The sequence below is a fragment of the Agrobacterium sp. 33MFTa1.1 genome, assembly GCF_004328495.1.
GTDB lineage: Bacteria > Pseudomonadota > Alphaproteobacteria > Rhizobiales > Rhizobiaceae > Agrobacterium > Agrobacterium pusense.
The window spans coordinates 169942-284989 of sequence record NZ_CP036359.1 but is presented as its reverse complement, the minus strand read 5'-3'; the positions used below and the strand labels follow the sequence as shown (position 1 = coordinate 284989).

The 115048-nt window shown below is 60.5% G+C and carries 103 protein-coding genes (2 of these 103 running past the window's edge); 50 read left to right on the top strand and 53 right to left on the bottom strand.

The genetic code is table 11. The annotated features are described in order from the left end of the window. Positions 1-669, bottom strand: partial view of an IclR family transcriptional regulator gene (locus EYD00_RS15180; RefSeq protein ID WP_034496812.1) — the 5' portion only. The gene continues 99 nt to the left of window position 1, outside the view; the window shows 669 of its 768 coding nt (coding positions 1-669); the start codon lies at positions 667-669; its stop codon lies off the left edge, out of view. Between the two features lie 205 nt (positions 670-874). Here EYD00_RS15180 and EYD00_RS15175 point away from each other — a divergent pair, with 205 nt between their 5' ends. Next, a complete protein-coding gene (locus EYD00_RS15175) occupies positions 875-1606 on the top strand; it encodes an SDR family oxidoreductase (RefSeq protein ID WP_004445231.1) in 732 nt (243 codons plus the stop codon). A gap of 56 nt (positions 1607-1662) precedes the next feature. On the opposite strand, the gene EYD00_RS15170 is transcribed toward EYD00_RS15175, so the two are convergent. The 5 genes from EYD00_RS15170 to EYD00_RS15150 all read right to left on the bottom strand — a co-directional run bounded on the left by EYD00_RS15170 (position 1663) and on the right by EYD00_RS15150 (position 5432). After that, positions 1663-1836, bottom strand: coding sequence for a DUF1328 domain-containing protein (locus EYD00_RS15170; RefSeq protein WP_003499086.1), 174 nt, complete (start codon positions 1834-1836; stop codon positions 1663-1665). A 108-nt stretch (positions 1837-1944) separates the two neighbouring features. Next, complete coding sequence (locus EYD00_RS15165) at positions 1945-2799, bottom strand: metal ABC transporter permease (RefSeq protein ID WP_034496807.1); 855 nt, start codon at positions 2797-2799, stop codon at positions 1945-1947. Beyond that, positions 2796-3656 carry a metal ABC transporter permease gene (locus EYD00_RS15160; RefSeq protein WP_034496805.1) on the bottom strand — a complete coding sequence of 287 codons (861 nt, stop codon included), beginning with the start codon at positions 3654-3656 and terminating at the stop codon, positions 2796-2798. The genes EYD00_RS15165 and EYD00_RS15160 overlap by 4 nt, the downstream gene beginning before the upstream one ends. Beyond that, positions 3649-4545: a manganese/iron ABC transporter ATP-binding protein gene (locus EYD00_RS15155; protein WP_034496801.1), complete on the bottom strand. Its 897-nt coding sequence runs from the start codon at positions 4543-4545 to the stop codon at positions 3649-3651. Before EYD00_RS15155 ends, EYD00_RS15160 begins: the two co-directional genes overlap by 8 nt. Further along, the gene (locus EYD00_RS15150; RefSeq protein WP_022562754.1) at positions 4542-5432 is read right to left on the bottom strand and encodes a metal ABC transporter substrate-binding protein; all 891 of its coding nucleotides are present in this window, start codon (positions 5430-5432) and stop codon (positions 4542-4544) included. The genes EYD00_RS15155 and EYD00_RS15150 overlap by 4 nt, the downstream gene beginning before the upstream one ends. Positions 5433-5716: 284 nt before the next feature. On the opposite strand from EYD00_RS15150, the gene EYD00_RS15145 reads away from it, so the two are divergent. Beyond that, complete coding sequence (locus EYD00_RS15145) at positions 5717-6652, top strand: hypothetical protein (RefSeq protein WP_153775763.1); 936 nt, start codon at positions 5717-5719, stop codon at positions 6650-6652. A 254-nt stretch (positions 6653-6906) separates the two neighbouring features. Here the strand turns inward: EYD00_RS15145 and lysS are convergent, their stop codons facing one another. The 6 genes from lysS to EYD00_RS15115 form a co-directional block, all read right to left on the bottom strand. Continuing rightward, entirely contained in the window at positions 6907-8406 is a 1500-nt protein-coding gene (gene lysS, locus EYD00_RS15140; RefSeq protein ID WP_004445220.1) for a lysine--tRNA ligase, read from the bottom strand. A 248-nt stretch (positions 8407-8654) separates the two neighbouring features. Further along, positions 8655-10112, bottom strand: a complete 1458-nt coding sequence (gltX, locus tag EYD00_RS15135; protein WP_004445218.1) for a glutamate--tRNA ligase — start codon at positions 10110-10112, stop codon at positions 8655-8657. Positions 10113-10325: 213 nt separating this feature from the next. After that, positions 10326-12098: an SLC13 family permease gene (locus EYD00_RS15130; RefSeq protein WP_034496794.1), complete on the bottom strand. Its 1773-nt coding sequence runs from the start codon at positions 12096-12098 to the stop codon at positions 10326-10328. A gap of 114 nt (positions 12099-12212) precedes the next feature. Continuing rightward, a complete protein-coding gene (locus EYD00_RS15125; protein ID WP_022562749.1) occupies positions 12213-12629 on the bottom strand; it encodes a hypothetical protein in 417 nt (138 codons plus the stop codon). 97 nt (positions 12630-12726) lie between these two features. Continuing rightward, on the bottom strand, positions 12727-13473 hold the full coding sequence (locus EYD00_RS15120; RefSeq protein ID WP_004445214.1) for a TerC family protein: 747 nt from the start codon (positions 13471-13473) through the stop codon (positions 12727-12729). A gap of 193 nt (positions 13474-13666) precedes the next feature. Next, the gene (locus tag EYD00_RS15115; protein ID WP_004445213.1) at positions 13667-14353 is read right to left on the bottom strand and encodes a TetR/AcrR family transcriptional regulator; all 687 of its coding nucleotides are present in this window, start codon (positions 14351-14353) and stop codon (positions 13667-13669) included. A gap of 163 nt (positions 14354-14516) precedes the next feature. On the opposite strand from EYD00_RS15115, the gene EYD00_RS15110 reads away from it, so the two are divergent. The 11 genes from EYD00_RS15110 to EYD00_RS15045 all read left to right on the top strand — a co-directional run bounded on the left by EYD00_RS15110 (position 14517) and on the right by EYD00_RS15045 (position 30225). Continuing rightward, on the top strand, positions 14517-15728 hold the full coding sequence (locus EYD00_RS15110) for an HlyD family secretion protein (RefSeq protein WP_022562748.1): 1212 nt from the start codon (positions 14517-14519) through the stop codon (positions 15726-15728). A 34-nt stretch (positions 15729-15762) separates the two neighbouring features. Further along, positions 15763-17346 (top strand): DHA2 family efflux MFS transporter permease subunit, encoded by a 1584-nt coding sequence (locus EYD00_RS15105; RefSeq protein WP_004445211.1) that lies wholly within the window; start codon positions 15763-15765, stop codon positions 17344-17346. A gap of 345 nt (positions 17347-17691) precedes the next feature. Further along, on the top strand, positions 17692-18714 hold the full coding sequence (locus EYD00_RS15100) for a LacI family DNA-binding transcriptional regulator (protein ID WP_022562747.1): 1023 nt from the start codon (positions 17692-17694) through the stop codon (positions 18712-18714). A gap of 103 nt (positions 18715-18817) precedes the next feature. Then, positions 18818-20272, top strand: a complete 1455-nt coding sequence (xylB, locus tag EYD00_RS15095; protein WP_022562746.1) for a xylulokinase — start codon at positions 18818-18820, stop codon at positions 20270-20272. A 242-nt stretch (positions 20273-20514) separates the two neighbouring features. After that, positions 20515-21825 (top strand): xylose isomerase, encoded by a 1311-nt coding sequence (gene xylA, locus EYD00_RS15085; protein WP_004445208.1) that lies wholly within the window; start codon positions 20515-20517, stop codon positions 21823-21825. A 706-nt stretch (positions 21826-22531) separates the two neighbouring features. Further along, positions 22532-23911 carry a GH1 family beta-glucosidase gene (locus tag EYD00_RS15075; RefSeq protein ID WP_004445207.1) on the top strand — a complete coding sequence of 460 codons (1380 nt, stop codon included), beginning with the start codon at positions 22532-22534 and terminating at the stop codon, positions 23909-23911. A gap of 366 nt (positions 23912-24277) precedes the next feature. After that, positions 24278-24907: an NAD(P)H-dependent oxidoreductase gene (locus tag EYD00_RS15065; RefSeq protein ID WP_022562744.1), complete on the top strand. Its 630-nt coding sequence runs from the start codon at positions 24278-24280 to the stop codon at positions 24905-24907. Between the two features lie 367 nt (positions 24908-25274). Next, complete coding sequence (locus EYD00_RS15060; protein ID WP_034496791.1) at positions 25275-26315, top strand: methionine ABC transporter ATP-binding protein; 1041 nt, start codon at positions 25275-25277, stop codon at positions 26313-26315. Next, a complete protein-coding gene (locus tag EYD00_RS15055; RefSeq protein ID WP_006699527.1) occupies positions 26305-26973 on the top strand; it encodes a methionine ABC transporter permease in 669 nt (222 codons plus the stop codon). Before EYD00_RS15060 ends, EYD00_RS15055 begins: the two co-directional genes overlap by 11 nt. Before the next feature lie 33 nt (positions 26974-27006). Beyond that, entirely contained in the window at positions 27007-27786 is a 780-nt protein-coding gene (locus tag EYD00_RS15050; protein ID WP_006699526.1) for a MetQ/NlpA family ABC transporter substrate-binding protein, read from the top strand. A gap of 195 nt (positions 27787-27981) precedes the next feature. Further along, positions 27982-30225: a bifunctional diguanylate cyclase/phosphodiesterase gene (locus tag EYD00_RS15045; RefSeq protein WP_034496788.1), complete on the top strand. Its 2244-nt coding sequence runs from the start codon at positions 27982-27984 to the stop codon at positions 30223-30225. Positions 30226-30327: 102 nt separating this feature from the next. On the opposite strand, the gene trhO is transcribed toward EYD00_RS15045, so the two are convergent. From trhO to EYD00_RS15030, 3 genes are all read right to left on the bottom strand, one after another. Then, the gene (gene trhO / locus EYD00_RS15040; RefSeq protein ID WP_034496785.1) at positions 30328-31272 is read right to left on the bottom strand and encodes an oxygen-dependent tRNA uridine(34) hydroxylase TrhO; all 945 of its coding nucleotides are present in this window, start codon (positions 31270-31272) and stop codon (positions 30328-30330) included. A gap of 291 nt (positions 31273-31563) precedes the next feature. Continuing rightward, positions 31564-32472 (bottom strand): CHAD domain-containing protein, encoded by a 909-nt coding sequence (locus EYD00_RS15035; protein WP_034496782.1) that lies wholly within the window; start codon positions 32470-32472, stop codon positions 31564-31566. After that, complete coding sequence (locus EYD00_RS15030) at positions 32456-32944, bottom strand: CYTH domain-containing protein (protein WP_034496780.1); 489 nt, start codon at positions 32942-32944, stop codon at positions 32456-32458. The genes EYD00_RS15035 and EYD00_RS15030 overlap by 17 nt, the downstream gene beginning before the upstream one ends. Positions 32945-33115: 171 nt before the next feature. Between EYD00_RS15030 and EYD00_RS15025 the strand changes: the two genes are divergently transcribed. The 4 genes from EYD00_RS15025 to EYD00_RS15010 all read left to right on the top strand — a co-directional run bounded on the left by EYD00_RS15025 (position 33116) and on the right by EYD00_RS15010 (position 35682). Continuing rightward, positions 33116-33754 (top strand): 2-dehydro-3-deoxy-phosphogluconate aldolase, encoded by a 639-nt coding sequence (locus EYD00_RS15025; protein WP_034496777.1) that lies wholly within the window; start codon positions 33116-33118, stop codon positions 33752-33754. Positions 33755-33863: 109 nt separating this feature from the next. Then, positions 33864-34559 (top strand): tellurite resistance TerB family protein, encoded by a 696-nt coding sequence (locus tag EYD00_RS15020; protein ID WP_004445183.1) that lies wholly within the window; start codon positions 33864-33866, stop codon positions 34557-34559. Between the two features lie 195 nt (positions 34560-34754). Then, positions 34755-35447 (top strand): GNAT family N-acetyltransferase, encoded by a 693-nt coding sequence (locus EYD00_RS15015; protein ID WP_034496774.1) that lies wholly within the window; start codon positions 34755-34757, stop codon positions 35445-35447. Further along, complete coding sequence (locus tag EYD00_RS15010) at positions 35434-35682, top strand: hypothetical protein (RefSeq protein WP_004445178.1); 249 nt, start codon at positions 35434-35436, stop codon at positions 35680-35682. Before EYD00_RS15015 ends, EYD00_RS15010 begins: the two co-directional genes overlap by 14 nt. On the opposite strand, the gene EYD00_RS15005 is transcribed toward EYD00_RS15010, so the two are convergent. From EYD00_RS15005 to EYD00_RS14995, 3 genes are all read right to left on the bottom strand, one after another. Further along, entirely contained in the window at positions 35673-36722 is a 1050-nt protein-coding gene (locus tag EYD00_RS15005) for a nickel/cobalt transporter (protein ID WP_034496771.1), read from the bottom strand. The genes EYD00_RS15010 and EYD00_RS15005 overlap by 10 nt on opposite strands. After that, positions 36716-37357, bottom strand: coding sequence for a DUF1007 family protein (locus EYD00_RS15000; RefSeq protein ID WP_004445173.1), 642 nt, complete (start codon positions 37355-37357; stop codon positions 36716-36718). Before EYD00_RS15000 ends, EYD00_RS15005 begins: the two co-directional genes overlap by 7 nt. Positions 37358-37463: 106 nt before the next feature. Then, positions 37464-38642, bottom strand: a complete 1179-nt coding sequence (locus tag EYD00_RS14995) for a hypothetical protein (RefSeq protein WP_034496769.1) — start codon at positions 38640-38642, stop codon at positions 37464-37466. Positions 38643-38913: 271 nt separating this feature from the next. Between EYD00_RS14995 and EYD00_RS14990 the strand changes: the two genes are divergently transcribed. The 3 genes from EYD00_RS14990 to EYD00_RS14980 all read left to right on the top strand — a co-directional run bounded on the left by EYD00_RS14990 (position 38914) and on the right by EYD00_RS14980 (position 41837). Beyond that, entirely contained in the window at positions 38914-39201 is a 288-nt protein-coding gene (locus tag EYD00_RS14990) for a hypothetical protein (RefSeq protein ID WP_034496767.1), read from the top strand. Between the two features lie 516 nt (positions 39202-39717). After that, on the top strand, positions 39718-40365 hold the full coding sequence (locus EYD00_RS14985) for an outer membrane protein (protein WP_034496764.1): 648 nt from the start codon (positions 39718-39720) through the stop codon (positions 40363-40365). 290 nt (positions 40366-40655) lie between these two features. Continuing rightward, the gene (locus EYD00_RS14980) at positions 40656-41837 is read left to right on the top strand and encodes an MFS transporter (RefSeq protein WP_034496761.1); all 1182 of its coding nucleotides are present in this window, start codon (positions 40656-40658) and stop codon (positions 41835-41837) included. A gap of 221 nt (positions 41838-42058) precedes the next feature. On the opposite strand, the gene EYD00_RS14970 is transcribed toward EYD00_RS14980, so the two are convergent. The 3 genes from EYD00_RS14970 to EYD00_RS14955 all read right to left on the bottom strand — a co-directional run bounded on the left by EYD00_RS14970 (position 42059) and on the right by EYD00_RS14955 (position 45556). Further along, positions 42059-43051: a WD40 repeat domain-containing protein gene (locus tag EYD00_RS14970; protein ID WP_034496759.1), complete on the bottom strand. Its 993-nt coding sequence runs from the start codon at positions 43049-43051 to the stop codon at positions 42059-42061. Between the two features lie 481 nt (positions 43052-43532). Continuing rightward, the gene (locus EYD00_RS14960; RefSeq protein ID WP_034496758.1) at positions 43533-44642 is read right to left on the bottom strand and encodes a CobW family GTP-binding protein; all 1110 of its coding nucleotides are present in this window, start codon (positions 44640-44642) and stop codon (positions 43533-43535) included. 113 nt (positions 44643-44755) lie between these two features. After that, positions 44756-45556, bottom strand: coding sequence for a creatininase family protein (locus EYD00_RS14955; RefSeq protein ID WP_034496756.1), 801 nt, complete (start codon positions 45554-45556; stop codon positions 44756-44758). 79 nt (positions 45557-45635) lie between these two features. Here EYD00_RS14955 and EYD00_RS14950 point away from each other — a divergent pair, with 79 nt between their 5' ends. The 3 genes from EYD00_RS14950 (at position 45636) to EYD00_RS14940 (ending at position 48662) form a co-directional block, all read left to right on the top strand. After that, positions 45636-46145 carry a MarR family winged helix-turn-helix transcriptional regulator gene (locus EYD00_RS14950; protein ID WP_034496754.1) on the top strand — a complete coding sequence of 170 codons (510 nt, stop codon included), beginning with the start codon at positions 45636-45638 and terminating at the stop codon, positions 46143-46145. Positions 46146-46279: 134 nt separating this feature from the next. Beyond that, entirely contained in the window at positions 46280-47302 is a 1023-nt protein-coding gene (locus EYD00_RS14945) for a LacI family DNA-binding transcriptional regulator (RefSeq protein ID WP_003505469.1), read from the top strand. Positions 47303-47699: 397 nt separating this feature from the next. Beyond that, entirely contained in the window at positions 47700-48662 is a 963-nt protein-coding gene (locus EYD00_RS14940) for a 2-hydroxyacid dehydrogenase (RefSeq protein ID WP_034496752.1), read from the top strand. A gap of 237 nt (positions 48663-48899) precedes the next feature. Here the strand turns inward: EYD00_RS14940 and EYD00_RS14935 are convergent, their stop codons facing one another. The 11 genes from EYD00_RS14935 to EYD00_RS14885 all read right to left on the bottom strand — a co-directional run bounded on the left by EYD00_RS14935 (position 48900) and on the right by EYD00_RS14885 (position 61718). After that, on the bottom strand, positions 48900-50027 hold the full coding sequence (locus EYD00_RS14935; RefSeq protein ID WP_034496750.1) for a Gfo/Idh/MocA family protein: 1128 nt from the start codon (positions 50025-50027) through the stop codon (positions 48900-48902). Positions 50028-50177: 150 nt separating this feature from the next. Then, complete coding sequence (gene iolB, locus EYD00_RS14930; RefSeq protein ID WP_004445159.1) at positions 50178-50990, bottom strand: 5-deoxy-glucuronate isomerase; 813 nt, start codon at positions 50988-50990, stop codon at positions 50178-50180. Positions 50991-51182: 192 nt separating this feature from the next. Continuing rightward, positions 51183-52091: a myo-inosose-2 dehydratase gene (gene iolE, locus EYD00_RS14925; protein ID WP_034496746.1), complete on the bottom strand. Its 909-nt coding sequence runs from the start codon at positions 52089-52091 to the stop codon at positions 51183-51185. 1 nt (position 52092) lies between these two features. After that, complete coding sequence (gene iolD, locus EYD00_RS14920) at positions 52093-53919, bottom strand: 3D-(3,5/4)-trihydroxycyclohexane-1,2-dione acylhydrolase (decyclizing) (protein WP_034496742.1); 1827 nt, start codon at positions 53917-53919, stop codon at positions 52093-52095. Then, positions 53916-55832, bottom strand: a complete 1917-nt coding sequence (locus EYD00_RS14915; RefSeq protein ID WP_034496740.1) for a bifunctional 5-dehydro-2-deoxygluconokinase/5-dehydro-2-deoxyphosphogluconate aldolase — start codon at positions 55830-55832, stop codon at positions 53916-53918. The genes iolD and EYD00_RS14915 overlap by 4 nt, the downstream gene beginning before the upstream one ends. Positions 55833-56036: 204 nt before the next feature. Then, positions 56037-56852 (bottom strand): MurR/RpiR family transcriptional regulator, encoded by an 816-nt coding sequence (locus tag EYD00_RS14910; RefSeq protein WP_004445154.1) that lies wholly within the window; start codon positions 56850-56852, stop codon positions 56037-56039. 272 nt (positions 56853-57124) lie between these two features. Further along, on the bottom strand, positions 57125-57841 hold the full coding sequence (locus tag EYD00_RS14905) for an ABC transporter ATP-binding protein (protein ID WP_004445152.1): 717 nt from the start codon (positions 57839-57841) through the stop codon (positions 57125-57127). Beyond that, complete coding sequence (locus EYD00_RS14900) at positions 57822-58586, bottom strand: ABC transporter ATP-binding protein (RefSeq protein WP_034496736.1); 765 nt, start codon at positions 58584-58586, stop codon at positions 57822-57824. Before EYD00_RS14900 ends, EYD00_RS14905 begins: the two co-directional genes overlap by 20 nt. Beyond that, complete coding sequence (locus EYD00_RS14895; protein WP_004445148.1) at positions 58583-59590, bottom strand: branched-chain amino acid ABC transporter permease; 1008 nt, start codon at positions 59588-59590, stop codon at positions 58583-58585. The genes EYD00_RS14900 and EYD00_RS14895 overlap by 4 nt, the downstream gene beginning before the upstream one ends. Position 59591: 1 nt before the next feature. Then, positions 59592-60455 (bottom strand): branched-chain amino acid ABC transporter permease, encoded by an 864-nt coding sequence (locus tag EYD00_RS14890; protein WP_004445147.1) that lies wholly within the window; start codon positions 60453-60455, stop codon positions 59592-59594. Between the two features lie 90 nt (positions 60456-60545). Then, complete coding sequence (locus EYD00_RS14885) at positions 60546-61718, bottom strand: ABC transporter substrate-binding protein (RefSeq protein WP_004445145.1); 1173 nt, start codon at positions 61716-61718, stop codon at positions 60546-60548. A 340-nt stretch (positions 61719-62058) separates the two neighbouring features. On the opposite strand from EYD00_RS14885, the gene EYD00_RS14880 reads away from it, so the two are divergent. After that, positions 62059-62433 carry a hypothetical protein gene (locus EYD00_RS14880; protein WP_006700227.1) on the top strand — a complete coding sequence of 125 codons (375 nt, stop codon included), beginning with the start codon at positions 62059-62061 and terminating at the stop codon, positions 62431-62433. 26 nt (positions 62434-62459) lie between these two features. Here EYD00_RS14880 and EYD00_RS14875 read toward each other — a convergent pair whose 3' ends face one another. The 5 genes from EYD00_RS14875 to EYD00_RS14855 form a co-directional block, all read right to left on the bottom strand. After that, positions 62460-64193, bottom strand: a complete 1734-nt coding sequence (locus tag EYD00_RS14875) for a M14 family metallopeptidase (protein ID WP_034496734.1) — start codon at positions 64191-64193, stop codon at positions 62460-62462. Positions 64194-64198: 5 nt separating this feature from the next. Next, entirely contained in the window at positions 64199-65047 is an 849-nt protein-coding gene (locus tag EYD00_RS14870) for an ABC transporter permease (RefSeq protein WP_034496733.1), read from the bottom strand. Between the two features lie 6 nt (positions 65048-65053). Next, the gene (locus EYD00_RS14865; RefSeq protein ID WP_004445138.1) at positions 65054-65977 is read right to left on the bottom strand and encodes an ABC transporter permease; all 924 of its coding nucleotides are present in this window, start codon (positions 65975-65977) and stop codon (positions 65054-65056) included. Between the two features lie 76 nt (positions 65978-66053). Beyond that, positions 66054-67589, bottom strand: coding sequence for an ABC transporter substrate-binding protein (locus EYD00_RS14860; RefSeq protein WP_034496731.1), 1536 nt, complete (start codon positions 67587-67589; stop codon positions 66054-66056). Between the two features lie 41 nt (positions 67590-67630). Next, positions 67631-69451, bottom strand: coding sequence for an ABC transporter ATP-binding protein (locus EYD00_RS14855; protein ID WP_004445135.1), 1821 nt, complete (start codon positions 69449-69451; stop codon positions 67631-67633). Between the two features lie 479 nt (positions 69452-69930). On the opposite strand from EYD00_RS14855, the gene EYD00_RS14850 reads away from it, so the two are divergent. Beyond that, complete coding sequence (locus tag EYD00_RS14850; RefSeq protein ID WP_034496728.1) at positions 69931-70233, top strand: putative quinol monooxygenase; 303 nt, start codon at positions 69931-69933, stop codon at positions 70231-70233. A 63-nt stretch (positions 70234-70296) separates the two neighbouring features. On the opposite strand, the gene EYD00_RS14845 is transcribed toward EYD00_RS14850, so the two are convergent. After that, entirely contained in the window at positions 70297-72198 is a 1902-nt protein-coding gene (locus EYD00_RS14845; protein ID WP_034497562.1) for a bifunctional sugar phosphate isomerase/epimerase/4-hydroxyphenylpyruvate dioxygenase family protein, read from the bottom strand. A gap of 121 nt (positions 72199-72319) precedes the next feature. On the opposite strand from EYD00_RS14845, the gene EYD00_RS14840 reads away from it, so the two are divergent. Beyond that, a complete protein-coding gene (locus tag EYD00_RS14840; protein ID WP_022562722.1) occupies positions 72320-73015 on the top strand; it encodes a TetR/AcrR family transcriptional regulator in 696 nt (231 codons plus the stop codon). Here the strand turns inward: EYD00_RS14840 and aroQ are convergent. From aroQ to pcaD, 11 genes are all read right to left on the bottom strand, one after another. Beyond that, complete coding sequence (gene aroQ, locus EYD00_RS14835; protein ID WP_004445128.1) at positions 72987-73430, bottom strand: type II 3-dehydroquinate dehydratase; 444 nt, start codon at positions 73428-73430, stop codon at positions 72987-72989. The two genes, EYD00_RS14840 and aroQ, sit on opposite strands and share 29 nt — an antisense overlap. Further along, positions 73427-74296 carry a shikimate dehydrogenase gene (locus tag EYD00_RS14830; RefSeq protein WP_034497559.1) on the bottom strand — a complete coding sequence of 290 codons (870 nt, stop codon included), beginning with the start codon at positions 74294-74296 and terminating at the stop codon, positions 73427-73429. Before EYD00_RS14830 ends, aroQ begins: the two co-directional genes overlap by 4 nt. Positions 74297-74499: 203 nt before the next feature. Beyond that, complete coding sequence (locus EYD00_RS14825; RefSeq protein WP_004445125.1) at positions 74500-75261, bottom strand: amino acid ABC transporter ATP-binding protein; 762 nt, start codon at positions 75259-75261, stop codon at positions 74500-74502. A gap of 13 nt (positions 75262-75274) precedes the next feature. Next, positions 75275-76114, bottom strand: coding sequence for a transporter substrate-binding domain-containing protein (locus EYD00_RS14820; protein WP_004445123.1), 840 nt, complete (start codon positions 76112-76114; stop codon positions 75275-75277). 42 nt (positions 76115-76156) lie between these two features. Further along, positions 76157-76807, bottom strand: a complete 651-nt coding sequence (locus EYD00_RS14815) for an amino acid ABC transporter permease (RefSeq protein ID WP_004445121.1) — start codon at positions 76805-76807, stop codon at positions 76157-76159. 12 nt (positions 76808-76819) lie between these two features. Further along, positions 76820-77488: an amino acid ABC transporter permease gene (locus tag EYD00_RS14810; protein ID WP_004445120.1), complete on the bottom strand. Its 669-nt coding sequence runs from the start codon at positions 77486-77488 to the stop codon at positions 76820-76822. A 343-nt stretch (positions 77489-77831) separates the two neighbouring features. After that, complete coding sequence (locus EYD00_RS14805; RefSeq protein WP_034496725.1) at positions 77832-78920, bottom strand: 3-carboxy-cis,cis-muconate cycloisomerase; 1089 nt, start codon at positions 78918-78920, stop codon at positions 77832-77834. Positions 78921-78988: 68 nt separating this feature from the next. Beyond that, entirely contained in the window at positions 78989-79609 is a 621-nt protein-coding gene (gene pcaG / locus EYD00_RS14800) for a protocatechuate 3,4-dioxygenase subunit alpha (protein ID WP_004445117.1), read from the bottom strand. A gap of 2 nt (positions 79610-79611) precedes the next feature. Continuing rightward, entirely contained in the window at positions 79612-80352 is a 741-nt protein-coding gene (pcaH, locus tag EYD00_RS14795) for a protocatechuate 3,4-dioxygenase subunit beta (RefSeq protein ID WP_004445116.1), read from the bottom strand. Next, positions 80349-80783, bottom strand: coding sequence for a 4-carboxymuconolactone decarboxylase (gene pcaC / locus EYD00_RS14790; protein ID WP_004445114.1), 435 nt, complete (start codon positions 80781-80783; stop codon positions 80349-80351). The genes pcaH and pcaC overlap by 4 nt, the downstream gene beginning before the upstream one ends. A gap of 3 nt (positions 80784-80786) precedes the next feature. After that, positions 80787-81584, bottom strand: a complete 798-nt coding sequence (gene pcaD / locus EYD00_RS14785; RefSeq protein WP_034496723.1) for a 3-oxoadipate enol-lactonase — start codon at positions 81582-81584, stop codon at positions 80787-80789. Between the two features lie 93 nt (positions 81585-81677). On the opposite strand from pcaD, the gene pcaQ reads away from it, so the two are divergent. Next, positions 81678-82619 carry a pca operon transcription factor PcaQ gene (gene pcaQ / locus EYD00_RS14780; protein ID WP_034496721.1) on the top strand — a complete coding sequence of 314 codons (942 nt, stop codon included), beginning with the start codon at positions 81678-81680 and terminating at the stop codon, positions 82617-82619. Between the two features lie 199 nt (positions 82620-82818). On the opposite strand, the gene pobA is transcribed toward pcaQ, so the two are convergent. After that, complete coding sequence (pobA, locus tag EYD00_RS14775; protein WP_034496718.1) at positions 82819-83991, bottom strand: 4-hydroxybenzoate 3-monooxygenase; 1173 nt, start codon at positions 83989-83991, stop codon at positions 82819-82821. A gap of 117 nt (positions 83992-84108) precedes the next feature. Here pobA and EYD00_RS14770 point away from each other — a divergent pair, with 117 nt between their 5' ends. Further along, positions 84109-85032: a helix-turn-helix domain-containing protein gene (locus tag EYD00_RS14770; RefSeq protein ID WP_022562713.1), complete on the top strand. Its 924-nt coding sequence runs from the start codon at positions 84109-84111 to the stop codon at positions 85030-85032. On the opposite strand, the gene EYD00_RS14765 is transcribed toward EYD00_RS14770, so the two are convergent. Further along, a complete protein-coding gene (locus EYD00_RS14765) occupies positions 85002-85763 on the bottom strand; it encodes an IclR family transcriptional regulator (RefSeq protein WP_034496715.1) in 762 nt (253 codons plus the stop codon). The two genes, EYD00_RS14770 and EYD00_RS14765, sit on opposite strands and share 31 nt — an antisense overlap. A gap of 138 nt (positions 85764-85901) precedes the next feature. Here EYD00_RS14765 and EYD00_RS14760 point away from each other — a divergent pair, with 138 nt between their 5' ends. From EYD00_RS14760 to EYD00_RS14705, 11 genes are all read left to right on the top strand, one after another. Next, on the top strand, positions 85902-86609 hold the full coding sequence (locus EYD00_RS14760; protein WP_004445108.1) for a 3-oxoacid CoA-transferase subunit A: 708 nt from the start codon (positions 85902-85904) through the stop codon (positions 86607-86609). After that, positions 86606-87301, top strand: a complete 696-nt coding sequence (locus EYD00_RS14755; RefSeq protein ID WP_034496712.1) for a CoA transferase subunit B — start codon at positions 86606-86608, stop codon at positions 87299-87301. The genes EYD00_RS14760 and EYD00_RS14755 overlap by 4 nt, the downstream gene beginning before the upstream one ends. 10 nt (positions 87302-87311) lie before the next feature. Continuing rightward, positions 87312-88517, top strand: a complete 1206-nt coding sequence (pcaF, locus tag EYD00_RS14750; RefSeq protein ID WP_034496710.1) for a 3-oxoadipyl-CoA thiolase — start codon at positions 87312-87314, stop codon at positions 88515-88517. Positions 88518-88950: 433 nt separating this feature from the next. Beyond that, positions 88951-89979 (top strand): LacI family DNA-binding transcriptional regulator, encoded by a 1029-nt coding sequence (locus EYD00_RS14740; RefSeq protein ID WP_004445104.1) that lies wholly within the window; start codon positions 88951-88953, stop codon positions 89977-89979. Positions 89980-90259: 280 nt separating this feature from the next. After that, complete coding sequence (locus EYD00_RS14735) at positions 90260-90442, top strand: hypothetical protein (protein WP_131258881.1); 183 nt, start codon at positions 90260-90262, stop codon at positions 90440-90442. Between the two features lie 137 nt (positions 90443-90579). Next, on the top strand, positions 90580-91503 hold the full coding sequence (locus EYD00_RS14730; RefSeq protein ID WP_004445103.1) for a sugar ABC transporter substrate-binding protein: 924 nt from the start codon (positions 90580-90582) through the stop codon (positions 91501-91503). Positions 91504-91549: 46 nt separating this feature from the next. Continuing rightward, entirely contained in the window at positions 91550-92446 is an 897-nt protein-coding gene (locus tag EYD00_RS14725) for a sugar phosphate isomerase/epimerase family protein (RefSeq protein WP_034496699.1), read from the top strand. A gap of 9 nt (positions 92447-92455) precedes the next feature. Further along, on the top strand, positions 92456-93466 hold the full coding sequence (locus tag EYD00_RS14720; protein WP_034496696.1) for a Gfo/Idh/MocA family protein: 1011 nt from the start codon (positions 92456-92458) through the stop codon (positions 93464-93466). An 8-nt stretch (positions 93467-93474) separates the two neighbouring features. Then, positions 93475-94260 (top strand): TIM barrel protein, encoded by a 786-nt coding sequence (locus EYD00_RS14715; RefSeq protein ID WP_034496693.1) that lies wholly within the window; start codon positions 93475-93477, stop codon positions 94258-94260. Positions 94261-94456: 196 nt separating this feature from the next. After that, complete coding sequence (locus EYD00_RS14710; RefSeq protein ID WP_004445099.1) at positions 94457-95503, top strand: LacI family DNA-binding transcriptional regulator; 1047 nt, start codon at positions 94457-94459, stop codon at positions 95501-95503. A gap of 116 nt (positions 95504-95619) precedes the next feature. Then, on the top strand, positions 95620-96696 hold the full coding sequence (locus EYD00_RS14705) for an Ldh family oxidoreductase (RefSeq protein WP_034496691.1): 1077 nt from the start codon (positions 95620-95622) through the stop codon (positions 96694-96696). Between the two features lie 24 nt (positions 96697-96720). Here EYD00_RS14705 and EYD00_RS14700 read toward each other — a convergent pair whose 3' ends face one another. Beyond that, positions 96721-98715: a putative bifunctional diguanylate cyclase/phosphodiesterase gene (locus EYD00_RS14700; protein WP_022562703.1), complete on the bottom strand. Its 1995-nt coding sequence runs from the start codon at positions 98713-98715 to the stop codon at positions 96721-96723. Between the two features lie 314 nt (positions 98716-99029). Here EYD00_RS14700 and EYD00_RS14695 point away from each other — a divergent pair, with 314 nt between their 5' ends. The 9 genes from EYD00_RS14695 (at position 99030) to EYD00_RS14655 (ending at position 111795) form a co-directional block, all read left to right on the top strand. After that, positions 99030-100076: a class I SAM-dependent methyltransferase gene (locus EYD00_RS14695; protein ID WP_006700367.1), complete on the top strand. Its 1047-nt coding sequence runs from the start codon at positions 99030-99032 to the stop codon at positions 100074-100076. An 89-nt stretch (positions 100077-100165) separates the two neighbouring features. Continuing rightward, positions 100166-100990, top strand: a complete 825-nt coding sequence (locus tag EYD00_RS14690) for a bifunctional allantoicase/(S)-ureidoglycine aminohydrolase (RefSeq protein WP_034496687.1) — start codon at positions 100166-100168, stop codon at positions 100988-100990. A gap of 170 nt (positions 100991-101160) precedes the next feature. Continuing rightward, positions 101161-102666 carry a sensor domain-containing diguanylate cyclase gene (locus EYD00_RS14685; RefSeq protein WP_034496686.1) on the top strand — a complete coding sequence of 502 codons (1506 nt, stop codon included), beginning with the start codon at positions 101161-101163 and terminating at the stop codon, positions 102664-102666. A gap of 268 nt (positions 102667-102934) precedes the next feature. Continuing rightward, a complete protein-coding gene (locus tag EYD00_RS14680; RefSeq protein WP_004445090.1) occupies positions 102935-104125 on the top strand; it encodes an efflux RND transporter periplasmic adaptor subunit in 1191 nt (396 codons plus the stop codon). Positions 104126-104136: 11 nt separating this feature from the next. Beyond that, positions 104137-107271 (top strand): multidrug efflux RND transporter permease subunit, encoded by a 3135-nt coding sequence (locus EYD00_RS14675; RefSeq protein WP_034496681.1) that lies wholly within the window; start codon positions 104137-104139, stop codon positions 107269-107271. A 100-nt stretch (positions 107272-107371) separates the two neighbouring features. Beyond that, positions 107372-107992, top strand: a complete 621-nt coding sequence (locus tag EYD00_RS14670; RefSeq protein WP_006700369.1) for a TetR family transcriptional regulator — start codon at positions 107372-107374, stop codon at positions 107990-107992. Between the two features lie 201 nt (positions 107993-108193). Then, on the top strand, positions 108194-109717 hold the full coding sequence (locus EYD00_RS14665; RefSeq protein WP_034496678.1) for a sugar ABC transporter ATP-binding protein: 1524 nt from the start codon (positions 108194-108196) through the stop codon (positions 109715-109717). A 50-nt stretch (positions 109718-109767) separates the two neighbouring features. Further along, complete coding sequence (locus EYD00_RS14660) at positions 109768-110769, top strand: ABC transporter permease (protein ID WP_004445079.1); 1002 nt, start codon at positions 109768-109770, stop codon at positions 110767-110769. Positions 110770-110841: 72 nt separating this feature from the next. Further along, complete coding sequence (locus EYD00_RS14655; RefSeq protein ID WP_004445078.1) at positions 110842-111795, top strand: substrate-binding domain-containing protein; 954 nt, start codon at positions 110842-110844, stop codon at positions 111793-111795. 246 nt (positions 111796-112041) lie between these two features. Here EYD00_RS14655 and EYD00_RS14650 read toward each other — a convergent pair whose 3' ends face one another. Continuing rightward, positions 112042-112935: a LysR family transcriptional regulator gene (locus tag EYD00_RS14650; RefSeq protein WP_004445076.1), complete on the bottom strand. Its 894-nt coding sequence runs from the start codon at positions 112933-112935 to the stop codon at positions 112042-112044. Between the two features lie 537 nt (positions 112936-113472). On the opposite strand from EYD00_RS14650, the gene odc2 reads away from it, so the two are divergent. After that, positions 113473-114606, top strand: a complete 1134-nt coding sequence (odc2, locus tag EYD00_RS14645; RefSeq protein ID WP_004445074.1) for an ornithine/lysine decarboxylase — start codon at positions 113473-113475, stop codon at positions 114604-114606. A 191-nt stretch (positions 114607-114797) separates the two neighbouring features. Beyond that, positions 114798-115048, top strand: partial view of a GNAT family N-acetyltransferase gene (locus tag EYD00_RS14640; RefSeq protein ID WP_006700372.1) — the 5' end (the start) only. The gene runs 319 nt beyond the window's last position; only the first 251 of its 570 coding nucleotides appear in the window; it begins with the start codon at positions 114798-114800; the stop codon falls past the right edge of the window.

Here is a 115048-nt window from a genome sequence, read left to right as displayed (position 1 = left end):
AATATAGGGGCAGGTGATCACGGCCAGCGCGGTGCCATCGAGCGTCAGCACCGGAGCGGAAATATTGCGGACCCCGGCGGTCTGGAGGCTGTCCATCGATTCGAAGCCGTTCTTGCGCACCTCTGCCAGCCGATCGGCAAGACCCTGCGGTATGGTCTCGCCGCTGCCGCGCACCTGTTCGGTTATCATGATCTGGCGCTGCGCTTCTGTCTGGAAGGCCAGAAGCACGTGGCCCGAGCCGGTGTGGAACAGGCTCATCTGCGCGCCGACACGCATGGACATGGCCCAGTAGGTGGATGATTCCTGTTGGGCAATGACCACAACGCTGCCGCGATCATGGACCGCCAGATGGCAGGCCTGCTCCGCACTCGCCGAAAAATCGCGCATGACAGGGGCCGCGAAGGAAACCAGCCGGCGGATCGGTGCATGGAAATGCGCCAGCCCGAACATCTTCAGCGTCAAAGAGAATCGATCGCCGTCAAGCCGCTGCACATAACCCCGGCGCACCAGCCGGTCCAGCATGCGGTAAAGCTCGTTGGGGCTCTTTCCGATTGACTTGGCGATCTCGATCTGTGTCAGCCCGCCATCGGTGCGAGCCAGAAGTTCGAGAATGTCCAGGCCCTTGTCGAGGGCGGGAGCGCGATATCTTTCGCTGTCGTCGTCGGTCATCTGGCCTCGATGATGATGGTGTGTATGGTCGCCGGCGCCGGGCTGGGCCTGAAAATAGGCTTGCCCTATACCGGCCGTCCACGCAAGTTTGCTTGACGCCATATGAATACCGCGTTTACATATGAATTGTCGATCCATATTTGAGATCACTGAAATTCAACGGCTCGGCCCCGGCAGGCGGGCGTGCCTTAGCGGGAGGCTATTCATGGTGCAGGATTTTAACGGCCGGACAGTGGTGATCACCGCGGCCGGTCAGGGTATCGGGCGGGCGGCGGCAGAGCGGTTCGTGTCGCTCGGGGCGCGCGTCATCGCCACCGATATCAATGAGCAGGCGCTTTCTACGCTCAAGGGGGCAGAGACGCGGGTTCTGAACGTGCTCGACGGCGATGGCGTAAAAGATTTTGCCGCCGATATCGGCCATGCGGATGTGCTGTTCAACTGCGCCGGTTTTGTTCATTCCGGCACCATCCTCGAGTGTGAGGAGAAGGACTGGGATTTCTCCTTCGACCTCAACGCAAAGGCCATGTACCGTACCTGCCGCGCTTTCCTGCCCGGCATGCTGGAGAAGGGCAAGGGCGCAATCGTCAACATGTCCTCGGTTGCTTCCAGCGTAAAGGGCGTGCCAAACCGGTTTGCCTACACCGCTTCCAAGGCCGCCGTTGTGGGGCTGACCAAGGCGATCGCGGCGGACTTCGTGACAAAGGGCATTCGTTGCAACGCCATCTGCCCCGGAACGGTGGATAGCCCTTCGCTGCACGATCGTCTGCGCGCCACCGGCAATTACGAACAGGCTCTTGCAGATTTCATCGCGCGCCAGCCTATGGGCCGCATCGCCACGCCGGAAGAGATCGCAGCGCTCGTCACCTACCTCGCGTCAGACGAAGCAGGTTTCACCACCGGCCAGATCCATGTCATTGATGGCGGCTGGACGGGCTGACGGATTTTAAGGGAGAGAGGAGGGCGACCGGCGTGACAACCGGTCGCCTTTTTCATTCAGACGACGGCGCTTCCGGCCATCAGTGCAAGCACGAGGAAGACCAGGAAGATCACCACGGCGATGAAGAACAGAATGCGGGCCACGCCGGCTGCGGCTGCCGAAATGCCGGTAAAGCCGAACACGCCTGCGATCAAAGAAATGACAAAGAAAATAAGAGCCCATTTAAGCATGGCGCTTCCCCTTTTGCGAAATTTTCCCGAGCCGCCGCCCCGCGACAGGCTCGATAAAATGACGCGCAAAAGGAGAAAATGTTCCACGCGCCCGTAAAAATCGTTCTTTTATATTGCCGTCTCACGGGCCGTGTCGGTACGGCGGGTTTTCCAGATGGTGCGGACGAATGTCGCGACGAAGGTGACGCTCATGAAGAGCACGATCGTGGGGGCGGGAGCGCTGTCGATCAGGAAACTCAGCCATATGCCCGCAAGCGACGAGGCGACCGCCACCGCAATGGCCACCAGCAGCATGGCGGAAAAACGCCGGGTCAGCAGGAAGGCGATTGCGCCCGGTGCGACGAGCATGGCGACGGAGAGAATGATGCCAACCGCCTTCAGCGCGCCGACTACGGCGAGCGACAGCACCATCAGCAGGCCATAATGCAGCACACGCACGGGCAGGCCGATGGCTCTTGCATGTTGCGCATCGAAGGCGTTGACCAGCAGATCCTTGCGCAGGATGCCGAGAAACAGAGTGGCGAAAAGCGCGATCACGCCCGTCTCCAGCATGTCCAAGGGCGCGATGCCGAGCATGTCGCCGAAGAGGATATGGTCGAGATGTACGTCGCTCTGCACCTTCACGTAAAGCACCAGTCCCAGCCCGAACATGCCGGAAAAGACGATGCCGAGCACCGTATCTTCCTTGATGCGGCTGTTTTCCTTGATGAAACCGGTGCCGAGGGCACATATCATGCCCGCGATGAAGGCCCCGATGGAAAGCGGGATGCCAACGATATAGGCCACCACCACGCCGGGCAGCACGGCATGGGAAACGGCGTCCCCCATCAGCGACCAGCCCTTCAGCACCAGAAAACAGGAGAGCATTGCCATGGGCACCGCGATCATCAGCGTGATCAGGAAGGCATATTGCATGAAAGGCAGTTGAAACGGCAGTATGGCCAGTTCGAGATATTCACTCATGGCGTTTCCTCCAGCGCCCTGCGCGCCTTGGCGCGAGAGGCGAGCAGGCCGTGTTTGGGTGCAAAGACGAAGGCGGCAAGGAAGATCGCCGTCTGTAGCACCACGATGACGCCGCCGGTCGCGCCATCGAGAAAATAGCTGAGATAGGCGCCGATGAAGCTGGTGGCCGCGCCGATGATGAGGCTCATCAGGATCAGCCGCTCGAAACGGTCGGTCAGGAGATAGGCAGTAGCGCCCGGCGTCACCACCATGGCGACGACGAGGAAAGCGCCGACAGTCTGTAGGGCGGCAACCGTGGAGGCGGCCAGCAGGGTGAAGAAGATCACCTTCAGCACTTCCGGTTTCAGCCCCACGGTGCGGGCGTGGTTCTCATCGAAGAACACCACCATGAAGTCGCGCCATTTCAGCGAAAGCACAAGGAGGCTGATACCGCCGATCAAAGCCAGCTGGATGGTGTCTTCAGCAGTGATGGCGAGGATATTGCCTAGCACGATGGTCTGGATATTCACCGAGGTCGGCGAGAGCGATACCATGAACAGGCCAAGCCCGAAAAACGAGGTGAAGATCAGGCCGATGATCGCATCTTCCTTGAGCCGTGTCTTCTGGTTCAGAAACAGCATGGACCCGGCCGCCAACCCGCCGGAGAGAAACGCGCCGAGCGAAAAGGGCAGGCCAAGCATATAGGCTCCGGCAACCCCGGGAACGATGGCATGGGAAAGCGCATCGCCGATCAATGACCAGCCCTTCAGCATCAGATAGGCCGAGAGAAAGCCGCAGACACCGCCCACCAGTGCGCTGACCCAGATGGCGTTCAACATGTAACCATAGGTGAAAGGCTCAAGAAGGGTGTCAATCATCGGCTTTCTCTTTCGGAGCCTCAGAATCGCGCCTGTCCTGGCCATTTTTGCCGTAGATCACGAAAGGCCGCTCGTCATCGGTTATGACCTTCAGGCGGCGCGGATCGGCGTCGCTATGCAGGTCTGCCCCGCCGAGAACGAAGTGGCGCAGGCTGCCGCCGAAAGCCCTTTGCAGGTTTTCCTCTGTAAAGGTGTCGCTTGTTTTGCCCGACGCCAGAACCGTACCCTTGACGAAGACGGCGCGGTCGCAGAATTCCGGAACGCTGCCAAGATTGTGGGTGGAGACCAGCATGACGCGGCCCTCGTCGCGCAGTGCCTTCAAAAGCGCGACGATCTGCTCCTCCGTCGTCACGTCGACACCGGTGAAAGGTTCGTCCAGCAGAATCACCTGCCCTTCCTGCGCCAGCGCGCGAGCCAGAAACACTCGCTTCTTCTGCCCGCCGGAGAGTTCGCCGATCTGGCGCTTGCGATAATCGAGCATGTTGACGCGTTTCAGCGCCTCTTCCACCATCTGGTGATCGCGCTTCGAGGGGATGCGCAGGAAATTCATGTGGCCATAACGGCCCATCATCACCACGTCCTCCACCAGCACCGGAAAGCTCCAGTCCACCTCTTCCGCCTGCGGCACGTAAGCGACGAGGTTTTTCTTCAGCGCCTCCTTCACCGGCAGATCGAAGATCGAGACGGAACCAGCGGCCAAAGGAACGAAACCCATGATCGCCTTGAAAATCGTGGACTTGCCGGCGCCGTTGACGCCGACAAGTGCCGTGATCGTTCCGCGGGGAATGGAGAAGCTGGCATCTTTTAATGCGGTGTGGCCGTTGCGATAGGTCACTGTCGCATTTTGAACCGTCAGGCCGCCGCCTGATTTTTTACTCCCCATTCTCATGAAGACAGTCCCTTGGCGATGGTTTCGCTCGTCACACGCAGCAGGTCCAGGTAAGTCGGGACGGGACCATCAGCCTCGCTCAGCGAATCCACATAGAGAATGCCGCCATAGGCCGCACCGGTTTCCTTGGCCACCTGCTGGGCGGGATCGGCGGAAACGGTGCTTTCGCTGAAGATGACGTGGATATTATGCTCGCGCATGGCGTCGATCACACCCCGAACCTGCTGGGGCGTGCCCTGACTGTCGGCGTTGACCGGCCAGAGGAACAATTCCTTCAGGCCGAAATCGCGGGCGAGATAAGAAAAGGCGCCTTCACTCGTCACCAACCAGCGCTTGTTTTCCGGAAGGGCCGAAAGTTCATTGCGGATCGGCTGCACCGTGGCCCTGATCCTGTCCGAATAGGCCTTGGCATTGGCGGCGTAGACATCGGCGTGGGCGGGGTCGATCTCGCTCAGGCCCTTGCGAATATTTTCGACGTAGATCAAGGCGTTATCGGGAGACATCCAGGCGTGCGGATTGGGCTTGCCCTGATAGGCGCCGCCGCTGATCGCCATCGGCTTCACACCATCGCTCACCGTCACATCAGGCACGCCGGAGAGGTTAGTCAGGAATTTCTCGAACCACAATTCCAGATTGAGTCCGTTGCGCAGCACCAGATCGGCCTTGCGGGCCTTCAGAATGTCGCGGGGCGTCGGCTGGTAATTGTGGATTTCAGCGCCGGGCTTGGTGATGCTTTCCACCTCGGCCGCGTCACCCGCTACGTTGCGCGCCATATCGGCGATGATGGTGAAGGTGGTCACGACAACAGGTTTTTCCTGGGCAAGGGCGACGCCCGGAAGAAAAAGCGAGAAAGCGAAAATGGCGTGGCGGAATTTTTGGACGTTCACGTGCTCACCAGATTTTGTTGCGACTAATTCGCAATACCATCTGTTATAAAATCACCTTTGTCAACGCTATTGCAAATCATTCGCAAATCTTGAGATTTCTGAAATGTCCGAAAATGATGCGCTTTTGCGGGTATCTTGCCTGCGGGATTAAACTTTTTTCAATGAGAAAGCGGCACTATCGGAAGGCTCGGACAGCGTGGTCCGAAGCTTATCCCGCGTGTGTTCCTCATCCTTCGAGCCACGTTTCCGGGGTGAGGGCGAGAGGCGGGGTACTTGATGTCAGGATGTTGCGGGTGAAAGCTGTATTCGGACGAATGCGGTTTTCGCGCAAGCTCGTTATGATTGGAGGCGGGATCCTGCTTTTGGCGGGCGCGACCGGTTCCGCTGCCGTGTTCATCGGCAGCGAGCGGCTGCTTGGCCCATCCTATGCCTCCACCAACGGGCTTTCCTGCGACGCAGTCCAGACAGTGAATATCCGCAAGAACGGCTCGTTATGGGTACGCAAGTTCATTCGCACCGAAGGCGGAGACGGCACGGAGCGGTTGAAAACCGCCCTGCGCGTCGCCAAAGCGGTTTACGACAAACAGAAGCCCGATCTGGTTCAGGTCTCCGTGCTTGACAGGAACGGCCCGCAGCTGCGCTCGGAAATGCGTGGCCGGGCCATTGCCGCACAGGTGGTCTTCATTCCGGATCCGGCGAAAATTCCCGAGGGCGCCGAGGCCCGCCGTTATTCAGCCTTCTATTATGACGGCGCAGCAAATGGCAGCGGCCAGTTTTACGGTCTGCGCATCGATCTGCCGCTTGAAGATACCGAAGCCATGGCTGCCAGCCTCAGCGACTTCGCCGATTGTGCGACGCCGGTTGCGGAGCCGGAAGCGGGCGGCCACGAGGGCAAGTCCGCCAAAGGTCACGGCGAAAGCAAGGGCGGGGCCAGCGGCGAACATGACGCTGCGCCAACGGAGCCCGGCCATGGCGAAACTGCTCCGGAAGCACATGATGAAACTCCGTCTCCCGAAGCGCATGGTGAGACCGTCACCGACGAGCTTCTGACCTCGACACCGGAAGCCGAGGGCAGCAGCATCTTCAGCCTGTCCTATCTGAAGTCACTGATCTTCGGAAAAGGTTCGACCACCGCGCAGGCGGCGGAGGAAAAACCGATGGACGGAGAGGCGGCGGTGGCAGAGGAAGCTGCTGGCGAAAAGGCCAAGGCGGGGCATTGAGAGGGATTCGGCTGTTGCCGATGCGTTCCTGTTTCATGCCGGCGGCAGGTTCCGCCGACGCTGCCTTGTCATGCTTGCGCAACGTCATCCTTGGGCTTGTCCCACGCCTCTAAGCACGTCAACAAAATCGCTACGTTAGCAAATCCTCGGGACAAGCCCGAGGATGAGGTTGAGTGAATATTCACCCTTCAGCGCCAACTTCAAGGGGATTGCAGCTTGCCCGGAAATTCGAACCGGGCAGCGCTCCTGGTGCCTCAATCCGCCTTGTTGCGGCGGGCCGGGAAGAGAATGACGTCGCGGATCGACGGGGCGTTGGTCAAAAGCATGATCAGGCGGTCGACGCCGATGCCGAGGCCGCCGGCGGGTGGCATGCCCTGGTCGATGGCGTCGAGGAACTCGTCGTCCAGCTGCTTGTCCTTTTCGCCACGCGCATGCGCCTGTTCCAGCTGCTCCACCATGCGGCGGCGCTGTTCTTCGGGATCGTTGAGTTCCGAGAAGGCGTTGCCAACTTCCCAGGCGTTGCAATAGCTCTCGAAACGCTCGACGAGGCGCGGTTCACCCGGCACTTCCTTGGCGAAGGGCGAGATGTCCTTCGGAAAGTGCGTGACGTGGCTCGGCTGGATCAGCGTGCCTTCCACCTTCTCTTCGAAGATGAAGGCAAGGCATTCGCCCCAGGTCCAGTCCTTCTCGACAGCAAAACCGGCGGCCTTGGCGGCAGCGCGGGCTTCTTCGTCGGTCTTGATGGCGAGGAAGTCGATACCGGTTGCTTCCTTCACCGCATCAGGCATCGGCACGCGCTTGAACGGACCCTTGAAGGAGATCGTCTGGCCCTGGAATTCCACCTCTGTGGTGCCGTGGAGCGAGATCGCCAGCGTCTCGAACAGCCGCTCAACGAGACCCATGATGTCTTCGTAATCGGCATAGGCCCAATAGCACTCCATCATGGTGAATTCAGGATTGTGCCGTGTGGAGACGCCTTCGTTGCGGAAGTTGCGGTTGATTTCAAAAACCTTGTCGGACAGGCCCGAAACCAGCGTGCGCTTCAGGAAAAGTTCCGGCGCGATGCGCAGATACATGTCCATCTTCAGCGTGTTGTGGAAGGTCTTGAACGGATCGGCGGTCGCGCCGCCATAGACGGTCTGCAGCATCGGCGTTTCCACTTCGAGGAAGCCTTCGGCCTCCATGAAGCGGCGGATGCCGGAGAGAATCTTCGAGCGCTGCAGGAAGCGCAGCTTGGATTCCTCGTTGGAGAGAATGTCGAGGTGGCGCTTGCGGTAACGCAGCTCGATGTCAGAGACGCCGTGCCACTTCTCGGGCATCGGCAGCAGCGACTTCGTCAGCATGGTGATTTCTTCGGCGTTGATCGTCAGCTCACCGCGCTTGGTGCGGCGCACCTTGCCGGTCACGCCGATGATGTCGCCGATATCGATCATCGGCAGCAGGTTGCGCGCCGCTTCCGGCGTCGTATCCTTGTGCGAGAAGATCTGCACCTTGCCCGAGGCGTCATGAATATCCATGAACATGCCGGAATTGCGCGAGGAATAAACGCGTCCCGCCACCGTCACCGTATCACCGGTCTCGACGTCGGCTTCGATATCGGCATATTTTTCCGCCAGCTCGGCATTGCTCATCGTGCGGTGGAAATGCGCCGGATAGACGTCGCCGATCTGCTCGCGCAGCAGCGCAAGTTTCTGGCGGCGCACTTCTGTCGCGTCGGAGGAGAGGGCGGTGGTTTCGGTCTTGGTGTCGGTCATCGTGTTCGCCTTTAGCGGGCTTGTTCGTTGCGGTTACCCTTGGCGCTCTGGGTTACCCCCCTCTGTCCTGCCGGACATCTCCCCACAAGGGGGGAGATCAGATGCCGCGCCCGCCCGTTCCATGGGCAAGGTGTCAGCCGCTTGTCGATCTCCCCCCTTGAGGGGGAGATGCCCGGCAGGGCAGAGGGGGTGAGCCCCAGGCAAAGAGCGTATTCTAAAATGCTGCCGTCACCGCCAGCACGTCATCATCAGCTTCCGCTGCCAACCATCGTGGCCACAACGGCGATCGCAGCCTTCAGGCGCTGGCGCACGACGGAGCGGCCGAGCAGCGCCATCGAGTCAAACAGCGGCAGCGAGCGCGACGATCCGGACATGGCGACGAAAAGCGGCGGCGTGACGACGCGCAGCTTCTTGCCGGTGCGTTCGGCCACATCGCGCAGCTCGGCCTCGATGGCTTCCACATTCCAGTCAGGCATCTTTTCGAGGTCTGCCGCAACCGTGGTGAGGATTTCGTGGATTTCCTCCGGCTTGCTCTTCAGCCCGGCAAAGGAGGCGGGCGTCAGGCCAGCATCGCTTGCGAGCAGGAAGCCGGCAAGGTTCGGCAGCTCGCCGAGTTTGGAAACGCGGCTCTGCGCAAGCTTCAGGCCTTCGGTCAGGCGGGAATTCTCCATCGCCCATTCCAGTGTGCGGGCAATGAACTCTTCCGGCGAAAGCTTTTCGCGCAGCCAGCGACCGTTCAGCCAGTCCAGCTTCTGGATGTCGAAAATGGCGCCGGCCTTGGAGAGCGCTTCCGGGTCGAACTTTGCAGCCAGCTCGTCCATGGTCAGGAGCTCTTCGCCCTCGGCGATCTGGATGAAGAACAGACCGAGGAAGTTCATCAACGCTTCCGGCAGGTAACCGAGCGCGGAATAATAGGAGATCGAGGTCGGGTTCTTGCGCTTGGAAAGCTTGGACTTGTCGGCGTTGCGCATCAGGGAAAGATGCATGAACACCGGCTCCTGCCAGCCGAAATAACGGTAAAGCAGGATGTGCTTGGGCACAGACGCCAGCCACTCTTCGCCGCGCGCCACATGGGTGATCTTCATCAGATGGTCGTCGATGACGTTGGCCATGTGATAGGTCGGCATGCCGTCGGCCTTGATCAGCACCTGCATGTCGACGGAATCCCACGGGATCGAGACATCGCCATAAACGCCGTCATGGAAATCGCACGAGCCTTCGGTCGGGATTTTCATGCGCACGACGTTCGCTTCACCGGCGGCAACGCGCGCGGTCACTTCCTCGGCCTTCAGGTTGAGGCAGTGTCCGTCATATTTCGGCGGCTTGCCGGCGGCGCGCTGGGCTTCGCGCATCTGCTCCAGCCGCTCGGGCGTGCAGAAACAGCGGAAGGCATGGCCCTTTTCCAGAAGTTCTTCGGCATAGGGCCAGTACATCGCCTTGCGCTCTGACTGGCGGTAGGGACCGTAAGGGCCGCCGACATCGGGGCCTTCCGACCAGGTAAGGCCGGTCCAGCGCAGGGCTTCCAGCACCTTCTGCTCATATTCGAGGGTCGAGCGGGTGGCGTCGGTATCCTCGATGCGCAGGATGAACTCGCCGCCGTGTTTCTTGGCGAAGAGATAGTTGAACAGCGCGATATAAGCGGTGCCGACATGCGGCTCGCCGGTGGGGGAAGGTGCGATGCGGACGCGAACGCCGGAAGTGGTCATGAATTTCACTCGTCGTGACGTGGCGGTGACATCGGGGCGGTTCCACCCTGATACCACGGAGTTTTCGTTTGGATGCGGCAGGACATCATGTCGAAAGGCGAAAGGAAAGTGCCTTTTTCATATTCCCGTTCGGCTTGGGCTTAGGCCATATTCTGCCGCAGGCGTCAAGGAAATATGGAGTCTCCAGAGGTCGGCCGGTCCTGCCGGCTGGCTTCAGTTGACCGGCCAGACGTAAAGCAGCATGGGAATGCTGGCGACGACGATCATGATCGATAGCGGCAGGCCAAGCCGCGGGTAGTCGCTGAAACGATAACCGCCGGGACCCATGACCAGCGTATTGCACTGGTGCCCGATGGGGGTGAGGAAATCGCAGCCCGCGCCGATCGCCACCGCCATCAGGAAGGCCTCCGGCCGGAAACCGAGCGTGGTGGCAAAACCCGCGGCAATCGGCGCCATGACCAGCACCGTTGCGGCATTGTTGAGAAAGGGCGTAACCGCCATGGCGGTGAGCAGGATCATGCCGAGCGCGGCAAAGGGCGGCAGGCCCTGAGCCGCGTTGCCGAGCCAGGCGGCGATCAACTCGCTGGCGCCGCTGGTGCGCAGCGAGTCGCTGACGGGAATGAGGGCCGCGAGCATGACGAGGATCGGGCCATCGACGGATTTGTAGACTTCGGTAAGCGGAATCGCGCCGACGACGATCATCATGAAGGCGGCTGCGAAAAAGGCGACCGAGACCGGGACCAGACCGCTGCCGGCCGCGATCATGGCGGCGGCGAGTACGATGACCGGCAAAAGCGCGCGGCGCTGTACGCCGAGCAGAATCTCCCGCTGCGCCAGCGGCAGCAGCGAAAATTCCTGCAGCACCTGCGGCAGGTTCTTGCGGCTGCCCTGTAAAAGGATGACGTCACCCGCCTGCAATGTCAGTTCCGAGAGGCGCTGGCTGACACGCTGGCCGCGCCGGCTGACTGCGATGAGATTGACGCCGCGCGTGTAGGAGAGCGCGAGTTCACGCGCCGAAATGCCGTTCAGAACGGATTCATTGCTGATGACGGCTTCCATCGAGATGAGATCGGCGGTCTTCTGGCCGTTCTCCATCAGTGGTTTGCCGGAAAGCAGCAGCTTTGCCTGGGAAACGATGCGGTCGAGCCCCTCCGGGCTGCCTTCGAGCATAACCGTATCGCCCGCCTTCAGCGTCACATCGGGGAAGGGCGAGATGCGCCGCGGCCCGCGCAGGATGGTGCTGGCAATGACATCACCATCGGCCTGCTTGAGAAGCTCGCGCAGCGGCTTGTCCGAAAAGGTGCTGTCTGCGGGCAGCGTCGCTTCGGCTGTATAGGCGGATTGGTCGAGAATATCCTCAACGGAGGCCTTTTCCCGGTTGCGCACCGGCAGCAACCGATAACCGAAGGTCAGAAAGATGATGCCGATGACGGTGAGGCCAGCCCCAACCGGCGTGAAATCGAACATCGAGAAGCTCTCACCGGTCATCTCCTCACGCAGGCGCGAGACGACGATGTTCGGCGATGTGCCAATCTGCGTCATCAGCCCGCCCAGCAAGGCGGCAAACGCCATGGGCATCAGGTAATAGGAAACCGGGCTTCCTGATTTGCGGGCGAACTGGAACGCGACAGGCATCATGATGGCGAGTGCGCCGATGTTCTTGATGAAGGCCGACATGACGGCGACGACGATCATCAGGAAGGCGAGCTGCAGGCCTTTTGAATGCATCTCGGGGAAATATTTCTTGATCGTCATGTCGACGATGCCTGAACGCGCCACCGCCGAACTGACAACCAGCGCGCTGCCGACGATGATGACGATATCATCCGAAAAGCCGGAAAATGCCTTGTCGAAAGGCACGACGCCGAGTGCTACAGCCACCAGCAGCGCGCTGCAGGCGACGACGTCATAACGAAACCTGTCCCAGATGAAGGCCACCATCATGCCGGCGATGACGACGAAGGCGAGAATCTGGTCTGTCGTCATTTGTGCGGGTTACTTTCGCATGCGGGGGATGGAATCGTATTTGCTTTTTTTGTCAGGGACCTGCTCATCAACGCAAGTGCGGGGCGGGAGTTCCTCGTGTCTGCGCACATCATTTCATTGCTTAAAAAATGCCTCGATAAAACGTGTTGCCTCGTCAGATATGCCGACGATCTTGTCTGTCGCCTGGCGGTAAAGTTTGAAATTGAGTTCGGTCTCAGGCTGCCCGTCCTCCCAGTCCCGGAAATCCCGCAACTGTGCCCGGCCGAGAGGACGCCAGGCCGTTGCCGTTCTCTTTATGGTGAGATCGACCCGGGGCGTTTGGCGCGCGATGCCCGGTCTGCGGGCAATTGCCCGGGTGGCTGTCACGACGCCGCTCGCAATGAGGCCGTGCCCGCCCTCATTTTCGCTGGCAAACAGGAAAACAGTATCGCCCGCCATGATGGTCTTGCCGCCATACATGGTTTTCTGCGCGGTGAATGCGAAAGTTTCCGCGTCGGGGTCTGAGATTTCCGCTTTAATGACGAAAGCCATGTTCTCGTCCCTTCGGGCGATGCCATGTGTCGGCCCCCTTGGTCCGGTTATGCAAGGCCCGCATGCTGCGGGCCCTACCAGTCGTTGCAGCTATCACTCAATGCAGCTGTTTGTTCTTTCGCCTTGCATTGCGCGCCAGCATGTTGAGCAGTTCCACCAGTGCCGAGAACGCCATGGCGGCATAGACGTAGCCCTTGGGAACATGGAAGCCCATGCCTTCGGCGATCAGTGTCGTGCCGATCATCATCAGGAAGGCGAGCGCCAGCATGACGATGGTGGGGTTACGCTCGATGAAATTGGCGAGCGGCGTTGCGGCCAGCAGCATGACTGTCACGGCCACGATGACGGCGACGATCATGATCGGCAGGTGAGGGGTCATGCCGACGGCGGTGATGATGCTGTCCACCGAGAAGACGAGGTCGAGCAGCAGGATCTGGCCGATGGCGGCGCCGAAATTCATGCCCACAGGGCCGCCCACCAGGTCTTCCTTGTGGTCTTCCGGGTCGACATTGTGGTGAATTTCCTTGGTCGCCTTCCAGACGAGGAAGAGACCGCCGGCGATGAGGATCATGTCCTTCCACGAGAATGGGTGGCCGAAGGCTTCGAAGACCGGTGTGGTGAGCTGCACGATCCAGGCGACGGTACCAAGCAGGCCAAGGCGCATGACGAGCGCGAGGCCTATACCGATCTTGCGGGCTTTTTCGCGCTGTTCAGGCGGCAGCTTGTTGGTGAGAATGGAGATGAAGATCAGGTTGTCGATGCCAAGAACGACCTCCATGACGATCAGTGTGACGAGCGCCACCCAGGCGGCGGGGTCCGACAGAAGAGGGAGAATGGACTCCATCAGGTATGTTTTCCTTTCAGCAACAAGGCCAGCCGATATATTCGGTGGGTGGAATTTATAGCGCAATACGCGAGAAACAAGGAGATAGCTCCTGTGTTTGGCAAGATTTCATCGAAATTTCGCGCAAACCGCGTATCGGACGCCATTGCCTTGCCGGCCCGATGCCGGTCAGGCCGTCCCTTGCTGAATGGTCTCAGGCCTTGTCTGTTCCGTAAGCCGCCATGAATACGTTGATGGCGCTGCTGATAACCCGGTCCAGTTCCTCGTCGGGAACCGGGCCTTCCAGTTCGCCGAACAGCCGCAGCTTGAAGAAGGTGCCGGTGGAAAGCTCGATATATTGCCGGGCGGCCAGTTCAGGATCGTCCACTTTCAGATGGCCGATCTCGACCTGATGTTGGATGAAATCCAGGAGCACGGTGCGCACGTTGTTCGGAGCCGACAGGAAAAAGCGCTGCGCCAGTTTTGGCATGCGATCGATGACGCCGAGCACCGAACGCATGGCGGGGATCATGTCCGAACAGATCATCTTGTTGGCAAAGGCCTTGCCGAACTGCTCCAGCCCCTCGCGCACCTCCTCGGTGCCCTCAAGGATATGGCGCATGGAGGTGGCGAATTCGTTGCGATGGTGATCGACGAGCGCAACGAACAGATCCTCCTTGTTGGAGAAATAGACGTAGATCGTGCCCTTGGAAACGCCCGCTTCACGCGTGATGTCGTTCATGCTGGCCGCATCGAAGCCCTTGCGCTTGAACACACGCCAGGCACCTGCCAGAATCTGCTCGCGTTTGGCCGGGTCTTCGCCCGCCGCAAAACGCCCGGCGGCATTGCCCGGACAGCCCGTTTCCGTTTCCGTCTCCATATCCCTGTCTTCACCTGCCATCGCTACCGCCCTCATAGCATCACAACGGCGTAAAAAAAATTAACCGAACGTCGAACCAATCGGTTCGATAACACTTGATATGTGTCAGGAAAGAGATTATGTCAATCGAACCGAACGGTTCAGTTCGAAAAACTTTCTTCAATCTATCACGGTAAGCTCTCTCATGTCGGCCCATAAGAATAATGCGGTTCGCGCCGTCAACGATGCGGAAGAGGCGGATATCTCCGCCAAGGCCGAGACCTCTCCCGCAAAGCCGGCGGAGGCGCCTTCCCAGCAGCCGCAGGCAGCGCCGGCACCAAAGCAGAAGAAGCGCTCGAAGCTTCTGCCTGTCATTGCTATTGCACTGCTGGCCGGTGCTGGCTGGTACGGTTACAACTGGTGGATCGATGGTCGCTTCCTGGTGTCGACGGACGACGCCTATATCGAAGGTGACATCGCGGTCATCGCGCCGAAGGTTTCCGGTTACGTCGCCAGGGTGAACGTGGTCGAGAACCAGGAAGTCAAGGCGGGCGACCCGCTGGTGACGCTTGACGACGGCGATTATCGTATCGCGCTTGACCAGGCCGAAGCGCAGATCCGCACCGAGGAACTGTCTCTGAAGCGTATCGATGCGCAGATCATCGGCGGCGAAGCGGCGCTCGAGCAGGCCGTTGCCCAGAAGGGCGCGCTGGATGCAGCCCTTCGTGGTGCGGAAATCACCCAGAAGCGCGCAAGCCAGCTGCAGGCAAAGGATGTCGGCACGGTTGCCGCGTCCGATAATGCGCAGGTCGCGCTCGATCAGGCCAAGGCGAATGTCGTCGCCGGCGATGCCGCCATCGCCTCGGCCAAGGCCAATGTGGAGCTCCTGCGCGCCCAGCGTCAGGAGGCGGAAAGCACCATCCGTTCGCTACAGCTGTCCCGCGACAAGGCGGCCCGCGATCTGTCCTTCACGGTTCTGAAGGCGCCTTATGACGGCGTTATCGGCAATCTCGCGGTACAGAATGGCGATCTGGTGTCTGTCGGCAAGCGTCTGGCTTCGCTGGTGCCGATGAACGAGCTTTATATCGACGCCAATTTCAAGGAAACGCAGCTCGCCCGCGTCGTACCCGGTTCGAAGGTGCGCGTGCATGTCGACGCCTTTGACGACGCGACGATCGAAGGCACGGTCCAGTCGATCTCGCCGGGTTCCGGCTCGGTCTTCTCGATGCTGCCGCCGGAAAATGCGACGGGCAATTTCACCAAGGTCATCCAGCGCGTGCCGGTTCGGATCGTCTTCTCCAAGGAAGACCTCGAAAAGCATAATCTGCGCGCGGGCCTCAGCGTTGTTGTCGATGTCGATACCCGCACGGCGCCGGAAACCACCAGAACGGCGCAAGCTAATCCGCAGGCCAAGTAAGGCGCGTCTTTGACGCGCCGTTGAGGGCAAGATCATGGCGGCTACGGTTGTCGGTACGGGCGGGGCGTCCATCCCCGCCGATCCTCCGATGGACAGGCGCAGGCTCATCGCATTCTTCGCGATGGTCTTCGGCATGTTCATGTCCATTCTCGACATTCAGATCGTGTCCGCCTCGCTTGCGGAAATCCAGGCCGGCCTCGGCGCCGGCTCGGATGAGATCGCCTGGGTGCAGACGTCCTATCTGATCGCGGAAGTCATCATGATCCCGCTGTCGGGCACGCTGGCGCGCATTCTCTCCACGCGCGTGCTCTTCGCCACCTGTGCTGCGGGCTTCACGATCTCGAGCGCGCTCTGCGCCACTGCCACCAATATCGACCAGATGATCGTTTACCGCGCGATCCAGGGCTTTATCGGCGGCGGCATGATCCCGTCGGTCTTTGCGGCCGCCTTCACCATCTTCCCGCCGTCCAAACGCTCGGTCGTCTCACCAATCATCGGTCTCGTCGCCACGCTCGCGCCCACCATCGGCCCGACGGTCGGCGGTTATCTTTCCAACGCCTTTTCCTGGCACTGGCTGTTCCTCGTCAACATCATCCCCGGCATCATCGTCACCATCCTGACATGGAGCCTGATCGATTTCGACAAGCCGGAAAAGTCACTGTGGAAGAAGTTCGACTGGTGGGGGCTGATCTCCATGGCCGTCTTCCTCGGCTCGCTGGAATATGTGCTGGAAGAGGGTAACAACAAGGACTGGTTTAACGACGAGCACATCGTCATGGGAACGGTCGCCATGGTTATCGGCGCGGTCGTCTTTTTCTGGCGCGCCTTCAAGGTAGAGTTCCCCGTGGTTGATATCCGCGCCTTTGCGGACCGCAACTTCTCCATCGGCTCGCTGTTCTCCTTCGTCATGGGCATCGGGCTTTACGGGTTGACCTATCTCTACCCGCTCTATCTCGGCCGGGTGAGGGGATATGACGCGCTGATGATCGGCGAAACCATGTTCGTGTCCGGCCTTGCGATGTTCTTCACCGCGCCGATTGCCGGCAAGGTCTCCACCAAGCTCGATCCGCGGGCGATGATGGCCATCGGCTTCATCAGCTTCGGCTGCGGCACCTGGATCATGACGCATGTGACGACCGACTGGGATTTCTACGAGCTGCTGATCCCGCAGATCCTGCGCGGTTTCGGCCTGATGATGTGCATGGTGCCGATCAACAACATCGCGCTCGGCACCCTGCCGCCCGCCCGTATCCGCAACGCCTCCGGCCTGTTCAACCTCACGCGTAACCTCGGCGGCGCCGTTGGTCTTGCCGTCATCAACACCATGCTGTCGCAGCGCACGGACGACCATTATGTGCGTCTGGCCGAACATATCAGCTATTCCAACCCCAAGGCGCTGGAATGGCTGAACAGTGTCGGCGCCAACTATGATTCCTACGGGCTCGATGGCGCATCCGTCGCGGTCAAGAAAATGGTCGGCATGGTCTCGCAGCAGGCATGGATTCTAGCCTTCGCCGATGTGTTCTTCGCGCTGACGCTGCTGTTTTCCAGCCTGATCTTCATGACGATCCTGATCCAGAAACCCAAGGCAGCGCCGCCACCAGACGCGGCGCACTGATAACAATCCCCTCCCATCCACCGCAGAGCTGGGGCCGTCGGAAATGACGGCCCCTTTTTTTGCCTGTTGGCTAAATGGGGCGAGCGGTTCCCGCTTGTTTCTTCTCCCCGCCGGGGAGAAGTCCGCGGCAGCGGGATGAGGGGGCAAGCGTGCGATCTATCGCTGGCGTTTCCCCCTCATCCGACCCTTCGGGCCACCTTCTCCCGCTCGGGGAGAAGAAACACGCGGCAACGCGGGCGAAAGAACACCGACGGATCGCCGTCTTGCATCGAATTATGAGGTACGTACATCATTTTTCGATTTACGGCGGCGGCAAAGCTGGATATGCAGGAGGCGGGAGGAGCCATGAAGCCGACAGTTCACGATATCGCCGAGCGGGCGGGCGTCAGCCTCGCCACCATAGACCGGGTGCTGAACATGCGTCCCGGCGTGCATGCCGCAACGCGGGCGCGGGTGGAAGCGGCCATTGCCGAACTGGGTTACGTGCGTGACATCGCCGCCGCCAATCTGGCCAAGGGGCGCAATTACTCGATGATCTTCATCCTGCCCGGCAACGACAATTCCTTCATGGCGACGCTGCGCGCCGAGGTACGGGCTGCGGCCAGCCGCTCGCATCTGGAGCGGACGGCGATCCGCGTCATCGAGGTGCCGCCGTTTAATGCTGCGGCTCTGACTGAGGCTCTGGAAGTTGCGCGCCGGGAAAAGCCATCCGGGGTGGCCTTCGTCGCCACCGATTCCGAAGATGTGGCGGAGGCCGCCGACCGGCTGGCGGAAGACGGCATCGCCACGGTGACGCTGGTGTCGGACCTCTCGGGTTCGAGACGCGACCATTATGCCGGCGTGGACAACGTCGCCGCCGGGCGCACGGCGGCGAGCCTGATGGGACGTTTTCTTTCCGGACGTAGCGGCGATGTCGCCGTTGTGGCCGGCTCCATGCTGGTGCGCGACCATCGCGAGCGTCTGGAAGGGTTTCGCGCCGTCATCGAGGCAGAGTTTCCCCAGGCGCGGCTGCTGCCGGTGCTGGAGGGCAGGGACGATCCGCTGACCGTCGAGGCGCTGGTGCGCGAGGCGCTCGGCAATGCAACCCTCGCCGGCATTTACAGTCTCGGTGCCGGTAATCGAGGTCTCATCCGCGCGCTTGGAGCGGTAGATGACGAAAGACCGCTTTCGGTCATCGCCCATGAGCTCACCGAAACCACCGCCAATGCGCTGCGGCAAGGGCTGCTGGATGCCGTGCTCAACCAGGACGCGGGTCACGAGGTGCGCAGCGCCATCCGCGTCCTGAAGGCGCGCGCCGATGGTCTGCCCGTCATCGCCGCGCAGGAACGTATTCGTATCGATATCTTCCTCAGGGACAATCTTCCCTGAAGAAACTCTTCCGAAGGAAAAGTGGCCGCTGGTTTTCCCTCTGGCGGCGACTTTAAAAAACCGCATGAACTTTGGCGCATGGCGCGCCGGAATGGAGAAATACATGTATCTCGGTCTCGATCTTGGCACTTCAGGCGTCAAAGCCCTGCTGATGGACGGCGATCAGAAAATCATCGGCTCGGCCAACGGCTCGCTGGATGTCTCGCGCCCGCATCATGGCTGGTCGGAACAGGACCCGGCGGACTGGATCGCCGCGACGAAAACCGCAGTTGCCGGCCTGAAGCAGAAGTTTCCGAAAGAGCTTGCCGCGGTGAAGGGCATCGGCCTGTCAGGGCAGATGCATGGCGCCACACTTGTCGATGCCGATGGCAAGGTGCTGCGCCCCTGCATCCTGTGGAACGACACGCGTTCGCACGCGGAAGCTGCCGCACTGGATGCCGATCCGCGCTTCCGCAAGATAACCGGCAATATAGTCTTCCCTGGCTTCACCGCGCCGAAGCTCGCCTGGGTGGCAAAGAACGAACCTGAAGTCTTCGCAAAAGTCGCCAAGGTATTGCTGCCGAAGGATTATCTGCGGCTGTGGCTGACCGGTGAATATATCTCGGAAATGTCCGATTCCGCCGGCACTTCCTGGCTCGATACCGGCGCGCGCAAATGGTCTTCCGACCTGCTTGCCGCCACCGGGCTCGATGAAAAACACATGCCGTCTCTGGTGGAAGGCACGGATGAGGCGGGCGTTCTGCGCGCCGAGCTTGCCTCCGAATGGGGCATTTCCGGCCGGGCCGTGGTTGCCGGCGGAGCGGGCGACAATGCCGCCTCGGCCTGTGGCATGGGCACGGTGAAGGAAGGTCATGCCTTCGTGTCGCTCGGAACCTCTGGCGTGCTCTTTGCCGCCAATGCCTCTTATCTGCCGAAGCCGGAAAGCGCCGTGCATGCCTTCTGCCACGCATTGCCCAATACCTGGCACCAGATGGGCGTCATTCTGTCCGCCACGGATGCGCTGAACTGGTATTCGCGGCTGACAGGCCAATCCGCCGCCGATCTGACCGGCGAACTCGGCGACACGCTGCTTGCCCCCACGGGTGTCACCTTTGCACCCTATCTTTCCGGCGAGCGTACACCGCACAATGATGCTGCCATCCGCGGCTCCTTCATCGGCCTTTCGCATGAGAGCGACCGCAAGGCGCTGACGCAGGCCGTGCTTGAGGGCGTGACCTTCGCGATCAGGGACAATCTCGAAGCCCTGAAATCCGCCGGCACCTCGATCTCTCGTGTCACCGCCATCGGCGGCGGCTCGCGTTCGGCCTATTGGCTGGCGTCGATTGCTACGTCGCTTGGTGTGCCAGTGGATATTCCCGCCGAGGGCGATTTCGGTGCGGCCTTCGGTGCCGCGCGTCTCGGCCTGATTGCCGCGACCGGAGCTGATCCGGTGGCGGTGTGCTCGCAGCCGGAGACGGCGCGGACGATTGAGCCGGTGGCTGATCTGGCCGATGCCTATGAGGAGGCTTACCGGCGGTATCACGCGGTTTATCCGGCGATTAGGGGGCTATCGCATTGAGACACGGCGTGTGGGGCTTCACCCCCCTCTGCCCTGCCGGGCATCTCCCCCACAAGGAGGGAGATCGAATCGCCGCAACGTCCCGGCCATCTCTAACGCAGCGGAGGATGCGCCGAAGTTAACGTCTTGCCGATCTCCCCCCTTGAGGGGGAGATGTCCGGCAGGACAGAGGGGGGTGAGCGGCAAACGCCGCCCCTGAAATTTTCGAACACCATCTAGACCCACCAAGGAGGAACCACCCAATGAGCACAGGCTTCTTCGGCGATATCGCCAAGATCAAATATGAAGGCCCCGACAGCACCAATCCGCTGGCCTTCCGCCACTACAACCCTGATGAAATCGTCGCGGGCAAGCGCATGGAAGACCATCTGCGTTTTGCGGTGGCCTACTGGCACACCTTCACCTGGCCGGGCGGTGACCCCTTTGGCGGCCAGACGTTCGAGCGTCCATGGTTTGAAGACAGCATGCAGGCCGCGAAACTGAAGGCCGACGTGGCGTTCGAATTCTTCTCGCTGCTGGGTTCGCCGTTCTACTGCTTCCACGACGCCGATGTGCGCCCGGAAGGCAAGAACTTCGCTGAAAACACCAAGAACCTCAACGAGATCGTTGATTATTTCGCGCAGAAGCAGGCCGATACCGGCGTGAAGCTCCTTTGGGGCACGGCCAACCTCTTCTCCAACCGCCGCTTCATGTCGGGTGCCGCGACCAATCCCGATCCTGACGTCTTCGCTTTCTCCGCCGCAACGGTGAAGACCTGCATGGACGCCACCAAGAAGCTCGGCGGCGCGAACTACGTTCTGTGGGGCGGCCGCGAAGGTTACGAAACCCTGCTCAACACCGATCTGTCGCGCGAGCTCGACCAGCTTGGCCGCTTCCTCAATCTGGTGGTGGAATACAAATACAAGATCGGTTTTGAAGGCACGATCCTTATCGAGCCGAAGCCGCAGGAGCCGACCAAGCACCAGTACGACTATGACGTCGCCACCGTTTATGCCTTCCTGCAGAAGAACGGTCTCGACAAGGAAGTGAAGGTCAATATCGAGCAGGGCCACGCCATCCTCGCCGGCCACTCTTTCGAGCACGAGCTTGCCATGGCCAACGCCTTCGGCATTTTCGGCTCCATCGACATGAACCGCAACGATTACCAGTCCGGCTGGGATACGGACCAGTTCCCCAACAACGTGCCGGAAATGGCGCTGGCCTATTACCATGTGCTCGCCGGCGGCGGTTTCAAGAATGGCGGTACCAACTTCGATTCCAAGCTGCGTCGCCAGTCGCTCGATCCGCAGGACCTGCTGATCGGCCATATCGGTGGCATGGATTGCTGCGCCCGTGGCCTCAAGGCGGCGGCGAAGATGATCGAGGACGGCGCATTGTCGAAGCCACTCAAGGAGCGCTACGCCAAGTGGGATTCGCCGGAAGCCCAGAAGATGCTGCGCGGCGAGCTGAAGCTCGACGAGATTGCGGCATTGGTCGAGCGCGAGGATATCAATCCTGAGCCAAAATCGGGTCGTCAGGAATATCTCGAAAACGTGGTCAATCGTTACGTTTGACGTGATGGAGGGGGTGACGGCAACGTTGCCCCCTCATCGCCCCGCTGCGCTCCGGCACTTCGCCCCGGCGGGGAGAAGAACAAGCTTCACGCTCCTTGCCAAACGCGGCGGGCTCGGTACATTTCTTCTCTCCGCCGGAGGAGCCCAAAGGGCTGGATAAGGGGCCCCGCTCTCAGTTCTGCTCCAGAAGAAGCGGACAACTCTGCGCCACCCCTCCATCCTTTTCAGTCACTTCCGAAAAAATTCTTCCTCTCCCATCCCCATTGCCTCCGTTGGCTGCATCATTCCTCCCGCAACCGGAACGGAAGGGCGATACGCGCGGCGCCTTTTGCGAACCGGTTGCCGGCATCGACAAGCATGGTTCTGGTAGACCGTGTTTCGGAGAGGCGTCCCGCACGGCCAGAGGCGGGAAGGGCTGATCGGATAGATGTCGTGAAAAGGCTGTAAGCGAGAGGCCATGATCATGGTCTCTATAATGCGGCCCGGTGCATGCAAATACTTCCACCAATACCTGTTCCACCCGCATTCACCGGGCCTGCCTTCCACGCCGCCGGCCGAGCGCCGCGGCGACGTTTGCGCATGCAAAGCGCTTTGGGTCTGTTCACCGCGCATCCTGAAACGTTGTAGATTCCGCCGAGCCCGACTGTACCTCGCAGGCGACATGGTCTAAACCGCTGCTGATCTTTTCACATCGATGGACTCTCCGATGACCGATCCCAAAACGCTCGCAGCCCGTTTCCCCGGCGATTTCCTGTTTGGCGTCGCAACTGCCTCGTTCCAGATCGAAGGTTCCACCAAGGCGGATGGCCGCAAGCCCTCCATCTGGGATGCCTTCTGCAATATGCCGGGCCATGTCTTCGGGCGTCACAATGGCGATATCGCCTGCGATCATTACAATCGCTGGGAGGAAGACCTCGATCTCATCAAGGAGATGGGGGTGGAGGCCTATCGTTTCTCGATCGCCTGGCCGCGCATCATTCCCGATGGTTTCGGGCCGATCAACGAGAAGGGTCTGGATTTCTACGACCGTCTCGTTGATGGCTGCAAGGCACGCGGGATCAAGACCTATGCGACGCTGTACCATTGGGATCTGCCGCTGACCCTGATGGGGGATGGCGGCTGGTCTTCCCGCTCCACGGCACATGCCTTCCAGCGTTACGCCAAGACCGTCATGGCCCGCCTCGGCGACCGGCTGGATGCGGTGGCGACCTTCAACGAACCATGGTGCGCGGTGTGGCTCAGCCATCTCTACGGCGTCCACGCGCCGGGCGAGCGCAACATGGAGGCCGCGCTTGCCGCCATGCACCATATCAACCTCGCCCACGGTTTCGGCGTGGAAGCTTCCCGCCACGTCGCGCCGAAAGTGCCGGTGGGGCTGGTATTGAACGCCCATTCCGTCATTCCCGCTTCCGATGGCGAGGCTGATCTGAAGGCGGCCGAGCGGGCCTTCCAGTTCCACAATGGCGCGTTCTTTGACCCGGTCTTCAAAGGCGAATATCCCGCCGAGATGATGGAGGCGCTGGGTGATCGTATGCCCGTCGTTGAGGCGGAAGACCTCGGCATCATCAGCCAGAAGCTCGACTGGTGGGGCCTGAATTATTACACGCCGATGCGCGTTGCCGACGACGCGACACCGGGCGCGGAATTCCCCGCGACTATGCCCGCACCGGCGGTCAGCGATGTGAAGACCGATATCGGCTGGGAGGTTTACGCTCCGGCGCTGAAGTCGTTGGTTGAGACGCTCTACAGGCGTTACGATCTGCCGGAGTGCTACATCACCGAAAACGGCGCCTGCTATAATATGGGAGTCGAAAACGGCGAGGTGAATGACCAGCCGCGTCTCGATTATTACGCCGAACACCTCGGCATCGTCGCCGATCTCATCCGTGACGGTTACCCGATGCGCGGTTATTTCGCCTGGAGCCTGATGGATAATTTCGAATGGGCCGAGGGTTACCGCATGCGTTTCGGGCTCGTGCATGTGGATTATGAGACCCAGGTGCGGACGGTGAAGAATAGCGGCAAGTGGTACAGCGCGTTGGCTTCGGGTTTTCCGAAGGGGAACCATGGGGTTGCCAAGGGGTGAGGCTTTCTCTCCTCATCCCTCTGCTCGTCACAGGAATCTAGCCAGCCCAAGTCCTTGGGCTGAGGGGAGTCTTTGCGCCACGTGGACGCGTGTGGGCTAAATTCCTGTGACAAGCACAGGAATGAGGGTGGGGAGGCCGGCTGATGCGTAAAATTCAACGTCGACTCCTGACGGGCGAGAGCACGAAGCCTGTCCGCAATAAAGTTCTCTCCCCTTATTATCAGTTTTCCAAACTTTTTTGTCGGTTACCCCACGGTGCCTGCTTGCGCCTGCCGTCCCGGCTCCTATGTGAGACGGGCTACGAAGCGTAGCGCCCATCCTGCCGTCAAGGGGCAGGGCGGGCTGGTCCTCCCAGGGAAAACGAACATGCTTATCGAAAAACTTAACTGGCGTTATGCCACCAAGAAAATGGACCCTTCAAAGACGGTGTCCGAAGACAAGGTTGAGCGCATTGTCGAGGCAGCGCGGCTGGCGCCCACCTCCAGCGGTCTTCAGCCCTTTGAAGTCATCGTCGTCACCGATCCGGAAGTGCGCGCCAAAATCCGCGAGATTGCCTGGAACCAGGCGCAGGTGACCGAAGGCTCGCATCTGCTGGTCTTTGCGGCGTGGGATAATTACACCGAAGAGCGGATCAACCATATGTTCGATCTGGTCAATGAAGAGCGCGGCATCAAGAATGAAGGCTGGGAAGCCTATCGCCAGATGCTGCTTAACACCTATCCGCAGCGCGATCAGCAGGTGAATTTCGAGCACGCCGCCCGTCAGGCCTATATCGGTTTCGGCATGGCTGTGGCGCAGGCCGCCTTTGAGGGTGTGGATTCCACTCCGATGGAAGGTTTCGATCCTGCCAGGCTCGATGAAATCCTTGGCCTGCGTGAGAAGGGCCTGCGCTCCGTCACCATCCTGCCGCTCGGTTATCGCCAGCCGGAAGGCGACTGGCTGGTGAACCTGAAGAAGGTGCGCCGTCCCGCCGAAGAATTCGTCAGCCGCGTCTGATTCAAGGTACTCGCAAAATCTTGACTGCCGCAGGGCTGCACACGCGGCTTTGCGGTAGATTTTTCCTCTCTTTTCAGATAATTGAAAAAACATCCCTGTTAAAAGGTGGCGTGTGCGGGCAAGTATGCGCCATCGAATTGCCGATCCCCGGCATTTCTGAGTGAAAGCCTGACGAAATGACCCGGAAAATCAGCTGTCATCGAATGTGCCCGAAGGCTGCATGAAGAGAGCGGTTCAGCACCGCAACAGGATTTTTTGAGACCCGATCCGTCACGCATTCCCAGAGTTCACAATGAGTTTTCCATCCAGTGCGGCCTCGCCCGCGCGTCAAGAACAGGCGGTCCCTGAAGGGGCGGCAAAGGAGCCGATGGTCACGTTCGAAGGCGTGACCAAGACCTTTGGCGGCACGGGCGGCAAGCCCGGCTTCGCAGCCCTAGCCGGTATCGATTACGCCGTGCCGAAAGGCTCAATCACCGGCATCATCGGTCGTTCCGGTGCCGGCAAGTCCACGCTCATCCGCCTCGCCAACGGCCTCGAGAAGCCTTCAACCGGTCGTGTGATCGTTGATGGCGTCGATGTTGCGGCGCTCGATGAAAAGAGCCTGCGCACGCTGCGTCGTTCCGTCGGCATGATCTTCCAGCACTTCAATCTCCTGTCGTCGCGCACCGCCTTCGATAATGTGGCGCTGCCGCTCGAAATATCAGGCATGGGCAAGAGGGAAATCGAGACCCGCGTTGCGCCGCTGCTTGATCTCGTCGGCCTGTCCGATAAGGCAAAGCGGTATCCGGCGGAACTTTCCGGCGGCCAGAAGCAGCGTGTCGGCATTGCCCGTGCGCTCGCCACCCAGCCGAAGCTGCTCCTTTCCGACGAGGCGACTTCTGCGCTCGATCCGGAAACGACACAATCCATTCTCGAACTGCTGAAGCGCATCAATGCCGAACTCGGTCTGACCGTGCTGCTCATCACCCATGAGATGGAGGTGGTAAAGACCATCGCGTCGCAGGTGGCCGTCATCGACAGGGGACTGATCGTTGAGCAAGGCACCACCTTCGATATCTTCACAGCGCCGAAACACGAGACCACCCGCAGCCTGCTGTCGTCCTCTGTCGGCGTGAAGCTGCCGCACTGGGTTACCTCTGGTCTCAAGCCGCAGGCAGCGGAAGGCGATCGTGTTCTGGTGCGTCTGGTGTTCTTCGGCGAAACGGCCTTCCAGCCGCTGACGGCCCGTCTCGTCGCCGAAATCGGCCCGGATGTGAACATCCTCGCCGGCACCATCGAGGAAATTTCCGGCGAGCCCTTCGGTTCGCTTGTCGTCTCCTATCCGGCCTCGGCTGAGGTTACGGCGCGCGCCGATCGCTTTTATGCTGAAACCGGTCTTCACACGGAGGTGCTCGGTTATGTCGCCTGATATGATCTTCAACCTTCTGCTGAAAGGGCTGTTGCAAACCCTTCACATGGTTGCTGTTTCCGGCATCGTTGGGTCCATCATCGGCGTGCCGATGGGCGTTTTCCTCGCCACCAGCGGCAAGGGCGAACTGTTTCCCGCGCCCATGACCAACCGCATCCTCGGCCTCATCGTGAATGCGGCGCGCTCCACGCCCTTCATCATTCTTGTCGTGGCGATCATTCCCTTCACCCGTCTCGTGGCGGGCACGTCGATCGGCACCAGTGCCGCCATCGTGCCGCTGACGGTTGCGACCGTGCCTTTCATCGCCAGGCTGGTGGAGGCGGCGATCCGCGAGGTGGACAAGGGTCTGATCGAGGCTGCCCGCGCCATGGGTGCGACCCCGCTGCAGATCGTCACCAAGGTTCTGCTGGCTGAGGCCAAGCCCGGCATCACGCTGGCGCTCACGCTCACGCTGGTCAGCCTCATCGGTTATTCGGCCATGGTGGGCGCGGTTGGCGGCGGCGGGCTGGGCGATCTCGGCATCCGCTACGGTTACCAGCGCTTTATGCCAGACGTGATGCTGGCCGTGGTTCTGGTGCTGATCGTGCTGGTGCAGCTGGTGCAGAGCGCCGGCGACCGGCTGGCGCGCAGCTTCGACAAGCGTACACGGAAGAATTAACTGCGTTCATAATAACAACCCAAGGAGACACCTATGAAGAAACTTATTCTCGCGGCATCGCTCGCCGCTCTCTTCACCGCCGGTCAGGCGCTGGCCGAGACGATCAAGATCGGCGTCACCCCCGCCGAACACGCGCAGATCATGGAACAGGTGAAGAAGATCGCGGCCGCCAAGGGCCTCGATATCGATATCGTCGAGTTCTCCGATTATGTCGTGCCGAACCAGGCGCTGAACGACGGCGAGCTGCAGGCCAACTCGTTCCAGCACCAGCCGTACCTCGACAACCAGATCGCTGACCGCAAGTTCGATCTCGTCAGCGTCGGCACCACCATCACCACCCCGATGGGCGTTTATTCGAAGAAGGTGAAGAGCCTTGACGAGCTGAAGGATGGCGCGACGGTCGGTATTCCGAACGATCCCACCAATGGCGGCCGCGCCCTTCTGGTTCTTGCCTCCAAGGGCCTGATCAAGGTCAAGGAAGAAGCTGGCCTCAAGGTAACGCCTGCCGACATCACCGAAAACCCGAAGAACATCCAGATCGTCGAACTCGACGCCGCACAGCTGCCGCGCTCGCTTGACGATACCGACGCTTCGGTCATCAACACCAACTATGCCACGGCAGCCGGCCTGAACCCGAAGAAGGACTCCATCGCCATCGAAAGCGAAAAGTCCCCTTACGCGAACGTCATCGCCGTTCGCACGCAGGACAAGGACAAGCCCTGGGTGAAGACGCTGGTGGAATCCTACCACAGCCCGGAAGTGAAGGCCTTCATTCTGGAGAAGTATAACGGCACGGTTATCCCGTCCTGGTAATCGCTCCATCACGATGAAAATGATGACCTCTCCCGCGCGCGGGGGAGGTTTTTTGTTTTACGGACGGGCGCAAATCCACTTTTCCTGAAAAACTTCCGTTCTTTCAGAAAGGATTTTTCAGATTTCCGGTCGGACTGTCGTTTTGTACCCGTTGTTTTTTGGGTCGGTGTTACGGCGCGGCTTAACGGCTTTTGAATGTTTCCTTCGCAAGATGATGCTTTCGAAGGGGATTTTATGCGGATTGCGCCGCGCAACATTGGGGACTATTTGCCGGTCGGGCGCAGAACCGCCGTCGGCGTTGTGCTGTCCACCTTCGCGCTGGTGCTTCTCATCGTTACGGCGCTCGTCCTCTCCGCTCTCAGTCAGGTCCGGGAAAAGGCCAATCTGCTCGACAGTGCCCGTTCACGCGAGACGACGGCGGGAGCTCTCGTCACTTTTCGCGAACAGCTTGGTGCGACGCTCAACGATTACGCCGCCTGGGACGATGCCGCCGAATATGTCTATGCTCCTGATCGCTTCGACTGGGTGGCAAGCAATTACGGCGACATGACGGCCAATAACGATCTTTTCGATACTGCCGTTATCATCGACGAGGATGACAAGGTCCGTATGGCTTATCAGAATGGCAAGCCGGCGAAATGGGTGCCCGGCACCTATTTCGCCGCCGGCCTTCCGGAAATGATCGAACGGGTGCGGTCCATGCGTCCCGGCGTCACCTCGCAGGTCACGGGTTTCGTCAAAACCGGGGATGGCATCGCCGCTGCCGGTGTTGCGCTGGTGCGGCTCAAATCGGGAGCGCTGCCGCCGGTCGGTGCGGAGCGGCGCTATCTGGTTTTTGCCCGTCATCTCACCCAGGCGACGGTGCACAAACTCGCCCGCAACTACGTGATCGAGGGCCTGGAGCTGCAATATGGCGAGGGAACGGCCGCCAACCATGTGGATATCGTCAATCCGCTGGGGCAGGTGCTGGCACGGCTCGTCTGGCGCTCGCACCTGCCCGGAGATGTCAGTTTTCATGAGGCGCGGCCGGTCGTCTTTACCGCGCTCGGTATCGCCGGCACGTTCTTTCTGGTGCTGCTCATCATCGGTTCGGCCACGCTCGATCGTCTGAAGGCGGATGAGGCGGCGGCGCGGGAAGAGGCTCTGCGCGATCGGCTGAGCGGCCTCAATAATCGCGCCGGTCTCTTCGCGAGGCTGGACCGCATGGTCGCCAGGGCAAGCCACGACAAGACGGATATCAAGCTGCTTTATCTCGATCTCGACGGCTTCAAGGAAATCAACGATTCCTACGGCCACGCGGCGGGTGACCGGCTCATCAAGGGCGTGGCGGCGGCGCTCAGGGTGCTGGTGCCGGAAGGCGCGGTTCTGGCGCGGCTCGGCGGCGACGAATTCGCCATCGCCATTCAGGGCGACGACGTGTGGGTGGAAGGCCGCAAGCTCTGCATGTCACTGCTGGAACTGTTCACCGAACCCTTCAGCATAGGCGAGCGTGTGGCAAGTATAGGCTGCAGCATCGGCACGTCGATCTCGCGGGCGGGGGACATCAATGGTGAGGAATTGCTGCGCCGCGCGGATATGGCCATGTATCAGGCCAAGGAAAACGGCCGCGGTCGTTACGTGTCCTACGAATTGAAAATGGATGCGCTGCGCGAGGAAAAACTGCAGCTCGAGGCCGATCTTCGCTCCGCCATTTTGAACGACGAGATACAGGTGGTTTATCAGCCGGTCGTCAGCGCCGCCACGCGCTGCATTACCGGGGTGGAGGCGCTGGCCCGCTGGCAGAGGCCGGGATATGGCTTCGTCCCGCCCGACATATTCATCGCCGCTGCCGAGACGAGCGGTCTCATCGACCGGCTCGGCCTGCTGGTGCTGCGCAAGGCCTGCGAGACAGCACAGCAATGGCCGTCCATCAAACTGTCGGTCAATATTTCACCCGTGCAGTTCCGCAATCCGGCCTTTTCCGGCCATGTCGCGGATATTCTGGATGCGACGAAGACGCCGCCGGAAAGGCTGCGGCTGGAAATGACGGAAGGTTATTTCATCCAGCACCCGGAGCGGGCAAGTGCGGCGATAGACAAGCTGAAACAGCTCGGCCTGCATATTGCGCTCGACGATTTCGGCGCCGGCTTTGCCAGCGTCGGCTATCTGCGTCGCTTCGGCTTCGACAGGATGAAGATCGACCGTTCGCTCATCATGGCGCTCGACAAGGGAGGCCGCTCGCTGGAAATGCTGCAGGCGACCGTGGCGCTGGCGAAATCACTCGACATTCCGGTCACGGCCGAAGGCGTGGAAACGGAAGAGCAGGCGGCCATACTGCATCTGTGCGGCTGCGACGAATTGCAGGGTTACCTGTTCTCAAAACCGGTCGCGGCGGAAGAGATCACCGCCATGCTGGACGGACAGGATGCGCCGCTCTTTGCGCTGCGGGCGGGGGCGTGAGGTTCTCGACGTGTCGCTTCTCGTTTCTTCTCCCCGGCGGGGAGAAGAAACACGCGGCGCCGCTCTATCCAAATTTAGATACAGTCCTATAGCTACCTGGGCTTACCGCCCCAGATGCCGCTCGCCGCGCTTCTTTGCCAGGTCGATCTGCTGTTGCCGGTCGCGGAAGCGCTGGCGGTCTTCTTCGCTGCGCTCATCGTAGCAGCTCGGGCAGGAGACGCCTTCCTCGAACTTGGGTGACAGGCGCACTTCCGGGGTGATCGGGTTGCGGCAGGCGTGGCACAGCTGGTGGTCGCCTTCGGCCAGGCCATGCACCACCGACACACGCTCGTCGAAAACGAAGCAGGCGCCCTCCCACAGGCTTTCTTCTTCCGGCACTTCTTCCAGATATTTCAGGATGCCGCCCTTGAGGTGATAGACCTCGTCGAAGCCCTGCTCCTTCATGAAGGCCGTGGCCTTTTCGCAGCGGATGCCGCCGGTGCAATACATGGCGATCTTCGGCTTGTTGTGCAGGCCGGGATTGTTCTTCACCCAGTCCGGAAACTCGCGGAAGGTTTTCGTCTTCGGATCGACTGCACCCTTGAAGACGCCGATGGTGGTTTCGTAATCGTTGCGGGTATCGATGACGATCGTGTCCGGGTCGGAGATCAATTCGTTCCAATCGCGCGGGTCGACATAGGTGCCGACGATCCGGTTCGGATCGATATCAGGCACGCCCATCGTGACGATCTCTTTCTTGAGCTTCACCTTCAGCCGCACGAAAGGCATGTGCGAGGCGCGGCTTTCCTTGTGCTCCAATGCCGAAAATTCCGGCTGGGCGCGCAGGAAGGAAAGCACGGCGTGAACGCCTGCATCCGGGCCGGCGATCGTGCCGTTGATGCCCTCGGCGGCCAGCAGCAGCGTGCCCTTGACGCCGTTCTTCTGGCAGAGCTCGAACAATGGCTCACGCAGGCTCTCGAACCGCGGCAGGCGGGCGAAATGATAAAGCGCGGCCACAAGGAAATCGCCAGAGACTTCCGGGCGGGGGAGAATGGTCGTGTCGGTCATGGCCGGTGAAATACAGCGACGGCGGCCGCAAAGCAATATTTATCGGTGGGTTCGGGTATTTTGAAAATCGTCAATCGGGAGGATTTGTGGGCTTCCTGTCATTCCTGCTGCCGTGTGCAGGCAACGGGATGTCGCAATGCCGCCTCCGTCATTCCGGCCTTGAGCCGGAATCCAGCCGACGCGCGTCTGCGCGGCGGGACAAGTCTTTTCAGCCCAAGGACTTGGGCTGGCTGGATTCCGGCTCAAGGCCGGAATGACGGAGGTGAGCGAGCGCCGAAAGTGGCGTTTGGCCTACTTCGCCGCCTGCCGCCACAGCAGGCCGACGATGCGGCTTTCCGTGCGGGCAGATTCGGAAAAGACCTCATCTGCCAGTTCAAGGCCTTCGGCACGCAGCGCCTGCTGCCTTTCGATGATGGCGTCGAGCAGCAGCGCCAGCCGTTCGCCGTTGCCAAAGCGGTCGGGCTCGCGGTCGGCCACGGCGGCGAGAACCGAGAGATCGTGTTCGTGGCCGAGAATGTCGACCAGTCGCTTGGTATCGGCGCGCTTGGCGCGCATGGCGGATGGCCAGATACGCCTCATCAGACCAAGATGCATCCAGTAGGTCTGGCCGGCCTTGCGCAACTCATGAAAATGCTCGACATCGGCCCGCTCGTGGCAATCGGCCAGCGCCTGTCGCGCCCGTTTCCTCTGCCGCGCCCAGCTTGTCCTCAGCAGCCGGGCGCTGTCCCTGAGCTCATCCGGCAGCGATAGCGTCTTCAGCCGTTCACGTCCCGCCTCGCAGCCGGTGATGGCCGCAGAAATCGCCTCGTCGAGAGCGGCCTCGTATTTCACCGCATGATCCCGACGCGCGCGCAGCATCGCCGTGATGGACCGCAGCGCCTCACCCTGTGTATCGGAGAGCGCGAAAGCCTCCAGATATTCCGCCGTTTCCACCAATGCCGTCGCATCACGGGCGAAGGCGAGCGAACGGGCAATATCCCGGAAGCGGGCATTTTCCTCTCGGCTGAAATCCGGCGCCGCCTTTCGGATGAGGCGGTAGAGGGACCGCAGCCGCTTGAAGCGCTTGCGCGCATCGTGCACGGCCTCGTGCGGGCCGGACGGACGGTTACGCAGGATGGTGACCGTGTCTTCGATCAATTCCAGGCCGGCGCGGCGGATTTCATCGTCAAAGGGCTTTTTCGGATCAATTCTGAAAGGCATCCGACAGGTCTCCGCTCTGGTCGTCCGTGGCGAGGGACTGGTTGGAAAAGCGCCTGTCGCCCGTTACCTCCCTGCCGAGCCAGGGAGGAAGATCCGGATCGGCATTTTCGTCATCCATCTCCACTTCCGCCACGATAAGCCCCTTATATCGGCCTTCGAAAACATCGATCTCCCAGGTGAAGCCGCCGTGATCAACCGTGTGCCGCGTCTTCTCGATCACCACGCCGGGCGCGCTGGCCATCAGTTCCTCGGCATCGTCCAGCGGGATGGGATATTCATATTCGTCGCGGACGAGCGCGCTTGCGCCGATCTTGATTGTGAGTGTCGCGTCACGCCCGTCGACGATCCTCACCCTGACCGAACGATTTTCCATGGAGGCGACATAGGCCTGCCGGAAAGCCATGCTATGCGTTACCTCATCGCGCCATTCACCGCCTGCAACAAGAAACTTCCGTTCGATTTCCTTGGCCATGCTGTCTCCGCAAACTGGTGCGCCAGACTATCGCAAGACAGCGTGATGAAGAAGCGAATTGATTGAAGTATCAGGGCAAAAAATGGCCTTGCCATGCCTCGACATCAAAGCCGGGGCAGGCTAATCGGTAAACGGGATTTCAATCGTTTCAATCGCGCAAGGAGGCTCATCTTGGCCCAGGACTCCGAAAAACTTCTCTCCATCCTGAAACTTCAGCCGGTCGTGCCGGTGCTGATCGTGGATGACGCCGCCTCCGCCGTGCCGCTTGCGCGTGCTTTGGTCGCTGGCGGTCTGAAGGCAATCGAGGTCACCATGCGCACGCCGGCCGCGCTGGACGCCATCCGTGCTGTTGCGGCGGAAGTGGAAGGCGCCAATGTCGGCGCCGGCACCATTCTCAATGCGAAGGATTTCGAGGCGGCTGCCGAAGCCGGTTCCACCTTCATCGTCAGCCCAGGCATCAACAAGAGCGTGCTGGAAGCTGCGCGCAGCTCCAGGGTGCCGCTGCTTCCGGGCGCCGCCACTGCCAGCGAAGTCATGGCGCTGCGCGACGAGGGTTACAAGGTGCTGAAGTTCTTCCCGGCCGAACAGGCTGGCGGCGCACCTTACCTAAAGGCGCTGTCTTCGCCGCTCGCCGGCACCGTCTTCTGCCCGACCGGCAGCGTATCGCTCAAGAACGCAAACGACTATCTCTCCCTGCCGAACGTCGTCTGCGTCGGCGGCTCCTGGGTTGCCCCACGCGAACTGGTGGCGACGGGTGATTGGGCGGGCATCACCAAGCTTGCCGCCGAAGCTGCTGCGCTGCGCGGCTGATTTGTCTCCTGTCAAACCCGTTCACGAAGGCGTGAGCGGGTTTGACATTTATAATCGGCCCACGGCTTCCTATCTCCCCCTGTAGATTTGACCTCTACAGGAGATTTTGATGTTCGACGCCAAGAAGCTTCTTGAACAATTCCTCGGCTCGCAGGTGCCGGGCCTTTCGGGAAGCGTCCGTGACAGAGCCGGGCAGGCCGCCGATATCGCCAAGAACAATCCCCTCAAGGCCGGTGCTCTCGCCGCCGCAATCCTGGGCACCAAAACCGGCCGCAAGCTCGCCGGCAACGTCGCCACCATCGGCGGTGTCGCCGCCATCGCTGGCCTCGGTTACCTCGCCTACAAGAATTACAAGTCAGGACAGGCGCCGGAAGCCGCGCCGAAACCCGAGCCGGAACTTCTCGCTCCGCCCGCCGATTCCGCTTTCCATCCGCAGTCGCCGGCGCTTTCCAATGATTTCGCACTGAAGCTCATCCAGGCCATGATCGCGGCTGCCAAGGCCGACGGGCATATCGATGAGAAAGAGCGCGCCAATATCATGGACAAGGTGCAGGTTTCCGGCCTCGATAGCGAAGCCGAGCGTTTCCTCGAAAAGGAACTGGCCGATCCGCTCGACATCGACGCCCTTGTGGCCGCTGCCCGCACGGAAGAGCAGAAGGTGGAGCTTTATACCGCCTCGCGGCTTGCCATCGAGGCCGATACGCGGGCGGAGCGGGGGTATCTCGATCTTCTTGCCGGGCGGCTTGGGTTGCCGGATGCGCTGGTGGATCACATCGAGGCGACGGTGGTGGCGGCGAAGGTGTAGGTTGGCGTTTGGACTTGGGCATGAAGGTTTGAGCGTGTGGCTCACCCCCCTCTGCCCTGCCGGGCAGAGGGGGATGAGCCACGCCCACCGAGGACGATAAGCGCCCCGCCGAGATCACCGCATCCCACCCCCACATCCACTGTTGTCATCCCGCCCGGCTTGCCCTAATCCTTCTCCCAGCAAATGGGGAAGAGAATGCGCGATCTGAGAGAATTCAAGGGATGTCCGGCGCCGCAGCCGGTGGTGCTGAAGGGCCGTTATGTAACGGCGGAACCGTTCGATCGTGACAAACATCTGGAAAAACTCTGGGCTGCGCTTGGCGGCGAGGGCACCAATGCGCTGCTCAGATATTTCCCGCAAAGCGCCTTTCCCGATGCGGATGCCTTTGGCGACTGGCTTGTTGGCGCTGGCGAAAAGCTTAACTGGGTGACGCTCGTCTTTGTCGAAAACACAACGGGCGAAATCGTCGGCATGGCGAGTTACATGCGGCCCGATCCCGCCAATGGCGTGGTAGAAGTCGGCTCCGTCGCCCATGGGGCGAAAATGAAACGTTCCCCGCTTGCCACCGAGGCGCATTACCTTATGGCGAAGCATGTGTTCGAGGATCTGGGGTATCGCCGTTACGAGTGGAAATGCCACAACGAAAACGAGCCCTCCAAGACGACGGCGAAGCGTTATGGCTTCACCTTCGAAGGCGTCTTCCGCCAGCATATGATCTCGAAGGGGCAAAATCGCGATACGGCGTGGTTTTCCATGATCGACGCCGAATGGCCACTGATCGGCAGGGCCTTCGAGGCCTGGCTTTCACCGGACAATTTTACAGCTGACGGCACGCAGAAGCGCAAGCTTGAGGATATTCGCGCGGAGCTTGCCCATGCCAACGCCTGAAAAGCCAAAGCCCGAGACGCCAACCGCCAGAAAGGATTGGTCGCCTGCCATTGCCGCGGTGCTCATCATCCTCGGCTTCGGGCTGATATTCTTCATCATGCCTAAAATCATGTTGTGGCTCGGGGATTATTCGCCCTGGCTGGCGGCCGCCTTCGGCACGGTGGCGGTGCTCTGTTTTTTCCTGCTGTTCTGGCTGCGGGCGCGTTACCAGCGACGCCATAACGATCAGAACTGAAGCGACGCCCCGAGCAGCATCAGGCCCATCAGCAAGACGAAGAGCGCACCGGCGATTTCGATCGCGTGGCTGATACCGGCCGCCCTGCGGCTGCCGGGGCCAGCGAAACGCACGGCCAGACCCTTGGCGGAGACGGCCATGATGGCGAGGACCGAGACCGTGATGGCGGTGCCGAGCGACATCGCAAGGACGGAGAGCACACCGCCAAGATAAAGCCCGTTCAAAAGCGCGAAGCTCATGACGATGATAGCCCCCGAGCAGGGCCTGAGCCCCACAGCGATGATGGCTGACCATGCCTCGTGAAGACTGAAGTTCTTTGCCCTCAGCAGCATCGGATCGGGCGCGTGGGATTTGCCGCAGGCGGTGCAGAGATCGCCCAAGCCGTCATGGGCGTGATCGGCAAAAACCGGTTTGCCCTGAAACCGCAGCCCCGTGCCCATGCCGGTGGTTCTTGCCGCCGGTGCCTCACCCGCCACAGCGAAAACGGTGGCCGGCTCGCGCCGGATTCGCAGCGACCAGAGTTTTCGCACCAGCAGCCATGCGCCGAACAGGGCGACCATGGCGAAACTGGCGATTTCCATCGCCTGTGTCGCTTTCGTCATGGTAATTGAGGTGCCGCGCAGCACCAGCCAGGCCGCACCGACAAGGCCGATCGCGACAGCGCCCTGAATGAGCGCCGAGACGAAGGAGATGACGATGCCACGTCTCAGCTGCGTTTCATTGGCGATCATGTAGGAGGAGATGACCGCCTTGCCGTGGCCGGGACCGGCCGCATGGAACACGCCATAAGCAAAGGAGAGGCCGATCAGCGAACCGAGCGCCCAGCTGTCCTCGCGCATCGCCTTCAGCGCGCCGGTCAGCGCCCGGTAGAACATCTGCTGGTGCACGTTGATCCACTGCATCAACGGGGCAAAAGGCCCGCCGACGGAAAAGGACGGTTCGGCCGAGCCTATGCCGAGCGGCGATTGCGCATGGGCCGCGCCGGCCACGGCAATGAAGCCGATGACGACGGCAAGCAGGCCGACCCGGCGGCTCAGCATGTGACCTCCAGCCGCGTGGCAAAGAGCTTGGTCATGTCTGTACCGGTGGGATCGTTGAAAAAGGCATCGGTGAGCGTATTCTGGTTCTGGGAGATCACTTCGTCCGGATCAGGGCGCACCACATGCTGCTTGCAGGCCTTCAAATCCTTGCCCTCGGTGGCGATGTCGCCGTCCTTGGCGAAATCGATCGCCGTATACATCGTCGGATCCCACGCGCCAAAGCTGAGCCTGCCCTTCACCGCCAGAGGTTTGAGCGGTTTCACGGAAAAGAACATCAGAATCTGCTGGTCCTTGTAATCCACATGAATGGCGTCGGGTTTACCGAACTCCACCGGTTTCCCGTCAGCGGTGATGAAGGTGTAGTAGGAATATTCGGCCAGCGATTCCAGCACGGTATTGCCGATTTCGGCCAGCTCGTCCTTGTCGAGTTTCAGATCGCTGTTCTTGTCGTAATCCATCACAACGCTTGCTGAGAACATCTCGTCGAAACGCCAGATGTTGCGCACTTCCTGGATGGTCCGGTTCGGTCCCTCGACGATTTCCATCCGGGCTTCGGCAAAGATATGCGGATGGGCGGAGGCGGCGACGGGGATGCAGGCGAGGCCGGCCGCGAGAAGCAAAAATCGTCTGTACATTATCCGGTCTGTCCTGCCGTCGAATCTGGAAGGTCTGACTCTAGCAGAAATTGGGACCGAATTTCGACCCGATGCGTCCGAACCTTCGCGCAGGTTGAGACGGAGTTCAGAAGGTGCCGCTGAAACGCGAGGTGACGCTCGAGCCATCATAGGCAAGGTCGGTATCGCGCTCGTCATGCAGCAGGCGGTTGAACTCCACCTCCAGCTTGCTGTTCTTGCCGGTATCGAAAGAGAGGGTGGCGACCAGCCGGCGCTCGCTGGTATCGTAATTGTAATAGATCCAGTCCTTGTGGACCTGCTGCAGCGCGAGGTCCAGGCCGACCTTCTCGGCCAGCCTGCTTTTCACGACGAACTGCCAGCGACGGTGAAATTCGGCGATCGGGTCGTCGGGATCGAACAGGGCGTAATCCTGCGAGAAGCCCACGCCAAAGGCGATGCGGTCCGTGGCCTTCAGCTCGGCTTCCGTCCGGAGATAAGGCCGGGTGCGCTTCACCTTGTCGCTGATCTCGTCTCCGGAAATGGAGGTCAGCCCAGCTTCGGCAAGCACTGCGAGACGGTTCGAGAACCTGTAGCCGTAAGCAAGCGAGCCGCGCAGCGTATGGGCCGGAAACCGCTCATATTTTTCCTGCTGCCCTTCCGGCACGAGAATGCGGTCATAGGCGATCGTGATGCCAGCCTCACCGCCGGCGAGTGGCCGTTCATGTTCCGCCTTCAGCGACAGGAGCGCCTCATTGGCCTCCAGACGCGTGGGGATGAAATAGGCCGGGCGGAAACGCGCCTCGCCTTTCATCAGGCTGGCAAGGCTGGCCGTCAGCTTGTTCTTGCCGCCAAGGGCGAGGATGCCAAGCTGGGAGGAGGCTTCAAGCTTGTGATCCAGCTGCCTGTATCCGATATTTTCTTCCGGCAGGTGCAGGAAAATATCGCCGGCATCGCTGCGGGTGCCGCGCAACTCAAGAGCCCATTCCAGCTTTTCGGAAAAGCGTCTGGTCAAACCCAGCGACGCGATGGTGTTATGCTCATTGGCAAAACGGTAACGGGGAAGGCGAACCTCTTCCTGCTCAAGCGAGTAACGCAGTTCCGCCCCTTCAAGCGCGATCTTGCCCGTGAGCCCGAAGCCGGCGCGCAGCGAAATGGCGCTCAGCCGATTGGTGTCGGCGAAATAATTGCTGTCATAGGAGATGCCGGATTTGTAGGTGATGGTGTGCTCATCGGCCTTTTCTCCCGCCCACCCGGGGCAGGCGCAGGCAAGCCCGAGAACAAGCGCGATATATCCCCCCAGCCGCATTTGCATCTCCGGTCGCTAATTAAGCAATATCTTATATTTGGATGGTTAATAAAGTTTCCTGCCCGGTTTTACTGTCTCCGCCAAAGGTGCCTGCCGATACTCTTAGGAAAAGGAGCGAAAGGGCGGAGACGAGATATGTAGTATTTGATTAAAATCGCCAGTATTAGTGTTAATCGTTTATTGTAATATTAGCCTTTGCTTGAATTAGAATCCTCTAAATATACAGTTCAGTTACGCCAGATGGCGTGATCAAACAAAAGAGGAGAGAGAAATGATTGCAAAGTTCGCTTGTGTAGCCGCTATTCTTACTGTCGCTTCCGTTGGTCAGGCCAATGCGGGCGGTCTTCTGGGTGGCATCCTGTCCGGCAACAGCAACAAGGGCGGCGCCCTTGTCGTGGTTTCGCCGAGCATCGATCTCGGTGTCAGTGGCATCCTGTCCAATAACGGGATTTTGAATGGCAGCAAGACCGGCATCCTGAACGGCGTGCTGAATGGCAACAAGACGTCCGTCGATGTCATCGACAACAAGAATGACGGCGGCAAGAAGCGCCGGCACTAAGGAATGAAGCAAGGGATGGCGAAACCATTGTCTTTCGCCATCCCGCTCTGACGGGACAGCTCGAAGATCATCAGGGATTTTCGACGCAGACGATGCGCGAAGCGCATAAGCCGGTAACGAACCCAGAGTTGCGTGTGTGTGACGCATGGTATTTCCGGCAAGAACAAACGGCGCATCCATGACTGAAGGGGGCCCTCGGGCTCCCTTTTTTTGGAGGACGATCCAGCTGCGTCGTCGCGCTCGCCGATCCTTGAAGTGCCTTAGAAAGATGCGTGCATCCGGTGTATTTATGTTTGGATATTCTAATTTTACTTTAAATGAAATAAGAAGTTATAATGTAGAAATATACAATATACTTTATTATTCTCTCGTTTTGGCGTCATTGTTACTTGTTTTTAACGTTTGGATGCTTCAATTAGAACGTGTCCCCGACTCGTCGTCGTGACCGTGATTTCGGCGGCGGCTATGTTCGAGGCCCGCTTCGTGGCGGGTAGGGCAGTTTTGAAGGAGCAATTTATGTTGAAACAATCATTTCTCGTCTTCGCCGCACTTGGCGTTCTTTCCGGCGCAGCCATTGCTGCTGATGCCGTTAGCGACATTCCGGCGGCGCCTGCTGTCAGCGACGCTGCGCCTGCCTTTTCCTGGGATGGTTTTTACGCCGGTGTTTCCGGTGGCTATGGCTGGAACCGTTTGAAAGCCACGGAAGACGGTGACACCGAAAAGCATAGTTTTGATGGCGGTCGCTTCGCGGGCTTTGCCGGTTACAATGCAGAAGTGGCGCCGTCAGTCATTCTCGGTGTCGAGGGCGACCTCGGTTACGCCTGGGGCAAAAAGACGATCGAGCTCAGCAAGGTTTCCTCGGGCTTGAACGGCTCGGCACGTCTGCGCGCCGGCTATGCCATCGACCGCGCCCTGATCTACACCGCCGGCGGTTACACCGCCACAAACAGCAAGATCAAGACGCCTTTCGGCAACACGAGCGAGACGCTGAATGGCTGGACGATTGGTGCGGGTATCGATTACGCCTTCACCGACAACATATTCGGCCGTCTCGAATATCGCTACAACGATTTCGGCAAGAAGACCTACACTGTCCAGAACCTCTCTGCCGATGGAAAGCTCAGCGACCACGTCGTTAACGTCGGTCTCGGCGTGAAGTTCTGATTGGCGGTTATTCGTACCGGCGGAACGCATCGGGCGACAGTCAAGCAGTATCAATTCATAACCTGCCCGTGGCGAGAACATCCCCGGGCAGGTGCCCTTAATCGAACGACACTTGCTTTCCCCTGAAGCAGGTCCAGCCCGTGGGCGATAGAAATCCTGAGTGGAGAGAAGAGGTCTCGTCTTCTTCCAGCGACGAAACGGCATGCAGTGTTGAGCTCAGGCTTGAACAGCGGAGCGTTTTGATGTGATGGTGGGTGCCACCCCCGCTTGCCAGCCTTCAGACGATTCCCATGCAACAAAAAAGCACTTTGCCGGGCGCTTTTGATCGCCAGGCCTATATGATCGCGTTGCTGGTCTTCATTGCCGGCAGCACCAATGCTGCCGTTGTGCCATTTATCGGCTTCTACATCATTCAGGTGCTTGGTCATCCGCCGGCCACCGTCGGATTTTACAGTGTGACGGCGGCGCTGGCTTCGATTGTCGCAAGCCGTGTTTATGGTGAGCGCGTTGATGCCGGGATGCGGGTGAGGCCGCTTTTGTTGCTTTCGGTGTGCGGCGCTCTTGTCGCGGCCGCGGCGGCAAGCTTTGGGCATATGGCGCTGCTGGTCGCCGTAACGGCGACCGGCATGGGGCTTTCCAACGCCGCAAGCACGCTCATTTTCAGTTTCGGCCGGTATCATGGCCGGGTGAAGGGGCTGGACACGGCCGCCTATAATGCCTTCCTGCGGACGATGGTGTCGCTGGCATGGATGCTGGTCCCCGCCGCCGCCTATCTGATCTTCGACCTTGCGGGTGCGAAGGCGGTATTCGTGAATGCCATGCTGATGGCCGTCATCTGGGGCGGTCTTGCGCTCGTCGTCGTGCCGTTGAACCAGACAAGCCCCATGGAACGGCGGCCGCAGGGCGAGGGCGACACACGGCGCAATATGCCGCTGCTTCTCGCCGCCGCGGCCAGTTTCTGCATGTCTTTCGCCCATGCACTGTGCGCTTCGGCATTGCCGGTGTTTCTGGTGCGTGAAGTGGGGTTGCCGGACTATGCGCCGGGCCTGTCGCTCAGCGTCAAATGCGCCATGGAAGTTCTGCTTATTCTTCTTGCGCCGCGCATCATGCGCCGGATCAGCGCACGGCTGCTTCTGAGCGGCGCGGCGATAACGGCGATAATCGCCTTCAACATCATCGCTTCGGTCACGACCCTGCCCGCAATGCTGGTGGGGGCTGCGATGGAGGGTGCCTATTACGGCCTTTTCGCCGGCACCTGTCTCACCTTCGTGCAGGGCTTTGCCCGTGGACGCACGGCGCGGGCGACGGCGCTTTATATGAATTCGATTTTTCTCGCTGCGCTGTTTGCGGTGCCGCTAATGGGGTTCGTATCGCAATATGCCAGCTTCGGGGCCTCGATCCGGCTCGCCTCGGTCGGTGCGGGCGCGGCTTTGCTGCTCTTGTTCCTCACGCGGCGGCAGGTGGGAGAGTAGGGTATTGCAGGGGGCAGCAATCTTGCACAAAGGCTTGGCGGCGAGATAGCGGACGACCCTCGTTCCTGTGCCTGTCACAGGATTCCGGTCGACGCGCGTCTGCGCGACGGGAGGCTCCTTTCAGCCCAGGGACTTGGGCCGGCTGGATTCCTGTGACAAGCACAGGATGAGGGAGCGAGATTGGCCGTGGGATAAGCGGCCGTCTCGCGGGCGGCCAGCCCTCAAGCCGAAATGTCTATAATCCCGCAATCACCCGCTTCTGAAGCGAAGGCGAGCAGCTTGCCGGTGGCGCTCCAGTCCATGGATGTGATCGCACCCTTGCCGGGACGACGCAGCAGGGCTTCCTTGCCATCTGCGAGGCGCACGCCGAGGATCATGCCGTCGATGAACCCGATGGCGAGCACATCTTCCACGGGGTGGAAGGCGACATTGGTGACCATGATGTTGGCGCGGGTGCCGAGTTCCTCCGGGGCCTTGCCCATCGGACCATCCTTGCCGGAGAAGGGCCAGACGATGGCGGCCGGTGCGCCCGATGAGGCGAGCCATTTGCCCTTTGCCGACCAGGAAACGGATTTGACCTTGGCGGGATAACCCGTCATTCGCATATGGCGGGCCTCCATGCCGCCCTTGGTGGCTTCCATCTTCCAGCCGTGCAGGGCATTTTCCTGCATGGTGGTGACGAGGAACTTGCCGTCGGGCGAGAAGGTGACGCCGGTATGCGCACCCTTCCATTCGAGATCGACCGGGTCGCCTGCTGTGGCGACCCAATGCAATGTCACGCCGTTATACCGGGCAACGGCAATGCGCAGGCCCTTGGGCGCAAACGCGATCGCCTCCACCGTGCGCTCTTCCTTGAATTCCTTGACCGTACCGTCCGGCAGCCGCACGAAGCTGGATTTGCCGACACCATAAGCAACCGCCTTCTGTGGCCCGCCGGCAACGACGCCCACCCATTTGCGCGGCACGTTGGCAATTTCGCTGAGGCTGCCATCATGGCCGATGCGCAGCACACGCCCGTCTTCGCCGCCGGAAAGCAGCGTGGCGCTGTAGGGGTCGCGAATGCAGGTCAAGAGCCCGTCATGCGCCTCAGTCACCTTCTCGCCGCCATCGAGCCGGTGAATGGTGCCGGCGGCGGTGGCAAACAGGGGAATGTCGCCGAGAAAATGGGTCGAGACCACGTGGCCTTCGATATCAAGCGGGGCAACAGTCGGCATGGGGCATCGGTCTTTCGTATCTGTGTCTGATTGGCGGGGCGTCATTCCCGCCGGCTGGCATGGTTCTAGAGCATTTCCGGCAAAAGCGGAACCGCTTTTACGTTCGGACGATTCGCGAAATCAAGGAGATAGAATTCTTTGCGGTAGGGGAATCATCCTGCACAGCGGTCGAAAATCATTGATGTTCTGCGCTCCGGGCTCACCCCCCTCTGTCCTGCCGGACATCTCCCCCTCAAGGGGGGAGATCGTTCCGTGGCGAGGTTTCGCACCTCTCGACGGTCGAGAATGAAGTGAGAAAAGTGCGTCTTGCCGATCTCCCCCCTTGAGGGGGAGATGTCCGGCAGGACAGAGGGGGGTGAGCCCGGAGCACCGGAGTATCAGTGATTTGCAACTGCCGTATACGGTGTCGAAGAACGCGCGTCGGGCAGATGACGAGCGCAGCCGTACCCCGGCTCAGGACCGGGGTGACGGAAGGATAAGATCAAGCCGTGGCGAGGCAGGCGTTAAAACTCTTTTCCAGCTTCTCGCGGTCCAGCTCACGGCCGATGAAGACGAGGCGGCTTTCGCGTTTTTCATCTTCCTTCCACGGGCGCTGGTGATCGCCCTCGATGATCATGTGCACGCCCTGCACCACGTAACGCTCGGCATCGCCCTTGAAGGCGATGATACCCTTGAGGCGCAGAATGTTCGGGCCGTCGGTCTGGGTGACCTTCTGGATCCACGGGAAGAACCGTTCGGGGTTCATCTCGCCGCCGCGCAGCGAAACTGACTGGACCGTCACGTCATGGATCGGCGAGACCGCGCCATGGTGGTGATGATCGTGGCCATGGTCATGATCGTGGTGATGATGCCCGTGGTCATGGTCATGATGATGATGGTCGTGATCGTGATGATGATCGCAATCAGGGCCGCAGACGTGGTCGTCATGGCCGTGCTCTAGGAAATGCGGGTCGTTTTCCAGCGCGCGTTCCAGGTTGAAGGCGCCCTGATCGAGAACCCGGGCGAGATCGACGCCGGAACGGGTGGTCTTGTAGATGCGGGCGGAAGGATTGATGGCGCGCACGATATCCTCGATGCGGGCAACTTCCTCCGGCGAAACGAGATCGGTCTTGTTGACGACAACGACATCGGCAAAGGCGATCTGGTCTTCGGCCTCGCGGCTGTCCTTCAGGCGTAGCGGCAGGTGCTTGGCATCAACAAGGGCGACGACCGCATCAAGCTCGGTCTTGGCGCGCACGTCGTCATCCATGAAGAAAGTCTGGGCGACGGGCACCGGATCGGCAAGGCCCGTCGTCTCAACGATGATACCGTCGAAGCGGCCGGGGCGGCGCATCAGGCCTTCCACGACGCGGATGAGGTCGCCACGCACCGTGCAGCACACGCAGCCATTGTTCATTTCGTAGATTTCCTCGTCGGATTCGACGATCAGATCGTTGTCGATGCCGATCTCGCCGAATTCGTTGACGATGACAGCGTATTTCTTGCCGTGGTTCTCGGAGAGAATGCGGTTGAGAAGCGTCGTCTTGCCGGCGCCGAGATAACCCGTCAGGACGGTGACTGGAATGGGCTTGGCTGTTGCTGTTTCGGTCATGGAAAACCCCGCGTGGAGAGAGGCCCGATGGCCTCAGGAAGATGTGTCGTCGTCCATATAGGCGCGACGCTCCGGCAGTTCAAAGAGATTTTGGCCGAATCCGGCCATCTCACTCAAATTTTGTTATGAAATAACGTTATGTCAAAAGCGTGGATATCTTCAAGCAGTTCGACAAGGCCGTTGACGGCGTGGGAAATCAGCCTTTCGCCCTTTTCCGCTGTCGCGGCGGCGGCGTTTCCGGCAACGCCATCGGGGTTGAGGTCGCTCATCAGCCAGCCGAATGCGTGTGGGCCATAGGCGCGCAGGTGTTTGAAGCGGCTGGCGAAATCGCTCTGGCGGGAGGGGAAATTCGCGGCCTTTTCCATTGCCACGCATTCGGGGTGAAGTGCCAGCATGACGGATGTCTCGATATCGCCGCCGTGAATATCAACCGCCTTGTCCTCCGGCTTCACGATATCGGCCGGCACGCCAAAACGGGTCCAGCTTGTGGCGACCGCCAGCATGCCGAAACGGGCGCGGGCCTCGGTGGCGACGATGGTCATCAGCGGTGAATTGCCGCCATGGGCGTTCAGCATCACGAATTTGCGCACCCCTCTTTTATGTTCCAACTCGGCGATGCCGAGCCAGCGCTCGATGGCCTCATCGTATCGCAGCGTCTTCGTGCCCGGCACATTCATGTGTTCGATGGAATATCCGACCGGCTCCGCTGGCAGGAAGGAGACGGGCAGATGACCGGGCAAGGCGGCGGCAAGGCGGGCGACGATGCCTTCAGCAATCAGAGTATCGGTCTCGAAGGGCAGGTGGGGGCCATGCTGTTCATGCGCGCCGAGCGGCAGCACGGAAATTGCGCCTGTTGCGTGAAGATGAGGGTCTGTTACGTTTTCGTCGTGATAATGCGTGTATGAGTTTGGCATCTGGCAGTCCGCGCGAGCATTCGGTAAGGATTTCCAGCAACATATATCGGTTCCGCCACAGGGTAAAAGGCACTCGCGTATGAGCAAGGACAAATCCGGGAACAAGGACAAAAGCGCCAAGAAGGATAAGGGCGGCAAGAAGGTCAAGGACGCCAAAAAGAGGGATGAAAACTTCAACCCGGAGGAGTTGGCGCAATCGATAACCCAAGCCGCCCGCTCCATGCGTACCGCGCTCAGCCACAGCCTCGCCGAAAGCGGGCTTTATGCCGGACAGGACGGCGTCATCCTGGCGCTGGCGCAGGAAGGCAGCCTGACGCCGGGGCAAATCGCCCAGAAGCTGGGTGTCAAGGCGCCGACCATGACGCGCACCATTGGCCGCATGGAAGCCCAGGGTTTCGTGGAACGCAGCGGTGACGACGGGGACGGTCGTGTGACGCTGGTGAAGCTGACCGAAGCGGGCCTGAAAAGCGTCGAGCACATCAACGTTTCCATCGCCAATTGTGGCGCGAGAGCTGTCGAAGGCCTTTCGGCCAAGGATGTTCGCAACATTGTTAAAATCTTGAAAGCAATAGACGCCAATCTTCAATAATTTTTGCTGAAATTTTTAAAAGAACCATCTGTTTTGCGGTTATTCCTTAAACGGGTTGCGGATTTTGTTTAAATTGTTTAATTGCGATTTAAACGGAGCCATCCGTCACTGACACGCGTTTGGGGAGGAATGCCGTGGCCCAAAAGGTCAAACTGTCTACTATCGCCGAAAGTCTCGGCCTTTCAACCGCCACCATTTCCCTTGCATTGCGCGACAGTCCGCTGGTCGCCGCCGATACGCGGGACAAGATCAAGGAACAGGCGCGGGCGCTGGGCTACATCTACAACCGCCGTGCCGCCAGCCTGCGCACCTCGCGCTCCGGCATTGTTGGTGTCGTGTTCCATGACGTGATGAACCCCTTCTATGGCGAAATCCTGAAGGCCATTGAAAGCGAGCTGGACCGCAGCCGCCAGACCTTCATCCTGTCCAACCATTATGATTCGGTTGAAAAGCAGCGCACCTTCATCGAGACGCTGCTGCAGCTCGGCTCCGACGGCATCATCATGTCGCCGGCCATCGGCACGCCGATCGAGGACATGACGCTCGCCGAAGAAAACGGCATGCCCGCCATTCTGGTGGCCCGTTCCATGGACGGTGTCGATATGCCGACCTATCGTGGCGATGACAGCTACGGCATCTCGCTCGCCACCAACCATCTCATCAGCCTCGGCCACCGCACCATCGCCATGGTTGGCGGCACCGACCAGACCTCGACGGGGCGCGACCGTTATCAGGGTTACGTTAATGCGCTGCGCAAGGCGGGCATCGAGGTTGACCCCAATCTCCGTATTCCCGGCCCGCGCTCCAAGCAGGGCGGTTTCGAGGCGGCGGTGCATTTCCTGTCGCTGCCGCAGAAGCCGACCGCCGCCGTGTGCTGGAACGATCTCGTCGCCATCGGTCTCATGAACGGTATTTCCCGCGCCGGTCTGGTGCCGGGTGTCGATATCTCCGTGACCGGCTACGACGATCTGGAAGAAGCGGCCATCGCCACCCCGGCGCTCACCACGGTTTCCAACGGCCAGGCCGAGGTCGGGCGCCTGGCGGCCCGCGCACTGCTGGACAGGCTGGCGGGCAGCCATGAACCTGACGGCATTCACCTCATCAAGCCGGAAATGCGTATCCGGCAATCGACCGGGCCGGTGCGGCCGCGGGTGTGAGCGTATCGCCCTTGCAGGCCTGGATACGGCAGGTTACGTGCTCCTCGCCGTCTACGGTGTTTCCTTTCTCCGTCATTCCGGCCTTGAGCCGGAATCCCGGCCGCCGCGTGTCTACGCGGTGAAAAACAGTCATTCAGCCCAATGACTTGGGCTGGCTGGATGCCGGATCAACTCCGGCATGACAACCTTGCAAGTGCCGCAGCAAAGGCTGCATGATGCTGCCGGGCGCTTAAAAAAATCGGCATGAAACGTCGCTCTGCCCCCATAGCTTCCGCTTATTGGCCTTTTCACGGCAGCCGTTGTTTGAAAAGATCGCGGTCCGATGGAGCAGGATGGCGGGTAGTTTGCCCGCAACCCGCTCCGGCTATTGGAATGTTATCAGGAGGAATATCCGCTTATGTCTGACAAAAAGGCCGTCGTTCTCGTTCCCGGCAAGATCAATCCGCGCGTTCTCGAACGCCTCGAAGGCAAGGTCGAGATTGTCACGGCACCCGCCGGCGCAGAGCCGGTTCTGCCTGACGGCGCGGCGGAGCGCATCAATGCCATTGCCGTTTCCGGCGCCGTCAACGCCAAATGGATCGACGCGCTGCCGAAGCTCGAGATCATCGCCAATTTCGGCGTGGGTTACGATGGCGTTGATGCCAAACACGCCGCCACGCGTGGCATCGTGGTGACGAACACGCCTGATGTGCTGAATGACGAAGTGGCCGATACGACGATTGCTCTGTTGATCAATACCGTGCGACGTCTCTATCAGGCCGAAACCTGGCTACGGGCTGGCAAGTGGGTCGGCGAAGGCCCGTTCGCGCTGTCGCCGTTTTCGCTGCGCGGCCGCAAGGTTGGCCTGTTCGGCATGGGCCGCATCGGCCAGGAAATCGCCAAGCGGCTGGAGCCTTTCAAGGTGGAGATCGGCTATTACACCCGCAGCAAGCGCGACGAACTCTCCTACACCTATTACGCTTCGCTGAAGGAGATGGCTGAGGCCGTCGATACGCTGATCTGCATCGTGCCGGGCACGCCGCAGACGCACAAGGCGATCAATGCCGACATCCTGACCGCGCTTGGGCCTGAGGGCGTTTTCATCAATGTCGGTCGTGGCTCCAGCGTCGATGAGGACGCGCTTCTTGAGGCGCTCAAAAGCGGTGCGCTGGGTGCTGCCGGTCTCGACGTATTCTATGCCGAACCGAAGGTGCCGGAGGCCTTCCTGTCGCTACCAAACGTTTCCCTGTTGCCGCATGTCGCTTCTGCGTCCATCCCGACGCGCAATGCGATGGCCGATCTGGTGGCCGACAATATTCTCGGCTGGTTCCGGGATGGCAAGGTGCTGACGCCGGTGCCGGAGACGCCGGTCAAGGGGTAAGGCCTGTTGGCAAGCCTTGACCAATATCCTCTGGTGGGGCGAATGGCTTTGCCCCCTCGCAAATCCCGCGCACCGTCACGCCGGACTTGATCCGGGGTCCAGCGCGATAAAGTCTTTGATCGCAAAAGACTTGTTTCCCACGGCGCAGACGCGCCGTGGCTGGATGCCGGATCTAGTCCGGCATGACGGAAGAGAAGTTTGTGACGACGGCGGTCGGCCTCGTGCGTGCACGCCGTACTACTCCGCAATTTCCTCCGCCGTCACCCAGCGCCCTTCGGCAAAAGACCGTGCCATGGCGTGAATGCTGCGCTCGATCTTCAGCCCCTCCTCGAAGTCGATGATATGCGCCTTTTTCCCTTCGATCGCCGCGATCAGCTCCCGGCATTCGATGACCTTCAGGTCATTGAAGCCGAGACCGTGGCCGGGGGCGGGGATGAAGCGGTCGTAGGGCTCGTGGTGGGGGGCGGTGAGGATGGTTCGGAAACCCTGCTCTTCCGGGCGTCCATCCGTGGTGTAAAGCTGGAACTCGTTCATCCGTTCCTGATCGAACAGGATCGAGCCGGTAGAGCCATAAATCTGGATGGCGATGCGGCCCTTGCGGCCCCAGGCGGAACGGTTGGCGATGAGCACGGCGGAAATGCCGCCTTCAAGTTTCAGGAGAACGCTCGCGAGATCATGCGTCTCAACCGCGCGTTCGCCGCCGCCGGCAAGCGGACGGGTCTCGTAAGGTTTGACCATGTCGGTAATGGCGCTTTGTGCGTGGCCGAACAGGGCGTAAAGCAGCGATAGCGGGTGCACGGCGAAATCGTCCAGCGCGCCGTAACCGGAAGACGCCTCGCTCTTCCAGTAGAAGGGCTGGGTGGCATCGGCCATGAAGTCCTCGTCCATTTCGGCACGTACATGATAGACCCTGCCGATCGCACCTTCGTCGATCAGGTGGCGGATGTGGCGGATGACGGGGTTCTGGATGTAGTTGTAACCCATCGCCGCCGCCTTGCCGGACCGGCGGGCGGCATCACGCATCTTCACCGCGTCAGCAAAGGCGGGCGCCATCGGCTTTTCACACCAGACATGCTTGCCGGCCTCAAGCGCGGCAATCGCCATTTCCGGGTGGAAGGCGTTGGGCGTGGTGACGGAGATGACATCTATCTCGGGATTGGAAAGCAGGTCGCGCCAGTTGCCTGTCGAGCGGGCAAAACCGAACTCTGCGGCTTTCTTCGCGGCAAGCTCGGGGTTGACTTCCGCCAGCGTCACGAGGCGGGGGCGTTCCACATCGCCGAAGACGCTCGTGACGTTGTTCCACGCCAGCGCGTGGCATTTGCCCATGTAACCGGTGCCGATAAGGCCCACGCCAAGAGCGGTCATGGTGTTCTCCTCCCGAAATTATTTGAATTAATACAATTCGTTAATTGCGTTTGTTGTGTGCCAAGACAGTCTCAAGACGTGTCTTCGCGCACTCCCCATCCCTGTGACAGGCACAGGGATGGGGAGGCGGCGATGTTTGCCCTAAATGCCTTACGGATTATCGCGCTTGAAAATCCAGTCATGATCCGGGTGGTTCTTGAAGCGCCATTTGCGCATCGGCCCCGCCATCACGTTCAGATAATACATCTCGTAACCATAGGGCGCGCCGCAGGGGTGGTGGCCCTTTGGCACCAGCACGACATCCCCGTCCGATACCGCCATGGTCTCATCAAGCGAACCGTCTTCTGTGAAGACGCGCTGGAAACCGAAACCCTGCGCAGGGTTGAGGCGATGATAATAGGTCTCTTCGAGATAGGTCATGTCGGGGTAGTTATCCTCGTCATGCCGGTGCGGCGGATAGGAAGACCAGTTGCCCGAGGGTGTGAAGACTTCCGTTACCAGCAGGCTGTCGGCGACGTCGCGTTCTTCCATGGCGATGGGGAAGATGTATCGCGTGTTGGCGCCCTTGCCGCGTTCCGTCAGCTGCACGCCGTCAGGTCCGATCTGCTGCGCCTCGCGGCTGCCTTTTTCGCCGGGAGCAGTGCAGACGCCGACGGTGCAATCCGTTGTGGCCGTCAGCGACCATTCGGAACCGGCCGGAACATAAACGCAATGCGGGGGCTTGCGCTCGAACACATTCATGCGGTCACCGAGTTCACCGAAATCCTTGCCGCCAGCGGAAATCGTTGCCTTGCCTTCGACAAGGACGAGGATGACTTCCGTGTCGCCGGTGCTTTCGGCTGCCGTCTCGCCCGGCTTCAGTCGGTAAAGACCGAAACCGACATAACCCCAATCCGCGCTTTGGGGCGTGATATCGTGCACCTTGCCGCTTGTCGCGACCGGCTTGCGCAGAAGTGAGGTCATGGTGTCGTTCCTTTTTCGTGTGTAGCCATGTCGTTCGGTAGTTTCGCGCCCACCCGTCATTCCGGCCTTGAGCCGGAATCCAGCTGACGCGCGTCTGCGCGGCGCGAAGACTTTTTCAGCCCAAGGACTTGGGCTGGCTGGATACCGGCTCAAGGCCGGTATGACGGGTGGGATAGGTCTCCTTGGCTCAGCTCAAGCAGCCTCAGCCTTATCCAGCCCCGCTTCGCGCGCAAACGCCTTCAGCGATTTCAGCCCGAGGCTCTGATATTCGAACGGGTTGCGCACGTCAGGATCCTGCTCTGCCTCGATCACCAGCCAGCCGCTATAGCCATGCTCGGCCGCCACTTTCAGCACGGGCGGGAAGTTGACGCCGCCTTCGTTATCGCCCGGCACGGTGAAGACACCGCGGCGAACGCCTTCGAGGAAGGAAAGCCGTTCATTGCGGACCTGATCGGCAATGACCGGGCGCACGTTCTTGGCATGGATATGGCCAACGCGGCCCATGTATTTCTGCGCAACGCGGACGGGATCGCCGCCGCCGAACAGGCAATGGCCGGTATCGAGCAGCAGATGCGTCTTCGGGCCGGTGTGCTTCATCAAGAGGTCGATCTCGTCTTCGCTCTCGACCACCGTGCCCATATGGTGGTGATAAACGAGGGTGACGCCCTGTTCTGCGGCAAAGGCGGCCAGCGCTTCCACGCCTGCTCCGAATTTAGCCCAGTCCTCGGCCGCAAGGCGCGGACGGTCGACCAGCGCCTTTCCGTCATCGCCGTGGATGGCGTTGGAGGTCTCGCAGACGATGATGACCTTCGAGCCCATGGCCTTCAGGAGGTCAAGCGCCGGCTGCATCGCCTTCTTTTCGGATTCGATATCGTCGGTCAGAAGGTTCAGCGAATGCCAGCCCGAGACGAAGGAGAGGCCGCGCGGCGAAAGCACGCCCTTCAGGCCTTCCGGGTCGGTCGGGAATTTGTGACCCTTTTCGATGCCGTCGAAACCGATCGTGGCGGTTTCATCGAGGCATTGTTCCAGGCTGATATGGGCGCCCAGCGTGCGGTCGTCGTCATTGGACCAGGCGATGGGGTTGGTGCCGTAACGGATCATCTTACTGTCTTTCCTTGACATGGTTTTCATAACGGGCGCGCGCCGGGCCGATTTCGGCGCGGTCTGAGACTTCAGGCACCGCGACATCCCACCAGTGGCCACCGGCTCGCGGGGTCGGATAGGGGTCGGTATCGATGACAATGACTGTCGTGCGGCTGGATGCGCGGGCCGCCGCGAGGGCTTCTTCCAGTTCAGCGATGGTGGAAACCTTGCGTGCATCCGCGCCCATCGAGCCGGCATGGGCGACGAAGTCGATGGCGATGGGATTGACGTTGGTATGGGCGTAGAGGTTGTTGAACTCCGCGCCGCCGGTTTCCATCTGCAGACGGTTGATGCAGCCGTAACCCCTGTTGTCGGTAATGACGAGCGTGATCTTCACGCCCATTGCGACCGATGTGGCAAGCTCGGAATTCATCATCATATAGGAGCCATCGCCGACCATGACGATCACGTCCCGGTCCGGTTCCGCCATCTTGATGCCGAGCCCGCCGGCGACCTCGTAACCCATGCAGGAGAAGCCGTATTCCATGTGATAGGAAAGCGGCAGCTTGGATTTCCAGAGCTGGTGCAACTCGCCCGGCATGGTGCCTGCGGCGCACATGACAACGGTATTGTCCTGCGACTGGCGCTGGACAGCACCGATCACCTGCATGTCCGTGGGGAGACTGTTTGCGTGTTCCTCGCCCGGAGCCGCCGTATCGGCATCGGCCTTTTCGAACCATGCTGCCTTCAGGCCGGCATCCGGCGCTGCAAAACGGTGAGCGCCGAGGGCTGCGGAGAGTTTTTCAAGCCCGATTTTGGCATCCGCCGTCAGGCTGATCGCATCATGCTTGGCGCTGTCATAGGGCTGGACGTTGAGCGCCAGGATCTTGCGGTTCGAGTTCTTGAACAGCGCCCAGGAGCCGGTGGTGAAGTCCTGAAAACGGGTGCCGACACCAAAGACCAGATCGGCCTTTTCGCTGATGATGTTGGCGCTTTCGGCACCGGTAACGCCAACGGGGCCGAAATTGAGATCGTGATCCCAAGCCAATGCTGATTTACCAGCCTGCGTTTCGACGACGGGGATGGAGTGGGTTTCGGCAAAGCGCTTCAGCGTCTCCGTTGCGCCGGCGAAATGAACGCCGCCGCCAGCAACGATGATGGGGTTCTTCGCGGCCTTCAGCGCCGCGACGGCCTCTTCGAATTCCACCACGTCGGGCTCGGGGCGGCGCTGGCGCCAGACCCGCTTTTCGAAGAAGCTTTCGGGATAATCATAGGCTTCCGCCTGTACATCCTGGCAGAAGGCGAGCGTGACGGGGCCGCAATCGGCAGGGTCCGTCATGGTGCGCATGGCGCGGGGGAGGGCGGTGAGCAACTGTTCCGGGCGCATGATGCGGTCGAAATAGCGGCTGACAGGACGGAAGCAGTCATTCACCGTCATGGTGCCATCGCCGAAATCTTCGAGCTGTTGCAGCACGGGGTCCGGGCCACGATTGGCGAAGACATCGCCGGGGATGAGCAGGACGGGCAGGCGGTTGACATGCGCCAGCGCTGCCGCCGTCACCATATTGGCGGCACCCGGGCCGATGGACGAGGTGACCGCCATGGCGCGGCGGCGGCGCAGCTGCTTGGAATAGGCGATGGCCGCATGAGCCATGGACTGCTCGTTCTGGCCGCGATAGGTCGGCAGCTCGTCCCTGATGCCGTAAAGCGCTTCGCCGATGCCGGCGACATTGCCATGGCCGAAAATCGCCCACATGCCGGCGATATAGGTTTCGCCATGTTCATTCATCTGCGCTGCCAGGTAACGAACCATGGCCTGCGCAGCCGTCAATCTTACTGTCTTCACGCTGCCTCTCCCTTTTTGGCGCGCGCCTCATCCCAAATACGGCACAGGCTGGTATAGCGCTGCGCCATATCCTTGACCGCTTCCTCGTCGGTCATCTTGCCGGAGAGCCAGCCGCGGGCGGCGTCGGCAAAAATCGTGCGGCCAACGGCGAAACCCTTGACCAGATCGAAGCCAGCCGCAAGGCGGAAGCTTTCTTCCAGCTCACTCTGCGGTGCGTCGAGACCGAGAACGACGATGCCCCTCACGTAAGGGTCGTTGCGGTTAACGGCGTCGCAGGCATTCTTCCATGCCGCGGTGGTTTTCATCGGCTCCAGCTTCCACCAGTCCGGGTAAACGCCGATCTCGTAGAAACGCTCGATGATGCGGGCGGCGGTAAGATCGTCGGTCGGGCCGACCTTGGAGGGGATGATCTCCAGCAGCATTTCCAAGCGGTTGCGCCGTGCGGCCTCGAACAGCCGTATCACGGTCTCTTCCTGCGCAGCGCGCATCTCATCCGTGTCATCGGGGTGATAGAAACAAAGTACCTTGACGACATTTTCGAGCGGCCATTCGGTAAGCCCGCCAAAGTCCTTGCCGAGATCGGGTTCCAGTGTCAGCGGACGGGAACCCGGCCATTCCACCGGACGGCCGATCCAGAGGCCGGAGCCGCTGGCGGCAAACAACGCGTCACGTCCAAGGCGTCCGTCGCAGAGAATGCCATAGCCCGGCTCACCACCGGAAACTTTTTGCGCGGCCTGGAGGCAAAGCTTCTTGAAGGCGCCGATCTGCTCATGCTTGACGCCAAGCTCGTCGGCGATCGCTTCCAGCTGCATGCGATGGTCGAAAGCGAAGACGCGCATGGTCTCCCAATCGCCCTTGCGGTTGGTGGACCAGTGCACCTGCTCCAGCGCCTCGTCCTTGCGCAGCGCCCTGTTGCGAATGCCGGCCTTGAAGAAATATTGCAGTTCTTCCCAGCTTGGATAAGCGGGCGTGCAGCCATGGCGGGAGACGGCGAAGGCGCCGCAGGCATTGGCGTATTTCAGCGTCGTCGGCCAGTCTTCGCCGCGCAGCCAGCCGCGGAACAGTCCGGCCATGAAGCCGTCACCAGCGCCCAGAACATTGAAGACCTCGATCGGGAAACCTTCGCCCGTCTGCCCGTCATCGAGGCTTGCAGGAATATCGCCGGTGAAGACCGAAGCACCCATCGGGCCGCGCTTGCACACCAGCGTGGCATTCGAAACCTTGCGCACGGCATTCAGTGCGGCCAGCGTATCTGTCGACCCGCCGGCAATGTGGAATTCTTCTTCCGTGCCGACGATCAGATCGAAGAGATGCAGGGTGGATTGCAGCTTGGCGGTGACCTTCTGCGATTCCACGAAACGGCTCTCGCCATCGCCATGGCCGGCCACACCCCAGAGATTGGGGCGGTAATCGATATCGAGCGCGGTTTTTGCACCATTTTCTCGGGCGAGTTTCAGGGCCTTCAGCACCGCCGCTTCCGTTCTTGGATGCGACAGATGCGTGCCGGTGGCGCAGACGCAGGCCGCCTCGGCAATGAAGGCGGGATCGATATCGTCTTCGCTCAGCGCCATGTCGGCGCAGTTTTCGCGATAGAAAATCAGCGGGAACTGGTTCTGGTCACGAATTCCGAGCAGCACCAGCGCGGTTAGGCGCTCCGGGTCGGTTTTCACGCCGCGCACGTCAACGCCTTCGCGCACCAGCTGTTCGCGGATGAAGCGGCCCATGTGCTCGTCGCCGACACGGGTGATGACGGCGCTGTTAAGGCCAAGCCGCGCAGCACCGGCTGCGATGTTCGTGGGAGAGCCGCCAATATATTTGGCAAAGGAGGCCATGTCCTCCAGACGGCCACCGACCTGCGACCCGTAAAGGTCAACAGACGAGCGCCCGATCGTGATGAGATCAAGTTTTTTCAAAAGGTTCCTCCTTAGCACCGCACGCTGGCGCGGTCTGCCTCATATGTGTCGAGCGGATCAGGCAACCATGCCGCCAGCTACCGCCATCCCCGCTCCGGTGAGCCTCCTCCGCTCACATGTCCGTCACGAGAAGGACCGTCGTGGAATGTCCGTTTCATGAATTTGGATCATAAATTCTATTTTTTCCGTTTTCAATAAAAATATTCAGGCCGTCTTGCGTGTTCCCACAGCCACGGCCAGCGTGATGGCGAGACAGAGCGTGGCCGAAAGGGAGCGGAAAGCCCCGAAATCGATCTCTGTAACCGTCAGCAGCGTTGCGCCGGATTTCCTTAGCGGATTGACGGCGGAATCGGACATGGCGACAACCGGAACGCCCTTGGCGCGGGCCGTTTCCGCCAGTTCCAGCGTCTCGGTAGAGTAGGGGGAAAAGGTGATTGCGATCAGCGCGTCGTCGCGGGAAATCGCACTGATATTGCCGAGCCCGCCCACGGCGCTATGCAGAACCGCCGGCACCTTCATCTTCTCGAAGGCATAGGCCAGATAGCTGGCAATGGGGAAGGACCGCCGCAGGCCGACGATATGCACGGTGCGCGCCTTGGCCAGCACGGAAACCGCCTCATCGAGCTGTCGGGTGTCGACCGATTTCAGCAGCATTTCCAGCGACGAGCGGCCGGCTTCCACGAATTCGGCAAGCAGGCCGGACGCGCTTTCATCGCCCTTTTCGCGCAGATGATCGAGCCGCGTGGCATAATCCGGCCAGCCGCCGACATAGGAATCACGGAACAGGCGCTGCATTTCCGAAAATCCGGAAAAACCCATGATCTGGCAGAAACGCATGAAGGCCGAGGGTTGCACGCCGGCGCCTTCAGCCATTTCGGCGACGGTGGAAACGGCGATTCGATCCTGATTGGAGGCGACATAATCGGCACATTGCCGCAATCGTTTCGGCAAACCCTCCGCCACCTGGAGCAGCCGCTCCTCAAAAGCCTTTACGGAGTCTGGCGCCTCGATTGCCGTCATTGTCGTTCCCTGGTGCAGATTGAAATCGTGTGCACTTTAACTGCAATGGAATTTTTATTCCATTGGGTTTTTCGGAGGAAGGGCAGATGAGACGGCGGGGCTTTGTGTGATCGGTCACCCTCCGTCGCTCCGGCCTCGAGCCGGAATCTAGCCGACGCGCGTCGGCGCGGCGCGAAGGGTCTCTTCACCCCAAAGACTTGGGGTGGCTGGATGCCGGCTCAAGGCCGGTATGACGGAGATTATATATGAACGCGCAATGGCGATACGTTGGCTTAGTGCAGCCCACCCACGCCTAGATGCGTATCGATAATATCCGGGTTCTCCACCAGTTCGCTCGACGGTCCGTCCCAGACGATGCGGCCACGTTCCATGATGATGGCGTGGTCGGCGAAGTCGATGGCCATCTGGATGCGTTGTTCGACGAGAAGAATGGTCATTTCGCCGGATTGGGCAAGCTTGGAGAAGGCGGCCATCAGCTCTTCGCAGATGACGGGGGCGAGGCCTTCGAGCGGTTCATCGAGCAGCAGTACCCGCGGCTGGCCGAGAATGGTGCGGGCGGTGGACAGCATCTGCTGTTCGCCACCGGAAAGTTGCGAGCCGAGATTGCGGCGGCGCTCCTTGAGGCGCGGAAACAGCGTGTAGGCTTCCTCGATCGCCGATTTCGGTCGCCCCTTGAGGCCCACGAACAGGTTTTCCTCCACCGTCAGCGTCGGAAACACGTCACGGGTCTGTGGCACGTAACCGAGGCCGGCCTTGGCGCGCGCAGCACTTGGCAGGGTGCCAATCTCCTGCCCCCCGATGCGGATATCGCCGGAAAACCGCTTCGTCTGGCCGGCCAGCGTGGCGAAGAGGCTTGTCTTGCCGACGCCGTTGCGGCCGAGCACGGCGAAACGCGAGCCCGATGGCACGGAAAGCGACAGGCCCTCGATGACCCTCGTCGGGCCATAACCGGCCGTGAGGTTGACGATTTCAAGCGGCGCTGCGGGCATCGGCGTAACTTCCCAGATAGGCTTGGCGGACTTCCGCATTGCTGGTGACATCATCAGGCGAGCCGTCGAAAATGACGGCGCCGGCGGCCAAAACGACGACGCGCTTGGCAAATCGGAAGACCAGATCCATGTCGTGTTCGATCATCAGGATCGCGAGGTCGGATGGCAGCCGGTCAAGCGCCTGTTCGATGCGCGCGGTTTCCGTGGAAGGCACGCCGGCGGCAGGTTCGTCGAGCAAGAGGATTTTCGGGCGAAGCGCCATGGCAAGCGCGATCTCGATCAGCCGCTGCTGGCCATAGGCGATTTCGCGCACCTTTGTTTCAGCGAGGGCCGTGAGGCCAAGCGTGCCGAGAATGTCGCGGGCTTCGCCCATCACCGCAGGCATGGCACGGTAACGGCCGAAAATCCGGCCGGTCCTGCCCTCACGCTGGAGAATGGCGAGCGCCACGTGCTCCTCTGGCGTCATGTCCTGAAACAGCCTGGTAACCTGGAAGGAACGTACGAGCCCGCGTTTCACGCGCTGGCTGGCGCTGAGGCCCGTCACATCCTCGCCGGCGATGCGCACCGTGCCGGCTGACGGTTTGATATTGCCGGTGACGAGATTGACAAAGGTCGTCTTGCCGGCGCCATTGGGGCCGATGAGTACCGTCCGGTCTCCCGGCGAAAGCGACAGCGAGACGTTGTTGGTGACGACGAGGCCGCCGAAATTTTTCTGCAGGCCGGAGACTTCGAAAATGGCGCTCATTTGCGACCTCCCCGGAGACGCGCGATGATCTGTTCGCCTGCGCCATAAAGGCCGCGCGGCGCGAAGAGCACGACGGCGATCAGCAGCAGGCCGACAATGGTGAGCCAGTGAAACGGGTTGGCGGCGGAAACCACGTCTTCAAACCACATGAAGGTGACGGTGCCGATCAGCGCGCCGTAAAGGGAACCCGCGCCACCGAGCACCAGCATGACCAGCCCCTCGGCCGATAGCGTGAAGCTGAGGCTGTCCAGGCCGACGACCTGCGTGGAGATGGCGTTAAGCGCACCACCAATGCCGGCGACGATGCCTGAGATAACGAACATCTTCAGGATTGTGCCATTGACGGCGCCGCCCATGGCCTGAATGCGGATGCTGTCCTGTTTGACGCCGCGGCACAACATGCCGAAGGGTGAATTGACGACCACCTTTAGAGCGAGGAAGACGACAAGCAGCAGGCAGACACCATAGATATAGGCGGTGCGGCCGAAGAGGTCGAATTCGAAGGTGCCGAACAGCGCGTCCGGCGAAACGCCGGCAAGACCGTCGCTGCCGCCGGTCCAGCCTGAAGCCTTGTTCGCCGCCTCGTGGAACAGGTGGATGACGGCGATGGATAGCACAAGCTGTGGAAGCCCGTGGGCACGCAGCAGCACCGCGCCGGAAAGCAGCCCGGCCACGCCGCCCGCAGCCGCGCCGATGGCGGTCATGAGAAGCGGGTCGGTGATTTCGAAATGGGCGGCGGCGATGCCGGCGGCATAAGCGCCGGCGCCGAAGAGGGCGGCATGGCCAAGCGTGGCGACGCCGCAATAACCGGTGACGAGATCGATCGACAGCACCAGAAGCGCAATGGCTATGATGCGTGTCAGAAGTGCCAGATTATCCGGAAACAAGTAATAACCGGCAACAGCGGCGGCGATGATGAGGAGCGGCCCCGCGAGCGCGCGCAGTGGTGAGCGCGCCTTCGGAATGTCTGCCGTTTCAGTCACGTCGTTCATGAGCACCGCCATCTCATTTCGCCCTTCCAAGAAGGCCGCGCGGGAACAGCGTGATGATCACGATGACCGCCAGATAAAAGAAGAATTCGCCATACTCGGGCGCAAGATATCGCCCGGTCGTATCGATGGCGCCGAGCAGCAGACAGGCGATCAACGCGCCTGGAATGGAGCCCGCGCCACCAACGGAAACCACGACCAGAAAGGTGACCATGTAGCGCAGGGCATAATAGGGTTCCACCGGCAGCAGTTCCGCGCCGATGACGCCGCCCATGGCGGCTAGTCCGACGGCGATGGCGAAGCTGACGGCATAGATGATTTCGGTGCGCACGCCGAGGGCTGCGGCCATGGCGGCATTATCGACCGCCGCGCGCAGCTTGATGCCGAAGGCGGTCTTTTCAAAGGTGAACCACAGCGCGCCGGCCACGGCAAGACCGCAGGCAATGGCGAAGATGCGGTGGGTGGCGATGGTGCGGAAGCCAAGATCAGTGGGGCCGGCCAGCTGCTGCGGCAGCGGAATGGTCTTCAGCGTCGGGCCGAAAACGAAGTTCGCGATGCCAATGATGCAGAAGGTGATGCCGATGGTCATCAGCACCTGTGTCAGTTCCGGCGCGCCATAGATGCGGCGATAAAGGAAACGTTCCAGCGGTATGGCGATGACGATGGTACCGACGATGGCGACGAGGATCGCAGCCGCATAACCGAGACCCAGTCCGTGGGCGGCATAGGAGGCGAGATAACCGCCGATCATGGCGAAAGCGCCGTGCGCCAGATTGACCACACGCATCAGTCCCATGGTGACCGAAAGGCCGATGGAGATGATGAACAGGACCATGCCATAGGCAAGCGCATCGATGAGGATGCTGAAGACCGTCTGCATGATGAAGAAACTCCTCCCGGTGCTGCAATGCCCGTCCGGGCCGGAAACGGGCCGCCACTGGCGGCCCGGCAATATTGTCCTGTCTGGCCGTTACTTCGCGGCGGCGAGACCCGGATCGCCCTGTTTTTCGAAGGTCTGGACTTCCTTGTTGTAATAGCTGCCGTCATCGGCCTTGGCTACTTCGCGCAGATAGATGTTCTGCGTGATGTGGCGGCTTTCCGGGTCGATGCTGACCGGGCCGCGCGGGCTTGTCCAGGAAAGGCCCTTGACTGCCTCGACCGCCTTTTCCGCATCCTGCTTGCCGCCAGTGGCCTCGATCATCTTGCTGATGACATACATGCCGTCAAAGGCGCCGACGGAAGGGAAGGAGAGTTCCTTCGGATTGCCGATTGCCTTGGTTGCGGCTTCCACGAAGGTCTTGTTCTCGGGTGAATCATGCGAGATGGCATAATGGAAGGTCGTCTGCATGCCGAGTGCGGCTTCCCCGAGCGCCGGCAGGTCGGATTCCTGCGTCAGATCACCCGGCGCGAAGAGCTTGACGCCTGCGGATTTCAGGCCGTTGTCGTTGAAGGCCTTGACGAAACCGAGCGTGGTCGGGCCCGATGGCAGGAAGGCGAAAACACCCTGTGCGCCGGAATCCTTCACACGTTGCATGATGGGACTGAAATCATTGGTGGAAAGCGGCATGCGGATGGTTTCAACCACTTCGCCGCCGGCAGCGGTGAAGGCCGCCTTGAAAGCATTTTCGGCATCGACGCCCGGGCCATAATCGCTGACCAGTGAGATGACCTTCTTCACGCCGCCGTCAAAGGCCACCTTGGCGATGGGGGTGGAAGTCTGCCAGGTGGTGAACGACGTGCGCACCACATAGGGGCTCTTGGTCACGATGGCCGAGGTGGCGGCATTCATGACCACCATCGGCACGTTGCCCTGCTTCAGCAGGGGTGTGACGGCCATGGCGTCAGGGGTAAAATAGAAGCCGGCAAGATATTGCACGCCTTCCTTCACCACCAGCTCCTGCGCCAGTGCCTTGGATTGCGCCGGATCGGCCTGCGGCACATCGCGATAGACGACCTCGACCGTGTCATTGCCGACCTTGTTACCGTGAAGGGCAAACCAGGCATCGATGCCGGCCTTGAAGTTCTTGCCCTGCAGCGCAAACGGGCCGGAGAACGGGCCGACAACGCCCACCTTGATCGTTTCTGCATAAGCGGCAGAGCTGAAACAGATGGCCGCTATCGCCACGGTGATCCGAAATTTCATGGTTTCCTCCAAATTCGCCTGTGGCTCCCATCCACCGGTCCAGGCTGCCAGATTGATGATTAAGAATATCAAAGTAAAATGAAATAAGGGGGGTAATAAATAACCTGACGGTTATCAATACCGCGTCTTTGACGCCTTGCCCATATCGGATCGGGAAATCAGCCCGGCGCCTGCCCCTTTTTTCAGCTCCACATCGCCTTGGTCTTCGCGGTCTAACAGTTCGGGGCAAATGTCGCCTGCAACCGCGCGACCGGCCGTCCCGCAACCAGAGCTTTAACCAGTTCTAAGGGGATTTTTCGTAGTCTCCCCAAGCATATTTAGAACGTTATTTGGTGTCTTGATGGGCGAATATCAGAATAAAGCTGTTGAGCTGATGCGCAATCGCGTTGGAGAAAACAGGCTCAACAACCGGATCGAGCGTCGTGAAGCATTTCTGCGCAAGGCGCTGACGCTTTATCATGCCATGGGTGGTGCGATGGAGGATGTGGAAGCGGCCGTCAAGGACGCCGTGTCATCACCTGCACCGACCATCGACGTGGCCGTTGGCGACGTGATGTACAAGCTGGCCGCCATCGGCCATGTGGCCGATCTCGATATTATCCAGGCGGGATATAACAAGCTTGATGCCGCCAACCTGCATATTCTCAGCAAGGGCAAGAAGCTGCTGCAAAAACAGCGCGATCAGAAACTGGCTGCGACAACGCCGGGGAAGTGAACCGCCCGCCCGGGGCGGTTGCCGTATCAGGCCACTTGCGGCGACAGGATTTCCTGCCAGGCATCGTAGGCGGACAGCACCGTTTCCATTTGCGCGGTGTGGCCGGTGATGAAATCCGTGCCATAGATGGTTTCGTCGGGATATTCGGTGATCAGCGTCATCGGCACGGTGTGGCGGTCATCGATGGACGACAGGCACGGAAAGCCGTTGATGATGCGGAAACCGGTTTCGCCGGCGTGGATTTCATAAAGCGCGATCTGGCGGTTATTGTAGTCGAGCAGGCCGGGAATGGCGCCGAGATGGCGGGTTACCTTGTCCAGCAGGGCTTCCGCTCGGCTTTCCCAGTCCGCATGGTGGCGGATGATGAGGAAGAAACCCTTCGGCAGCGTCCACATGGCGAAATTGCGCGGCACATAACCGGACAGAGGCCGGGTCCACTCATGTGAAGGATACCCGTGCAGGTTCACATGCAGGCTGGCGCCGCTCATTTCCTGCGCCTTGAAGCGGATTTCCTTCTCGTTCAGATGCGCAGCCGAATTTTCCGGCGTGCGATATTCAAGGTCATCGCCAAGGGCGGTGTACCGCGCCGCATGATGCATGTGGCGCGGATTATCGACGCGCAGACGCTGATGCAGGGCGTAACCGTCAGGATTTTCCAGCGGCGAGATGGTGAAATGCGCGCCCTTGCGATCAGCGAGTTTGCGGGCGGCGCGGATGGCGCCGACGATGCCCGTCGTCTCGTTGGGGTGCTGGCCGCCGCTGATCATCACCGCGGCATCGCTGCCGGCGACATAACGGGCGGAAAGGACGCGGCCGGAGCGGGAGCGCGCCTGGAATGGCTCGCCGCCGATTTCCTCAAGCAGCCCTGCGAGCTGGCCTGCCGCAACCGGTTCGCGCGCCTCATCGATCGGTTGCTCGCCGCCATCGAGGAAGGCGGTTGTGAGCGGGCGGGTCTCGATGTGAAGGGTGATCTCGCCTTCGCTTTTGACGATTTCCGGTACGATCTGGCCGGGCTTGAGGCCACGGTCACCCAGCGGTCGGCCGGATTTTTTCTGAAAGAACTCCAGCAGCGAGAAATAGAAATCCTCGTGCAGCGCTTCGCGCAGGCTGACGACCTCATCACCAACGGAAAGAGGCAGATCTTCTGCCGGATGGGTAACACGGATGTTCAGTTCCTCGAAATAGGGCTCTTCATCGCCCCAGCCGTGGTTGGCGACGGCACTGATTGCCGCTTCAAAAAGCTGTTCGTAATCCGTCTCCAGTCGCTCGCCCGAGGCATCACCGGCAAGCCGGAACCAGCCGGTTGGCGAGACATTGGTTTCGCCGACGATATCGGTATGAACCCGGTTCGGAGCCAGAACCTTCAGAGTTTCCGTCTTGCCACGGCGGCTCAGCGTCACCTCATAATGGAAACTGCCGTCCTTGCGGGCGATGAAATCCAGCTTCGCATCGCCCACCAGCGCCGCCAGCGGATAGGCCTCCAGCCGGAAACGGTTGGAGGGGGCGTTTTCGTGCACCGGGTAACGCACTTCGATGGCGTCGACGCCATCCAGATTGATCTCTTCCAGAAAGGTGAAGAGAAGCGGCTTGTAGGCGCTGCGGATGCGGGCGCAGATGCCTTTTTTCTTCAGCCTCTCTTCAGTCTCGCGGCGGCTTTTGGCGTCATCGAAGGTCCATGCCTCGAAGGACTGGCCGGGCTCGGCTTTGGCGACAAGCGCGTCCAGCGTGCGTTCGAAGGTCTTGTCGAAAATCTGGCTCATCACGGTTACCTCGAGGTTCTGCCTGTTGGGTCGAGGCTGTCGCGCAGCCAGTCGCCGAGAAGGTTGAGGCCAAGCACGGTCAGAAGAATCGCAAGGCCCGGAAAGACGCTAACCCACCATGCCGTCTGCAGATAGGTACGCCCATCCGCCAGCATGCCGCCCCAGCTCGGAATTGTCGGATCAACGCCGAGACCGAGGAAGGTGAGGCTGCTTTCCAGCAGGATGTTGTTGGCGACGTTGAGCGTCATCAGCACGATGACAGGGCCGATGAGGTTCGGCAGCAGGTGCTGAAGGATGATGCGCCAGTCTTTCACGCCGATGGCGCGGGCGGAAAGGATGAATTCCCGCTCCCTGAGCGTCAGCACCGAGCCGCGCACGAGACGGGCATATTGCACCCATTGCGAGACGATCAGAAGGATGATGGTGTTGGTGAGACTGCCGCCGACAATGGCGATGAAGGTGATGGCGAGCAGGATGAAGGGCATGGCGAGCTGGATATCGGCAAAGCGCATGACCAGCATATCCCAGAAGCCGCGATAATAACCGGCCACCAGGCCAACGGCGACGCCGAAGATGACCGCGCCGATGACCGAGGTGAAACCGACCAGCAGCGAAATCTTGCCGCCGGCGACGACGCGGGCGAGAACGTCTCGTCCCAGCGGATCGGTGCCAAGCGGATGGGCGGCATTGGCGAAGGGTTTGGCAAGGCGCGCCATCAGGTCGATCTTGTCAGCTCCGCCCGGAAACAGCACGTCGGAAAAGATGACGGCAAGGCAGATGATTGTCGTCAGCGACGCGCCGAGGACGAATTCGAGATTGGTGAAGCGCGCGAGACGCGAGGTTTTAACAGCCATCGTCACTTACTCCGTGCGGATGCGCGGATCGACAAGGCCATAGGCGATATCGACCAGAAGGTTGATGCCGACGATCATCAGCGACAGCACGGTGATGACGGCCTGAAGCACGGGATAATCGCGCGCGCCGACTGCATCGAAGGCGAGCGTGCCGAGGCCCGGCCAGTTGAAGACACGCTCGATAACGACGATGCCGCCCAGCAGCCCACCAAATTGCAGGCCGAAATAGGTGATGAGCGGAATGGCGCAGTTGCGCAGCGCATGTTTGTAGAGAACCTTGCTTTCACTGAGCCCCTTGGCGCGCGCCACCATGACGTATTGAGAGCGTAGCGTATCGAGCATGGCGGTGCGCACAAGGCGTACATTGGTGGCAGTAAGGATCACACCCATGGTGACCGCGGGCATGATGTAGCTCGCAAAACCGCCCATGCCGCTTGGCGGCAGCCAGCCGAGCGTGATGGAGAACAGCAGCACCAGCATGGTGGCCAGCCAGAAATTCGGGAAGGAAAGGCCGATAAGCGAGAAGATGCGGATCACCTGATCGGCCGTCTTGCCACGCGAAGTCGCGGCCTTAATGCCGAGCGGGATGGATAGCGCAATCGACACCGCCATGGAGATGAAGGCCAATAGCAGCGTGGCGGGCAGGGCATCGGCAATGAGGCGCGAGACCGGCGTGCTGCCGGTGAAGCTGCGGCCGAAATCGAGCGTCAGAAGGCCCTTCAGGAAGCTGAAATATTGCACGAAGAACGGCCGGTCGGTGCCGAGCGCCGCACGGATGCGCGCCAGATCATCTTCCGTCATGCTGCCGCCGCCCTGGAACATGGTGACGGCGGGGTCACCCGTCAGGCGGATGGCGAAAGAAACGAGAAGGGTGATGGCGATGACGACAAAAATCGCCTGCAGCAATCGCTTGATGAGGAAACCGGCCACGTTTTTTACCTTGAAGAGAAACCCGGCCTTGCCCGCATTGCGGCGGGCAAGGTGTGTTGATCAGAAACCAGCCCGATTATTCGACGGTAACGTCGGTCAGTTTCAGGCGATTGTCAGGCGGTGCGACAAAACCCTTGACCCGCTTGTTGATGCCGTAAATGGCATTGGTGTTGTAGAGCGGGATTTCCAGCGCGCGTTCGGCGGTGTAGCTGCCGATTTCCTTGAGGATCTTTTCGCGCTCGGCGCGGTCCGTCAGCGGACGCTGGGATTCCAAGAGCTTGTCCAGCTTTTCGTCCTTGTCATAGGGGTTCCACTTCTCACCCGAGTGATACATGGAATAGGCGGTGTTATCGTAATCGAAGGTCCAGCCGCCCCATTTCTGCTGGAACATCGCGCCGGTCTTGCCCTGCGGAATGATGTCGTTCAAGAGAACGTTGGTTTCATAGGGCTTGATGGTGGCGGTGATGCCAACCATGGAGAGGTAGCTGGAAATGACCTGCGCTACTTCGTTCATCGTCGCGTCATTGCCGCGGATGTCGATCTGCAGCGCCGCACCCGGCTTGACGCCGGCTTCCGCGAGAAGCTTCTTGGCGCCTTCAGGATCGTAAGGCAGCGGCTTCAGTTCCGGGTCGTAACCGAAGGACAGCGCGCTCTGGAAGCTTGCGATTTCCGATGCCTGGCCGGCAAGGATCGACTTGACGATGGTGCCGCGGTCGACGGCCATGATGATGGCCTTGCGCACCTTCGGATCGGCGGTGATGCCGTCACGGGTGTTGAAACGCAGCGCATCGACGGTCGGGCCGGGGACGCTGACGATCTGAAGCTTGGAATCGCCTTCGATGACCGGGATCATGCCGATCGGGATGGTGGGCGGAATGACGAGATCGACGCGGCCTGCCTGCAATTCGGCAACGGCGGTCGCCGGCTCTGAAATGAAGCGGTATTCCAGTTCGGAAAGCTTCGGTGCGCCGCCCCAGTAATCCGGATTGGCTTCAAGCTTGATGTTGGTCTTCGGGGCATAGGATACGAATTTGAACGCGCCGGTACCGATTGGGTTGAGGTTGAAGTTGTCCTCACCCTTTTCCTGGATATATTTCGGCGGCACGATCATGCCGCCATAACCGGCAAGCTTGGTGAGCAGAACCGGATCCGGCGCCTTCAGCTTCATGTCGACGGTGTAGTCGTCGATGACATCGACGCTTTCGATGGAAACATAGTTGGAGCGCTGCGGGCCCTTGGCACCCTGTTCGCCAAGAAGGCGCTCGAAGGTGAACTTGACGGCGGCGGCGTTAAAGGGCTCGCCATTGTGGAACTTGACGTTCTGGCGCAGCTTGAAGCGGATGCGCTTGCCTTCATCCAGCTCTTCCCAGGATTCGGCGAGGCCGGGCACGACCTTCAGGTCCGGGCCGCGATAGGTGAGGCCATCGAAGATGTTGGTGGCGACAGCGGCCCATTGAACGAGGAAGGTGTCGATCGGATCCCAGCTGCCCGGATCCTGCGGGCTGGAAATGGTCATCTTGCCGGCGGCAAGAGCCGGTGCGGCGGTCATGGCCGTGGCGGCCATGGCAAGCGCGACGAACGTTGTCGTCATCCCCTTCTTGATCATTGTCATCTACCTGTTCCTCTTCAGATGGTTGTGGTTCTGGTTGTTATTCAGGCGCTCTTCGCGATGAAGTGGCCCGGATTGATTTCCTCATGGGCGAGAATGGCCGGCTCATCGCCGACACGGCGCACGGGATTGGGAATTTCGCCCTCGATCATGGCAATGCGGCGCTCGATGGTCGGATCGGCGACCGGCACGGCCGACAGCAGGCGGCGGGTATAATCATGCGTCGGCGTTTCGAAGACCTGGCGGCGGCTGCCCATTTCCATGATCTGGCCGAGATAAAGCACGGCGACGCGGTGGCTCATCTTTTCCACGACAGCCATGTCATGGCTGATGAAGAGATAGGCGAGGCCACGCTCGGCCTGCAAATCCATGAAGAGATTGATGATCTGCGCCTGAATGGAAACATCGAGCGCCGACAGCGCCTCGTCGGCAATGATGAGCTTGGGATCGGAAGCAAGCGCGCGGGCAATGCAGACGCGCTGGCGCTGGCCACCGGAGAACTCGTGCGGATACCGCGCGGCGTGCTCGGAGGAGAGGCCCACACGCTCCAGCAATTCATCCACCCGCCGCTTTACGGCTTTCTGATCATTGATCAAACCATGGGTGTTGATCGGCTCGGCAATCGAAAAACCAACCGTCTTGCGTGGATCGAGCGAGGCGAAGGGGTCCTGGAAGATATATTGCACTTCCTGACGCATGCGGAAGCGTTCCGCCGCCGACATCTGTGCAAAGCTGCGGCCGTTGAAGGTTATTTCGCCCGAGATGGCCGACTGCAACTGCTGGATGGTGCGGCCGATAGTGGATTTCCCCGAGCCGGATTCTCCCACCAGCGCAAGCGTTTCGCCGGCATGAATATCGAAACTGACCTTCTGCACGGCGCTGCACCGGTGCGTTGCCTTGCCGAAGAGGTTCTTGCGGATATCGAAGCGCACGAACAGGTCCTTGACCGACAGAAGCGGTTTCTGGTCGTATTTCGCGGTATTTTGCACGCGCTCTTCACCGATCACGACCGGCTGGCCATCCTGCAGCACGGTGAGCGGCAGGCGCTTCGGAAAGGCTTCACCTTCCATGCTGCCAAGGCGCGGAACGGCGGAAAGCAGGGCGCGCGTGTAAGGGTGCTGCGGATTGGCGAAGATATCCTTGACCGGACCTTCCTCGACCTTCTTGCCCTTCCACATGACGACGACGTCATCGGCCATTTCCGCCACCACGCCCATGTCATGGGTGATGAAGACCATGCCCATGCCGAGCTTCTTTTGCAGGTCGCGCATGATGTTGAGGATCTGCGCCTGAATGGTCACGTCGAGCGCCGTCGTCGGTTCGTCGGCAATGAGAAGCTTCGGGCGACAGGCGAGCGCCATGGCAATCATCACACGCTGGCGCATGCCGCCGGAAAGCTGGTGCGGGTATCGCTTCAGAAGCTCGGCGGCATCGGGCAGGCGCACCATTTCAAGCAGCTTCTGTGCTTCTGCCATCGCTGCCTGCTTGCCCATCTTTTCATGCAGCACAAGCACTTCGCAGATCTGGTCGCCGATGGTGAAGACGGGGTTGAGCGAGGTCATCGGCTCCTGGAAGATCATGGCGATCTCCTTGCCGCGGATCGAGCGCATCTCTTTCTGAGAGGCCTTTAGCAAGTCCCTGCCTTCAAACAGGATTTTGCCTGTCGGATAGGTCGCGCCCATCATGTCAGCAAGGCGCATGGTGGAGAGCGACGTGACCGATTTTCCGGATCCGGATTCGCCGACGATCGCCACCGTGCGGCCGGGCTCGACGCGAAAGGAAATATCGTCCACGACGCGGCTGTTGCCAAACTCGACGCTCAGGCCTTCGACGGACAGCAGGGCGTTTGCGTTTGCGGCAGTCATGTCAGTGTCTCCGGCGTGGCCTGCGCCGGTGAAGCGGCGCGGTGGTCTGGAAAAAGAAAAGGGCGATGGGCAGGTGAGCTACGCGCAACGCCGGGCGGGAATATCGAAAATGTCGGGTGAGATCGCATCTTCAGGATGCTTTTTCACAGGGAGCCGCGCGACAATCGATGCCCCGCATTAATAGCCGCAGTGCCGCCGCAGCCGTGCCGGTTACACCCATGGCAGCCACCCGACGCGAAACGCCGGATGCCAATTCGACAATGCGCATGAAACCTTATTCTCCCCCGCCCTTGTTTTATGGAAAAAGCTAACAAAACAGAACAATCATGTCCATAGTGTTGAACAATTTTTGTGTACTGCTCTACAAATACGCATATGCACCGATTTTGAGCGCGTGTTCCTGCACAATGCTTCGCAAAGAGGCGTGTATTCCGCGTGTAGCGCCACTGAAAACGCTGAGAAGAACGAAGAGGAATGGAATGCCGTGCATGAACAATAGGGCGGGCGCAGTCAGGCTGAGGGGTTTTCTACGATGCTTGTCCAAGCATGATGTCGAACTGGTCCGGCGCCACCTTCCGGAACATCTTCGTCTGACGAGAGAGGAACCCGGCTGCATTTCCTTCGAGGTATCCGAGACAGACGATCCCCTGATCTGGCAGGTTGAGGAGCTTTTTGCCGATCGTGCCGCCTTTGATTTTCATCAGCGGCGGACGCGGGCGTCGGAGTGGTTTATGGCGACCTCCGCCATTCCACGCGATTACGAGATAACGACATTGGAATAAATGAGAACAGGCCGCAGCGGCATTCCTGCCGGCTGCGGCCTCTTCGGATTTCGCTGCCGAGACCTATTCCTTCGGCATGCCAACCGGCGGCGCAAGGCGTCGTTGCGCGGCGATGCGGAAGGGGGCGTTCATGGCACCATAACCGCCGTAAGCCCCGCGCCTTTCGATGATTTCGAAGAAGAAACCTTCGCCGAAGGTGCGGCTGTAGATCTGGAAATATTCGCCATTGTCGTCGCGGTCATAAAGGATGCTGGCGGCCCGGAGAGCATCGGAAAATTCCGGCTCCAGACCGAAACGCGCTTCCAGATCGTCGTAATAATTGCGCGAGATCGGCAGGGCCTGAAAACCGCGCGCCTGCATCGCCCTGGCCGTGGCGAAGATATCGTCGGTGGCGAAGGCGATGTGCTGGATGCTGGTGCCGAAACCTTCAGCGAGGAATTTGCCAGCGAAGGTCTTGCGATTGTCGGCACCGTTCATGGTCAGGCGGAAATGCGGTGAGGGTACGCTTTCAATCGCCTGGCTGCGCACCAGCCCGCCCGGATCGACCACATCGATCATCGGTGTGCGGCGGGTAGAAAACAGCGAGGTGTAGAACAGAAGCCACGTCAGCATTTCATCGTAATGCGTTGTTTGCGCAAGATGATCGATCCTCTTCAGCCCGGCATCGCCAGCTGGTTTATTGTCGCCGACTGTCGCAAACTCATTGTCCCAGATGGAAGCAAGCGCCGGCGAATCGTCGAGGAAATAAATGACACCGTTGCCCACGCCCTGAATGGCCGGGACGGCGACTTCGCCCGTCTTGCGCGGCTCGGCGAAGGTGGGCGCACCCAGCGCTTCAGCACGCGCCAGCGCCGCTTTGGCGTCATCGACCTTCAGGCCGAATGCATAGGCATTGGTGCCGTGGATGGAATAGGACGCCCCGGCGAAACTGTCGCCGCCATCACTGGTATTGATGACGATGCGGATATCGCCCTGGGTGTAGAGGTCGACATCGCGATTGCGGTGATGTGCGGTTTTCTCGAAACCGAGCGTGGCGAGCAGCGCCTCCAGATTGATCTTTTCTTCCGGCGCCGTGGTGAATTCCACGAACTCCACGCCCCGCGTCTCAACCCGGTCCGGCATGGCGGGCACGTCGATTCGGATATCCGGCTCAAGACGGCGCACCTGATCCATCAGGTTGACGAGCGAGCGGTGGCCGTCCTCGGCGAGCAGCCGGGCCGAGCCGCCGCGGAACTGGTCATTGAAGATTTCCAGCGACAGCGGGCCGCTATAACCGGTTGCAGCCACGGCGCGCATGAAATCCACGACAGGCAGATCGCCTTCTCCCGGCATGTTGCGGAAATGGCGGCTCCAGTAGAGCAGGTCCATGTCGATCAGCGGCGCATCGGCCAGCTGGACGATGAAAATCTTGTCGCCGGGAATGGAACGGATGGAATTGGGATCGATCTTGCGCGACAGCGTGTGGAAACTGTCGAGAATGATGCCGACATTGGCGTGGTCGGCACGGCGCACCACTTCCCAGGCATCGCGGTGATCACTGATATGGCGACCCCAGGCCAACGCCTCGTAACCCACGCGCACGCCATATTTTGCGGCGAGTTCGCCCAGCTGATGGAAGTCGGCGGCGGCGCGGTCTATGCCGCCGAGCGAGACCGGCGAGACATTCGAGCAGATCAGCATCAGATCTGTGCCGAGTTCGCCCATGATGTCGAATTTCCGCTGCGCTCTCTCGAAGGCGCGGGCGCGGTGCGGCTCCGGCATGCCCTCGAAATCGCGGAACGGCTGAAACAGGGTGATATCAAGTCCGTGGTCGGCAGCCAGTGCCTTTACCTCGCGCGGGGAGGCGTCATAGGTCAGGAAATCGTTTTCGAAAATCTCCACGCCGGAAAAGCCGGCCTTGGCGATCGCCGCCAGCTTTTCGGGGAATTCGCCACTGATCGATACGGTTGCAATGGATGTGCGCATTGGCATGCCGTGTCCTGCTGTGTCATAGCTCGCCATATTGCCTTCCTTTTCAGCCTTATGTACTGATTGGTTAATAAGCAGGGCGTGACCGCAGGCCGCCGCCCCACCGATGGAATGGATGATGACCAAAACTGCGACTTTGAACGCGACCCGAGAAAGCCGGCAGGCGAAGCGTGATCCGGAAGGGGTTCGCCGCGACATTCTTTCGGTGGCCATGGAAGAGTTTTCGCAAAACGGCCTCTCCGGCGCCCGCATCGATGAAATAGCGGCGCGCACGCGCACGTCCAAGCGCATGATCTATTATTATTTCACCGACAAGGAGAGCCTTTACCAACGCGTTCTGGAGGAAGCTTATGCCAAGGTGCGCGGCGGCGAGAGCGATCTGGAGCTCGACGATCTGGAACCGGCTGCGGCGCTCGACAAGCTCTGTCGGTTCACCTTCGATCACCACCGGCGCAATCCCGCTTTCATTCGCATGGTGATGATCGAGAACATCCATCACGGCCGGCACATGCAGTCCTCCGAAACGATCCGCCAGCTCAACCGTCCGGCCATCGATGCGCTGGAAAGCGTGCTGCTGCGAGGCCAGCAGAGCGGCGTCTTCCGCGAGGGCATCGATGCGCTGGAATTGCACTGGCAGATCAGCGCGCTGTCCTTTTTCAACGTCTCGAACGTCACGACGTTCTCGTTCATCTTCGGCGACAGCCTGTTCACCGATGCGGGACAGGAGACATTGTCGCGGCATGTCAGCGACATGGTGCTGCGTTATGTGCTGACGCCCGCCCATATCACGACGAGCGCGAAAGACGGCCGATGAGGTGGCGCAGCGCCACGTCATAACCTTCGATGCCGAGGCCGGCGATCACGCCTTCGGCGCGGGTCGAGACATAGGAGTGGTGCCGGAAGACCTCGCGCTTGTGGATGTTGGAAATGTGAACCTCGATCACCGGCCCCTCAAAGGCATTGAGCGCATCGAGGATGGCCACCGACGTATGGGTAAAGGCGCCGGGGTTGATGACGATGCCTGCGGATTTGCCGCGGGCTTCGTGAACCCAGTCGATCAGCTCATATTCCCGGTTGCTCTGGGCAAAAAACAGTTCGTGGCCGGCGGTTTCTGCGATCCCGCGGCAACGGGACTCGATATCGGCGAGCGTTTCATAGCCGTAGATTTCCGGCTGGCGCTGGCCGAGCAGGTTGAGGTTCGGGCCGTTGAGGATTGTGAAAAGGCTCATGCCACCCCCTCCGCCATGCACAGCTCGGTGAAATGTGCGGTCATGCGCGCGGCGTCCGGCTCGCGGCCGCAGAAGAGGCGGAATGCGCCAACGGCCTGAAATACCGTCATGCCGCCGCCGGGCAGGGTGCGACAGCCCTTTTTCGCCGCCGTCGCCAGCAACTCGGTCACGAGCGGCATGTAGACGATATCGGCCACCCAGTGTCGTTGTTCGATCAGGGCGGCCGAAACCGGCATGCCGGGATGGGCGGGCATGCCCATTGGCGTGGCGTGGATCAGGCCATCGGCAAAGGGCAGGGAAGCGGCGGGGTCGCCAACGGCAAAGGCGCGCCCTTCTCCGAAGCGGTCGTTGAGTTCGCTCGCCAGGCGCTCGGCCCGGGGCAAATCGCGATCGAAAATATCGAGTCTCATAATATCGAGCTTCAGGGCGGCATGGGCGACAGCCACGCCGGCGCCGCCTGCGCCGACCAGCAGCGCCCGATCACGCTTTGCATCCGGCAGGCCGCGCACGAAGCTTTCGTAAAAGCCGTACCAGTCCGTGTTATGGCCAATGCGGCGGCCGTCGCGGAAGACGACGGTATTGACCGCTCCAAGCATGCGGGCGTCGTCAGAAAGTTCGTGCAGATGCGCGATGACGGCCTGTTTGAACGGATGGGTGATATTGGTGCCGGCAAAACCGCGCGCCTCCAGCTCATCGAGCAGATCGGGAAGGGCGCTTAAGGGCAATTTGCGTGCGGAGACATCCACCAGCTCATAAGAATAGTCGAGACCATGGGCTGCTCCCTCGCGCATATGCAGCGCGGGTGACTTGGATAGCTGGATATCGGCGCCTATCAGGCCGACCTTGAATGCGGTTTTGTCTGTCATGATCTCGGGTCGTTCATCTGTTCGGCGGCGGGCATCGCCTGCCTTCGGGTTGCTGGCGAGGTGTTGAAACCTCGCCGTCGTCATCCTCGGGCCTGATCCCGGGGATCTGTCATCCGCTGGCTCCATGGATCCCCGGGCCTGTCCCGGGGATGACGCTGTCTCTGCGCGGGAGGTCGCCAAGAGTTCCCCGCGGAGCGCGAACCTCAATGATGGGCGAGAATTTCGCCAAGGAACGTGCGGGTACGCTGGTGCTTAGGATCGCGGAAGAATTCCTCCGGGGGGCCTTCCTCGATGATCTCGCCTTCCGACATGAAGACCACGCGGTCGGCCACCTGCCGGGCGAAACCCATTTCATGCGTGACGCAGATCATCGTCATGCCGTCGCGGGCAAGACCGATCATGGTGTCGAGCACTTCCTTCACCATTTCCGGATCGAGGGCCGAGGTCGGTTCGTCGAACAGCATCGCCTTCGGTTCCATACACAGCGCCCGCGCAATCGCCGCGCGCTGCTGCTGGCCGCCGGAAAGCTGGGCGGGATACTTGTCGGCCTGGTTGAGAATGCGCACGCGCTCCAGATATTTGCGTGCCGTCGCCTCCGCATCGGCCTTCGACAGGCCTTTCACCCGCATGGGCGCCAGCGTGCAGTTTTCCATGATGGTCTTGTGCGGGAAGAGATTGAAGCTCTGGAACACCATGCCCACTTCGCGCCGAACCGCATCGATGGCGCGGCTGGAATCCGAAAGCATGGTTCCCTCCACCGTAATCTTCCCCTCCTGGATTTCCTCCAGATGGTTGATGCAGCGAATGAGGGTGGATTTGCCCGAACCGGACGGGCCGCAAAGAACGATCTTCTCGCCCTTGCGAACCGTCATATTGACATTTTTAAGCGCGTGGTAGGCTCCATACCACTTTCCGACCCCTTCAAGGGCGATAAGCGGAACCTGTGCGGCGGCGGATTGCGGCATGGAAACCTCCAGATTACTTCACGGTGAAGGGGATGTCGGGAAGGCTGTCCGGGAAGGCCGGCACTTCGCGCTTCATCCATTTGTCGTAAATCTTGGCGAGCTGACCGTCCGACTTGATCTTGTCGAGGAAGGCGTTGACGGTTTCGTTCCAGTCCTTCTCGCCCGGGCGGGTGCCGGCGCCGTTATACATGGTCGTCAGTTCGAACTTTGATTCGTACTTGCCCTCGGCGGCCTTGTTCAGCCGGTCGCCGTAGAACATGTTGCCGCCCACGGCTTCGACCTGGCCCGATATCAGCGCCTGAATATTGGCGGCGTCGTCATCGAAGCGCAGGATATTGGCTTTGGAGCCGGCACCGGCAGTAATCGCCGTGTCCATGGCGCTCGACTTCGGCACGCCGACATTGATGCCGGTCAGATCATCGTAACCGGCGATCTTCTTGTCCTTGGGGGCATAGACGGAAAACACGTTGCCGACATAGGGCTTCGAATACTGGATGCTCTTGGCGCGCTCGGCGGTCATGGCCATGGTGGCGAAGAGCACGTCGACCTTGCCGGTCAGCAGCGCCGGGATGCGGTTTGCGACGGCGAGCGGCACGAACTCGGCCTTGACGCCGAGATAGTCCGCGAAGGCCTTGCCGATATCGGCATCGAGACCATCCTGCACGCCGCTGGAATTCACGAAGCCCCAGGGCGAATTGTCACCCTGAATGCCGATGACGACCTTGCCCTTGGCCTTTGCCTCTTCAACGGTCCCGGCGAAAGCATCGCCCGGTGTCACGAAAGGCAGCGCAACCGTTGCCGCGGCGAGCGCGAGCAGGGCGCGACGCGAGAATTTCATGCTGGTGGTTTTCATCTTTTGCTCCTCCTTACAAAGCTGATGAGATGGTTTTGACGTTTAACGGGACGCGGCCTGCAGCCGCTTTTCGACGCCGGCGCCCCACAGGGAGAGCGGCCAGCAGATCAGGAAATAGATGATGCCGACGAGGGCGAAGACGGTGAGCGGGCGGAACGTCTGGTTGGAGACGATCTGTCCGGCGCGGGAGAGCTCGACGAAACCCACGATCGCCGCAAGCGAGGTGCCCTTGATGAGCTGCACGAGGAAACCGATGGTGGCCGGCAGTGAAATCTTGAGCGCCTGCGGCAGGATCACATCCTTCATGCGTGAGACGTAATGCAGGCCGAGCGCATTGGCCGCTTCCGTCTGGCCCTTCGGCACAGCCTGGATGCCGCCGCGCCAGATTTCACCCAGAAAGGCGCTGGCATGCAGCGTGAAGGCGATGGCAACGGCGATCCAGGCATCGACATTGAGGCCGGCGAGCGCCACGCCGTAATAAACGACGAAAAGCTGCATCAGGAGCGGCGTGCCCTGGAAGATGGCGATGTAGGCCGTGCTTGCCCGCTGGATTGCCGGGCTGTCCGCAACGCGGGCGAGCGCCACGCAAAGGCCGAAAATGCCGCCGCCGATAAAGCCGATGATGGTCAGCGCAAGGGTCCATTTCAGGCCCTGCAGCAGGAAGAAGAGTTCGTTGGGACCGATGGATGCCATTGTCTTTTCTCCTCACTTGACCGGATAGCTGAAGGAAAGGCGGGAGATGAGCGAGAAGACGGCCATCATCAGCGAGGAAATGACGAGATAAAGCAGCGTGATCGAGAAATAGACCTCGAAGGACCGGAACGTATCCGCCTCGATCTTCTGCGCGACCGAAGTCAGCTCATAAGCGGCGATCGAAGTGCAGACCGACGTCGTCAGCGTCAGCATGATGAACTGGCTGGTGAGTGACGGATAGACCGCGCGCAACGCCGGCTTCAGGATGATATGGCGGAAGATCTGCGCCCGGTGCAGGCCGAGCGCGAGGCCCGCCTCCACCTGGCCCTTGGGGATGGAATCGACCCCGCCTCGAATGATTTCAATGGCATAGGCGCCACCGTTCAGGGCCAGCGCAATGATGGCGGTGACGGTGGGATTGAGCTTGATGCCGATCTGCGGCAGGGCGAAGAAGATGAAGAATATCTGCACCAGAAACGGCGTATTGCGGATAGCTTCCACAAAGCCGATGACGATGCCGCGCAGCAGCCTGAAACGCGAGCGTCGGGCGACAACCCCGAGAACCCCGATGACGGTGGCAAGCGACATGCCGGCAATGGCAAGGCCGATCGTCGCCAGACAGGCTAAAAGCAGCTCGGGCAGCCGGTCTATGACCGCTGAGAAATCGAGACTGTAAGACATTCTTCCTCCCAACCCCTTCGGGTCCGGACAGGCTTTGTGCCTTGTCCGCATCGCTCTGGAACCGTGCGGCGCCAAAGCCCTCCATTTGTCGATTTTTGCCGCTGCGGGCTTCGAACCCTTGTCGGCGGCGTCTCGTTAATCTTAATGTTTGTACCAGTTAGTTCATTTTTGTGTCAAGCGTCATATCCGGTTAAAAAGCGGCGTCGCCGCTGCTTTTTTTTGTTTTTTGAAATTCCCGATAAAGTCTTTTTTATCAATGGCTAATGCAAAGGAGCGCAAGCGCTTTCCGCACGTCACCATGTCGCCACCGGCCGCCCGTCTGGCAGTTCCTGGAAACCCTGGTCTATGGAAGATGGCGATCGCCCTGAGGCTCGTTTTCGCCTGCGCCCAACCTGTCTATCTGCCCCGCCAACCGCTCGGCGATCAGCAGCGAGGCTCCCGTTGCCGTCACCATTTGTGGGAGCGACAGCCATTCCAGCATCCAGCCCGCGCCGGACCTTTCCTGTTCGTGCACAAGCGACTGGTGCAACGCCGATATGTGCACGGCATTGAAGCGCGCGAGCGTCACCAGCGTTTCGGCATTGACCGGGTTTTGTTTGTGCGGCATGGCCGAGGAACCGCCGCCTCCGGAGAGGCGGATTTCCGTGCCGAGTTCGGCCATGAGCGCGATGTCCTGCCCGAACTTGCCGAGCGTGCCCGTGATCAGCGAAAGCAGACCGGAAAATTCGGCGATGCCGTCACGCTGGCTTTGCCATTGTGGCCGATCCGCAAGGCCGAGGCGCCTTGCCAGATCGATGCGCACGGCTGCGGCATTATCACCGAGCTTTTCGAGCGTGCCGGCCGCGCCGCCGAATTGCAGGGCGAAACCGGTCTGCGCGAAGCTCTGGAGCCGCAGCAAATGGCGCTCCAGCGGTGAAATCCAGCTTGCCGCCCGGTCGGCGACGGTGATGCCGATCGCGGCCTGCATGCGGGTGTAGCCCGTCAACGGATTGTGGCCGTCGCGGGAGGCGAGATCTCCCAGCGTATCGACGAGACGCCCGAGCCGCATGGCGATGATTTCCGCCGCCATTTTCAGCCGCAGCACCAGGCTGGTATCGATGACATCCTGGCTGGTCGCGCCGAAATGCACCTTGTCCGCTGCCTTGCCGGCGACGGCCGCCCGCATCTGCCGGATGAGTTCGGGAACCACAACGCCATCCTTTGCGACGCCGTGGCGAAGGGCGGTGATGTCGGCGGCAAAGTCCGACAGGCCTGAGACAATCGCTTGTGACACCTCATCCGCAAGGATGCCAGCCTCCGCCTCCGCCTCCGCCAGCGCCGCTTCGAAACGGATCATGGCGTCGATATCCGCCCTTGCCGAAAACAGCTCGACGATTTCGCTGTCGCCGAAAAGGCCTGAGAGGAAAGGGTGCTCGAAGGGGGAAAGGCTCATCGTCCGTCTCGCTTTCTTTTGCGCATATCGTTGTCGCAAAACCGCTGCACACTTTTGCGCGATATGCGTCAGATATCGAAAAACACGGTTTCGCCTTCGCCCTGCAGACGGATATCGAAACGATAAACGTTGCCTTCTTCCTTTTTGGCGACAAGCGTGGCGATGCGGCTCTTCTGCTCGATGCGGGCGAGAACGGGATCGGCGGCATTGGCCTCCTGTTCTTCCGGGAAATACATACGGGTCTGCAGGCCGATATTGATGCCGCGCGCGACGATCCAGAAGGTGATGTGCGGCGCCATCGGCCGACCGTCGCGGAACGGCACCGAGCCGGGCTTGATGGTTTCGAAGACGAATTCGCCCGTATCCATGTCACCGGGCGAGCGGCCCCAGCCGATGAAATTCGGATCGGCCTTGCCGCGCGTTTCGCTCGGGCTGTTGTAATAGCCGTCGGTATCGGCCTGCCATATCTCGATCAGCGCATCCTTGAGCGGCATGCCGGCGCCGTCATAGACCGTGCCGCGCACGCTGATGCGCTCGCCGCGGGCCTTGTCGTTATAAAGCGGGCCGGAACCGAGATCCTTCTCGAACACGCCTTCGATGCCGACGAAATTGGGTGTGCAGCCGATATGCACATAGGGCCCTGCCGTCTGCGAGGCGGTTTCCTTGAAATAGTTGAGCGGCTGAACCATGATCAGTTGCCCTCCATGCGGTTTTCGAAAAGGGTGGAGCGGCGACCGCGCAGCACGATATCGAACTTATAGGCCAGCATGTCCATCGGCAGCGTCGCATTCATGTCCAGCGGCGCGATCAGTCTCCGTATCGCATCCTCGTCCGGAATGGTTTTGACGATCGGACATTTCCAGATCAGCGGATCGCCTTCGAAATACATCTGGGTGATGAGGCGCTGCGCGAAACCGTGACCGAAGATGGAGAAATGGATATGGGCCGGCCGCCAGTCATTGACGCCGTTCGGCCAGGGATAGGCGCCCGGCTGGATGGTCTTGAACCAGTAATAGCCGTTCTCGTCGGTGATCGTGCGGCCGACGCCGCCGAAATTCGGATCGATGGCGGCGAGGTAGCTTTCCTTCTTGTGGCGGTAGCGACCGCCGGCATTGGCCTGCCAGAATTCCACCAGCGCGCCGCCGACGCCGCGACCGCGCTCGTCCAGCACCCGGCCGTGAACGAGAATACGCGGTCCAACAGGCATTTCACCGGGGCGGGCATAGTTGAGGATGAGATCGTTATCCAGCGGATTCAGCATGCCATGGCCAAAAACGGGACCGGTGATCTCGCTCTTGGTTCCCTCAAGCGATATCAGGGCGCGTTGCGGCGAGCGCAGGATCGAGGTCTTGTAGCCGGGCGCATAGGCCAGCGGGTGAATATCGCGGTTGCGCGCGAAGAAAGGCCCGGTTTCTGGTGGCTGGTTGCTCATTTCGTTTCCTCCCCATCGCCAGTTTTATCAAGGGAACTATCGGCTTTCATGCTGGCCAGGGCAAGCTTGGCAATCTTGAAAGCATGATTGGCGGCAGGCACGCCGGCATAGATCGCCACGTGCATCAGCGCCTCGCGAATATCCGCCTCGGTTGCGCCGGTATTGACGGTGGCGCGCACATGCATGGCAAGTTCTTCGTCCTGGCCCAGCGCCGCAAGAAGGGCGATGGTGACCATCGAGCGCTCGCGTTTCGTCCATTGATTGCCGGACCAGACGGTGCCCCAGGCGCCTTCGGTAATGAGCTGCTGAAAAGGCTGGTCGAAGCCCGTCGTCACGGTCTGGGCGCGGTCCACATGGGCATCTCCCAGCACGGAGCGACGGGTCTTCATGCCCTGTTCGAAACGTTCGTTCTTGTTGTTCTGGTCCGCCATCGGTCAATGCTCCGGCAAGGTCTTGAGAAAAATGCACGCGGCCTGCGCGTAGGCGAGTGGCTGTTCAAGGCAGGGAATGTGGCCGCAGCCGGCGATTGTTACAAAGCGGCTTGCGGGGATGAGGTCCGCAAGCGACTTTACCAGTTCCGGCGGTGTCGAGCCGTCCTGATCGCCCACGATACAAAGGGTCGGCACGGCAATGCGCCCGGCGGCCGCGGTAAAATCCGCATCGCGGATGGCGGCGCAAGTGCCGCTGTAACCGGCTTCCGGCTGTTGCGACAGCATGTTGCGTGCGCCGGCATAGGCGGCATTGTCAGGCGTGCGGAAGGCGGGCGTGAACCAGCGCTCCATGACGGGATCGACCAGCGAGCCGAGGCCATCCGCAGAGATTTTGTCGATGCGGGCGTTCCACATGTCGGCCGTGCCGATCTTGTGAGCGGTATTGCTGAGCACGAGTGCGCGGACGAGATCGGGCCGGCGGGCATAAAGCCCCTGGGCAATCAGGCCGCCGACGGACAGTCCCCAGATGACGGCACTTTTCACACCGAGATGATCGAGCAGCGCGATCAGATCACCGGCATGGTCGTCGATCGAATAGGGTGGGCGACCGATATCGGAAAGCCCGTGGCCACGCTTGTCGTGCAGTACGTAGGCATAGTCATCGCCAAGCACTTCGATCACCGCATCCCAGATGCGGAAATCCGTACCGAGCGAATTGATGAAGGCGATGACCGGCTTGCCGCTGTCCAATCCCTTGACGCGATAATGGATCACGGTCTCGCCGCAGCGCAGAAAATGCATGATGGCTCCTCCTGCCGGGGATATTGCAAGCGGGTTCCGGTTAAGTAAAATGACATTATCGATGAAAATCATAACCACTGGATTATACGAGCGATGGTCGACCAGCGTATCAAGTTCCGCCACCTGCAGACCTTCGTGGAGGTTGCGCGGCAGAAAAGCGTTATCCGCGCCGCCGAAATCCTGCATGTCAGCCAGCCGGCGGTGACAAAAACGATCCGCGAACTGGAAGAGATCCTGGGTGTCTCGCTATTCGACCGGGAAGGTCGCGGCATTCGCATCAGCCGCTACGGCGAGGTTTTCCTGCGCCACGCCGGCGCGACGATGACGGCGTTGCGACAGGCGGTCGATTCGGTTTCGCAGGAGGCGGCGCGCGCCGGTCCCCCGGTGCGGGTGGGTGCTCTGCCCACGGTTTCGGTCCGCATCATGCCGAAGGCGATGGCCGGTTTTCTGGCGGAAAAGACCGGCAGCCCGGTGAAGATCGTGACGGGCGAAAACGCCGTTCTGCTGGAGCAGCTGCGGGTCGGCGATCTCGATCTCGTCGTCGGCCGTCTCGCGGCGCCGCAGAAGATGGCCGGGTTTTCCTTCGAGCATCTCTATTCGGAAAGGGTGCGCTTCGTGGTGCGGGCTGGCCACCCGCTTCTGTCGCCCGGTGTTTCGGTGTTCGATCACCTGCATGAATATCCGGTGCTGATGCCCACACGGCAGTCCGTCATCGGTCCTGTCGTGGAACAGTTTTTGATCGCCAACGGCGTTCCGGCCCTGCCGATCCGCATCGAAACCGTATCCGACGCCTTCGGCCGCGCCTTTCTGCGCACCAGCGACGCGATCTGGATCATCTCGGAGGGCGTGGTGGCGGCGGATGTGGCGGATGGCATCCTCGAAATTCTGCCGGTCGAGACCGGCGATACCAGCGGTCCGGTGGGACTGACGGTGCGGGCCGATACCCAGCCCTCGCTGCCGCTTTCGCTGTTGATGCAGGCCATACGTGAGGCGGCGGGCGAGTTGCTGGATGGGAGGGGGGAGGCTGGTTCTTGAGATGAGGGTGAGGGTCGGAAAAGTCTGAGAACCTCTCCTCCGTCATTCCGGCCTTGAGCCGGAATCCAGCCAAGGCGCGTCTGCGCCGTGAAAAGAGTCCTTTTTGCGATCAGTGACTTGATCGCGCTGGACCCCGGATCAGGTCCGGGGTGACGGGTGTGGAAACGGTAGGGATAAAAGCCGCGTGTCTGGGGCAGCCCTAATAGGGAAGCCCCACGTAATTTTCCGCAAGCGCGGTGGAAGCGGCGCGGGATTGGACGAGATAATCCAGTTCCGCCTCCTGAATGCGCTGACCGAAATCCCCCGTATCGGGAAAACGATGCATCATCGTCGTCATCCACCAGGAGAAGCGCACCGCCTTCCACACGCGGGAAAGCGCCTTCTGCGAATAGGCGTCGATGCCAGCTTCAGACCTGTCGCGATAAAACTCGATCAGCGCCTCGCTCAGATAATGTACGTCGCTGGCGGCAAGGTTCAGGCCCTTGGCGCCCGTTGGCGGCACGATATGGGCGGCATCCCCCGCTAAAAACAGCCGTCCGAACCGCATTGGTTCACTGACAAATGAACGGAGCGGCGCGATCGATTTTTCAAAGGAGGGGCCGGTCACCATCGCATCCGCATGGTTTTCCGGCAGGCGACGGCGAATTTCGTCCCAGAAGCGCTCGTCGCTCCAGTCTTCCGGCCGGTCCTCCAGCGAACATTGAATGTAATACCGGCTGCGCGTGTGCGAGCGCATGGAGCAGAGGGCAAAACCGCGCGGATGATTGGCGTAGATGAGTTCGTGGTTGACCGGCGGCACTTCGGCCAGAATGCCGAGCCAGCCGAAGGGGTAGACCTTCTCGAATTCCTTGATCGCGCCTTGCGGCACGGATTTTCGGCTCACCCCGTGGAAACCATCGCAGCCGGCAATGAAATCGCAATCGATCCGGTGGGTTACGCCATCTTTCTGATAGGTTACATAAGGGCTTTCGCCATCGAAATCATGCGGCTCGACATCAGATGCATCGTAGATGGTCGAGAGGCCGGCCGCTTCGCGCACATCCATCAGGTCATGGGTCACTTCCGTTTGACCATAGACCATCACACGCTTGCCGCCGGTCAGATCGAAGAGATCGATACGATGGTCGCGACCGTCGAAGGTCAGCGAAAAACCGTCATGCGGCAGACCTTCCCGGCGCAGGCGTTTATCCGCGCCGGCCTTTTCCATGAGCTGTACCGTGCCTTCTTCCAGCACGCCGGCGCGGACGCGGCCGAGAATGTATTCCTTGCTGACCCGGTCGAGAATGACGGTCTCGACACCGGCTTTCGCCAGAAGCTGGCCAAGCAACAGCCCCGATGGACCGGAGCCGATGATGACGACCTGTGTACGCATTGTTTCCTCCCGAACTTGTCTCCGGTCAAGAAATTGACCAAGCGTTGCCGGAAGCTCAATGGACTTTCCGGTCCGTAAATTGCACAATCCGACCATCGGGCGCAGGAGGGAGCGGAGATGCGGGTGACTGCCAATGAAGGGCTCTATGGCGAGGAAGCCGCGCAGGGCAGCGATTTTCGCTTCCATTGCGAGACGCTTTTTTCGCGGAGCAGCCTGCATCGCTTTGAAATCGGCCTGCATCGCCATTCTGCTTTTTTGCAAATCTTGTACATTTTTGGCGGCGAGGGCGATGCCTTGCTGGATGGCCGCATCGAGCCGATCCGCCCACCGGTCGCCATCATCGTGCCACCCGGTTTCGAACACGGCTTCCGTTTTTCCCGCGATATCGGCGGCGTGATCGTCACTATGCTGCAGGGCGCGCTGCCGGCATCGGTGCAGGCGCTTCTGCTGCGGAATTTCTCCCAACCGGTGCTTCTGCCCTTGCAGGATTTTGCCGATGGAGAAGGAGTGCGCAGCGGGTTCGAACGGATTTCCGCGGAATATGAGGCCCGTGAGATCGGTCGCGACGCGATGATAGAAGGCCAGCTTGCGACCGTCGTCGCGCTTCTTTCACGGGCGGCGCGGCCGCTTCTGGAAACAAGCGGTGAGGGCCTGGCGGAGCAGCGTTTCGAACGGTTGCTGTCGCTGATCGCCCGCCATATCCGCGAGCCGCAGAAAGCCGGTTTTTATGCGAGGAAGCTCGGCCTTTCGGAAACGCACCTCAACCGGCTTGTCCGTTCCGTTTCCGGGCTCAGCCTGCAGCGGCTGATTGCCAAGCGCCAGATCGAGATCGCCCAGCAGGAACTGGTCTTCACCGTCTCCAGCGTACAGATGATCGCGGAGGGTCTTGGATTTGCCGATCCCGCTTATTTCAACCGCTTCTTCAGGCGGGAAACCGGCATGACGCCGCGCGCCTGGCGGCTCGCCGAGCAGCGCAAGATGGGCGATACCGGCGCGCGGCAGATGCCGCTTCAGACCAGCATTCTCGCCAGTTCCCGCTGAACGGACAGAAGTGCGGGCAAATATCGCTCCACCAGATCATCCATCGAAGCGACCGAGGCGGCGAGCCCGACATTCAGCGCGGCAACCGTCTGGCCACGCACGCTTTTCAGCGGCACGGCGATGGAGCGAAGGCCGATTTCGACTTCCTGATCGATCAACGCATAACCGCGATGGCCGGTCACCTCGATTTCGGTGAGCAAGGCCTGAATATCGGTAATGGTTTTTTCCGTGCGGGCGACCAGCCGGGAGGCTTCGAGAATGTCGCGCTGTCGCTCCGCTGTCTGTGCGGAGAGAAGAACGCGGCCCATGGAGGTGCAATAGGCGGGCAGGCGCGACCCGGGCATCAGCGCAATGGACATGACCCGCTGCTGGGCGGCGCGGGCGACATAAACAATTTCGGTCTCGTCCAGGATAGAGACGGAGGTACTCTGGCCGATCTCCTCCGAAAGGCGATCGATGAGCGGCTGGACGATTTTGGGAAGCGGCATGGTGGCGAGGCAGCCGGTGCCGAGCCGCAGCACCTTCGGCGTGACGGTAAAGAATTTGCCGTCATAGGCGGCATAACCAAGCTCCGATAGCGTGAGCAGGCAGCGGCGTGTGGTGGCGCGGTCCAGTCCGGCGATCTCGGCGGCATCGGAGATGGAAAGCCGCGGCCGCTCGGCGCTGAAGGCTTCGATCACGCGCAATCCCTTGGCGAGACCGCCCATCATGTCTCTTTCGCTGACGGCCATGGCTAGGCTCCATTTGTGCGATATACGAACAAAAATCATATAACGCACAAAATCCTTGCCGTCGAGGCAATTTCAGCTTTACCTCATGGCCAAGCAGCCCTGCCGGTCCATCCGCTCGGCTGGATGGAGGTTTTGAGAATGGACAAGACAATCAAGAGCGCGGAAGAGGCGCTTGCTGGCATCGGCGATGGTGCGACGATCATGATCGGCGGTTTTGGCGGCTCCGGCGCGCCGATCGAGCTGATCCACGCACTGATCGACAAGGGACCGAAGGACCTTACCGTCATCAACAACAATGCCGGCAACGGCCGCATCGGCATCGCCGCGATGATCGATGCGGGCATGGTCAAGAAGATGATCTGCTCCTTCCCGCGCTCTTCGGATCCGCGCGCCTTCACCGATCGCTATCTGGCCGGCGAAATCGAACTGGAGCTGGTGCCGCAGGGCACGCTTGCCGAGCGCATTCGCGCTGGCGGTTCCGGTATTCCGGCCTTCTACACCCCGACAGGTTTCGGCACGGAACTGGCAGAAGGCAAAGTAATCGCGGAATTCGACGGCCGCTCCTACGTGCAGGAGCGCTGGCTGAAGGCCGATTTTGCCATCGTCAAGGCCGAGCTTGGCGACACCTATGGCAACCTCACCTACAACAAGGCCGGGCGCAATTTTAACCCGCTGATGTGCATGGCCGCGAAAACCACCATTGCGCAGGTCTCGAAGATCGTCGCCGCCGGCGAGATCGATCCGGAGCATGTCGTGACGCCGGGTATTTTCGTGAACGGCGTCGTGGAAATTTCCGATCCGCAACAGGAAGAAGTCCTCATTCGCGCGGGAGTAGCCTACGCATGACCACGACCATCGACACCCGCGAAGACATCAAGCTTTCCAACGCCCAGATCGCATGGCGCGCGGCACAGGACATCGAAGATGGCGCCTACGTCAATCTCGGCATCGGTTTTCCCGAAATGGTGGCGCGCTATCAGCCACCCGGCCGTCAGGCGATCTTCCACACCGAAAATGGCATCCTGAATTTTGGCGAAGCGCCGCCGGAAGGCGAGGAGGACTGGAACCTCATCAATGCCGGCAAGAAGGCCGTGACGCTGAAGCCGGGTGCCGCCTTCTTCCACCATGCCGACAGCTTCGCGATGGTGCGTGGCGGACATCTGGATGTGGCGATCCTCGGGGCCTATCAGGTGGCCCAGAATGGCGATCTCGCCAATTGGCGCGTCGGCTCCAGGGGTGTGCCAGCCGTCGGTGGGGCCATGGATTTGGTTCATGGGGCCAAGCAGGTCTTCGTCATCACCGAACATGTGACCAAGAATGGCGAGCCAAAGCTGGTTGAGAAATGCGCCTTCCCGCTGACCGGCGTCGGCTGCATCACCCGCATCTATACCAGCCACGCGGTGATTGACGTGGTTGATGGCCGCTTCGTGCTGCGTGAAAAACTGCCGGCGATGACGTTCGATGAGTTGCAGGCCATGACCGGCGCGCCGCTTCATGTGGATGGCGTGGTTGCTGATCTCGTTGCACCGGAACTTTGAGGAAACACCGATGACCGAAGCCTATATCTGCGATTACATCCGCACGCCCATTGGCCGTTTCGGCGGTGCGCTTTCTTCCGTAAGGGCGGATGACCTCGGCGCGGTGCCGCTGAAGGCGCTGATGGAACGCAATCCTTCCATCGACTGGGAAGCCGTCGAGGATGTGATCTTCGGCTGCGCCAATCAGGCGGGTGAGGATAACCGTAACGTGGCGCGCATGTCGTTGCTGCTCGCCGGCCTGCCGGTGTCGGTAACCGGAACGACCATCAATCGTTTGTGCGGTTCCGGCATGGATGCCGTCATTGCTGCCGCCCGTGCCGTCAAATCGGGCGAGGCGGAGCTGATGATTGCCGGCGGCGTCGAAAGCATGAGCCGAGCGCCCTTCGTTCTGCCCAAGGCGGAGAGCGCTTTTTCGCGCAATGCCGAAATCTACGATACCACCATCGGCTGGCGTTTCGTCAACCCGCTGATGAAGGCGCAATATGGCGTCGATTCCATGCCGGAAACCGGTGACAATGTCGCGGTCGATTATCAGGTCTCGCGCGAGGATCAGGATGCCTTCGCCGTACGCAGTCAGCAGAAGGCGGCGGATGCGCAGGCCAATGGCCGTCTCGACAGGGAAATCGTTTCGGTAACGATCCCCCAGCGCAAGGGCGATCCACTTGTCGTCTCGAAGGACGAACATCCGCGGGCCACAAGCCTCGAAGCGCTGGCTAAGCTGAAGCCGGTGAACAAGCGCGAGGGCGCTACGGTAACGGCGGGCAATGCGTCTGGCGTCAATGATGGTGCGGCCGCGCTTATCATCGCGTCAGCCGAGGCTGCGAAGAAATATGGCCTCACTCCCATCGCCCGTATCCTCGGTGGCGCCGCTGCCGGCGTGCCGCCGCGCGTCATGGGCATCGGCCCGGCTCCGGCCTCCGCCAAACTTCTGGCGCGGCTCGGGCTGAAGCAGGAACAGCTCGATGTGATCGAGCTGAACGAGGCTTTCGCGAGCCAGGGCCTCGCGACGCTACGCCAGCTCGGCATTGCCGATGACGATGCGCGGGTAAATGCGAATGGCGGTGCCATCGCGCTCGGCCATCCGCTCGGCATGTCCGGTGCTCGGATCGCCGGCACGGCGGCGCTCGAACTTTCCTTGAAGGGCAAGCGGCTGGCGCTCGCCACCATGTGTATCGGCGTCGGGCAGGGTATCGCCGTCGCGCTGGAGCGGATCTGACGGAATAACGGCTTCAGCATCGTGATAACGGTGCCAATGCCGCCGTAAACCGGTACGAATGCCCGCTGCCGCAGCTTCCTTAGTGTGACAGTGGCCATTCAGGTTACTCGGCAGGTGATTTTTTCGCTCTGACACATCCCAGCCCCCTCATTCCTGTGCTTGTCACAGGAATACAGCCGACGCGCGTCTGCGCGGCGGGAAGACTCCTCTCAGCCCAGGGACTTGGGCTGGCTGAATCTCTGTGACAAGCACAAAGATGAGGAGAGGAGGCGTGCTGGGCCAAGCAAGCCGGCCCTGCGATGCAGGCCCCGGTCGATTATTCCCTGATAAAGTACTCCACGCTCTTATCCCTCTGCACATGTTGGATTCCATCATAATCCGTGACATGTTTTGCGAGATATGACAGGAATCTTTCCGTCTACGGGGCACCCGCATGAAACGTCCGACCATTACCGATGTTGCAAAGGCCGCCGGCGTCAGCGTCGCCACGGTCGACCGGGTGCTGAACGGCCGCCTGCCGGTGCGGGAGGAAACCTCGCGGCGTGTGTTCGAGGCCGCGGAGAAGATCGGCTTTCATGCCACCAACATCATTCGTCAGCGTATGCTGGCGGATATGCCTTCCTATGGCCTTGGCATCATTCTGCGCAAGGAACGGCACGCCTTTTATCAGACCTTTGCCGACGAGCTGGAGCTTGCGGCGCGCAACATCCGGGATCGCCACGTCAATCTGCGCATCGAATTTGCGCAATCCGGTGAGCCGGCGGAGCTTGCGGCGCTGCTTATGGGCATGAAGGGCCGGGTACAGGCGGTGGCCGCTACCGGGCCGGACCACCACGATGTCACGGCCGCCGTCGAGGCATTGAAGATCAAGGGCATTCCGACATTCTCGCTGCTTTCCGATTTTGCCCAGGGCGTGCGGGAGGCTTATCTCGGTGTCAACAGCATGAAGGTGGGGCGCACAGCGGCGTGGATGATCTCACGACTGGCGCGCAGCAAGGGCAAGGTGCTTCTGCTGCTTGGCGGTCACCGGTTTCATGGTCATTCGCTGCGCGAAACCGGCTTTCGCAGCTACATGCGTGAATATGCGCCGGAATTTGAGGTTATGGATGCCCTGATCACGCTGGAAACACGACGCGTAACCTATGAGCTCGTGATGGACTCTATCGCCAAGCACAGGGATCTCGTCGGCATCTATTGCGTGGGCGGCGGCATGGAAGGGGTGATCGAGGCACTTCAACACGAAAAGCGGCAGGAACCCATTGTCTGCCTTGTCAACGAACTGACCCCCGTGTCCCGCCAGGCACTGCTGGAAGGCAGCATCAGCGGCGTGTTCCAGACCCCGCTACGAGAATTGTGCGCCGATCTCATCGCAACCATGGTTCACACTATCGAACATGGCATGGCGGAGACGCCGGGACAGCGTTTCCTTCCTGCCCATCTCTGGGTTCCTGAAAGCCTCTGATGGTTTGATAGATTACATCATATCGCGTCCGCCCGTTTCTATCATGCTTGATGGTTTTGCCTGCTGCTGACGCGTTGACGTGGTGACCGGACTAGGAAATCTTGCCTGCCTGTGGAGCGGACAGGAGGCCGACCTTCACAGCATGAGATTACGTCGGGGTTGCTTGACGCCGCGGATATTCCTTCGCGGCGCGGGGGCAGCTTTTTCCGGAAAGCCGTGACGGCGCACTTCGAGCGCGATGGTGCGGCCGGTTCTTTTCAAGGTTTGGAGGGGGAACGAGATGAAAAGACATTTCGCCAATGCAGCCTTCGCGACCATGCGGACGACGGGCGCGCCGGTGCAGGCCGTTGGAGTTTCGATGGCGCTGAAACCTGCCGGAAACGCTGCGGCAGACAGGAGGGTCTTCGTGCCTTTCGAGCTGGTAACGCCCACCAATCTCAAAAACCATCAGGCCGGGAATTGAGCCATGGCCGTGCCTGCCGGCTTCTGCGCTCCCCGGGGGAGTGCCGCCGGAGGGGCCTGACGCGCCGCAGCCGGGCACGACCGGCTACGGCAAAAACTGGACAATGCAATCAGCAGCGATTTCCGCGGGAGGAAACCTTGAAAAAACTATTGATGGCGACGGCACTCTGTATCTTCGCGACACCGGCTCTGGCCGAGACCCGAATTGCAGTATCGATGACGTCTTTCGACAATCCGTTTCTGACGATCCTGCTCAACGGCATAAGGGCCGAGGCCGGGCGCGACAAGACCATCGAGCTTCTGGTCGAGGATGCCCAGCTCGATCCTTCAAAGCAGCTGAACCAGGTGCAGAACTTCATTGCCAATGGCGTCGATGCGATCATCGTCAACGCCGTCGATGGTGACGCTACCTCGGCGATCACCAAGGCCGCATCCGCTGCGAAAATTCCGCTTGTCTATGTGAACCATCCGCCGGCTGAGCTGGAAACCGGGCTGCCTGACGGCACGGCATTTGTCGGCTCCAACGAACTTGATTCCGGCACCATGGAAGCCGAAGCCGCCTGCAAGCTGATGGGCGGCAAGGGCAAGGCCGTCATTCTGATGGGCCCTTTGGAAAACCATGCGGCGCTGGTGCGCACCAAGGATGTGGAAACGGTGTTCTCCAAGCCGGACTGCAAGATCGAAATCCTTGAAAAGCAGACGGCGAACTGGAGCCGCACGCAGGCACAGGACCTCGTTTCCTCCTGGCTGACGGCGGGCATACAGTTCGATGCGGTCATCGCCAACAACGATGAAATGGCGATTGGCGCCGTGCAGGCGCTGAAGGCAGCGGGCGTATCCATGAAGGACGTCGTCATTGCCGGCATTGACGCGACACCCGATGGACTTGCCGCAATGCAGGCGGGCGATCTCGATATCACCGTCTACCAGAATGCGACGAAGCAGGGCGAGGTCTCCGTTCAGACGGCGGTGAAGGCCGCTGCCGGTCAAAGCACCGAAAAGACGCTCTGGGTGCCCTTCGAACTCGTCACGCCGGAAAACATGTCCGCCTATGCCAAATGAGCCGGGGCTTCGGCCCCGTCCCTTATCCCGCCGACTGGAAACAGCCATGAAACATACGCTCGATCCCCACATGTTCCGGCATCTTTCGCTGGCCGAGACCTGCCGCAAGGTCGCAGAGCTCGGTTACGACTATGTCGAACTTTCACCCCGTCCGGATTTTCTGTCCTGGTGGACGCGACCGAAGGTCTATCCCGGGCGCGTCGCCGAATTCAAAAAGGCCCTGAAGGATCACGGCGTCGGCCTTGCCACGCTGCAGCCCATGTATCGCTGGGCGAGCCCGTATCCGGACGAATGGGAGGTAGCGATCGACAACTGGAAACGCGCCATCGAGATTGCGGTGGAGATGGAGTGCCCGATGTTCGTTTCGGAATTCGGTCGTGGAGGCTCGCCGGAGCGCAGCCTCAACGACCGGTCCGGCCTGCACCGTCCGGAAACCTGCGAAGCGCAGTTCTTCCGCGCCATGGATGTTCTGGTTCCGGTCCTCGAGCGGGAGGGGCTGGTGCTGTCGCTGGAGGCGCATCCCGAAGACTGGGTCGAGGAAATCGCGCCGGCCATCGACATCATCAAGACCATCAATTCCAAGGCGGTAAAGGCCTCCTTCATCGCGCCTCACACCTTCTTTTACGGTCCGGACATGGTTGCCAACCTGCGCGCGACCGAAGGTCATCTGGTGCATGTGCGCCTTGCCGATACCTATGACCACACCAAATCGTCGCAGCTGCGCTACATCGTCAATCCGCCCGGCGCCAAAGTCAGGGTGCACCAGCACACGGATTTCGGCCAGGGCGAGATCGACTGGGAGATATTCTTCGCCACGCTGGCCGACATGAAATTCGACGGTGTGCTGTCGAACTGCGTCTTTGCCTGGGAAGATCGTGTCGATGAAAGCGCGCGTTTCATGCTCAGCGAAACCCGGCGATATGTCGCCAAATACTGGAAATGAGGTTTTCAGATGACTGTGAAAATTGGTGTCATCGGCACCGGTGCCATCGGGCGCGATCACGCCCGACGTATCAATGAGGTTCTGGGCGGTGCGAAGGTCGTTGCGCTGAGCGACGTCAACCGCGCCTCGTCCGAAGCGGTCAAAAAAGACATCGCCCCTGATGCCGCCATTTTCGCCACCGGCGAGGAGCTCATCGCATCAGCTGATGTGGATGCCGTGCTTGTCACTTCCTGGGGCGCGACGCATGAGCAATATGTGTTGGCGGCCATCGCCGCCGGCAAGCCGTGCTTCTGCGAAAAGCCGCTGGCGACGACGGCAGAGGGCGCGAAGCGGATCGTCGATGCTGAGGTGGCGCATGGCAAACGGCTGGTGCAGGTGGGTTTCATGCGCCGCTACGACGCCGGTTACGTGGCGCTGAAAAAGACCGTGGACACCATGATCGGCGCCCCGATCATGGTCCATGCCGCCCATCGCAACCCGACCGTTCCGGAGCAGTATGTGACGCCCATGGCGATCCACGACACGATGATCCATGAGATCGACGTGCTGCGCTGGCTGCTCGATGACGACTATGTGTCGGCCCGGGTTCTCTTTCCACGTGCCGCCGCCCGCAGCCATGCAAAGCTGAGGGACCCGCAGATCGTCATTCTGGAAACGGCCAGGGGCACGATCATCGACGTCGAAATCTTCGTGAACTGCCACTACGGTTACGACATACAGTGCCAGGTGGTCGGCGAGGACGGCATTGCCAGCCTGCCGGAGCCGATGGCGATACAGACGCGGCTCGGCGCCAAGCTGCAGAACGATATTCTCACCGACTGGAAGGATCGTTTCATCGCCAGCTACGACGTCGAATTGCAGGACTTCATCCATGCGGCGGCGAAGGGAACAGCCTCCGGCCCCAATTCCTGGGACGGCTACGTGGCCGCGATCACCTCCGATGCCTGCGTCGCCGCGCAGGAGACGGACGGGGCAGCTGTCGCAATCAGGCTTCCCGCCCGTCCCGCCCTTTATCAGTGAGGTCTTTCATGCGTTTTGCCATCAACCACATCACCGCCCCGGCGCTTTCGCTCGAGGACTTCTTCCAGACCGCGCGCGAACTCGGCCTCACCGAGGTCGAGATCCGCAACGACCTGCCGGATATTGTCGGTACGGTGACACCGGCGCAGGTGAAGGCGGCGGCCGACAAGGCCGGCGTGACGATCATCTCCATCAACGCGCTTTATCCCTTCAACGTCTGGTCGGGCGACCTGCCGCAGCGCGCCGTCGCCATGGCCGATTACGCCGCGGCGAGCGGTGCAAAAGCGCTGGTCATGTGCCCGCTCAATGACGGCAGGGCGGTTTCCTTCGACGATCTCGTGACGGCGCTGAAGGCCATGAAGCCGATCCTTGAGGAGAGAGGCCTTACCGGTCTTGTCGAACCGCTAGGCTTCCCGGTCTCCTCGCTGCGCACCAAGACCGAGGCGGTGAGAGCCATTGACGTGGCCGGCGGCGGCGATGTCTACAGGCTGGTGCACGACACCTTCCACCATCACCTCGCGGGCGAAACGGCGTTTTTCCCCGAACGCACCGGTCTCGTCCACATTTCCGGCGTCACCGACCCCGCCGTCTCCGTCGCCGACATGCTGGATGCCCACCGCGTCCTGGTGGATGGCGCCGACCGGCTGGAGAACATCGCCCAGATCAGGGCGCTGGAGGCCGCCGGTTACAAGGGGCCCTACAGCTTCGAGCCCTTTGCGACGGAAGTTCATGACCTGAAGGACCCGGCTGCTGCCGTGAAAGCCAGCATCGACCATATCGCCGGCGCGCTCTGACCGCGTTGCCGCCCGCGGTGAAGCGCGGGCGGCAACCGGACGATCGCCAAAGCCGGAGAAATCAATTCCGCATTTACGGATGATGCTGTAGTCTCCGGTAACGAGAGAGCAGCAGACCGGCGCGGTTATTCTTCAGATCGATTGCGTGAGTCTTTCCGCCAGGGCCGTCCGAAGAAGAGTGGTTGAATTCCCTTTTATGAAAATAGACAGGAAAACGACGCTCAAGGACGTCGCGCGGGAGGCGAATGTTTCGCTGAGCACGGCTTCGCATGCGATCAACGGCACGGCGCCGCTCACCACTCAGGTTCGCGAGCGGGTTCTGGAAGCCGCCCGGTCGCTTGGTTATCTCGAAAACCGGCGCCAGAAGGCGACCATCGCCACCTTGCGTGTCGTCCTGCTGGCCATGACCAATGACGCGGCACCGCAGAGCGACCTCAACATGGTCAGCTGGACAATGTTGAACGGCTTCCGCCGCGAATGCGAGCGGCGCGGCATCCGCATCGTTCCCTATGTCAGTGCAACGAGCCGGCTCGACCCCGTGGCGGTTGCCGAAGCCGTCAGGACAGATAATGTGGACGGTGTCGTGGTTCTGAATGACGACAGGCCGCAGCTGGTCGAGGCGCTTTCCGCGCTCGGCAAGCCCGTGGTGCTGATCAATGGCGAAGATCCGGCCATGATCGTCGATACGGTAACGGCGGAGAACCGGTTCGGCGCTCGCCTCGGCATCGAGCATCTGCTGTCGCTCGGGCATCGCAATATTGTGCATGTGACCTGGAAGGGCCGCACGACGATCCGCCGTCGCCATGATGGCTATAACGATGCATTCCTTGCAACGGGCCTTGCCGTTCCGGCCGATATGGTCATCGAGGTCGAGAGCTACGAGCCCGAATGGGGGGAGGTGGCTATCCGCCGTCTGCTTGCCGAGCAGCGACCGCTGCGAAACGCCACCGCGATTTTCTGCGCCGCCGATAATCTGGCGCTCGGCTGTCTGAAGGCCTTGGGGGAGGCCGGCATCCGGGTGCCCGAGGACGTCTCGGTGCTGGGTTTCGATGACATCATGCCAGCTGCCTTCAGCACACCGCCTCTCAGCACCATCCAGTTGCCCGCCGACAGGCTGGGCGGGGCGGCGCTGTCGCTGCTGGAGCAGCGGCTGGTGGCGGCCGATCCCACCCGGCCGGCGCACCGGCTGGAACTCGGTTGCCGGCTGGTGCTGAGGGGCAGTATCGCCCCGCCGCGCAAATAGGCCGCTTTCCGCCGCCGCCGCGCCGATCGATGTTTTCCACGTGATATTCGATTGCAAAAACCTATCCCATGAATAGCCTGTGCGGCATGGATTCTGGAATCGGGAGGGTTCCCCGCATGTCGCACAGCAATGAAAACGTCCCTGCTCTGGCGAGGCTGGATGAGCTGGATCGGTTCTGCCGCGCCATTTTCCTCGCTGCCGGTACGGATGACGAGACGGCCGATGCGGCGACCCGCGCCATGATGCATGGCACGCGGCTTGGCGTTGACAGCCACGGCGTGCGCCTGCTCGCTCATTATGTCACCGCACTTGAAGGCGGGCGTCTCAATCCGCGGCCGCAGATCAGCCGCGTTTCCGGCTTCGGCGCGGTGGAGACGGTGGATGCGGACAACGCCCACGGCGCCCGCGCCACCTATGCGGCCATGGAAAACGCCATGGCGCTCGCGGAAAAATTTGGCATCGGCGCGGTGGCGATCAGGAATTCCTCGCATTTCGGACCGGCTGGGGCTTATGCGCTGGAGGCGGCCCGGCAGGGCTATATCGGCCTGGCATTCTGCAATTCGGACAGTTTCGTGCGCCTGCATGATGGGGCCATGCGCTTTCACGGCACCAACCCGATTGCCGTCGGCGTTCCTGCAGCGGATGACCTGCCGTGGCTGCTGGACATGGCGACCAGCGCAGTGCCCTATAATCGCGTGCTGCTTTACCGCAGCCTCGGGCAGCAATTGCCTGCGGGCGTTGCCTCGGATGGTGACGGCGTCGATACAAGCGATCCGAATGCTGCGGAAATGCTTGCCCCTGTCGGCGGCGAATTCGGCTTCAAGGGCGCGGCGCTGGCGGGAATGGTGGAGATTTTCAGTGCGGTTCTGACCGGCATGAAGCTGAGCTTCGATATCGCCCCGATGGGCGGGCCGGATTTCTCCACGCCGCGCGGGCTTGGTGCCTTCGTTCTGGCGCTGAAACCGGAAGCCTTCCTTGAGCGCGACGCATTTGACGAGGGCATGAAGCGCTATCTCGAAGTGCTGCGGGGGTCCCCCGTTCGCGAGGATTGCAAGGTCATGGCGCCTGGCGATCGCGAATGGGCGGTGGCGGCGAAGCGGGAAAGGGAAGGGGCGCCGGTCGATCCGGTCACCCGCGCGGCCTTTTCGGAAATGGCGGCAAGGTTTTCGGTCAGCCCGCCCGCATATCACTAAGCTTCCACGATTGTCAGCGCCCGCTCAGGCGGGACGAAGAAGCATGCTGGGGCGCGGATAGGGTGCTTTTGCGGGCCCCAGCCTTTCCGCCACGACCGGACGGCCAATGTAATAGCCCTGCGCGTAATCGATTTCCATCTGGCGCACGAGCCTCAGCTGTTCCTCGGTTTCCACGCCTTCGATCAAAATTTTATGGCCGCGATTGCGAATGAGGCGGATCATGTCCTGCAGCATCGCCCGTCCGCGTGGGGTCTTGCTGTCATGCAGGAAGGAACGATCAATCTTGACGGTATCGAAATCCGTCATGCGCAGCCATGACAGGCCGGCGAAACCCGTTCCGAAATCATCCAGCCAGATTTTGATGCCAAGCGTCTTCAGGTCGTTCAGGCAACGCAGCACATCCGAATGCATTTCCATGTCCAGGCCTTCGGTGATTTCGAAGGCGAGCCTGTTGCCGGCAATACCGGCTTCCACGAGAATGGCCGCGACGGACGTGGCGAACCCAGGGTTCTTCAATTGCATGGGTGACACATTGACGCTGACGACATCAACCCTGTCATCGGCCAATATGTGCTTGCAGACCGTCTTGATGGTCCACAGGCCCAGTTCCATGATCGTGCCGGTACGCTCGGCGATCGGGATGAAGATGCTGGGGGCGACGGAATTGCCATCCAGCAGGCGAAGTCGCATCAGCGCCTCGACGCCTGTCGTTTCATTGGTCGAGATGTTCAAGATCGGCTGGTAGACAAGGGAAACAAGGTTCTCCGAAACTGCGATCTTCAGAAGAGCGGCGATGTTTTCCGTTTCGTCGCTGGTCTGCGGATCGTCGGGATCAAACAGCTTCATGCAATTGCGGCCATTGCCCTTGGCGATGTAAAGCGCGCGATCGGCCTCGTTGATGATCTTCTCCAGCTTGCCGTCCGGATTGGGGCGGGTGAAGGAGGCGCCGATGCTGACAGTGACGATGAAGGTGCCGTCGCGGCGCTGGTCATGTGCGAGGGACAGGCTTTCCACGGTATGGCGGATCGTTTCGGCGAGCTCGCCAACCTGCTGTTTGGACTTGAATGGCGCCAGCACGATGAATTCCTCGCCACCATAACGGCCGATCGAGGCGCCGTGCTGGATGATTGCATCCTGCAAGGCATTACCCACGGTCACGAGACACTTGTCGCCTTCCTGGTGGCCATAACGGTCGTTGTATTTCTTGAAGAAATCGACATCGATCAGGAATACGGAAAAACCTTCTTCCTTCTTCATCCAGTTATCCCACAACAGGCGCAGATGGTGATCGATGGCGCGGCGGTTCTGCAGCCCGGTCAGGGAATCGGTGTTGGAAAGACGCAGCAGCGCCTGGCCACGCTCATCCGCCGCCTTCTGCTGGGCCTTCGCTTCCAGCCCGTTGACGAAGACATGGTAGCGTTCCCTGTTCAGGTTCCAGTTCACATAAGACGTGAAGACGAAGCAGGAGATATAGAAGGTGCCGAAAGCGAATTTGTAGAAAGCGTCTTCAGGAAACTGCGTCGCCGCCAGAAAATAGGTGACGAGAATGATGCCCGATGACACCAGCGACAGATGGAATCTGAAAGTGAAAAACAGATTGGCGCCCATCATGAAGATCGCCCCGAAAACCATGTAATAGGACATGTTTTCGATATTGTCGGTCAGCAGCGATGGCAATAGCCAGCCGATATAACCCATGACGAGGGCGGTCGCACAGGTGAGGTCGAGCGCTGCGGTGCTGGCTCCCCGGCGCAGCTGGATTTCCAGTGTCAGCAGCGCTGATACGGCGACCGCGAAACGTGCGACAATGGTGTAAAACGCGACGTCGGGTATCAGAACGATGTCTGAAGCGGCAAACAGAAGATAAATGAAGACAGCCGTCCACAGGCCCCGACGGATAGAACCCCGGCGGCTGCGTTCGCCTTCCTGCTGGTAAAGGGCAAGAAGTTCATCAGAAAACCGGGAGTCCGGCCGCCGATAGTCTTGCTGTCCACTCACCTCTCCCAATGTGTGCTTCATGCACTTTCCCATAGTGTTGCGTATACTTATTAAGTAACTGCTTATTCCACTTTTCCGTGTGCTGTCGCACCCAGTTCGGGTTCCTGTCGATCTCTGCCAAAGCGGATTGAGACCATGGAAAGGAAGAACGCATCATACGTTCGCAACATTAAGTTTCACTAAACCGCCTATCCTCCCAGCCGCCACCCGAGAGTGTGACCAAAAAAATACGCTAATCTACTAATCTATCCCTACACCGCGCAAAAATCGAAATCGAGTGGCCTTCGGTGTCCCAGAAACGTATAGTTAACAATGTGTTAACACTGGAGGCTGAAGTGGTGCGGGTAAAGAAGAAAAATCTGGATGGGGCAAGTCTGATCACCCCGGATACTGTCGCAAAAGAGATTTTTGCACGCAAAACGAAAACGTTCGATGAGCAGTTCGCAGTTGCAAAAGCAGAAATTGCCATCATTCTCGAATTGGCACAGCAGCAGTTCGATAATGGTATTTCAGCACATGACATAATACATCGAACGGCGGGGGCGCTGCATGGGTTGCGAGAAAAACTCCACTCAAGCGTGTGGGCTGAACTGATCCCCATCATACAGAATCACCCCGTGTCGGAGCGTTTTCTGCAGGATCCGTTCACGCGCTGGTCGTTCGACAAGCCGCGGGGTTATTCCGGCGATGCGCAATTGCTGGATTTTATCTATGGCCACGAAAGCGTTGCCGGTCTGGTGAAGAATGCGACGCCGCTGGGGCGTGATCTTTACGACTATACGAAGGACGCCAGTTCTTCCGTGGCGGTGCGCGAGCGACGGGATCTGCTGACGCGTTTTGTCGACGAAGCGGCGGCCCGGCACGGTGAAGATACCGAAATCCTCACCATAGCGTCCGGACATCTGCGCGAGGCGGATGCTTCCGCGGCGCTGAAGGAGGGCAGGCTGCGGCGCTGGGTGGCGCTCGATCAGGACCCCTTGAGCGTCGGTTCCGTTGCCCGCGATTTCGCCGGCACCTGCATCGAGGCGATCGACGGCTCGGTGCGCGATATCGTCCTGCGCACGCAGGAGCTCGGCACTTTCGATCTGATATACGCAGCCGGTCTATACGACTACCTGAACGACCGTGTGGCGATCAAACTCACGCGGCGCTGCATGGAGATGCTGAAACCCGGCGGCATGTTCCTTTTCGCCAACTTCTCCGAGGACATCGTTGTGGACGGCTACATGGAAACCTTCATGAACTGGGCGCTGCTGTTGCGCTCGAAGGCGGATATGTGGCGGATCGTCAATGCCAGCGCCGATCCGGACAGCATCGAGGCTGAGGTGTTCTTTGGCGAGAACCACAATATCGTCTACGCGACGATGCGTAAGAAGGCATGACATCCTTCGGCCCGTCTTCCTGCCAATAACCATTTGCTTAAACCTCGTCGCGGGCCTAAGAATCCGCGCCGAATGCATTGCAGAATGGAATGGCTGAAATGAAGAGATATTATTCGGATATGGGCGGTCTGCCCGGGCAGACGGAACTCCTGTCGAGCAAGGCTGTATTCAAGACCGCCTATGCTGTCATCCCCAAGACCGTGATGTCCGATATCGTGACAAGCGTGCTGCCCCACTGGACCGGCACGCGTGCCTGGATCATCGCCCGGCCGATGACCGGCTTTTCCGAGACTTTCGCGCAATATATCGTTGAAGTGCAGCCCGACGGCGGCAGCGACCGGCCGGAGCCGGACGCAAGGGCGCAGGCGGCGATCTTCGTCGTCGATGGCGAGATGACCGTTGAATTCGAGGGCGCCCGGCATGAGCTGCGGGAGGGCTCCTTCGCTTTCCTTCCGGCCGGCAGCCGCTGGCAGATCCGTAATTCGGGCAAGGCGCCGGTCAAATTCCACTGGGTGCGGAAGGCGTTTCAGGCCGTAGACGGGCTGGAGCCACCGCCGGCGATCTTCACCCATGAAGACGAGACCGCCCTTTCGGCAATGCCGGACACCGACGGCAAATGGGCGACGACCCGTTTCATCGATCCTGATGACGTGCGTTACGACATGCATCTCAACATCGTCACCTTCGAGCCGGGCGCAACCATTCCCTTCATGGAAACCCATGTCATGGAACACGGCCTTTATGTTCTCGAAGGCAAGGCCGTGTACCGGCTGAACGAGGACTGGGTGGAGGTGCAGGCCGGCGACTTCATGTGGCTGCGCGCCTATTGCCCGCAGGCGTGTTATGCGGGCGGGCCGGGCCGATTCCGCTATCTGCTCTATAAGGATGTAAACCGACACGTGAAGCTCTGGTAACGGGCCTGCGGTCTGCAAAAAACCATGAATTGTCGCGCAATCCGGCGGTTTGCGCGATAAATGCTTGCTTTGGATCGAATATCCCTAATAAATTCCCGTAGGCGGCGGCTATTGCTGCGCCGCTTCGTTTGGTGATCCGCCTGCACCTATCCTTGAGAAGACTTGCCCGTATGACTGAGACGATCGATGCCAATGTCTTCAATCTTGCGCCCGTGGCGATGTGGATCGAGGATTTCAGCGAGGTAAAGCGCCAGTTCGATATCTGGCGGGCGGAGGGCGTAGAGGATCTCAGGGCGTTTCTTCTGGACGATCTGACAAGGGTGGCGGCCTGTTCGCAGAAGATCCGCGTCATTCAGGTCAACGCCAGGACGCTGGAACTGTTCGAGGCCCACGACCAGAACCATCTCGTCGACAATCTGCACCGCATCTTTCGCGATGACATGCTAGAGAGCCATGTGAACGAGCTTTCCGAACTCTGGGCCGGCAAGACGGAATTCACCAGCAATGCTGTCAATTATTCGATCGGTGGCAGGCGGCTGGACATTCAGTTGCGCGGCGCGGTGATACCCGGCCACGAGGACACGCTCGACCGGCTGCTTCTGACCACCGAGGATGTGACGGAGCGGGAGGAGGCCCGCCGCAAGGAGCTGCTCAACCGCCGTTATGCCGAGGGCATGTTCAAACATTCGCCTGTGTCCCTGTGGGTGGAGGATTTCAGCCGGGTAAGGCGCCTGATCGAGGAGGTCAGGGAGCGCGGCATCATCGATTTCCGGGTCTTCATGGATGTGCATCCGGAATTCGTGCGGCAATGCATGAGCGAAATCCGCGTCATCGACGTCAATCGCGCGACGCTCGACCTGTTCTGTGCGCCGGACCGGCAGGTTCTGCTGCAGCGGCTAGGCGATATTTTCCGCGACGAGATGGAAAAGCCGTTCCGCGAACAGCTGATGGAACTCTGGAACGGTAATCTCAGCCATCACCGCGAGGTGGTGAACTACGCGCTGGACGGTTCCGAGCGGCATCTGCTTTTGCATTTTTCGGTTTTTCCCGGGTATGAGCGGGACTGGTCTCTGGTGCAGGTGGCGCTGACGGATATTACCGCGCGCAAGAAAGCCGAAGCCTACCTCGAATATCTCGGCAAGCACGATGTGCTGACCAAGCTGCACAACCGCGCCTTCTATTCCGACGAGCTGAACAGGCTGGAGCGCAGCGCGTTGCGGCCCGTATCGGCGATTGTGATCGATCTCAACGGCCTGAAGGACGCGAATGACAAGCTGGGGCACGATGCTGGCGACGCCCTGTTGCGACGCATGGGCGAGGTGCTGAACGGCGTGGTGACTGCGCCGAACCACGCAGCCCGCATCGGCGGCGACGAATTCGCCATTCTTCTTCCCGGCGCCGACAAGCAGGTGGCCGCCGCCATGGTCGAAACCGTTTATGAGCTGCTGAAGATCAACAACCAGTTCTATTCCAGCGCGCCGCTCAGCCTGTCGTTGGGTGTGGCGACCAGCGAGGCAGGCGAGACGATGGAATCGTTGGTGCGCCGCGCCGATATGAATATGTACGAGCAGAAAAATGCCTATTACGCGGCGCTGCGTAACAGGTCTGCCGACAATAACGACAAGACCAATGCCGGCCCCCAGCCGGAAGCCAGCTCGCTGAAGCGTTTGTCCTGACGGTAAGAGGGGTCATCGACCCTCGCTCGCGCAATTATTTCTGATCTTCCGGCCATAAGGCCCAAGGTGGGACCCGCGCCGTCGTGGGTCCCAGCCCCCTTCCGTTTCCCGATGCTCTTGCGAATGCAGGCCGTGTTTCCACGCCGTCTCGCGCGGCTTCACAAGCGCGTGAGGCCGGTTTTGCGCTGCAACAATTCTATTGTCAGAAATTTACATACGTCTTAGTATGTATGTAAATGTGACCTTTTTCATGGATTCGGAGCGCAGAATGGCGAATAGACTGGGGCAGATCGTGGCGGTGTTGTTGGCGGGCATCGTTGTGGTCGGATGTAGCGACGAGCAGGCGTCTGCCCCCGGGGCGCCGCCGCCTGGTGCGGTCAAGGTCGTGACCGTAAAGCAGGAAGAGCTGCCGATAACCAACGACCTGCCGGGCCGCATTGCACCGACGCGACTTGCGGAAGTGCGCCCGCGTGTCTCCGGCATCATCGTTGAGCGCGTGTTCGAGCAGGGTTCGCTGGTGAAGGAAGGCGATGTCCTCTACCGCATCGATCCCGCCCCGTTCCAGGTGCGCGTCGACAGCGCCGAGGGCACGTTGCGCCGGGCGCAGGCCGCGCAGCTTCAGGCGCGCCAGACGGCCGACAGGCAGCAGCAGCTGCGCCGTTCCAACGTTGGTTCGCAGCAGGAATTCGACAACGCCATTGCCCAGCTGGCGCAGGCCGATGCCGAGGTGGCGGTGGCTGAGGCAGGCCTGGCCGAAGCGAAGCTCAATCTTCAATATGCGGATGTCAAAGCCCCGATCAGCGGCCGGATCGGCCGCGCGCGTATTACGGAAGGCGCGCTCGTCAGCGCGACCGGTTCTGAAAACCTGGCGACGATCCAGCAGCTTGATCCGATCTATGCCGACTTCACCCAGCCGGCGGCCGATCTCATTCGGCTGCGCAAGGCGCTTCAGGACGGCAAGCTGATGACCGGCCCGAATGAAGCCGAAGTCAATCTGCTCTTTGATGACGGCAGCCGTTACCCGCAGCCCGGCCGTCTGCTGTTTTCGGAGGCGGCGGTTGATGAGACCACCGGCCAGGTGACGCTGCGCGGTGAATTTCCCAATCCGAACGGCGATCTGCTGCCGGGCATGTATGTCCGCGTGCAGATCCAGCAGGGCATTCAGAAGGCTGCATTCGCGGTGCCGCAGCAGGCGGTTCAGCGCGATGCCGGCGGTCAGGCGAGCGTGCTTGTCGTCAACGCCGAAGATACGGTCGAGCAGCGGCGCGTCAGCGTCGGCCGTTCCATCGGTGACCGCTGGGTAATTTCGGAAGGGCTGAAGGATGGCGACCGCGTTGTTGCCGAAGGCTTCCAGAAGACCGCCCCGGGAGCCAAGGTGAAGCCTGAACCCTGGTCCGACGAGGCCGATGTCGCCGCTGCCGCAGGCAGCGAGAGCGCGGCTCCGGCCCAGAAGCAATAAGGACCGATTTCATGGCACGTTTTTTCATCGATCGGCCCATTTTTGCCTGGGTCGTCGCCATCTTCATCATGCTGGCGGGCCTGCTCGCCATTCCCATGCTGCCTATTGCGCAATATCCGAATGTGGCGCCGCCGCAGATTTCGGTCTCCACGACCTATCCCGGCGCGGCGCCGGAAGATATCTACCAGAGCGTCACGCGCCCGATCGAAGAGGAACTGAACGGTGTTCCCGGCCTGATCTATTTCGAGTCGACATCGGAGGCTTCCGGCCGCATTTCGATCAACGTCACGTTTGAACCTGGCACCAATATCGGTGAGGCGCAGGTCGAAGTTCAAAACCGCATCGCACGCGTGGAGCCACGCCTGCCGCAGGCAGTGACGCAGCAGGGCCTGCGCGTGGAACAGGCGGGCACCTCGTTTCTGATGATGGTGGCGCTCACCTCCGTCGACGGCAATACCGATGCCATCGGTCTCGGCGATTATCTCAGCCGCAACGTGCTCGGCGAATTGCGCCGCGTTCCCGGCGTCGGCAGCGCGCAGCTCTTTGCCACCCAGCGCTCCATGCGCATATGGATGGATCCGGACAAGATGCTGGGCCTCAGCCTGACGTCGAGCGACGTCATCGGCGCCATCCAGGCGCAGAACTCGCAGGTCGCCGCCGGCCGCATCGGTGCATCGCCAAACCCGATTGGCCAGCAGATTTCCGCGACCGTCAACGTGCAGGGTCAGCTCACATCGCCGGAAGAGTTCGGCTCCATCGTGCTGCGCGCCAACCCGGATGGTTCTTCCGTCAGGCTGCGCGATGTCGCGCGTGTGGAGGTGGGCGGCGAAAGCTATAACTTCTCGAGCCGCCTGAACGGCAAGCCGAGCGCCGCCATCGGCGTGCAGCTGTCGCCGACCGGCAATGCGCTGCAGACATCGGAGGGCGTACGCGCCACGATGGAGGAGCTGTCGCGCTATTTCCCGCAGGGCATAGAGTATGAAATTCCCTATGACACCAGCCCCTTCGTCAAGATTTCGATCGAGAAGGTCATTCACACGCTGATCGAGGCGATCATCCTCGTCTTCGTGGTGATGTTCGTGTTTCTCCAGAACATCCGCTACACCATCATTCCGACATTGGTGGTGCCCGTGGCGCTGCTCGGCACCTGCGCCGTCATGTATGTCTCGGGTTTCTCGATCAACGTTCTGACCATGTTCGCCATGGTTCTCGCCATCGGCATTCTGGTGGATGACGCGATCGTCGTTGTTGAGAATGTCGAGCGCATCATGGCGGAAGAGCATCTGTCGCCCAAGGAGGCGACCCGCAAGGCAATGGGCCAGATTTCCGGCGCGATCATCGGCATCACGCTGGTGCTGACGGCCGTGTTCGTGCCCATGGCCTTCTTCCCCGGCGCCGTCGGCATCATCTACCAGCAGTTCAGCCTGACCATGGTGGTGTCGATCCTGTTTTCCGGCTTCCTGGCCCTGTCGCTGACGCCGGCGCTGTGCGCTTCTTTCCTGAAGCCCATCAAGGCCGGGCATCATGAAAAGAAGGGCTTCTTTGGCTGGTTCAACCGCAACTTCGACAAGGCGTCGCACAAATATTCGTCTTCGGTCGGCGGCATCATCAAGCGCTCCGGCCGCTTCATGGTGATCTATGCGGCGCTGCTGGTCGGTCTCGGCTGGGCCTATATGCAATTGCCGAGCTCGTTCCTGCCGAACGAAGACCAGGGCTACCTGATCGTGGACATCCAGGCGCCTGCGGAAGCCAGCAGCGACCGCACCCTGCAGTCCATCCAGCAGATCGAAAAGATCTTCCTGGAAGAGCCTGCGGTTGAACGCGTCATCGCCGTGTCGGGCTTCTCCTTCTCCGGTTCCGGCCAGAATGCTGGCCTCGCCTTCGCGACGCTGAAGGACTGGAGCGAACGTGGACCGGAGGATTCTGCAGCGGCCATCTCAGCCCGGATCAATGGCAAGCTCTGGGGCCTGCCGGACGCAATGTCCTTCGCGCTGTCGCCGCCGCCCATTCAGGGTCTCGGCAACTCCAGCGGCTTTACCTTCCGCCTCCAGGACAGGTCCGGAGCGGGCCAGACGGCACTGAGCGCCGCCGGCGCGCAGCTGATGGCCGCGGCGCGGCAGAGCCCCATCCTTGCCGGCCTTCGCATCGAAGGCATGCCGGATGCGGCCCAGGTCAATCTCGTCATCGACCGTGAGAAGGCAAACACATTCGGCGTGACTTTCAGCGATATCAACGCCACCATCTCGGCCAATATGGGTTCGTCCTACGTCAACGACTTCCCCAATGCCGGCCGTATGCAGCGCGTGACGGTGCAGGCCGAACAGGGCCAGCGCATGAAGACCGAGGATCTTCTGAACCTCAACATCCGCAACGCCAATGGCGGCATGGTGCCGATCAGCTCTTTCGCCTCGGTGGAATGGGTGCGCGGTCCTTCTCAGGTGGTCGGTTATAACGGCTATCCGGCGATCCGTATCGGTGGCCAGGCGGCGCCGGGCTACTCCTCCGGTGATGCCATTGCCGAAATGGAACGTCTGGCGCGCGAATTGCCCGGCGGTTTCGGTTTCGAATGGACCGGCCAGTCGCTGCAGGAAATCCAGTCGGGTTCGCAGGCACCGGCGCTCATCGGTCTCAGCGTGCTGTTCGTCTTCCTGCTGCTCGCAGCGCTTTACGAAAGCTGGTCAATTCCGCTCTCCGTCATGCTGGTGGTGCCGCTCGGGGTCATCGGCTCGGTGGCGGCGGTGATGCTGCGCGGCATGCCGAACGATGTCTACTTCCTCGTCGGCCTCGTCGCCATCATCGGTCTTTCCGCGAAAAATGCGATCCTCATCATCGAATTCGCCAAGGATCTGCGGGCAGAGGGCAAATCCACCTATGATGCGACGGTGGAGGCGGCGCATCTGCGCTTCAGGCCGATCCTGATGACGTCGCTCGCCTTCTCGCTCGGCGTGCTGCCCATGGCGATCGCCTCCGGCGCGAGCGCCGCGAGCCAGAATGCCATCGGTACCGGTGTTCTCGGCGGCATGATCTCGGCGACGATCCTCGCGATCTTCTTCGTTCCCGTGTTCTTTGTTTTCGTCATGAAGATTTTCGGGGATCGGAAGAAGGAGAACGAGATTGCTGCTGACGCCGTTTCACCGGCGGAATAACATCGAGGGAAAGCCGGGACACCGTCATGTCATGACGCCCCGGTATTGAGGAAAGGCACGGTGCGGAAGCGCCGTGCCGGCAGTGGAAGGAGATAACGGAATGCGCCGTACCAAGGCCGAGGCAGAAGAGACGCGTCAGGCGATCCTTGCCGCTGCCGAGCGGGTGTTCTTCAAGAAGGGCGTTGCCAACAGCTCGCTGGACGAGGTGGCGGCCGCGGCCGGGGTCACACGCGGGGCGATATACTGGCATTTTTCCAGCAAGACCGATCTCTTCATCGGCCTTTACCAATCGGTGGCGTTGCCGGAATCCGACCTGCTCGATTTCGGCGATCCCGACCTCAAGGGTGCGGCGCTGCTCTCCAGGATAGAAGAAGCGGCCTGCAAATGGCTGGCGCTCCTGGCGGGCGACGAACAGCGCCAGCGCATCATGACGATCAGTCTTCGTACCAATTATTCCGATGAGTTCGCGCCCGTGCTTCATGCTCAGGAGGAGCTGGATCGATACCACAAGGAGCGGCTGGAGGCGGCTTTCGAGCGGGCGCAGGCGGAAGGCGCGTTTAACGACAACTGGACCGCGGAATCCGCGCTTGGCGCGCTTTACTGGCTTTTGAAGGGCATGTGCTCCGACTGGCTGCTGTTCGGCAAACGATTCGATCTGGCCAGCGACGGCGCCGAAGCGGTACATCGCCTCATGAAAGGCTTCCAGCGTTCCCCTGCATAGTGAGGCGTTTTGCGAGCTCCCCGTCCACCGGACGGCCCTCACATTTCAGTGTATTCTAACAGACAAGCGAAATTTGCTTTACGTACCTCAAAACCAACGCTAGCTTCTTCTTCGAGCTTTGGGAGGAGTTCGTTCATGGTCACTTCAAGGACAATCGAAGGGCAGGAGCCGCCCGTTCGCACCGGATGTCGGTGAGGGCGCATGGCTATTGCTGAGGTTACTGCGGAACCGGCGCTTGTCCGGACGGTCGGGTTATCGAAATCTTTCGGACCGGTTCAGGTTCTGAAGGACATAGAGATAGACGTGCGGGCCGGTGAGGTGCATGCCATCATCGGTGAGAACGGCGCCGGCAAGTCGACGCTCATGAAACTGCTGGCGGGCAATGAAAAGCCCTCGGGCGGTGAGATCCGTGTCGACGGCGACCCGGTCACGCTGAGCGGGCCGGTGGATGCCGAACATCGCGGCATTGTGCTCGTCCATCAGGAAATATTGCTCGCGCCTGATCTGACGGTGGCGCAGAACATCTACCTTGGCCGCGAACTGCGCAAGGGCCCAGTGGTGGACGATCGTGCCATGCGCGACGGCGCCCGCAGGGCGATCACCGAACTGGGCGGCGTGATAGACCCCGATGCCATCGTCGGCAGCCTGTCTATCGCCCAGCGGCAGTTGGTGCAGATCGCGCGCGTGCTGCTCGTGCCGCATCGGCTGGTCATTTTTGACGAACCGACGGCCAGCCTGACGCCTATCGAAACCGAGGCGCTGCTTAACGTCATCCGCGATATTCGCGCGAAAGGCGTGGCCGTGCTCTATATCTCGCACCGCCTGCCGGAAGTGAAGGAAATCGCCGACCGCGTGACCGTGCTGCGCGACGGCCGGCTGGTCGCCTCTCACCCGGCCTCGGAGCTGGAGCCTGCCGATATGGCGCGGCTGATGGTGGGGCGCGATGTGGCGAAACTCTATCCCGACCGGAACGCCGGCGGCGAGCGCGAGCCTGTTCTTGAGGTGGAGCATTTCAACGTTCCCGGTTATGCGCAGGATGCCGGTTTCAGCCTGCGCAAAGGTGAAATCCTTGGTTTTGCCGGGCTGGTGGGGGCGGGCCGGACGGAGCTGATGGAGGGTGTGCTGGGCCTGCGGACCGGGCGTGGGACGGTGCGTCACCTTGGCCGGACGGTGCACTTCGCCAAGGCGGAGGACAGCCTCAGGGCCGGCATCGTTTACCTCAGCGAAGACCGTAAGGGGAAGGGGCTGTTGCTCACCAAGGATCTGCGGGTCAATCTCACGCTTGCGTCGCTGAAAAAATTCAGCCGTCTGTTCCAGATCGACACCGGCCGGGAAACGACCGCGCTTGATGCTGCGGTGCGCGACTTCGACATTCGCACAGGACGCAAGGACTTGCTGGCGGGCCAGCTTTCCGGCGGCAACCAGCAGAAGCTGCTGCTGGCCAAGATGATGCTGCTCGACCCGTCCATCGTCATCATCGACGAGCCGACCCGCGGCATCGATATCGGCACCAAGGAGCAGATTTACCGCTTTATCGCCGGGCTTGCGGATGAGGGGCGCTCGATCATTGTCGTTTCCTCGGAAATGCCGGAGCTGATCGGCATCTGCGACCGCATTCTGGTGATGCGTTCGGGCAGGATTGTCGGTGAGGTGACGGGGGAGCGCATGACTGAAAACGACATCGTGGCGCTGGCGACGGGTGTTCACACGCAGGAACCCGCCTGAGCGCCCGCTTTCCGGGAAACATGGCCTGACAAAAGAAACTGAGGGGAAATATGACTGAGGCCGCATTTGATAACGGCAAAACGCCGAAGACCTCGAAGGACTGGGACCTGCGCGCCGTCGCGCCTTTCGTGGCGCTGGCACTGCTGCTGGTTCTCGGCACCATCGCCAATCCCAATTTCATCGGTATCGACAATCTATTGAATGTCATCACCCGCAGCGCCTTCATCGCCATCATCGCGCTGGGCGCAACCTATGTCATCACGTCAGGCGGGCTGGACCTGTCGGTGGGCGCCATGGTTGCTTTCGTGGCCAGCCTGATGATCCTGTTCATGAACAGCGGCGCGATAGCGAGCCCGTTGCTGATGCTTCTTGCGGCAATGGCGCTCGCGCTCGCCATCGGCGCGGCCTGCGGGCTGGTAAACGGGCTCATCACCACCATCGGCCGCATCGAACCCTTCATCGCCACACTCGGCACCATGGGTATCTATCGCGGGCTGACGACCTGGCTGTCGCAGGGCGGCGCGATCACGCTGCGCAACCCGGAAATCCAGACGCTTTATCGCCCGGTCTATTTCGGCAATGTTCTGGGCGTGCCGGTGCCGGTCATCGTCATCTTCGTCACGGCTGCGATAGCCGCCTTCGTGCTTTACCGTACCCGCTACGGGCGGCATCTGACGGCGGTTGGCTCCAGTGAGGATGTTGCGCGTTATTCCGGCATTCCGGTCGCCCGGGTTCGCACCATCGCCTATGTGGTACAGGGGCTCTGCGTCGCCGTTGCGGTGCTGCTTTACGTCCCGCGCCTGGCGTCTACTTCGGCAACGACAGGCATGTTGTGGGAGCTGCAGGCGATTACGGCCGTCGTCGTCGGCGGTACGGCGCTGCGCGGCGGGGTAGGTCGCATCTGGGGCACGATCTGCGGCGCCTTCATTCTGGAGATCGTCGGCAACATCATGATCCTGTCGAACTTCGTCAGCGAATATCTGATCGGCGCCATTCAGGGGGCCATCATCATCATCGCCATGCTGGTGCAGCGCTCGCTCAGCCGCAGGTAAGGTATCACGCCGCGCCATGTGGGGCAGGCGCGGTTGGAGGAGGAACGCCCCGGTCTTGGGAGGAAAGAGACTATGCGTAATAAATTCATCGGCGTGGCCTTTGCCGCGCTGGCAACGGTGCTGGCGGGTTCGGCCCACGCGCAGGACAAAAAGGTCACGATCGGCGTGTCCATTCCGGCGGCCGACCATGGCTGGACGGCGGGCGTGGTCTACCATGCCGAACGTGTGGCGAAGCTTCTGATGAAGGAGCATCCGGGTCTCAACGTCATCGTCAAGACATCGCCGGACGCCGCAAACCAGGCCAATGCGCTGCAGGATCTGGCCGTGCAGGGGCTCGACGCGCTGGTCGTCCTGCCGTCCGATCCCGATCCGCTTGTCAACGCCATCAAGGAGATCAAGGACAAGGGCACCTTTGTCGCGCTCGTTGACCGCGCGCCGAGTGTCAACGACAATTCGATCCGCGATCTTTATGTGGCCGGCAACAACCCGGCGCTCGGCCAGGTGGCCGGCGAATACATCAAGAAGACGACGCCGGATGCCGAAGTCGTGGTCATTCGCGGCCTGCCGATCCCGATCGACCAGCAGCGCCAGGATGGCTTCGACAAGGGTATCGCCGGCTCGAATGTCAAGGTTCTCGACCGCCAGTACGGCAACTGGAACCGCGACGACGCCTTCCGTGTGATGCAGGACTATCTGACCAAGTACAAGAAGATCGACGTGGTCTGGTGTCAGGACGACGATATGGCAATCGGCGTGCTGGAAGCCATCCAGCAGGCCAAACGCACCGATATCCAGTATATCGTCGCGGGTGCCGGGTCCAAGGACATGATCAAGAAGGTCATGGACGGCGACAAGCTTGTGCCGGTCGACGTGCTCTATCCGCCGGCGATGGTGGCGACCGCCATGCAGCTGACGGCCGGGCATTTCTACGATCAGGTGCCGGTCGCGGGTGAGTACATCCTCGATGCGACGCTGATCACCAAGGACAATGCCGAGCAGTTCTACTTTCCGGATTCGCCGTTCTGACGAGCTGGCTTCTGCCATGCGACGCCCGCTGCAAGGCGGGCGTCGATGCTGCTAAAAGTTTTGCCTAGGTTTGGATTTGACGAGACGGCTGCATCCCCACTCCGTCACCCCGGACTTGATCCGGGGTCCAGGGCGATCAAGTCCTTGATCGCGAGAGAGTCCTTTCACGGCGCAGACGCGCCGTGGCTGGATGCCGGATCAAGTCCGGCATGACGGAAGGACGCTCGGCGAATGCCGCCCGGCCCTTCACCCGTTCTTCCTGAACCACGCCGAGAGATAATCCACGAAACTGCGCACCTTGGCGGGCAGGTAGCGACGATGCGGATAGACCGCATAAATGCCGCGGTCCTTGGAAATGTAATCGTCGAACAGCGTCACCAGTTCTCCGGACTGGATATAGGGCCGGGCGATAAAGTCAGGCACCATGGCGATGCCGAGGCCGGCACGCGCCGCGCGCAGGGTCGCCTGTGGGCTGTTGACCTCGATTGGGCCGCTGATGGCGACCGAATTTGAGCCGCCATCCGGCTCCAGATACCGCACCGTATTATGAAAACGCGTATTGGTGTCGATGATGAAGGGAACGCGGGAGAAATCCTGCGGACCATCGAGCGGTCCGTGTTGCGCGACGAAATCCGCCGTCGCCACCGCATAGACCCGGAAATCGGAAAGCTTGCGGGCGATCAGGCCCGAATCCTCCAGCCGGGTGATCCGGATCGCGAGATCGAAGCCTTCTTCGATCAGGTCGACGAATCGGTCTTCCGCGACGATCTCAAGCGACAGTTCCGGATTTTCCTTGGCGAAGTCGATGAGGCTCTGGCCGACCTCCGCGTCGATGAAAGTGCGTGGAACGGAGATCCGCAGTTTTCCTTTCAGATCGGCATTCTTTTCCCGAACAAGGTCGGCGAGATTGTCGATCTCCTTCAGAATGTCGGATGCTGTGCGGTAATAGGTGTGCCCGGCTTCCGTCAGCGAAAACTGCCGCGTGGTTCGGTTTAAGAGAAGCGCTCCGAGATCGTCCTCCAGTTCCCGCACATATTTGGACAGAAGCGCCTTGGAGCGCCCGGTCTTGCGCGCCGCAGCGGAAAACCCCTCCGCTTCGACAACATCGATAAAGGCGCGGATGCGCGTCAGCGTGTCCATGAAAACCCTCCAGTTTGTTCCATATAATTGAACGCTGCATCCTGACTGTTCAACCTTAAAATCGCTGCTGAAAAATTCCGCTATATGGTGAAAAAATCCTCTTGATTATGACGGCGAATATTCTTATCTCCCGTGCTGCCCAAAGTCGCACGTGCCCATGTGTGTCCGCCGATTCCTCGATGTGGTGAGGATTTAGGTAAGGTACCTGGAACTAACCCCTCCAGTCGCTATTCCGGCCAACCGGAAAATGCGAGGACATACGAAGCAACGACGGTGCGGGCCTTTCTGGTTCTCTGCCGGCTCTCCATCAGCCGGGGTACTAAAGAGGCACACCATCATTGCCTGAAGTGCGGTCGGGTCATTCCCTCCAATCCATGGCAGACAAAGCCGAATGATGCTCTGGCAGGGCGTCGTTCACATTCGCGCCTTGAGCGTATGCTATCGATTCTGCGCCTCCACCGGCTGATTCGAATGCATATCTCGAGCGTCCTTTGTCCTCCGGATTTTTCCGGAGCCGGTTTAACAGGGAATACATCGATGACGACTGCACGCATTCTCGACTTCATCAAGACCCGACGTCCCGAAGGCCCTTGCCTCGTGGTTGATCTCGACGTCGTGCGCGACAATTTCAACGCGTTCCGGCACTCCCTGCCGAACAGCGCGATCTATTATGCCGTGAAGGCAAACCCGGCTCCCGAAATCCTGAAGCTGCTTGCTTCGCTCGGCTCCAACTTCGATTGCGCCTCCGTGGCTGAAATCCAGATGGCGCTCGATGCGGGTGCGACTTCCGACCGTATCTCCTTCGGCAACACCATCAAGAAGGAACGCGATGTTGCGCGCGCCCATGCGCTCGGCATCGATCTCTTCGCCGTGGACAGCCATGAGGAAGTTGAGAAGGTTGCCCGTGCAGCTCCCGGCGCGCGCGTGTTCTGCCGCGTTCTGACGGATGGCGAAGGTGCGGAATGGCCGCTGTCGCGCAAGTTCGGCTGCGTACCGCAGATGGCTGTCGACGTTCTGGTTTACGCCCATCAGCTCGGTCTTGAGTCCTACGGCGTATCCTTCCATGTCGGTTCGCAGATGATGAACCTTGACGCATGGGATGCGGCACTGGCCGATGCCAAGCGCGTTTTCGCTTCGCTTGCCAAACAGGGCATCCACCTGCAGATGGTCAATATGGGCGGCGGTTTCCCGACCAAGTACCTGCGCGACGTTCCGGCTGCCGAAGAATACGGCCAGGCCATCGACACGGCGCTGCGCAAGCACTTCGGCAACCAGATCCCGAAGACCATCATCGAACCGGGCCGCGGCATGGTCGGCAATGCCGGCGTCATCAAGGCGGAAGTCGTTCTCGTGTCGCGCAAGTCCGACAATGACAACCACCGCTGGGTGTTCCTCGACATCGGCAAGTTCGGCGGTCTCGCCGAGACGATGGATGAGGCGATCCGTTACCCGATCCGCACCGAGCGCGATCAGGACGAGATGGAGCCCTGCGTTCTGGCCGGCCCGACCTGCGACAGCGCCGACGTGCTGTATGAAAAGAACATGTATCCGCTGCCGGTCTCGCTGACCATCGGCGATGAAGTTCTGATCGAAGGCACGGGCGCTTACACGACCACCTATTCGGCGGTCGCGTTCAACGGTTTCGAGCCGCTGAAGGCCTACGTCATCTGATCCGAGCGCCGTCCGCTGAAAGGGCGGCGTCTCGACCAAGCTTCCGTTCCGGCCCTGCCGATTGTGCTGTTGCGCAAATCCCTGCTTGCTGCACCTCTTCCAGCCGAGGAAAGCGTGTCGGCGGGCCGGAACGGCTCCACCAATTTTTATCAAGGGCCGCGTGTGGGCGGTTGTGTGACGGGAGGCCAAGGATGGCCGCTCTTTTGAATTCGGTACGGGCATTTTTCACACCGCAGACATTTCATGTCGATCAGGAAAATCCGGGCGATGTCGTTGCCCGTGAGAACCTGCTGGACCGCGCCATGGGCGCCGGACGCCGCCGCAAGTCTTCCGAAAAGCTGCGCGCCGGCCGCGTTCCCGCCGAAGGCCTGGCGCTCGTCGCCCGCGATGAGGACGGCCATGTCATCGGCACGGTGCGCCTGTGGAACGTCGAAGCCGGTAT

Excerpts from the sequence above, each read along its gene's own strand:
- EYD00_RS15175 (WP_004445231.1), top strand. The coding sequence starts at position 875 with ATGGTGCAGGATTTTAACGGCCGGACAGTGGTGATCACCGCGGCCGGT.
- EYD00_RS15170 (WP_003499086.1), bottom strand. The coding sequence starts at position 1,836 with ATGCTTAAATGGGCTCTTATTTTCTTTGTCATTTCTTTGATCGCAGGC.
- EYD00_RS15165 (WP_034496807.1), bottom strand. The coding sequence starts at position 2,799 with ATGAGTGAATATCTCGAACTGGCCATACTGCCGTTTCAACTGCCTTTC.
- EYD00_RS15160 (WP_034496805.1), bottom strand. The coding sequence starts at position 3,656 with ATGATTGACACCCTTCTTGAGCCTTTCACCTATGGTTACATGTTGAAC.
- EYD00_RS15155 (WP_034496801.1), bottom strand. The coding sequence starts at position 4,545 with ATGAGAATGGGGAGTAAAAAATCAGGCGGCGGCCTGACGGTTCAAAAT.
- EYD00_RS15145 (WP_153775763.1), top strand. The coding sequence starts at position 5,717 with ATGTTGCGGGTGAAAGCTGTATTCGGACGAATGCGGTTTTCGCGCAAG.
- lysS (WP_004445220.1), bottom strand. The coding sequence starts at position 8,406 with ATGACCGACACCAAGACCGAAACCACCGCCCTCTCCTCCGACGCGACA.
- gltX (WP_004445218.1), bottom strand. The coding sequence starts at position 10,112 with ATGACCACTTCCGGCGTTCGCGTCCGCATCGCACCTTCCCCCACCGGC.
- EYD00_RS15130 (WP_034496794.1), bottom strand. The coding sequence starts at position 12,098 with ATGACGACAGACCAGATTCTCGCCTTCGTCGTCATCGCCGGCATGATG.
- EYD00_RS15125 (WP_022562749.1), bottom strand. The coding sequence starts at position 12,629 with ATGGCTTTCGTCATTAAAGCGGAAATCTCAGACCCCGACGCGGAAACT.
- EYD00_RS15120 (WP_004445214.1), bottom strand. The coding sequence starts at position 13,473 with ATGGAGTCCATTCTCCCTCTTCTGTCGGACCCCGCCGCCTGGGTGGCG.
- EYD00_RS15115 (WP_004445213.1), bottom strand. The coding sequence starts at position 14,353 with ATGGCAGGTGAAGACAGGGATATGGAGACGGAAACGGAAACGGGCTGT.
- EYD00_RS15110 (WP_022562748.1), top strand. The coding sequence starts at position 14,517 with ATGTCGGCCCATAAGAATAATGCGGTTCGCGCCGTCAACGATGCGGAA.
- EYD00_RS15105 (WP_004445211.1), top strand. The coding sequence starts at position 15,763 with ATGGCGGCTACGGTTGTCGGTACGGGCGGGGCGTCCATCCCCGCCGAT.
- EYD00_RS15100 (WP_022562747.1), top strand. The coding sequence starts at position 17,692 with ATGAAGCCGACAGTTCACGATATCGCCGAGCGGGCGGGCGTCAGCCTC.
- xylB (WP_022562746.1), top strand. The coding sequence starts at position 18,818 with ATGTATCTCGGTCTCGATCTTGGCACTTCAGGCGTCAAAGCCCTGCTG.
- xylA (WP_004445208.1), top strand. The coding sequence starts at position 20,515 with ATGAGCACAGGCTTCTTCGGCGATATCGCCAAGATCAAATATGAAGGC.
- EYD00_RS15075 (WP_004445207.1), top strand. The coding sequence starts at position 22,532 with ATGACCGATCCCAAAACGCTCGCAGCCCGTTTCCCCGGCGATTTCCTG.
- EYD00_RS15065 (WP_022562744.1), top strand. The coding sequence starts at position 24,278 with ATGCTTATCGAAAAACTTAACTGGCGTTATGCCACCAAGAAAATGGAC.
- EYD00_RS15060 (WP_034496791.1), top strand. The coding sequence starts at position 25,275 with ATGGTCACGTTCGAAGGCGTGACCAAGACCTTTGGCGGCACGGGCGGC.
- EYD00_RS15055 (WP_006699527.1), top strand. The coding sequence starts at position 26,305 with ATGTCGCCTGATATGATCTTCAACCTTCTGCTGAAAGGGCTGTTGCAA.
- EYD00_RS15050 (WP_006699526.1), top strand. The coding sequence starts at position 27,007 with ATGAAGAAACTTATTCTCGCGGCATCGCTCGCCGCTCTCTTCACCGCC.
- EYD00_RS15045 (WP_034496788.1), top strand. The coding sequence starts at position 27,982 with ATGTTTCCTTCGCAAGATGATGCTTTCGAAGGGGATTTTATGCGGATT.
- trhO (WP_034496785.1), bottom strand. The coding sequence starts at position 31,272 with ATGACCGACACGACCATTCTCCCCCGCCCGGAAGTCTCTGGCGATTTC.
- EYD00_RS15035 (WP_034496782.1), bottom strand. The coding sequence starts at position 32,472 with ATGCCTTTCAGAATTGATCCGAAAAAGCCCTTTGACGATGAAATCCGC.
- EYD00_RS15030 (WP_034496780.1), bottom strand. The coding sequence starts at position 32,944 with ATGGCCAAGGAAATCGAACGGAAGTTTCTTGTTGCAGGCGGTGAATGG.
- EYD00_RS15020 (WP_004445183.1), top strand. The coding sequence starts at position 33,864 with ATGTTCGACGCCAAGAAGCTTCTTGAACAATTCCTCGGCTCGCAGGTG.
- EYD00_RS15015 (WP_034496774.1), top strand. The coding sequence starts at position 34,755 with ATGCGCGATCTGAGAGAATTCAAGGGATGTCCGGCGCCGCAGCCGGTG.
- EYD00_RS15010 (WP_004445178.1), top strand. The coding sequence starts at position 35,434 with ATGCCAACGCCTGAAAAGCCAAAGCCCGAGACGCCAACCGCCAGAAAG.
- EYD00_RS15005 (WP_034496771.1), bottom strand. The coding sequence starts at position 36,722 with ATGCTGAGCCGCCGGGTCGGCCTGCTTGCCGTCGTCATCGGCTTCATT.
- EYD00_RS15000 (WP_004445173.1), bottom strand. The coding sequence starts at position 37,357 with ATGTACAGACGATTTTTGCTTCTCGCGGCCGGCCTCGCCTGCATCCCC.
- EYD00_RS14995 (WP_034496769.1), bottom strand. The coding sequence starts at position 38,642 with ATGCGGCTGGGGGGATATATCGCGCTTGTTCTCGGGCTTGCCTGCGCC.
- EYD00_RS14990 (WP_034496767.1), top strand. The coding sequence starts at position 38,914 with ATGATTGCAAAGTTCGCTTGTGTAGCCGCTATTCTTACTGTCGCTTCC.
- EYD00_RS14985 (WP_034496764.1), top strand. The coding sequence starts at position 39,718 with ATGTTGAAACAATCATTTCTCGTCTTCGCCGCACTTGGCGTTCTTTCC.
- EYD00_RS14980 (WP_034496761.1), top strand. The coding sequence starts at position 40,656 with ATGCAACAAAAAAGCACTTTGCCGGGCGCTTTTGATCGCCAGGCCTAT.
- EYD00_RS14970 (WP_034496759.1), bottom strand. The coding sequence starts at position 43,051 with ATGCCGACTGTTGCCCCGCTTGATATCGAAGGCCACGTGGTCTCGACC.
- EYD00_RS14960 (WP_034496758.1), bottom strand. The coding sequence starts at position 44,642 with ATGACCGAAACAGCAACAGCCAAGCCCATTCCAGTCACCGTCCTGACG.
- EYD00_RS14955 (WP_034496756.1), bottom strand. The coding sequence starts at position 45,556 with ATGCCAAACTCATACACGCATTATCACGACGAAAACGTAACAGACCCT.
- EYD00_RS14950 (WP_034496754.1), top strand. The coding sequence starts at position 45,636 with ATGAGCAAGGACAAATCCGGGAACAAGGACAAAAGCGCCAAGAAGGAT.
- EYD00_RS14940 (WP_034496752.1), top strand. The coding sequence starts at position 47,700 with ATGTCTGACAAAAAGGCCGTCGTTCTCGTTCCCGGCAAGATCAATCCG.
- EYD00_RS14935 (WP_034496750.1), bottom strand. The coding sequence starts at position 50,027 with ATGACCGCTCTTGGCGTGGGCCTTATCGGCACCGGTTACATGGGCAAA.
- iolB (WP_004445159.1), bottom strand. The coding sequence starts at position 50,990 with ATGACCTCACTTCTGCGCAAGCCGGTCGCGACAAGCGGCAAGGTGCAC.
- iolE (WP_034496746.1), bottom strand. The coding sequence starts at position 52,091 with ATGATCCGTTACGGCACCAACCCCATCGCCTGGTCCAATGACGACGAC.
- EYD00_RS14910 (WP_004445154.1), bottom strand. The coding sequence starts at position 56,852 with ATGACGGCAATCGAGGCGCCAGACTCCGTAAAGGCTTTTGAGGAGCGG.
- EYD00_RS14905 (WP_004445152.1), bottom strand. The coding sequence starts at position 57,841 with ATGCCCGCAGCGCCGCTTGAAATCGTCAACCTCACGGCCGGTTATGGC.
- EYD00_RS14900 (WP_034496736.1), bottom strand. The coding sequence starts at position 58,586 with ATGAGCGCCATTTTCGAAGTCTCCGGCCTGCAGAAAAATTTCGGCGGC.
- EYD00_RS14895 (WP_004445148.1), bottom strand. The coding sequence starts at position 59,590 with ATGGCGGTGCTCATGAACGACGTGACTGAAACGGCAGACATTCCGAAG.
- EYD00_RS14890 (WP_004445147.1), bottom strand. The coding sequence starts at position 60,455 with ATGCAGACGGTCTTCAGCATCCTCATCGATGCGCTTGCCTATGGCATG.
- EYD00_RS14885 (WP_004445145.1), bottom strand. The coding sequence starts at position 61,718 with ATGAAATTTCGGATCACCGTGGCGATAGCGGCCATCTGTTTCAGCTCT.
- EYD00_RS14880 (WP_006700227.1), top strand. The coding sequence starts at position 62,059 with ATGGGCGAATATCAGAATAAAGCTGTTGAGCTGATGCGCAATCGCGTT.
- EYD00_RS14875 (WP_034496734.1), bottom strand. The coding sequence starts at position 64,193 with ATGAGCCAGATTTTCGACAAGACCTTCGAACGCACGCTGGACGCGCTT.
- EYD00_RS14870 (WP_034496733.1), bottom strand. The coding sequence starts at position 65,047 with ATGGCTGTTAAAACCTCGCGTCTCGCGCGCTTCACCAATCTCGAATTC.
- EYD00_RS14860 (WP_034496731.1), bottom strand. The coding sequence starts at position 67,589 with ATGACAATGATCAAGAAGGGGATGACGACAACGTTCGTCGCGCTTGCC.
- EYD00_RS14855 (WP_004445135.1), bottom strand. The coding sequence starts at position 69,451 with ATGACTGCCGCAAACGCAAACGCCCTGCTGTCCGTCGAAGGCCTGAGC.
- EYD00_RS14850 (WP_034496728.1), top strand. The coding sequence starts at position 69,931 with ATGCCGTGCATGAACAATAGGGCGGGCGCAGTCAGGCTGAGGGGTTTT.
- EYD00_RS14845 (WP_034497562.1), bottom strand. The coding sequence starts at position 72,198 with ATGCGCACATCCATTGCAACCGTATCGATCAGTGGCGAATTCCCCGAA.
- EYD00_RS14840 (WP_022562722.1), top strand. The coding sequence starts at position 72,320 with ATGACCAAAACTGCGACTTTGAACGCGACCCGAGAAAGCCGGCAGGCG.
- aroQ (WP_004445128.1), bottom strand. The coding sequence starts at position 73,430 with ATGAGCCTTTTCACAATCCTCAACGGCCCGAACCTCAACCTGCTCGGC.
- EYD00_RS14830 (WP_034497559.1), bottom strand. The coding sequence starts at position 74,296 with ATGACAGACAAAACCGCATTCAAGGTCGGCCTGATAGGCGCCGATATC.
- EYD00_RS14825 (WP_004445125.1), bottom strand. The coding sequence starts at position 75,261 with ATGCCGCAATCCGCCGCCGCACAGGTTCCGCTTATCGCCCTTGAAGGG.
- EYD00_RS14820 (WP_004445123.1), bottom strand. The coding sequence starts at position 76,114 with ATGAAAACCACCAGCATGAAATTCTCGCGTCGCGCCCTGCTCGCGCTC.
- EYD00_RS14815 (WP_004445121.1), bottom strand. The coding sequence starts at position 76,807 with ATGGCATCCATCGGTCCCAACGAACTCTTCTTCCTGCTGCAGGGCCTG.
- EYD00_RS14810 (WP_004445120.1), bottom strand. The coding sequence starts at position 77,488 with ATGTCTTACAGTCTCGATTTCTCAGCGGTCATAGACCGGCTGCCCGAG.
- EYD00_RS14805 (WP_034496725.1), bottom strand. The coding sequence starts at position 78,920 with ATGAGCCTTTCCCCCTTCGAGCACCCTTTCCTCTCAGGCCTTTTCGGC.
- pcaG (WP_004445117.1), bottom strand. The coding sequence starts at position 79,609 with ATGGTTCAGCCGCTCAACTATTTCAAGGAAACCGCCTCGCAGACGGCA.
- pcaH (WP_004445116.1), bottom strand. The coding sequence starts at position 80,352 with ATGAGCAACCAGCCACCAGAAACCGGGCCTTTCTTCGCGCGCAACCGC.
- pcaC (WP_004445114.1), bottom strand. The coding sequence starts at position 80,783 with ATGGCGGACCAGAACAACAAGAACGAACGTTTCGAACAGGGCATGAAG.
- pcaD (WP_034496723.1), bottom strand. The coding sequence starts at position 81,584 with ATGCATTTTCTGCGCTGCGGCGAGACCGTGATCCATTATCGCGTCAAG.
- pcaQ (WP_034496721.1), top strand. The coding sequence starts at position 81,678 with ATGGTCGACCAGCGTATCAAGTTCCGCCACCTGCAGACCTTCGTGGAG.
- pobA (WP_034496718.1), bottom strand. The coding sequence starts at position 83,991 with ATGCGTACACAGGTCGTCATCATCGGCTCCGGTCCATCGGGGCTGTTG.
- EYD00_RS14770 (WP_022562713.1), top strand. The coding sequence starts at position 84,109 with ATGCGGGTGACTGCCAATGAAGGGCTCTATGGCGAGGAAGCCGCGCAG.
- EYD00_RS14765 (WP_034496715.1), bottom strand. The coding sequence starts at position 85,763 with ATGGCCGTCAGCGAAAGAGACATGATGGGCGGTCTCGCCAAGGGATTG.
- EYD00_RS14760 (WP_004445108.1), top strand. The coding sequence starts at position 85,902 with ATGGACAAGACAATCAAGAGCGCGGAAGAGGCGCTTGCTGGCATCGGC.
- EYD00_RS14755 (WP_034496712.1), top strand. The coding sequence starts at position 86,606 with ATGACCACGACCATCGACACCCGCGAAGACATCAAGCTTTCCAACGCC.
- pcaF (WP_034496710.1), top strand. The coding sequence starts at position 87,312 with ATGACCGAAGCCTATATCTGCGATTACATCCGCACGCCCATTGGCCGT.
- EYD00_RS14740 (WP_004445104.1), top strand. The coding sequence starts at position 88,951 with ATGAAACGTCCGACCATTACCGATGTTGCAAAGGCCGCCGGCGTCAGC.
- EYD00_RS14735 (WP_131258881.1), top strand. The coding sequence starts at position 90,260 with ATGAAAAGACATTTCGCCAATGCAGCCTTCGCGACCATGCGGACGACG.
- EYD00_RS14725 (WP_034496699.1), top strand. The coding sequence starts at position 91,550 with ATGAAACATACGCTCGATCCCCACATGTTCCGGCATCTTTCGCTGGCC.
- EYD00_RS14720 (WP_034496696.1), top strand. The coding sequence starts at position 92,456 with ATGACTGTGAAAATTGGTGTCATCGGCACCGGTGCCATCGGGCGCGAT.
- EYD00_RS14715 (WP_034496693.1), top strand. The coding sequence starts at position 93,475 with ATGCGTTTTGCCATCAACCACATCACCGCCCCGGCGCTTTCGCTCGAG.
- EYD00_RS14710 (WP_004445099.1), top strand. The coding sequence starts at position 94,457 with ATGAAAATAGACAGGAAAACGACGCTCAAGGACGTCGCGCGGGAGGCG.
- EYD00_RS14705 (WP_034496691.1), top strand. The coding sequence starts at position 95,620 with ATGTCGCACAGCAATGAAAACGTCCCTGCTCTGGCGAGGCTGGATGAG.
- EYD00_RS14700 (WP_022562703.1), bottom strand. The coding sequence starts at position 98,715 with ATGAAGCACACATTGGGAGAGGTGAGTGGACAGCAAGACTATCGGCGG.
- EYD00_RS14690 (WP_034496687.1), top strand. The coding sequence starts at position 100,166 with ATGGCTGAAATGAAGAGATATTATTCGGATATGGGCGGTCTGCCCGGG.
- EYD00_RS14685 (WP_034496686.1), top strand. The coding sequence starts at position 101,161 with ATGACTGAGACGATCGATGCCAATGTCTTCAATCTTGCGCCCGTGGCG.
- EYD00_RS14680 (WP_004445090.1), top strand. The coding sequence starts at position 102,935 with ATGGCGAATAGACTGGGGCAGATCGTGGCGGTGTTGTTGGCGGGCATC.
- EYD00_RS14675 (WP_034496681.1), top strand. The coding sequence starts at position 104,137 with ATGGCACGTTTTTTCATCGATCGGCCCATTTTTGCCTGGGTCGTCGCC.
- EYD00_RS14670 (WP_006700369.1), top strand. The coding sequence starts at position 107,372 with ATGCGCCGTACCAAGGCCGAGGCAGAAGAGACGCGTCAGGCGATCCTT.
- EYD00_RS14665 (WP_034496678.1), top strand. The coding sequence starts at position 108,194 with ATGGCTATTGCTGAGGTTACTGCGGAACCGGCGCTTGTCCGGACGGTC.
- EYD00_RS14660 (WP_004445079.1), top strand. The coding sequence starts at position 109,768 with ATGACTGAGGCCGCATTTGATAACGGCAAAACGCCGAAGACCTCGAAG.
- EYD00_RS14655 (WP_004445078.1), top strand. The coding sequence starts at position 110,842 with ATGCGTAATAAATTCATCGGCGTGGCCTTTGCCGCGCTGGCAACGGTG.
- EYD00_RS14650 (WP_004445076.1), bottom strand. The coding sequence starts at position 112,935 with ATGGACACGCTGACGCGCATCCGCGCCTTTATCGATGTTGTCGAAGCG.
- odc2 (WP_004445074.1), top strand. The coding sequence starts at position 113,473 with ATGACGACTGCACGCATTCTCGACTTCATCAAGACCCGACGTCCCGAA.